Source organism: Cupriavidus necator A5-1 (assembly GCF_000744095.1).
GTDB classification, from domain to species: domain Bacteria; phylum Pseudomonadota; class Gammaproteobacteria; order Burkholderiales; family Burkholderiaceae; genus Cupriavidus; species Cupriavidus necator_A.
Genome location: NZ_JQLI01000008.1, coordinates 4,209,156 through 4,300,546, shown reverse-complemented (window position 1 = coordinate 4,300,546; position 91,391 = coordinate 4,209,156). Strand labels below are relative to the sequence as shown.

Sequence of the window (91,391 nt, the reverse complement as noted above, 5' to 3'; positions counted from 1 at the left end):
GCATGCCTTACACATGCAAGTCGAACGGCAGCACGGGCTTCGGCCTGGTGGCGAGTGGCGAACGGGTGAGTAATACATCGGAACGTGCCCTGTAGTGGGGGATAACTAGTCGAAAGATTAGCTAATACCGCATACGACCTGAGGGTGAAAGCGGGGGACCGCAAGGCCTCGCGCTACAGGAGCGGCCGATGTCTGATTAGCTAGTTGGTGGGGTAAGAGCCTACCAAGGCGACGATCAGTAGCTGGTCTGAGAGGACGATCAGCCACACTGGGACTGAGACACGGCCCAGACTCCTACGGGAGGCAGCAGTGGGGAATTTTGGACAATGGGGGCAACCCTGATCCAGCAATGCCGCGTGTGTGAAGAAGGCCTTCGGGTTGTAAAGCACTTTTGTCCGGAAAGAAATGGCCTGGGTGAATACCCCGGGTCGATGACGGTACCGGAAGAATAAGCACCGGCTAACTACGTGCCAGCAGCCGCGGTAATACGTAGGGTGCGAGCGTTAATCGGAATTACTGGGCGTAAAGCGTGCGCAGGCGGTTTTGTAAGACAGGCGTGAAATCCCCGAGCTTAACTTGGGAATGGCGCTTGTGACTGCAAGGCTAGAGTATGTCAGAGGGGGTAGAATTCCACGTGTAGCAGTGAAATGCGTAGAGATGTGGAGGAATACCGATGGCGAAGGCAGCCCCCTGGGACGTCACTGACGCTCATGCACGAAAGCGTGGGGAGCAAACAGGATTAGATACCCTGGTAGTCCACGCCCTAAACGATGTCAACTAGTTGTTGGGGATTCATTTCTTCAGTAACGTAGCTAACGCGTGAAGTTGACCGCCTGGGGAGTACGGTCGCAAGATTAAAACTCAAAGGAATTGACGGGGACCCGCACAAGCGGTGGATGATGTGGATTAATTCGATGCAACGCGAAAAACCTTACCTACCCTTGACATGCCACTAACGAAGCAGAGATGCATTAGGTGCCCGAAAGGGAAAGTGGACACAGGTGCTGCATGGCTGTCGTCAGCTCGTGTCGTGAGATGTTGGGTTAAGTCCCGCAACGAGCGCAACCCTTGTCTCTAGTTGCTACGCAAGAGCACTCTAGAGAGACTGCCGGTGACAAACCGGAGGAAGGTGGGGATGACGTCAAGTCCTCATGGCCCTTATGGGTAGGGCTTCACACGTCATACAATGGTGCGTACAGAGGGTTGCCAACCCGCGAGGGGGAGCTAATCCCAGAAAACGCATCGTAGTCCGGATCGTAGTCTGCAACTCGACTACGTGAAGCTGGAATCGCTAGTAATCGCGGATCAGCATGCCGCGGTGAATACGTTCCCGGGTCTTGTACACACCGCCCGTCACACCATGGGAGTGGGTTTTGCCAGAAGTAGTTAGCCTAACCGCAAGGAGGGCGATTACCACGGCAGGGTTCATGACTGGGGTGAAGTCGTAACAAGGTAGCCGTATCGGAAGGTGCGGCTGGATCACCTCCTTTCTAGAGGCTTGTGTCTCAAGCCTAGCGTTCACACTTATCGGTTTGTTTGCTGTTACAGCCAAGGGTCTGTAGCTCAGGTGGTTAGAGCACCGTCTTGATAAGGCGGGGGTCGTAGGTTCAAGTCCTACCAGACCCACCAAGTTATCCGTGCGGGGGATTAGCTCAGCTGGGAGAGCACCTGCTTTGCAAGCAGGGGGTCGTCGGTTCGATCCCGTCATCCTCCACCATCACCTGGTACCTTGGATTGGTTGTCAAATGAAAGCGCATCGCGACGATGAGGTTGCGAGTGTTTTCATTTGGCATTGCCAAGCGATCGCAAGATCGGCTGTTCTTTAAAAATATGGGATGTAGTAAAGGTGTCGTGAGCCTTGATGAGAGGCTGCAGTACAAAACACGATACCGGGTTGATTGTATCAACCAAAATGTATTTAAGTGATCGAAAGATGACTTGGAATACGGCACAAATGCGAGAACTCATCCTGTAGCGACTTGTTTCGAGCGATCGAGACACCACTCGTTATAGGGTCAAGCGAACAAGTGCATGTGGTGGATGCCTTGGCGATCACAGCGATGAAGGACGCGGTAGCCTGCGAAAAGCTTCGGGGAGCTGGCAAACAAGCTTTGATCCGGAGATGTCCGAATGGGGAAACCCGGCCGTATGGGTCATCCCACACTGAATTCATAGGTGTGGAAGCGAACGCGGCGAACTGAAAACATCTAAGTAGCTGCAGGAACAGAAATCAACCGAGATTCCCAAAGTAGTGGCGAACGAAATGGGAAAGCCTTGTACTCTTTAGCAGTGGTGTTAGCAGAACGGGATGGAAAGCCCGCCATAGCAGGTGATAGCCCTGTATGCGAAAACACGATTGTGGAACTAGGTGTACGACAAGTAGGCGGGACACGTGAAATCCTGTCTGAAGATGGGGGACCATCCTCCAAGGCTAAATACTCGTGATCGACCGATAGTGAACCAGTACCGTGAGGAAAGGCGAAAAGAACCCGGGAGGGAGTGAAATAGATCCTGAAACCGCATGCATACAAACAGTCGGAGCCTGGCAACGGGTGACGGCGTACCTTTGTATAATGGTCAGCGACTTACATTCAGTGGCAAGCTTAACCGATTAGGGCAGGCGTAGCGAAAGCGAGTCCGAACAGGGCGTTGAGTCGCTGGGTGTAGACCCGAAACCAGATGATCTATCCATGGCCAGGTTGAAGTGCGGTAACACGTACTGGAGGACCGAACCCACTAACGTTGAAAAGTTAGGGGATGAGCTGTGGATAGGGGTGAAAGGCTAAACAAATCTGGAAATAGCTGGTTCTCTCCGAAAACTATTTAGGTAGTGCCTCGTGTCTCACCTTCGGGGTAGAGCACTGTCATGGTTGGGGGTCTATTGCTGATTACCCCGCCATAGCAAACTCCGAATACCGAAGAGTGCAATCACGGGAGACAGACATCGGGTGCTAACGTCCGGTGTCAAGAGGGAAACAACCCAGACCGCCAGCTAAGGTCCCCAAATATGGCTAAGTGGGAAACGAAGTGGGAAGGCTAAAACAGTCAGGAGGTTGGCTTAGAAGCAGCCACCCTTTAAAGAAAGCGTAATAGCTCACTGATCGAGTCGTCCTGCGCGGAAGATGTAACGGGGCTAAGCCATATACCGAAGCTGCGGACGCGCGCAAGCGCGTGGTAGGAGAGCGTTCTGTAAGCCTGTGAAGGTGTCTTGTAAAGGATGCTGGAGGTATCAGAAGTGCGAATGCTGACATGAGTAGCGATAAAGGGGGTGAAAGGCCCCCTCGCCGTAAGCCCAAGGTTTCCTACGCAACGTTCATCGGCGTAGGGTGAGTCGGCCCCTAAGGCGAGGCAGAGATGCGTAGCTGATGGGAAGCAGGTTAATATTCCTGCACCGTCGTATGATGCGATGGGGGACGGATCGCGGAAGGTTGTCCGGGTGTTGGAAGTCCCGGTCCCTGCATTGGAGAAGGCGCTTAGGCAAATCCGGGCGCGGAATTCAAGGATGTGGGGCGAGCGGCCTAGTGCTGCGAAGCAATTGGAAGTGGTTCCAAGAAAAGCCTCTAAGCTTCAGTCATACGAGACCGTACCGCAAACCGACACAGGTGGCGAGATGAGTATTCTAAGGCGCTTGAGAGAACTCGGGAGAAGGAACTCGGCAAATTGGTACCGTAACTTCGGGATAAGGTACGCCCTGGTAGCTTGACTGGCCTGCGCCAGAAGGGTGACGGGGTTGCAATAAAATGGTGGCTGCGACTGTTTAATAAAAACACAGCACTCTGCAAACACGAAAGTGGACGTATAGGGTGTGACGCCTGCCCGGTGCCGGAAGATTAAATGATGGGGTGCAAGCTCTTGATTGAAGTCCCGGTAAACGGCGGCCGTAACTATAACGGTCCTAAGGTAGCGAAATTCCTTGTCGGGTAAGTTCCGACCTGCACGAATGGCGTAACGATGGCCACACTGTCTCCTCCCGAGACTCAGCGAAGTTGAAGTGTTTGTGATGATGCAATCTCCCGCGGCTAGACGGAAAGACCCCATGAACCTTTACTGTAGCTTTGCATTGGACTTTGAACCGATCTGTGTAGGATAGGTGGGAGGCTTTGAAGCGTGGACGCTAGTTCACGTGGAGCCGTCCTTGAAATACCACCCTGGTTTGTTTGAGGTTCTAACCTTGACCCGTGAATCCGGGTCGGGGACAGTGCATGGTAGGCAGTTTGACTGGGGCGGTCTCCTCCCAAAGTGTAACGGAGGAGTTCGAAGGTACGCTTGGTACGGTCGGACATCGTACCTAAAGTGCAATGGCAAAAGCGTGCTTAACTGCGAGACCGACAAGTCGAGCAGGTGCGAAAGCAGGACATAGTGATCCGGTGGTTCTGAATGGAAGGGCCATCGCTCAACGGATAAAAGGTACTCTGGGGATAACAGGCTGATACCGCCCAAGAGTTCATATCGACGGCGGTGTTTGGCACCTCGATGTCGGCTCATCTCATCCTGGGGCTGTAGCCGGTCCCAAGGGTATGGCTGTTCGCCATTTAAAGAGGTACGTGAGCTGGGTTTAAAACGTCGTGAGACAGTTTGGTCCCTATCTGCCGTGGGCGTTGGAATCTTGACGGGGGCTGCTCCTAGTACGAGAGGACCGGAGTGGACGTACCGCTGGTGTACCTGTTGTCTCGCCAGAGGCATCGCAGGGTAGCTATGTACGGAAGAGATAACCGCTGAAAGCATCTAAGCGGGAAACTCGCCTGAAGATGAGGATTCCCTGGAGGCTTGACCTCCTTGAAGGGTCGTTCGAGACCAGGACGTTGATAGGCTGGGTGTGGAAGCGCAGTAATGCGTTAAGCTAACCAGTACTAATTGCCCGTAAGGCTTGATCCTATAACCAGTGTGTTTTACCTGGTGTGTGTGATCGTGTCTGTGCCAGATACGCACAACCCCCAACTACATCCCTATTCGTGACGCTGGCTTCAACCCCAGCGCCACAACCCCTTATGCCTGGTGACCATAGCGAGTTGGAACCACCCCTTCCCATCCCGAACAGGTCCGTGAAACGACTCCGCGCCGATGATAGTGCGGATTACCCGTGTGAAAGTAGGTCATCGCCAGGCTCTTATCCCGCAGAACCCCAGCCCTAACAGGCTGGGGTTTTTGCTTTCTAAGGCGTGCGAATCGCATGCTCCCTCGATGTGACCTCCTGGCCGTTGCCGGTCGTTGTTTTCGTGCTGCATCGCGGGTCGTCCAGCATTCCGGCGGCGCCGACCTTCTGCTATGTTCGACACTCAAGTGCCCACGCGGGGCACGAAGTCGTTTGCAACAGCGTTTTGCAGCAAGCAGTGAGCAATAGCCAGGCCTTCGCCCAGGAAGCAAGGCCGGTTTCGGGATTCGAGGGGTTACATGACGGCCAAGGTGTTTCGGCTGGTTTTCACCGGCGCCGCCGGCGCACTGCTGCTGGCGGGATGCGCTTCCACTCCCCCAACTTCCGCGGTTCCCTTAGGCGATAACGCTCCCACGGCCGCCAACTCCGCGATCGATTGCCAGGCTTTCGCCAGGCGTATGTCCGCTCACGCCGCGGCGCAGGCAGCCGCCGAAGCGCGCGCGGTGTCGTCGCACGACCCGCTGAGCGCCGCCAACACCCGCGCGGTCGAGGCGGAATCCGGTGAAGACGGCGAGCCCGACGACGCCGCACCGCCTCCGACCCTCGCCACGCTGCCACTGTTCTCCGTCGCGCAGCGCCGCGATCAGCTACCGGTCGGCTGGCAGCCCTGGACCATCAACCGCAACAAGATCCCCACCCGCTATTCGATGGCGGAGGTCGACCAGCGCGTAGTCGTTCATGCGCAGGCCGAAAGCTCGGCCTCCGGCCTCTACGTGCCGCTGCGCGACCGCGATGCCGGCATGCTGCGCTGGACCTGGAAAACCAGCGGCATCATCCGCAACGCCGACAACAGCCACGGCCCGCGCGAGGATTCGCCGCTGCGCCTGTTCGTCGCCTTCGATGGCGACAAGGGCGGCCTGCCGCTGAAAGACCAGTTGATGTACGAGATGGCCCGGCTCACCACCGGCCGCGAAATGCCTTACGCCACGCTGATGTATATCTGGGGCGGCAGGCGCGCGGAAGGTACCGTGCTGTCCAATCCCCATACCGACCGTGTGCGCATGATTGTGGTAGATAGCGGCATGAAGCACACCAATGAATGGCGATGCCATGAGCGCGACCTGCGCGCCGACTATCGCGAGGCGTTCGGGACGGATCCGGGCCGCGTCATTGCGGTCGGCATCATGACCGATACCGACAACACCAAGAGCAAGGTGGAATCCTGGTACGGAGACATCGCGCTGGACTGATGCCGGCGCGCTGAGGCAACAGGCTCAACCGCCGACTGGCTCGGCCAGCGCGAGCACTGCGAACGACGCCAGCCAGTGCGTGGACACATACTGGCCCTCGACGGCCTGCGGCAGCGAAGCGTCGACATGGTCCGACCACGCCCGGACAGCGAGGGGCCGCAGGGGCTCCGGCAGCGCCGGTTCCAGCAGGCGCCAGCACCACGCGCGCGACAGGTTGAGCCCGTCCAGGTGCGACGTCTTGGGATCGTTGCGGTTGCCGACCTCGACCGGCGTCAGCCAGTTGGCCAGCTCCACCTGCGCCGGCACGAACAACTCCCACCATTCCGCAAACGCGCTGCCGTCCATCACGGCGCGCATCAGCACGGCCTCGGTCATGCCGCCTGACAGGAATTCGTCGCCGCCGGGTTCATAGCGCGCCGGATATTTCCGATCATGCGCGAACCAGCGGTGCGCGCGCCGCACGATGGCGCGGCGCAGGGCGGGATCCTGCTGGGTCCGTGCATAGGCCAGCGCCATCACCAGTGCAAAGGCGCTGTTGAAGTGAGTGCCGGTGCGCACCGGGAAATCCGCCGCATCCAGGAACTCAGCCAGTTGCCGCGCCAGATGGGAGGACAGCGGCGCGCACGCCGCAGCCCAGCCGGCCGCCTGCGCGTCGTGCTGCGACAAGGCGAGCAGCTCCGCCTGCAGCTTCAGCATCCAGCCCCAACCGTAAGGACGTTCGAAGGTCCGCGAACCCGGCCGATGGAAATAATCGAGCTCGACCGCGATGCCCTGCGGCCGCAACTGCGTGTCCAGCGTTTCGCGGATGCGCGGCGCTTCCTCGAGGTCGGGGAACAGCCCCAGCAGCCGCACCAGGAGCCAGTGCATGTGCACGCTGGAGTGCCAGTCATAGCTGCCGCAGAACACAGGGTGCCAGGTCGCCGGCTCGGCCACGTCGCCGGCGCCTGCCATCATGTGATCCACCTTGTACGGATAGCGGCGCAGGACATTGTCCATGGCCACGCGCGCAAAGCTGCGCGCCGTCTCGCGATCCAGCGCCGAGCGGCCCATCGCTGAAGCTCCCCTGTTATTGTCGATGTGCCCCGTCACGCAGGTGCCAGCCATTTCTCCGCCAGCCGCACGAAGAAGGTCGAGCCGACCGGCAGCAACTCGTCGTTGAAGTCGTAGCTCGGGTTGTGCAGCATGCAGGGCCCCAAGCCGTGCCCGGACTCGCGGTGCGCGCCGTCGCCGTTGCCCAGGAACAGGTAGCAGCCGGGCTTGTGCTGCAGCATGAAGGAAAAGTCCTCGGCGCCCATGGTGGGCTCGACGTCGCTGTCGACGTTGGCCGGGCCGACCAGTTCGGTGGCCACCGTCGCGGCAAAGCCGGTTTCGGCTTCGCTGTTGATCGTCGGCGGGTAGTTGCGGCGGAATTCGTATTCGATGGTGCAATCGAACGCCGTCGCCACCGCGCGCGCCACCTCTTCCATGCGCCGCTCGATCAGGTCGAGCACCGGCACCGTGAACGTGCGCACCGTGCCGCCGATCCAGGCCTGGTCCGGCACGATATTGGTCGCGTCGCCGGCATGGAACTGCGTGACCGAGATCACCGCGGTGTCGATCGGACGCTTGTTGCGGGTGATGATGCCCTGCAGTGCCGACACGATCTGCGCCGCGGTGAAGACTGGATCGTTGCCGTTGTGGGGCATCGCGGCGTGCGCCCCCTTGCCGCGCACGACGATGCGGAACTCGTTGCTCGACGCCATTAGCGGGCCCGCGCGGGTGCCAAAGGCGCCTACCGGCATGCCCGGCCAGTTGTGCACCCCGAACACTGCGTCGCACGGGAAGCGTTCGAACAGCCCGTCGTTGATCATCTCGCGCGCACCGCCGCCGCCTTCCTCGGCCGGCTGGAAGATCAGGTGGACGGTGCCGTCGAAGGGCTTGTGCTGCGCCAGGTAGCGCGCCGCGCCGAGCAGCATCGCTGTGTGGCCGTCGTGGCCGCAGGCGTGCATCTTGCCCGCGTGTTGCGAGCGGTGGCCGAAGGTATTGGCCTCCTGCAGCGGCAGCGCGTCCATGTCGGCGCGCAGGCCGATGCTGCGCCCGCTGCTGCCGTTGCGGATCACGCCGACCAGGCCGGTGGTGCCCAGCCCGCGATGGACTTCAATGCCCCACGATTCCAGGTTGCGCGCGACCACGTCGGCGGTGCGCTGTTCCTCGAAGCAGAGTTCCGGGTGGGCGTGGATGTCGCGTCGGATTGCCTGGATTTCGGCTTGCGCCTGCAGGATTTCGGGTATGAGCTTCATGATGCCGGAGTCTGGGGCGGAAGGGGCCTGTGCCATGCAGCGCAAGGCGTTGGATTACCCCGATCATACGATGCCTGCCCGCAAAGCGCCAAAATGCGGCGAAACATGCGCCGGCGCCGTTTTGGCGCGGTGCAATATGCCACGCGGGTGGGTTTCCCCGCATTGCCGCGGCATGTGCACTGCTGGAACAGTTCATGCTTGAAGTGCCCGGCCGGCAAATCCGTTGCTTTGCGTTGCGCTAGCGCACCAAAACGCAGCGCCACCGCGTGACCCGTGGTGTGCGCGCATTGCCGATCCTTACGTCTGCTTCACTTCCTACAGGGAGAATTGCGCGATGTCCCTTCGCACTTTCAAGAAGGCAATTGGTGTGGTCGCGGTGACCGGGGCCCTTGGCCTGGCATTCGCCGGCAACGCCCAGGCCGCGGACCTCAAACTGGCCATGAGTTCGCCGCCGACCTCGATGGATCCGCACTTCTACAACCTGTTCTCCAATATCAACGTGTCGGAGCACGTGTTCGACTCGCTGGTCAAGATGGACCCGGACAGCCGCATCATCCCGGGCCTGGCCGAGTCCTGGAAGCTGGTCAACAACCTCACCTGGGAATTCAAGATCCGCAAGGGCGTGAAGTTCCACGACGGCTCCGAGCTGACCACCGAGGACGTGGTCTGGTCGCTGGACCGCCCGGCCACCATCCAGAACAGCCCGGGCAAGTTCGACGTCTACACCAAGGCGATCGTCAACAAGAAGGTGATCGACAAGTACACCATCCAGCTGACCACCAACCAGCCTTACCCGCTGATGCTGAACGACCTGACGTCGATCTTCATCGTGCAGAAGAAGGCCACGCAAGGGCTCAGTTCCGACGACTTCGCCCAGGGCAAGGGCATGATCGGCACCGGCCCGTTCAAGTTCGTCAGCTATGCCCGCGACGACCGGGTCGAGCTGGTACGCAACAACGATTACTGGGGCGCCAAGCCCGCCTGGGACAAGGCGACGCTGCGCTTTATCCCCAACCCGGCCACGCGCCTGGCGGCGCTGCTGTCGGGCGACGTGCAGGCGATCGAGAACGTGCCCACGCCTGACCTGCCCAAGGTGCGGCAGGATCCCAAGCTGTCGTTCTTCTCCAAGATCTCGCACCGCGTGATCTACCTGTTCTTCGATGCCAAGCGCGACAAGTCGCCTTACGTTACCACCAAGGAAGGCGCGCCGATGGACAAGAACCCGCTGAAGGACGCGCGCGTGCGCAATGCCATCAGCATGGCCATCAACCGCCAGGGCATCAAGGACCGGCTGATGGAAGGCCTGTCCGAGCCGACCAACAACCTGGTGCCGCCCACGCTGTTCGGCTACAACCCCAACCTGAAGACGGTCAAGTACGACCCCGAGGCCGCCAAGAAGCTGCTGGCCGAGGCGGGCTACCCGAACGGCTTCGGCGTGACGCTGCACACGCCCAACAATCGCTACGTCAACGACGAGAAAATCGCGCAGACCATCGCCCAGAACCTGACCCGCATCGGCATCGCCACCAAGGTGGAAGGCATGCCGATGGCGACGTACTCGTCCAAGGGCATCAAGCATGAGTGGTCGTTCGGCCTGCTCGGCTGGGGTGCGCAGACCGGCGAGGTCAGCTCGCCGCTACGCGCACTGCTGGCGTGCGAGGACAGCAAGAAGGGCTTCGGCACCACCAACTGGGGCGAGTACTGCAACCCCAAGATGGACGCGGTGCTGGAGAAGGCGCTGTCGACCGTGGACGACGGCGAGCGCTCCAAGCTGCTGCAGGAAGCCACCGCGATCGCGATCAACGATGGCGGTATCATCCCAATTCACCAGCAGGTGACTACCTGGGCCACGCAGAAGGGCATCGTCTACGTGCCGCGTACCGACGAGCGCACCTACGCGCATAACTTCAAGCCCCAGTAAGCGGCTGCCTGCCTGCTGCTGTGTTAGCGGTGCCGCGTACGGCTGCCGCGCCGCCTGGAAGCGCTTCGGCGCTGCCCGGGCGGCGCGCGCATTCGCGCGCGAAAGGATAGTGGTCTGAATATGCTGGTTTTCATCATCCGGCGCCTGATGCAGAGCGTGGTCGTGCTCTTCGTCATGTCGCTGCTGGTTTTCCTCGGCGTCTTTGCCATCGGCAATCCCGTCGACATCCTGATCAACCCGCAGGCCGACCAGGAGGACATCAAGCGCACCATCGCGGCGCTGGGCCTGGACAAGCCGCTGTGGGAGCAGTACTGGGTGTTCCTGCAGAACGCGCTGCAAGGCAACCTGGGTACCTCCTTCGCGCACGGCACGCCGGCGCTCAAGCTGATCTTCGAGCGCATGCCCGCCACCATGGAGCTGGCCGTGTGCGCAATCCTGCTGGCGATCGTGCTGGGGATCCCGCTGGGCCTGTGGGCCGGCCTGCGGCCCAACGGGGTGGCTGGCAAGTCGATCATGACGGTGTCGATCCTGGGCTTTTCGCTGCCCACCTTCTGGGTCGGCCTGATGCTGATCATGGTGTTCGCGGTGCAGCTCGGCTGGCTGCCGTCCAACGGGCGCGGCGAAACGGTGCGCGTGCTCGGGATCCCGCTCAGCTTCCTGACCGTCGACGGCATCCGCCACCTGATCCTGCCGGCAGTGACGCTGTCGCTGCTGAATATCGCCATGGTGATCCGGCTCACGCGCGCCGGCACGCAGGAAGCGATGCTGCAGGACTACGTCAAGTTCGCGCGCGCCAAGGGCCTGTCGAACAGCCGCATCGTCGGCGTGCATGTCCTGAAGAACATCCTGATCCCGATCGTCACCGTGATCGCGCTGCAGTTCGGCTCGATCATCGCCTTTGCAATCGTAACCGAATCGATCTTTGCCTGGCCCGGCATGGGCAAGCTGATCATCGACTCGATCCAGTTGCTGGACCGGCCGGTGATCGTCGCCTACCTGATGGTGATCGTGACGCTGTTTATCCTGATCAACCTTACGGTGGACATCGTCTACAGCATGCTCGATCCGCGCGTGCGCATTGCCGACAACAAGGGCTGAGCCATGACTGCCGTATCTGTCGAACAAGAGAGCAAGACGCCGAAGGACGCGCCGGGCCTGCCCGGTGCACCCGCCGCGGCGCGCGAACAATCGCCATGGCGGCGCTTTGCCGCGGAGTTCTTCTCCAGCAAGATCGCCGTGGCCGGGCTGGTGACGCTGATCACCATCATCCTGATCGCGATCCTGGCCCCGTGGCTGGCGCCGCAAAACCCGTATGACCTGGCCACGCTGGACGTGCTCGACGCGCGCCTGGCGCCGGGCGAGAAAGCCGGCGATGGCATGACCTTCCTGCTGGGCTCGGACGAGCAGGGGCGCGACATCCTGTCAGCGGTGATGTACGGGCTGCGCATCAGCATTGGCGTGGGCGTGGTCAGCACCGTGATCGCGCTGCTGCTGGGCGCCACGCTCGGGCTGCTCGCCGGCTTCCTGGGCGGCCGCACGGAGGCCTTCATCATGCGCGTGGCCGACCTGCAGCTGTCGTTCCCGCCGATCCTGCTGGCGCTGATCCTGCTGGCGTTCCTGCGCCCGGGGCTGGGCAATATCGTGATCGCGCTGGTGGCGGTGCAGTGGGCCTACTACGCGCGCACCACGCGCAGCGCGGCGCTGGTGGAGCGGCGCAAGGAATATATCGAGGCGGCCACCTGCCTGGGCCTGCCGCCGATGCGCATCATGTTCCGCCACCTGCTGCCCAACTGCCTGCCGCCGCTGATCGTGATCGCGGCGCTGCAGGTGGCGTCGGCCATCACGCTGGAGGCGACGCTGTCCTTCCTCGGGTTGGGCGTGCCGGTCACCGAGCCGTCGCTGGGCTCGCTGATCTCCAACGGCCAGCAATACATGCTGTCGGGCAAGTACTGGATCAGCTTCTTCCCGGGCATCGCGCTGGTGGTCACCATCGTGGCGATGAACCTGGTGGCCGACCAGTTGCGCGACGTGCTGAACCCGCGCCTGCAGACGCAATAACCAGGAGCGGACCATGGCACAACCGACACTGGTGGTCGAACACCTGAAAACGCATTTCTACACGCGCGGCGGCATCGCCAAGGCTGTCGACGACGTGTCCTTCTCGGTGGGGCGCGGCGAGATCATGGGGCTGGTGGGCGAGTCCGGCTCGGGCAAGTCCATGACCGGCTACTCGATCATGGGACTGATCGACCCGCCCGGCAAGATCGTCGACGGCCGCATCGCGCTGACCAGCCGCGACGGCGTCACGCGCGACCTGCGCGCGCTGACGCCCGCGCAGCAGCGCGACGTGCGCGGCAACCGCATCGCGATGATCTTCCAGGACCCGATGATGACGCTGAACCCGGTCCTGCGCATCGACACGCAGATGATCGAGGCGGTGCTGGCGCATGAGAACGTGGGCAAGGCGGTGGCGCGCGAGCGCGCGCGCAACGCGCTGGCGCGGGTCGGCATCCCGTCGCCGGACGAGCGCCTGCAGGCCTACCCGCACCAGTTCTCGGGCGGCATGCGCCAGCGCGTGGCGATCGCCATCGCGCTGTTGAACAAGCCCGACCTGATCATTGCCGACGAGCCCACCACGGCACTGGACGTCACCATCCAGGGCCAGATCCTGTACGAGATGCAGACACTGTGCCGAGAGTCGGGCACCGCGCTGATCTGGATCACCCACGACTTGTCGGTGGTGGCGGGGCTGGCCGATACGGTATGCGTGATGTACGCCGGCAAGATCGTCGAGGCGGGTGACGTGCGCCAGGTGCTGGAGCATCCCGAGCATCCGTACACGCACGGCCTGATCGGCTCGGCGCCCTCGCGCAATCCGCGCGGTACCCCGCTGCGGCAGATTCCGGGCATGACGCCGTCGTTGCTTAACCTGCCCGGTGGCTGTTCCTTCCGCGAGCGCTGCCCGTACGCGACTGCCGCCTGCAAGATCGAGCCGCCGCTGGAAACCGCTGCCGACGGCCGCCGCCTGCGCTGCTTCCATCCGGTGCTGGCCAACCAGGAGGCGGCATGAGCGCAACTGAACTGCAATCCCGACCGATGACGAACACTGCCGCTGACGAGGGGGGCACGCCCGCTGCGCCGATTCTGGAGCTGCGCGGCGTGTCCAAGCGCTTCGTCAAGTCGCTTGATATCGCGGCGCGCATCGCCAACCTGTTCGGCGCCCATGCGCACGAAGAGGTGGTGCATGCGGTCGACCGCGTCGACCTGAGCATCCGCGCGGGCGAGGTGGTCGGCCTGGTCGGCGAGTCCGGCTGCGGCAAGTCCACGCTGGGCCGCATGGCCGTGGGCCTGCACACGCTGACCGAAGGCGAGCGCTTTTGGCGCGGCACCAACCTTGACCACCTGCCGCCGGACAAGCGCCGCGAGAAGCAGCTCGCGATCCAGATGATCTTCCAGGACCCGTACGCCTCGCTCAATCCGCGGCTGCGCGTGCTCGATATCGTCGGCGAGGCGCCGGTGGTGCATGGGATGGTCGAGCGCAGCGGGCAGAAGGCCTATGTGGAAGACATGCTGGTTCGCGTGGGCATGGACCCGACCGTGCTGCGGCGCTTCCCGCACCAGTTCTCCGGCGGTCAGCGCGCGCGCATCGGCATTGCGCGGGCGCTGGCGGTAAAGCCGGAATTCCTGGTATGCGATGAGTCGGTAGCGGCGCTGGATGTGTCGATCCAGGCCCAGGTGCTGAACCTGTTCATGCGGCTGCGTGAAGAGCTGAACCTGACCTACCTGTTCATCAGCCATGACCTGGGCGTGGTCAAGCACATCAGCGACCGCGTGGTGATCATGTACCTGGGGCGGGTGGTGGAGTCGGCGCCGACCGAGGATGTCTTTGCCGCGCCTAACCATCCGTACACGCAGGCACTGCTGGCCGAGGCGCCCAAGCTGGAGGTCGCCAAGAAGAACTACGTGGCGATCCGCGGCGAGATCCCGTCGCCGCTGAATCCGCCGCCGGGGTGCCACTTCCACCCGCGTTGCCCGTATGCGATGCCGCGTTGCCGGGAGGAGCAGCCGATGTTGAAGGAGATTGCGCCGTTGCGGTTTTCGGCGTGTCACCTGAATGACATGAAGTAGGGCGTCTAAACTCGCGCTGGTTTTCTCCCCTCTCCCATTTATGGGAGAGGGGCGGGGGAGAGGGCAGGAGTCTCAACGGAGTGAGGCGCCTCGATGCTTGCCATGCGCCTGCCCACTCCCCCGGCCCCTCTCCCGCGAGCGGGGAGAAAATGCGGTCTCGCTGAGCGCGTCAGCGAATCACCTGCCCCTTCGAATTAATAATCGTCATCTCCACGAACTTCGACCCCACGTGGTTCTCCGGCGTGAAGTTGACGATAAACCCGCCCAGGTCATAGCTGCGCATCGATTCCAGCGCCGTCACCAGCTTTTCGCGCGTCAGGTCCTTCCCCGCGCGGCGCAGGCCTTCGGTAAAGGCCTTGGCGGCGACAAAGCCTTCGATACTGGCGTAGTCGAACTCACTGGGCCGTCCGGCGGCTTGCAGCAGCCGCAGGTATTCGCGCACCACCGGCAGCGTGGCGTTGCCAGGATGCGGCATCACCTGCGAGATGATCACGCCGCTGCCCTTGGCGCCGACCTCGTTGGCCAGCGCCTGCGTGCCGACGAACGACACGTTGTAGAACTGGCCGTTGTAGCCGCGGCGCAGCGCTTCCTTGACGAAGGCGCCCGCCGTGCGATACGCGCTGATCATCACGATGGCGTCCGGCTGCCCCTTGATCACGCCTTGCATGGCGTCGCCGATCTCCATCGTATTGCGCACCACGGCCTCGCGCGCAACCAGCTGCACGCCGCTGTCGGCCGCGGTCTTCAGCGCGCGTTCCAGTTCCTCGAGCTCGGCCTTGCCGTAGGCATCGTCGTTGTAGACCACGGCCACGCGTTTCAGGCCGGTGGTCTGGATCTGGCGCAGGATCGCCGTGGCCTCGTCGTTGTAGCCGGCGCGGACGTGGAAGACGTAGCGATTGCGCGGCTCGCGCACCGAGCGCGCGCCGGTGTACGGGCCAAAGAACGGCACCTTCGCCTGGATCGCCAGCGGCAATGCAGCCTGGCTGGTGGGCGTGCCGACGTAGCCGAACAGGGCGAAGACACGGTCTTCCTCGATCAGCTTCTTCGTGTTTTTGGCGGCCGGCTCGGGCTCGTAGTAGTCGTCGAGCGCCTCGATGCGGATCTTGCGGCCGTAGATGCCACCCTGCTGGTTGATGTGATCGAAATACAGCCGCGCGCCCGCGTTCATCTGCTTGCCGAGCGAGGCAGCCGGCCCGGTCAGCGCGGCGGATTGTCCCAGCAGGATGGTGTCGGCGGTGACGCCGTTTTCAGAAGTGGCGGCAGCGCCTGCCGCATTGGATGCGATGGCAGCGCCGCTAGCGCCCACCATGCCGCCTGCGCCGATGGCGCACGCCACCAGCAGGCCGGCAAGCCGGCCGTTGACCCTGGATCGGAAAGACATAAACCCCCGCGAAATTGTGGTTCGGTTACCCGTGTTGCCCGTTCGCCGCTGTTGGCCGGTCTGCGCCGGCGTGGTGCGGCAGGACGCGCCGTCGGTACTGTGCCGTCGGCGCGCCGGCACATCATAATCGAATACAATCGGACCAAGATACTCCCCGCCATCGCCCCGCACGGACGGGGACGCGCCGCCCCGCCGGCGCGGCGCAAGCTCTCTGCCAGGCCGGCCTGCGCCAGTCCCTCCGGTTCCGTACAATCGAACAAAAATCACCGACCGCCCGGAGACCCCATGGCTTCCCGCATCGTCCGCGCCGCCTGCCCGCATGACTGCCCCGACACTTGTGCCTTGCTCGTCACCGTAGAAGACGGCCGCGCCACCAAGGTGGCGGGCGATCCCGACCATCCCGGCACGCAGGGCGTGCTGTGCACCAAGGTGTCGCGCTATACCGAGCGCACCTACCACCCGGACCGCCTGCTGACGCCGATGAAGCGCGTCGGCAAGAAGGGTGAGGGGAAGTTCGCCCCGATCTCCTGGGACGAGGCGCTCGACACCATCGCCACCCGCCTGCAGGCCATCGCCGCGCGTGATCCGCAGGCCATCGTGCCGTACAGCTACGCCGGCACCATGGGACTGGTGCAGGGCGAAAGCATGGCCGCGCGCTTCTTCCACAAGCTGGGCGCGTCGCGGCTGGATCGCACCATCTGCGCCAATGCCGGCGCCACCGCGTTGCGCTATACCTACGGCGCCAGCGTCGGCATGGACATGGAGCATGTGGTCGATGCGAAGCTGGTGATCATCTGGGGCGGCAACCCGGTCGCCTCCAACCTGCACTTCTGGACACGCGCGCAAGAGGCCAAGCGGCGCGGCGCCACGCTGGTGGCGATCGACCCGTACCGCTCGCTGACCGCCGAGAAGTGCCACCGCCATATCGCGCCGATGCCGGGCACCGACGGCGCGCTGGCGCTGGCGATGATCCACGTGCTGATCCGCGACGACCTGCTCGACCACGACTACATTGAGCGCCACACCGTGGGCTTCGACGCGCTGCGCGAGCGCGCGCAGGCCTACAGCCCGGCGCGCGCGGCCGAGATCTGCGGCATTCCCGTGGAGGATATCGAGTGGCTCGCAGGCCTCTATGGCCAGCTAGCCGTGCGCGAGCGCCAGCCGGTGGCGATCCGCCTGAACTACGGCATGCAACGCGTGCACGGCGGCGGCCAGGCGGTGCGCGCGGTGGCTTGTCTGCCGTCGCTGGTGGGTGCGTGGCGCCAGGCCGCGGGCGGCCTGCAGCTGTCGACCTCGGGTTTCTTCCCGGTCAACGAAGCGGCACTGCAACGCCCGGACCTGTTGCCAGGGTGGCCCAAGACGTTGCCGCGCATCGTCAACATGAGCACCATCGGCGATGCGCTGCTCGACCCGGGCGCCGACGGCGCGCCGCGCATCGAGGCGGTGGTGGTCTACAACAGCAACCCGGTCGCGGTCGCGCCCGAATCCGGCAAGGTGGCCGAAGGCTTCGCCCGCGAAGACCTGTTCACGGTGGTGCTGGAGCACTTCCGCACCGACACCGCAGACTACGCCGACATCCTGCTGCCGGCCACCACGCAGCTCGAGCATACCGACGTGCACAAAGCCTACGGCCACACCTATTTCCTGGCCAACAATGCCGCGATCTCGCCGATGGGCGAGGCGCTGCCCAATACCGAGATGTTCCGCCGCCTGGCACAGCGCATGGGCTTCGATGATCCGTGCTTCGCCGACAGCGACGAGGACATTGCCGCGCAGGCCATCATCCCGGGCGATGCGCGCGCTGCCGGCATAACGTGGGAATCGCTGAAGGAGCAGGGCTGGCAGAAGCTGGCGCTGGCAGCAGCGCCGTTCGCCAACGGCGGCTTCCCGACTGCCTCGGGCAAGTGCCAGTTCTATTCCGAGCCGATGGCGCGCGACAGGCTCGACCCGCTGCCCGACTACGTGCCGCAGTACGAAGCGCCGTCGACCGCGCCCGACCTGGCCGCGCGCTACCCGTTGGCGATGATCTCGCCGCCGGCGCGCAACTTCCTCAACAGTTCCTTCGTCAACGTCGACAGCCTGCGCGCCACCGAAGGCGAGCCGCACCTGGACATCCACCCGGCCGACGCCGCCGAGCGCGGCATCGTGCACGGCGCGATGGTGCGCGCCTTCAACGACCGCGGCAGCCTGCTGGCGCGCGCCCGCGTCACCGACCGCGCCCGGCGCGGGCTGGTGGTAGGGCTGTCGATCTGGTGGAAGAAGCTCGCCCCGGATGGCAAGAACGCCAACGAGCTGACCAGCCAGCGCCTGACCGATCTTGGCCGCGCGCCGGTGTTCTATGACTGCCTGGTGCAGGTGGAGGCCTGCCCGGAAGCGACCCCCATCCAGGCATGAAGCAGTGGCCCGGCCGCCGGCGCGGAGCGGCACTCCTGGCAGCGACGGGCCTGGTGTCACTGACCCTGCTGACGGCCGGGTGCGAGACCGTGGGCTACTACGCACAGTCGATCGGCGGCCATCTCGGCGTGATGGCGCAGGCGCAGCCGCTGACCGACGCCATCGCCGGCGCGCGCGACGCCAACGACGCGCGCCTGGCGCAACGGCTGGCCCTGGCGGGCCGCATCCGCGACTATGCCTCGCGCGAACTGAAGCTGCCCGACAACGGCAGCTACCGCCGCTACGCGAACCTGCATCGGCCGTATGTGGTGTGGAGCGTATTCGCCACGCCGGAGCTGTCGATGGACCTGCGCAAGTGGTGTTTCCCCATCGTCGGCTGCATCAGCTACCGCGGCTACTATGCGCAGTCCGATGCCGAACAGTACGCACAAAGCCTGCGCCGCGACGGGTATGAGGCCTATGTGGCCGGCATCCCCGCGTATTCGACGCTCGGCTATTTCGACGATCCGCTGCTCAATACCTTCGTCTACCTGCCCGAAGGCGAGCTGGCGCGGCTGATCTTCCATGAGCTGGCGCACCAGGTGGTCTACGTGCGCAACGACACTGCCTTCAACGAGTCCTTCGCCACCGCGGTGGAAGCCGCCGGCGTGGAACGCTGGCTGGCCGAGGATGCCTCCGAGGACGCACGCGCCAGCTATCGCCAGTACGACGCCCGGCGCCAGCAGTTCCGCGCGCTGCTGCTCGCCACCCGCGACCGGTTGGCTGCCCTTTACCTGACACCGCTGGGCGATAACGCCAAGCGCGAGGGCAAGGCGGCGATCTTTGCCGACCTGCGCGCGCAGTACGCGCGTCTGAAGACGGAGTGGGGCGGCTATACTGGCTATGACCGCTGGTTCGACCAGCCGCTGACGAACGCGCACCTGGCGGCGGTGGCGACCTACCAGCAGTGGGTGCCGGCCTTTACCGCGCTGCTGGCGCAGTGCGACGGCGACTGGCGCCGCTTCTATACGGAGGCCGCTCGCATCGGCGCGCTGCCCGCCGCCGAGCGCGAGGCCGCGCTGCAGCGGCTGGCGCCGCCGGCCACGCGCGTCGGCACGCTGACCGCGAGCGGCAAGGCGGCAGAGACCAACTGAGCCGCCTGGCTCAGGCGCCGACCGGACGCTTCATCCGGCATGCCGACGGCAGGTCCAGCGCCCTGGCCGGCGTGGTGCTGTTAAGGCGGAAGCCGTACTGCGTGCCTTCCGCACCCACCTTCACCGTCTTGCCATCGACCGGCGCCACCGTCGACACCACCTGCGGCAGCAGCAACTGGTGGTCGTTTTTGCGAATCACCACCTCGCCCAGCGCGGTGCGGGTCTGCAGGCCTTCCAGCGCCAGCGCGACCTTGGTGGGATCGTCGGTGCCGGCACGGCGCATTGCCTCGCTGACCAACTGCACCGAGACCAGCACGCGTGGGGCAAAGTATTCGCCTGCCGCGGTCTGCTTTACGCGTGCGGCCAGGGGCGCCAGCACCGCGTCATCGCCATTGGGCAGCCATTCCGAGACCCAGGTGAGCCGCCCGGTCTTCGCCTGCGACACCGCCAGGACCGTGCCCGGCGCGCCGCCGCCGCTGTGGTTCAGGTAGCGCACGTCGTAGCCGATATCGCCGGCAGCCTTGATCAGCAGGCTCAGGTCCTGGCCCCAGTTGCCGGTGACCACGGTATCGGCGCCGCTCGCCTTGACCTTGCCGATATAGGGCGCGAAGTCCTTCACCTTGCCCAGCGGATGCAGCGTCTCGCCGACGATCTTGGTGTCGGGGCGCGCGTTGGTGATCATCTGCTGGCCGAGCGCCGCCCACACGCGGCCGTGCGCATAGTCCTGGTTCAGCAGGTAAAGGTTGTGGATGTCCTTCTGCTCGCGCGTGAAGTCGGCCAGCGCGCGCATTTTCATCGCGGTATTGGCCTCGGTGGCGAAGTGCCAGAAGCTGCAGCGCGCGCCGGTCAGGTCCGGGTCGATCGAAGCGTAGTTGACGATCAGGATGCGCTTGTCGGGGTTGCGCTCGTTGTGACGGGTAGCGGCCTCGACCAGCGCCGTCACCACCGATGAGCCCGAGCCGCCGGTGAACACGACTTTCGCGCCGGCATCGATCGCGCTTTGCAGCGCCGACAGGCTATCCTGCGCCGACAGCTTGTTGTCGTAGCTGATCAGCTCGTACTTGCGCCCCAGCACACCGCCCTGCGCGTTGGCGTCGTCGAGTGCGAACTTCAGGTTGGCCTGGAAGATCTCGCCGACATTGGCCAGCGGCCCCGAGAGCTGGTCGATAAAGGCGACCTTGATCGGGGCGCTGGTGGCCTGCGCCGATGCCGCGGCAGGTGCGAGGGCAATCAGGGCGGCGGCCGCGAGCGTGGCCAGCGGACGAACCTTGCGGGCCTTGCCGGGTTTGGCGCGTGCGGGCAGGGCAGTGGCGGTGCTGTGCATCAGGTGTCTCCTCCTGTGTCGGATGCTGCGTCGAATGGTCAAGCCCGGGCGGCGTCGTGCGCGCCGCTTACCAGGTGTCGATGAAGCGTCGCTGCGATGCCTGCCGGCGGCCGAGGCTGCCGGGCGGTACCGAGGCCAGCCCGCGCAGCAGCCAGCGGCGCGTGTCGGCCGGGTCGATCACGGCGTCGATCTCCAGGTGGCTCGCCATGTTGAGCGCGCGGCCGCGCTGGTAGGCGGCATCGACCATGCGCGCGAACAGCGCCTCGCGTTCGTCGGGATCGGCCACCGCTTCGAGCTCCTTGCGAAAGCCGAGCCGGATCGAGCCTTCGATGCCCATCGCGCCGAACTCGCCGCTGGGCCACGCCGCGGTGAAGAAGGGCGCCGCGAAGCTGCCGCCGGCCATCGCCTGCGCGCCCAGCCCGTAACCCTTGCGCAGCACCACCGTGAAGAACGGCACGCGCAGCGCGCCGGCGGTGACGAACAGGCGCGACACATGCCGCACCGTCGCGGTCTTCTCCGCCTGCGGCCCGACCATAAAGCCAGGGGTGTCGCACAGCGACACGATCGGCAGCCCGTGCGCATCGCACAACTGCATGAAGCGCGCGGCCTTGTCGGCGGCGGCGCTGTCGATGGCGCCGCCGAGGTGGCGCGGGTTGTTGGCGATGCAGCCGAAGGCGCGGCCTTCGATGCGGATCAGCGCGGTGATGATGCCGGTGCCGAACGCCGCGCGCAGCTCCAGCACCGATCCGGTATCGGCCAGCGCCGCGATCACCGCGCGCATGTCGTAGCTGCGCAGGCGGTTCTCGGGGATGGCGTGGCGCAGGTGGCGCGGGTCTTCGGCCTGCCAGTCCTTCACCTCGCCCTGGAAGAAGGAGAGGTAGCGCTGCGCGGCGTCGACCGCCGCCTGTTCGTCGTCGACCAGCACGTCGATCACGCCGTTGGGCCCCTGCACGCTGATCGGTCCCACTTCCTCCGGCGCGTAGACGCCCAGCCCGCCGCCTTCGATCATCGCCGGGCCGCCCATGCCGATGGTGGCGCTGCGCGTGGCGATGATGACATCGGCACAGCCCAGCAGCGCGGCGTTGCCGGCGAAGCAGCGGCCCGACACGATGCCCACCAGCGGCACCTGCCCCGACAGCCGCGCGAACTGGATAAACGAGGTGCAGTCCAGTCCCGCCACCACCGGCATGTCGGTATCGCCCGGCCGGCCGCCGCCGCCTTCGGCGAACAGCACCACCGGCACCTGCCACTGGCGCGCCAGCGCCAGCATGCGGTCCAGCTTCTTGTGGCCGTAGAAGCCCTGTGTGCCGGCCAGCACGGTGTAGTCGTAGGCAAGCACCATGCAGCGGGTGTCCTCGCCCGGGAAGCGCGCCGCGTTGACGGTGCCGATGCCGGTGACGATGCCGTCGGCGGGCGTCGCGCGGACCAGGTTGTCGACGCTGCGGCGCTGCCGTTGCGCGGCGATGGCGAGCGCGCCGTATTCGATAAAGGAGCCATCGTCGCACAGCTGCGCGATATTCTCGCGCGCGGTGCGGCCGCCCTGGGCGCGCCGCTTGGCTACGGCCTGCGCTCGCGCGGCGTCGTGGCCGAGCGCATGGCGTTCCAGCGTCTCGCGCAGGTCAGCTCGGATATGGTCGAGGTCGGCCGCGGCGGTGGTTTCCGCGGCATGGCCGGCGTCGCCGCCGGGGGCCAGCACCACCACTGGCGCGCCGGCGCGCAATGTCGTCCCAGCCGCGACCAGCACGCGCAGCACCGTGCCGGCGGCGGGCGCTTCCAGCGGGTGCTCCATCTTCATCGCCTCGATGATGGCCAGCGGCTGGCCGCGCCGCACCGTGTCGCCTTCGCGCACGTGGAGGGCGGCGAGTGCGCCGTCCATCGGCGCGGCCACGGCGACGGCGTCGTCGGGGATGTCGGCCAGCGCGTTGTCGTCATCGATTTGCGTATCGGCGGCGAGCGTCGGGGGCGCGTGCAGCGCCGGATGGTCGCCGTCGGCCCCGGCCAGTGCGGCCAGCGTTGCGTCGAGGTACTGCGTATGCACCGCGTTGCGGCGCACATCGTCCAGCTGCAGCAGGTCCTGCAGCAGGCGGCGGTTGGTGTCGATGCCTTCGATGCGGAACTCGCACAGTGCGCGGTAGGCGATCGCCAGCGCGCGCGCATAGTCGCCGCCGGGCTCGTGCACGATCAGCTTGGCCAGCAGCGAGTCGAAGCGCGGGTTGGCGATCATGCCGGCAAAGCCGGCGCTGTCCACGCGCACGCCGGGACCGTTGGGCGGCTCGAACGCCGTCAGCGTGCCGCTGGCGGGGCGCAGCTGGCCGTGCGCATCGAGGTGCTCGGCATTGATGCGCAGTTGCACGGCGACGCCGCGCGGGGCGGGCGCCTGCTCCAGCCCCAGGTCGGCCAGGCTGGCGCCGGCGGCGATCGCCAGCTGGGTCTGGACCAGGTCGACGCCGGTCACCATCTCGGTCACCGTGTGCTCGACCTGCAAGCGTGGATTGGCTTCCATGAACCAGCACGACGGTTGGGCGTTGCCGCCGTCCTCCACCAGGAACTCGAACGTGCCCAGTCCGCGATAGGCCGCGGCACGCGCCAGCGTGGCGGCGGCGTCGGCCAGGCGCGCACGCAGCGCATGGTCGAGCGCCGGGCTCGGCGCGACCTCAACCAGCTTCTGGTGGCGCCGCTGCAGGCTGCATTCGCGCTCGCCCAGCGTCAGCACGCGGCCGTTGGCGTCGGCGACCACCTGGATCTCGATATGGCGGGGCGCTTCGACGATACGCTCCACATAGACGGCGCCGTTTCCGAACGCGGCCGTCGCCTCGGAAACGCAGCGCGCATAGGCTTCGTCGATCTCATTCGCGTGGCGCACCGCGCGCATGCCCCGCCCGCCGCCGCCGGCGAGCGCCTTGATCATTATGCCGGCGCGCCCCTGCAGGCTGCTGAAAAAGGCGTGCGCCTGCGCCAGCGTGGTCGGGCCGGTGCTGCCGGGCACGACCGGCACGCCATGCTCGCGCGCCAGCGCACGGGCGCGCGCCTTGTCGCCGAACAGGCGCAGCACGTCGGGCGCCGGGCCGGCGAAGACCAGCCCGGCATCGAGGCAGGCCTGCGCGAAATCGGCGTTCTCGGACAAGAAGCCGTAGCCCGGATGCACCATGCCGCAACCGGAGCGGCGCGCGGCGTCGACCATGGCATCGATGTCGAGGTAGGCGCGCGGGCCGGTGCCGGGCAGCGCGATGGCTGCGTCGGCCTTGCGCACATGCAGCGCGTCGCGGTCGTCTTCGCTGTAGACCGCAACAGTGGGCATGCCCATCGCGGCCGCGGCACGCGCGATGCGGATGGCGATTTCGCCGCGATTGGCGATCAGGAGTTTGTCCAGCGTCATGATGCAGAGGTGTTGGCCGAAGGCTTGGTTTGCTCCCCTCTCCCGCTTGCGGGAGAGGGGCCGGGGGAGAGGGCAGGTGCGTCGCAGGCCGACGCCGTCAGCCAGCCTGCTCCGCCAACACCACCAGATCCTGCTTGCGCACCTTCCCCGTAGCCGTCAGCGGCAACGCCTCGACGATGCGCACCTCCGGCACCTTGTAGACCGCCATGCTGGCGCGGCACCACGCCGCCAGGCCGGCTTCGTCGACCGTGCCCGCGGCCTCGGGTTTGAGCATGATGAAAGCCACTGGCACCTGCCCGCGGTCTTCGTCGCTGCGCCCGACCACGGCCGAGCCCAGGATCGCCGGATGCTGGCCGAACATGGCCTCGATCTCGGCCGGGAACACGCTCATGCCATTGACCTTGAGCATCTCCTTGCGGCGCCCGAGGTAGTGGATGTAGCCGTGCTCGTCGATCAGCCCGATATCGCCGGTATGGAACCAGCCGTCGCGCATCGATTCGCGCGTGGCGTCGGGTTTGTTCCAGTAGCCCTTGAGCAGGGTCGGCGTGCGCACGCACAGCTCGCCCTCGCTGCCCGGCGGCAGCAGCGCGCCGGTGCCGAAGTCGCATACCTTGAACTCGGTGCCCGGCACCGGCAGGCCGACGAAGACCGGCTGCGCGCGCAGGTCCATGTCGTCGTCCTGCATGCCGTAGGTGAAAGTGTTGCAGGTCTGGGTCTCGGTCATGCCCCAGGCGCTTTCGGCGATGGTCGAGCCGGTCAGCGCCTGCCAGCGGCGACGGTAGTCCAGGTTCAGCTTCTTGACGAAGGACGACACGCCGACATGGCGCAGCGAGCGCAGGTCGTATTCGCCCACACGCGGATGGTCCATCACCTCGACCGCGCTGTCGACCAGCATCGATGCATTGGTTACGCGGTAGCGCTGCACCGCGGCCATGAAGGTCTGCGCGTCCCAGCGCGCCAGCAGCACCAGCGGGATGCCGAAGAACGCCGGGAAGATCAGGCACAGGTTCTCGCCGGCAATCCAGAACTCGGGGAAGAAGCCCAGCATCACGGTGTCGTCCTGCACCGGCAGCGCCACGGCGCCGAACGCGGCGGCCATGTCGACCATGTCGCCCTGGGTGTGGATGCAGCCCTTCGGCAGGCCGGTGGTGCCGCCGGTGTAGTTGAGCGCGGCGGGGGCGTCGATGGCGGGAACGGTGATGGGCGCGGGCGCGGTGCAGGCGGCCATGGCCGGCAGCAGGTCGATGGCGCGGTCTTCGGGCTCGGGCGGGTGGCGCGGTGTCTGCACCATCGGCGGCAGCGGCAGCGTGGGTTCGTCAGGGACGACGTCGGCAAAGCTGGTGACGAACAGCAGTTCGAGCGGGTCGGCGTCACCGAGCGCTTTGCGGGTATCGGCTACCAGCGGCAGCAACTGGTCCAGCGCCACCAGCGCGCGCGGCGTGGCGTCGCGCAGCGCATGCAGCAGTTCGGCGCGCTGCGACAGCGGGCTCACCGGCACGTACACCGCGCCCAGCTTGAGGATGCCGAAGAACACCACGTGGAACTGCGGGCAGTTGGGCAGCAGCACCGCGACGCGGTCGCCGGGACCGATGCCGCTGGCGGCCAGCAGCGCCGCGCAGCGGTCGCTCTGCGCATCGAGTTCGGCGTAGGAGATCTGGTGGCCGTAGAAAATCACCGCCGGCTGGCCTGGGCGCGCGCGGCCCCAGTGACGCAGCATCTCCGACAACGGGATGCGTCCCAGCGGGTATTGCGGCGCGCGCGGCGCGCCGGGCGGCCACGCCGCCTGCCAGCGCCGGTCCAGGTCGGCAAGATAGTTCGCCTCGTTGATCGGCGCGCCCGCGGGCGCGGCATGCGATGCGGTCTGGTCCATCCGTGCGGTCTCCTCGCGGTGTTCAGCGCAACGGCGACACGGACGCGGCGGCTCGCGTCAGGCAGCGTTGCGGCTGGCTGTACTCGTAAGGCGCTACTCGTTGGTATATTTATGTACCGGGCGGTATGATCGTAGGCGGATCGGCCGTTCGCGTCAATCGGCCCGATCCCCTGCGGCGCACGCGTGGTGCCTGCAAGGGGCCGCCGGGATGGAGCAACCATGCCGTCATGCGAGAATTGCATCATGTCGATCGCTCCAAGACCCGCAATCCCATCCGCCCCGCAGACCCCGTCGCTGACGACCCCGTCCGACCCGTCGCAGAACGCCGCCCCGCAAGGCCAGGCCGCGCGCCCGCATATCGCCGAGCGCCAGGAAGCGCGGCGCCGCCAGATCCTGGACACCGCCGCGCAGCTCTTCTACACCAAGGGCTACCCCGGCATGACCATGAACGACCTGTGCCGCGCACTGGGCGTGACCAAGCCGGCGGTCTACTACTACTTCACCGACAAGTACGAGATCTTCGACATCCTGTGTCGCGAGTCGGCGCAGACCTGCCTGCCGGTCATCCGCGAGACCGCCGACCCGGCGCTGCCGGTACGCGAGCGCCTGCACGCCTGCCTGCTCGAAATGGCGCGCCGCTGCGTGGCCTGCCATGTGCCGGCGACGCTGAGCTTCCGCGACAACCAGTACCTGCGTCCGGACACCGTGGCCTGGCTCGACAGCATGGCGCGCGATTTCTACCGCGACCTGTACGCGCTGCTGGAGGAGGGCAAGCACGAGGGCGTGTTCGCCTTCGGCGATGCGCGCGTGACCGCGCATGCGATCGGAAGCGTGGTCGGCTTCATGTACACCTGGCACGAGCCAGGCCGCATGGATGCGGAGGCGCTGGCGCAGGAGCTTGCGACCAACATGATGAAGCTGGTGCTGCCCAGCGGTGGATAAGCGCACGTCCGGCTAAGGGTTATCCCGCTACTTCCGTAGAATCGGTGGCGCATAATGCCCGTCAGGGGCGCTGCGCTGTGATCGATCGCCCTGAGGACTTCGTCTAAGTTGTTGTTTAAACCGGGGCGCACGTTTAGCATCTCGAAAAATCGAACGACCATTCAGAAATTCAGGAGACGGTGCTATGGAAAGAATTTGGCTGAAACACTACCCGGCCGGCGTCCCCGCCGAGATCGATGCCAGCCAGTTCCGCTCGCTCGCCGCGTTGCTCGAGGCGTCTTTCCGCACCTATGCCGACCGCAAGGCCTTCGTCTGCATGGACAAGGCGATCACCTACGGCGAGCTGGACCAGCTCTCGGCCCACTTCGCCGCGTGGCTGCAGTCGCGCGGGCTGCGCCCGGGCGCGCGCGTGGCGATCATGATGCCGAACGTGCTGCAGTACCCGGTGGTGCTGGCCGCGGTGTTGCGCGCCGGTTTCGTGGTGGTCAACGTCAACCCGCTCTACACCCCGCGCGAGCTCGAGCACCAGCTCAAGGACAGCGGCGCCGAGGCGATCGTGATTCTCGAGAACTTTGCCGCCACGCTGCAGCAGGTGCTGGCCAAGACCCCGGTCAAGCACGTGGTGGTGGCCAGCATGGGCGACATGCTCGGCGGCCTGAAGGGCGCGATCGTCAATTTCGTCGTGCGCAATGTCAAGAAGATGGTGCCGGCGTGGGAGCTGCCCAACTGCGTGCGCTTCAACAACGTGCTGGCCGAGGGCCGCAAGCTGACGCTGCAGCCGGCCACCTCGGGTCCGGACGATATCGCGTTCCTGCAGTACACCGGCGGCACCACTGGCGTGTCCAAGGGCGCTGTGCTGCTGCACCGTAATGTCGTCGCCAACGTGCTGCAGTCCGAGGCGTGGATGCAGCCGGCGCTGGCCAAGGGCGGCCATATCGACCAGCCGATCACCATCACCGCGCTGCCGCTGTACCACATCTTCGCGCTGACGGTCTGCTGCCTGCTGGGCATGCGCAGCGGCGGCATGAGCGTGCTGATTCCCAATCCGCGCGATATCCCGGGCTTTATCAAGGAACTGCAGAAGTACAAGTTCAACATGTTCCCGGCCGTCAACACGCTGTACAACGCGCTGCTCAACAACCCGGAAATCGGCAAGGTGGATTTCTCCGGCCTGCGCGTGGCCAACGGCGGCGGCATGGCGGTGCAGGAGGCGGTGGCCAAGAAATGGCTGGCCAAGACCGGATGCCCGATCATCGAAGGCTACGGCCTGTCCGAGACCTCGCCGTCGGCCACCTGCAACCCGACCGACACCGACGCGTTCTCCGGCACCATCGGCATGCCGCTGCCGTCGACCGAAGTGGTGATCCGCGACGACGACGGCAAGGACGTGCCGCTCGGCCAGCCGGGCGAGATCTGCATCCGCGGCCCCCAGGTGATGGCCGGCTACTGGAACCGCCCGGACGAGACCGCCAAGGTCATGACCGCGGACGGCTTCTTCAAGACCGGCGATATCGGCGTGATGGACGAGCGCGGCTACACCAAGATCGTCGACCGCAAGAAGGACATGATCCTGGTGTCGGGCTTCAACGTGTACCCGAACGAGGTCGAGGGCGTGGTCGCCGAGTGCCCGGGCGTGCTGGAAGTGGCCGCGGTGGGCGTGCCCGACACGCACTCGGGCGAGGTGGTCAAGCTGTTCGTGGTCAAGAAGGACCCGGCGCTGACCGAGGCCGACGTGATCGAGTTCTGCAAGGAACGCCTTACCGGCTACAAGCGGCCCAAGTACGTGGAGTTCCGCACCGAGCTGCCCAAGACCAACGTGGGCAAGATCCTGCGCCGCGAATTGCGCGACAGCCGCAAGGCGGCGTGAGCGCGAGGAGCGCGCCAACGAGAACGGACTCCCGAGCGGAGGCCGTTTTTCTTTCAGGCAGCGTCCAGGCGCCTCAGCACTCGTTCGACGGCGCCAGCCTGGCGTCGCTGCTGCCGTCCAGATAAATCACCCGCACGCACGCCCCCGGCTCCACGCCCGGTATCGCCGGCGCATTGGCCGACACGATCGCGCCGTCCATGGTCCGCACCTTGTACTGGAACAGGTCGATCTGCTGCACCGGCGCAGGACGGCTGAACAGCCGGGTCAGGTCAAACGCGAAGCCCACGCCGACCGCGCCACCGCCGCCGCCCCCGCTCGCGGCGCCCACGCCGACGCTGGTGCCGCCGCCATAGTAGGAGGGCACCTGCGCCACGTCCATTCGCGTCAGGAAGGTCTTCTCGGTCACGCGGCCGAGCTTGACGACGGCATTCACCGGCGTGACCTGCGGCGGCGGCGGCGTGCTGCTGCAGGCAGCCAGCACCGGCACCAGGCCGCACAGGGTGAGGAAGGTCAGGGTCTTCATGGCGAGATCAGGCCGGTCTTGAGCCGGCCAAGCAGTCGGAACAGGGCACGCCGGTCGGTTTCGGCCAGGCCGGAGAACAGTTGCTCGATCCAGTCCTCGTGCGCGCGCGCCATGCGCGAGAACGCGGCGCGTCCGGCCGGCGTCAGGCGGATCAGGTAGGCGCGGCGGTCCGTGGGCAGGGCCTCGCGCGAGACCAGCCCTTCCTGCTGCAACTGGTCGGTGATGCCGGTGACGTTGCCGCCGGTCACCATCATGCGGCGCGACAGCTCGCCCATCTTCAGGCCTTCGGGATGGCGGTCGAGCTGGGCCAGCAGGTCGAAACGGGGCAGGGTGCAGGCAAACTCCTGGCGCAGCCGCGAACGGATATCACCCTCGATCAGGTTGGTGCAGGTCAGCAGCCGCAGCCACAGCCGCAGGGCTTCGTGCTCGGTCTGGTCGGCACGCGTTTCAAGGTCGACCGGCGCGTTCTCGGCGCCGGCGGCAGGGGAAAGGTTTGGCATCTTCAGGGCGACAGTGCGCGGGTGTGCGGCCGGGGCCGCCAGGCTGCGGGGCCAGCGGCGACATTTGATGCCTCAAGTATATGCGCGATGCGCGCCGCCGCCCCTGCTGGCGATCAAGTCGCGCTTAATCGACCTTGGCGCCCGAATCTTTGACCACCTTGGCCCACTTGGCGGTCTCGGACCGGATCAGCGCGGCGAACTGCTCCGGCGTGTTGCCGACCGGCTCGGCGCCCTGCGCCTGCAGGCGCTCGCGCACCGCGGGCGCGCTGAGCGCTTTTGCCACTTCCTGCTGGATGCGGTGGATGACGTCCGGCGGCGTGCCGGCCGGCGACAGCATGCCGAACCACGAGCTGGCCTCGTATTGCGGCAGGTTGGCGGCCTGCGCCACGGTCGGCACGCCCGGCAGCGCCGGCGACGGCTTGGCGCTGGTCACGGCCAGCGCTTTGAGCTTGCCGCCCTTGATCAGGGCCATCGACGAAGGCAGGTTGTCGAACATCACCTGCACGGTGCCGCCGGTCAGGTCCGTCAGCGCCGGCCCACTGCCCTTGTACGGGAAGTGGACCATAAAGGTTTTGGTCTGGGTCTTGAACAGTTCGCCCGCCAGGTGGATCGAGGTGCCGTTGCCGCTGGAAGCCATGTTGAGCTTGCCGGGATTGGCGCGCGCGTAGCTGATCAGGTCCTTGACGCTGTCGATCTTGTTCTGCTGCGCGAATGCCGGGTTGACCACCAGCACGTTGGGCACGGCCGCCACTTCGGTGATCGGTGCGAAGTCCTTGATCGGGTCGAACGGCAGCTTGCCGTACAGCGACTGGTTGATGCCATGCGTGCCGACGGTACCCATCAGCAGTGTGTAGCCGTCGGGCGCGGCCTTGGCGACGATGTCGGCGCCGATATTGCCGCCGGCGCCGGGTTTGTTGTCGACCACCACGTTCCAGCCCGGCAGCTTGGCCAGCTCCGCGGCCACGGCCCGCGCCAGGATATCGGTGGTGCCGCCGGCGGCGAACGGGACCACCAGCCGGATCGGCTTGGCCGGATAGGGATCGGCCGCCAGCGCCGACGGGCTGGCGAGCGCGGCAAGGCTGGCGGACAGCAGCAGCGCGACGGCGCGCCGGCGATTGGGTTGCATGCGTGAGTCTCCTGGTGTTGTCCGCTCGTGAGGTCGGTGGGGCGGCTACAGTGAGTGCATTCTAGTCCGCTGCCGGGGTGGCGCCGATGAGGTGATGCCCTATGGGAAATGGGGGGCGTGCCAATGAAAAAAGGCACCCGGAGGTGCCTTTGCAGATCGGCCTTGCGACCCGGATCGACTGGCGATCAGAACTTGTGACGGATACCCAGTGCGGCGCCGATCATCGTGGTCTTGCCGGTGCCCAGGAAGTAGCCGTTGGCGAAGCTGATTGCCGAGGTGTCGAAGTTCAGGCCGGCGTACTTCGAGAAGGCGGTGGTCAGGTACACGTCGGTGCGCTTGGACAGGTTGTAGTCGGCGACGAACGAAATCTGCCAGGGGTTCTTGATGTTGTTGGTGGCGCCGGTGGCGGCCAGGTTCAGGTTCTTGACGTCGTCGTAGTAGTAAGCCAGCGTCAGGCCCAGTGCCGGCGTGACCTGGTAGTTGGCACCGACCCAGTAGTAGTTGTCCTTCAGGATCGTATTGTCGTTCGGTGCCTTGTTCATGCCCCACCGATAGCCGGCCATCACCTTGGCCGGGCCGAAGGCATAGCTGGCGGCCACCGCGGCCTTCTTGAAGTCGCCGGTGCCACCGGCGGCGTTCAGGGTCGGGTTGTACTGGTCATAGGCGGCGGTAATGCCGAACGGGCCGGTGGCCCACGCCAGGCCGGCACCGTAGCCGGTGTCGCGGCGGAACTGGCCCGGGACTTCGCCACCGCCGGCGACGCCGTTACCGAACGACCAGTGCGCGACCGCGGTCACCGGGCCGAACTTGCCGGTGTACTTGGCGGTGTTGTCCGAACGGAAGTTCAGGCCCAGTTGGGCGACCACCGGTTCGTACTGGGTGGCATAGCCGGTCGGAGAAAAGTTGGCCATCATGTCGAACAGCGACGTGTACTGGCGACCGAAGGTGAAGCGGCCGACCTGGTCGCTTTCCAGGCCGACGTAGGCTTGACGACCGAACAGGCGGCCACCTTGCTGCGATTTCCCGTCATCCAGTCCGAAACCGCTTTCCAGCACGAACAGCGCCTTCAGGCCGCTGCCCAGGTCTTCCACGCCACGCAGGCCCCAACGCGAACCGGACAGGCCGCCGGACGACATGCGGAAGAGGTTCTCAGCCGGGCCGGTCGCGAATCCGTTGGCCGCCGACGGCGTGACACTCGACACATGGCTCACGTACTCGATGTTGGCATCCGCCACACCATAGAGCGTCACGCTCGATTGGGCCTGCGCCGCCCCAGCAAATGTGCCAAGCGCTGCCAGCGCCAGAAGCGATTTCTTCATGCTCGATGATCTCCACTGTAAGAATTATTGGTGACGCTGCAGGGGAACCTCCTTTTGGTCTCCATCCCCCGTACGTCAAACTTCCTGCGAAGTTGCGAAGTACTGTAACAAACAACGTTTCGTTCACCAGTCGGTCGCAACCCCCTTGTCTGCTTTTAACAACTCAGGGTTTTTGAGTAGCCAGGCTCATCAATGCAAGGCGTGGTGCGGGATGGCGCGGATTAGAGGCAAGCTACAATACGGGTAATCCCGATGGATGCCTCGCGTGCCGCGCGGCGGCAGTGCACCCCACCATGGACGGGCCCCGGGGAACGAAGACCAACCGCTTCCGCGACATGGACACTCTGATCAAAGAATTCGACGTGGCATTGCGCGCCATCGCCGGCGCAACCCGATCCGCGCGCGACAACCCGGCCGACCGGCTGGCACCGGACACCGAGCAGATGAGCGCCGACGAACGCCGCCACGTGGCCGGCCTGATGCGCATCAACCATGTCGGCGAGGTGTGTGCCCAGGCCCTGTACCAGGCGCAGAAACTGACCGCGCGCAACGCGACGGTGCGCGCGCAGATGGATGCGGCCGCGCGCGAAGAGGAAGACCACCTCGCCTGGTGCGCCGAGCGCCTGCGCGAACTGGGTTCGCGCCCGAGCCTGCTCAACCCGCTGTGGTACGCGGGCGCCTTCGCCATCGGCTGGGTGGCCGGCCGCGCCGGCGACCGCCTCAGCCTGGGCTTCGTCGCCGAGACCGAGCGGCAGGTTGAACATCATCTGGGCGGACACCTGGACCGCTTGCCCGAGGCCGACGGCCGCTCGCGCGCCATCCTCGAACAGATGCGCGACGACGAGATCCGGCACGGCGATGCCGCGCGCGATGCCGGTGGCATCCCGCTGCCCGCGCCGGTGCGTGCGCTGATGCGCGGCGCCTCGCGCGTGATGACCACCACTGCCTACCGGATCTGAACGTCTGCGCGCGTCTCCAACACGCGCTTTGTGGTCTGGCCCGCTGGCCCTTGATTCACCGGGGCTGGCAGGCATTTGTTGTATCCTTTCCTCGCGCGGCGGGACAGGTCTTTCCCGTGCCGAAACGGCAGTTCTCCCCCGTCGGTTCTCAGGTGGTTTCTCTGCATTCCTCCCTAAGATCTTCATTTCATTAAGGATTCACTTTTTCGGTGCGTGAAGTGTGCGCGCTAAGTCATTGTTCTTATTCACAAATTCCCTGTTTGTTGCTCTGCAACCAGCCTTGACCGCCCATATGGCTTCCTCTAAAGTGGGAAATAGTGTGAGGAAGTGTATTTTTGTGTGAAATAGGGCACCGACCGTGGGATCATCTCGCCACAGTCGGAACGGAACGATTCACGCACATGTCGGCCCGAAACAGGCCGGCATGGACCGGGAGCGAGCTTGTTTCAGGGAGCATCGGCGCTTTCGCTGGATGCCAAGGGGCGGATGTCCATTCCGTCCCGGCATCGCGAGGCGCTGCAACAGCAGGCCGAGGGCCGGGTGACGCTTACCAAGCACCCGGATGGCTGCCTGTTGCTGTTTCCCCGGCCCGAGTGGGAAAACTTCCGCACGCGCATTGCAGCGCTGCCGATGGATGCGCACTGGTGGAAGCGCATCTTCCTGGGCAACGCCGCCGACGTGGAAATGGACGGCGCAGGCCGGGTGCTGATCGCCCCGGAGCTGCGCAGTGCCGCCATGCTCGACAAGGAAGTCATGCTGCTTGGCATGGGCAGCCATTTCGAAGTGTGGGATGCCGCGACCTACGCCGCCAAGGAACAGCAGGCGATGGCGCAGGGCATGCCTGAAGCATTGAAGAATTTCTCTTTCTGACGAGGTCATGAGTCCTACCGGAACGCCGGCAACCCCCGCCCTGCGCCATCGCACCGTGCTGCTGGACGAAGCCGTCGATGCGCTGGTCTGGCGCCCGGACGGCATTTACGTGGACGGCACCTTCGGCAGGGGAGGGCACAGCCGGGCGGTGCTGGCCCGGCTGGGGCCAGACGGGGCCCTCGTCGCGTTCGACAAGGACCCAGCAGCAATCGCAGAAGCGGGCACCATCGGGGATGCCCGCTTCTCCATTGAGCACGCGAGCTTTGCGGACATGGCCGAGCGCCTAGCCGGGCGCGGCCACGTGGCTGGCGTGCTGCTCGACCTGGGGATCAGCTCGCCCCAGATCGACGAGGCGGCGAGGGGGTTTTCCTTTCGTTTCGAGGGCCCGCTGGACATGCGCATGGACACCACGCGCGGCCTCACCGCCGCCCAGTGGCTGGCGCAGGCGGATGAGCAGGACATTGTCAGGGTGATACGAGACTATGGGGAAGAACGGTTTGCTGTACAGATTGCAAAGGCGATTGTTGCTCGCCGGAGCGAACCCGGCGATGGCGGACCCATCGCCACTACTGCCGACCTTGCCGCGCTCGTGGCGAAAGCCGTCAAAACACGCGAGAAGGGTCAGGACCCTGCGACCCGCACCTTTCAGGCTCTACGGATTCACGTCAATCAAGAGCTTGAGGACCTCGAAAGAGGGCTGAAGGCGGCGTATGAACTGCTGCAGGTCGGAGGGCGCCTGGTGGTGATCAGCTTCCACTCGCTGGAGGACCGCATCGTCAAGCGGTTCATGGCGGCGCACGCCCGTCCCCAGCAGGATGCCGACCCGGCGCTGCGCCGCGCGCCGCTGCGCGCGGCCGACCTGCCGCAGCCGACGCTGCGCCTGCTTGGCCGCTACAAGCCCGGCGCCGAAGAGGTGGCCGCCAACCCGCGCGCGCGCTCGGCCGTGATGCGCGTGGCCGAGAAGCTGGCACCTGTTGCGGCACCAGCGGGCGGAGGCGCGCGCGCATGAACCGCCTGACCTTCTTCCTGCTGGCTGCGCTGATCCTGTGCGCGCTGTCGCTGGTGAGCGCGCAGCACCAGGCGCGCACGCTGTTCGTCGCGTTGGAGCGCGCCCAGGCGGAAGAAAAGCAGCTCGATATTGACTGGTCGCGCCTGCAGTACCAGCAGAGCGCGCTCGGCAAGAGCGCGCGCATCGCCGATGCGGCGCGCGCCCAACTGAAGATGTCGCCGGTCAACCCCGGCCGGACCCAGTACCTGTCCGGCATCGTGCTGCCTCCCGCGCAGCCGGCGCCGGCCAGCGACGCGGAGGCGCGGCGATGAGCATGGCCCGTCCCAATCCGCCCCGCCGCGACCGCACCGGCCCCGCCTCGCGCCCGCGCAGCGGCCAGTTCTCGGCCAGCCCGGTGCTGGGCCTGCGCCTGCCGATGTGGCGCTCCAAGCTGGTCGTGTTCCTGATGTTCGCGGCCTTCGTCGCGCTGGCGGTGCGCGCGGCCTGGATCCAGGGGCCGGGCAACCAGTTCTACGAGGCCGAGGGCAAGAAGCGCTTCCAGCGCACGCTGGAGCTGCCGGCCACGCGCGGCAAGATCCTGGACCGCAATGGTCTGGTGCTGGCCACCAGCCTGCCGGTCAAGGCGATCTGGGCGGTGCCCGAGGACGTGCCCAACCAGGTCGAGGCCGCCAAGATCCGCCAGCTGGCCAAGCTGCTCGGCATGTCCGAGAAGGACCTGGGCAAGAAGCTGTCCGAGGACAAGGGCTTCGTCTACCTGAAGCGCCAGGTGCTGGCCGACGTCGCCGACAAGATCGCCGCCCTGAAGATCGAAGGCATCCACCAGACCCGCGAATACAAGCGCTTCTACCCGGAAGGGGAGGCGATGGCCCATATTGTCGGCTTCACCAACGTGGAAGACCGCGGCCAGGAAGGCGTGGAACTGGCGCGCGAGCCCGGACTGGCCGGCCGCCCCGGCGCGCGCCAGGTGATCAAGGACCGCCTGGGCCGCGTGGTCGAGGACGTGGGCGTGCTGAAGACCCCGCGCGACGGCGAGGACATCCAGCTGTCGATCGACGCCAAGATCCAGTACCTGGCCTACAACGAACTCAAGGCCGTGGTCGAGCGCCACAAGGCCAAGGCCGCCAGTGCGGTGGTGCTCGACGCCCAGACCGGCGAGGTGCTGGCGCTGGCCAACTGGCCCACCTACAACCCGAACGACCGCACCCGGCTGTCGGGCGAGCAGCTGCGCAACCGCGTGCTGACCGACACCTTCGAACCCGGCTCGATGATGAAGCCGATCACGGTGGGCCTGGCGCTGCAGCTCAAGCGCGTGACGCCGTCCACGGTGATCACCACCACCGGCAAGTACCAGTTCGAAGGCGCCACCATCAGCGATACCCACAACTACGGCGCGCTCACCGTCAGCGGCGTGATCCAGAAGTCGTCCAACATCGGCACGACCAAGATCGCGATGCTGATGAAGCCGCAGGAGATGTGGGACATGTTCACCAGCATCGGCCTCGGCCAGGCGCCCAAGATCGGCTTCCCCGGTGCCGTGGCCGGGCGCGTGCGCCCGTACAAGAGCTGGCGCCCGATCGAGCAGGCCACCATGTCTTACGGCTACGGCCTGTCGGTGTCGCTGTTCCAGATGGCGCACGCCTACACCATCTTCGCGCATGACGGCGAGCTGATCCCGGTGTCGATGTTCCGCACCAACGGCCCGGCCACCGGCGAGCGCATCCTGTCGCCGCAGGTGGCGCGCGACGTGCGCGCCATGATGGAGACCGTGACCGCGCCCGGCGGCACCGCGCCCGAGGCGCAGGTGATGGGTTACCGCGTCGGCGGCAAGACCGGCACCGCGTACAAGCATGAAGGCCGCGGCTATAACCGCAGCAAGTACCGCGCCTCGTTCATCGGCCTGGCGCCGATGTCCAACCCGCGCATCATCGTCGCCGTCAGCGTGGACGAGCCTACCGCCGGCAGCCACTACGGCGGCCTGGTGGCCGGCCCGGCGTTCGCGGCCATCACCGGCGGCACGCTGCGCGCGCTGAACGTCCAGCCCGATTCGCCGATCCGCCAGCTGGTGGTCAGCGACAAGGTGCCGGAAAGCGAACCGTGGAGCGCGACACAATGACCGCCAAGCCCCTGCTCCCGCTCGAGATCACCGCCCAGGCCAGCAACGCGCTGGCCTGGCTGCGTACCAACGTGGCCGCCTCCGCGCAGCTGACCGGCGATACCCGGCAGCTCGCGCGTGGCGATGTGTTCTTTGCCTACGTGCTCGGCAACGATCGCCTGGCCACCGACGGGCGGCCTTATATTCAGCAGGCGATCGCCGCCGGCGCCGGCGCCATCGTCTATGAGGCCGAGGGCTTCGACTGGCCGTTCGGCGATACCGTGCCACACCTGGCCGTCAGCAACCTGCATCAGCTTGCCGGCCCGATCGCGGCCGGCTGGCACGGCAACCCGGTGCGCGGCCTGGCCGTGACCGGCATCACCGGCACCAACGGCAAGACCTCATGCAGCCAGTGGCTGGCGCGGGTGCTTCAGGCCACGGGCACGCCGTGCGCGGCGATCGGCACGCTCGGCACCGGCTTTCCCGGCGCGCTGCAGGCGACCGGCTTCACCACGCCCGACGCGGTGCAGCTGCAGGCCAGCCTGGCCACGCTGCACGACGCCGGCGCGCGCGCGGTGGCGATGGAAGTTTCCTCGCACGGCCTGGAGCAGGAGCGCGTGGCGGGCACGCATTTCTCGGTGGCGGTGCTGACCAACCTGACCCAGGACCACCTCGACTACCACGGCTCCATGGCCGAGTACGAGGCCGCCAAGGAGCGGCTGTTCTGCTGGGACGGCCTGCGCACCGCGGTGGTCAACCGCGACGACGCCATGGGCCAGCGCCTGCTGGCGGCGGACGCCGCCGCCATCGGCGCGCCGCACGTGATCGAATACGGCATCGACGGCCCCGGCGCGGCCACGGTGCGCCGCCCGCGCGGCGAGTGGCTGCGCGCCACCAACGTGCGCGCCACAGCCACCGGCACCGCCTTCCATATCGACGGCAGCTTCGGCAGCGCCGAGATGGCCACGCCGATGATCGGTGCCTTCAATGTCAGCAACCTGCTCGCGGTGCTGGGCGCGGCGCTGGCCAACGGCGTGGCGTGGAACGCGGCCATTGCCGCGCTGCGCGCGCTGACGCCGGTCGAAGGGCGCATGGAACTGTTCGGCGCCAGCGGTGGCGCAGACGCCCCGCTGGCCGTGGTCGACTACGCCCATACGCCTGACGCGCTGGAACAGACCCTGGCCGCGCTGCGCCCGGTGGCGCAGGCGCGCAACGGCCGCCTGTGGTGCGTGTTCGGCTGCGGTGGCGACCGCGACCCGATCAAGCGCCCGCTGATGGGCGCGGTGGCCGAGCGCCTTGCCGACGAAGTCATCCTGACCAGCGACAATCCGCGCAGCGAAGATCCGCAGGAGATCCTTGACGCCATCGCCGACGGCATGGCCGACCGCGCGCGCGGGCGCCAGATCGAAGACCGCGCCGCCGCCATCCTCTACGCCATCAAGCACGCGGCCGCGGCCGACGTGGTGCTGGTCGCCGGCAAGGGTCATGAGGCCACGCAGGAGATCCAGGGCCGCAAGCGGCCGTTCTCCGACCGCGAACACGTACGCCTGACCCTCGGCACGCGGGGGGTATCGGCATGAGCCAGTCCAACATGACCACCTTGCAGCAAGCCGCCGGCTGGATCGCCGGCGCGCGCATTTCCGGCGACGGCGCCGTGGCATTCTCGCGCGTGCATACCGACAGCCGTACCGTCGAGCCCGGCGACCTGTTCGTCGCGCTCAAGGGCGAGCGCTTCGACGCGCACGACTTTATCGCCGACGTGGTCGCGCGCGGCGCGGCCGCGGTGCTGGTCAGCCGCGAGGCAGATGCCGGCACCTACGCCGGCGTGCCGGCCATCGTCGCACCCGACACCCGCATCGCGCTGGGCGAGCTGGGCGCGGGCTGGCGCCGCCAGTTCACGCTGCCGGCGGTGGCGGTGACCGGCAGCAACGGCAAGACCACGGTCAAGGAAATGATCGCGGCCGTCTTCGCCGCGGCGGTGGGGGAGGCGCAGCGCCTGGCTACCGGCGGCAACCTGAATAACGATATCGGCCTGCCGCTGACGGTGCTGCGCCTGCGCGCCACCCACAAGCTGGCGGTGCTGGAACTCGGCATGAACCATCCGGGCGAGACGGTCTACCTGGCCGGCATCGCCCAGCCCACCGTGGCGGTGATCACCAACGCGCAGCGCGAGCACCAGGAATTCATGGTCAACGTGGAAGCCGTGGCGCACGAGCATGCGGCCGCGATCGCGGCGCTGCCCGCCGACGGCGTGGCGGTGTACCCGCTCGACGCGGAAAGCGGCGGCGTCTACGCGCCGGTGTGGCGCGAAGCCGCCGGGGCGCGCCGCGCGCTGTCGTTCGGCACTTCGCAGCGGGCCGATGTGCATGCCACCGTGGCGCTGATCGATGGCGTGCAGGTGATGCAGGTGCGCGCACCAGGCCATGGCTTTGAAGTCAGGCTCGCGCTGCTGGGCGAGCACAACGTGCGCAACGCGCTGGCCGCGATCGCTTGCGCGCTGGCCGCGGGCGTGCGCGTGCCGGTGATCCAGGCGGGCCTGGCCGGCTTCAAGGCGGTCAAGGGCCGGCTGCAGGTCAAGTACACGCCGGGCGGCACGGTGCTGATCGACGATACGTATAACGCCAACCCCGACTCCATGCGCGCCGCCATCGACGTACTGGCCGGCTTCGCCGCGCCGCGCGTGCTGGTGCTTGGCGACATGGGCGAAGTGGGCGACAAGGGCCCGGCCTTCCACGAAGAGATCGGTGCCTACGCGCGGGCGCGCGGCATCGACACGCTGTGGGCGACCGGTGAGTTGGCCGTGCACGCCGTGCAGGCGTTCGGCGCGGGCGCCCGCCATTTTGGCACTGCCGAGGCACTGGCCAAGGCGCTGGAGGAAGACAGCGGGGGCATGGTGGCGCAAGCGGGCGCCGTGCTGGTGAAGGGATCGCGCTTCATGCGCATGGAACGGATGGTCGCTGCGCTGGTCGCAGACACTTCCGCATATTAAATAAGACAACACGATGTTATTGGCTCTGGCCCAGTGGCTGCAAAACGACTACAGCTTCCTCCGGGTCGTCAACTACCTGACTTTCCGCGCGGTGATGGCCAACCTCACCGCGCTCCTGATCGGGCTGGCGTTCGGTCCGTGGGTGATCCGCAAGCTGACCGAGCTGAAGGTCGGCCAGGCGGTGCGCACCATCGGCCCGCAGACGCATCTGGTCAAGGCCGGCACGCCGACCATGGGCGGCGTGCTGGTGCTGGTGTCGATCGCGGTGTCGACGCTGCTGTGGTGCGACTGGGGCAACCGCTTTATCTGGGTGGTGATGCTGGTTACCTTCGGCTATGGCGCGATCGGCTGGGTCGACGACTACCGCAAGGTGGTCTATCGCGACCCGCGCGGCATGTCGAGCCGCGAGAAGTTTTTCTGGCAGACGCTGATCGGCCTGGTGGCCGCGGTCTACCTGGCGTTCTCGGTGTCGGAAAGCAGCAACGTGAGGGTGTGGGACCTGTTCCTGAGCTGGGTCGAGGGTGGGCTGTCGCTGGACATGCCGTACAAGTCCAACCTGATCGTGCCCTTCTTCAAGGAAGTCAGCTACCCGCTGGGCGTGGCCGGTTTTATCGTGCTGACCTACCTGGTGATTGTCGGCTCGAGCAATGCGGTCAACCTGACCGACGGGCTGGACGGGCTGGTGATCATGCCGGTGGTGCTGGTCGGCAGCGGCCTGGGCGTGTTTGCCTATGTGATGGGCAGCTCGGTCTACAGCAAGTACCTGCTGTTCCCGCATATCCCGGGCGCGGGCGAGCTGCTGATCTTCTGCTCGGCGCTGGGCGGAGCGGGGCTGGCCTTCCTCTGGTTCAACGCGCACCCGGCGCAGGTGTTCATGGGCGACGTGGGCGCGCTGGCGCTGGGCGGCGCGCTCGGCACGGTGGCGGTGATCGTGCGCCAGGAGATCGTGCTGTTCGTGATGGGCGGCATCTTCGTGGTGGAAACGCTGTCGGTGATGGCGCAGGTAACGTGGTTCAAGATCACCAAGCGGCGTTATGGCGAGGGCCGGCGGCTGTTTCGGATGGCGCCGCTGCACCACCATTTCGAGCTGGGCGGCTGGAAGGAAACGCAGGTCACGGTGCGCTTCTGGATCATCACCATGCTGCTGGTGCTGATCGGGTTGTCGACGCTGAAGTTGCGTTAATGGTTGCGCTGATCAGGGACTGACGGCGCTCTCTATATAGATACAGGAAACCAAAGGCAGGAAATCGAAGTGTTTGGCGAGCTGCAAAAACCTCATGTGCTGGTACTGGGCCTCGGCGAATCGGGCCTGGCCATGGCGCGCTGGTGTGGCCTGAACGGCTGCGCGGTGCGCGTGGCCGACACGCGCGAGGCCCCCGCCAACCTTGTCTTCCTGCAGGCCGAGCTGACTTCGGCCGAATTCGTCGGCGGCCAGTTCTCGGAAAGCCTGCTGGACGGCATTGGCCTGATCGCGATCAGCCCGGGCCTGTCGCCGCTGGAGGCCGGCACCGGCGCGCTGCTGGCTGCTGCCAACGAACGCGGCATTCCGGTCTGGGGTGAAATCGAACTGTTTGCCCGCGCGCTGGCGCACCTGGAAGCCGAGTCGGGCTACGCCCCGAAGGTCCTCGCGATCACCGGCACCAACGGCAAGACCACCACCACCGCGCTGACCGGCCGGCTGGTCGAGCGCACCGGCAAGAGCGTGGCGGTGGCGGGCAATATCAGCCCGTCGGCGCTGGACAAGCTGTCGGCCTGCATCGCCTCGGCGACGCTGCCGGACGTCTGGGTGCTGGAGCTGTCGAGCTTCCAGCTTGAAACCACGCACACGCTGGCGCCGCATGCGGCCACCGTGCTCAACGTGACGCAGGACCACCTGGACTGGCACGGTTCGATGGAGGCCTATGCCGCCTCCAAGGCCCGTATCTTCGGGCCGGCGGACAGCGCCTGCGTGCAGGTGCTGAACCGCAATGACCGCCTGACGCTGGACATGGCGCGCCCGGGCCGCACACCGGTGAGCTTCGGCACCGACCTGCCCGAAGTGCCAGGCAGCTTCGGCATCCTGCGCGAGGGTGGCATGCCCTGGCTGGTGCTGGCCGAACCCGACCCGGACGCGGAAGGGGAGGGCAAGCCGCGCCGCCGCAAGGCCGCGGAGGTGGTCCAGGAAGCCGTGCCGGTGCGCCACAAGCGCCTGATGCCGGCCGATGCGCTGCATATCCGGGGCATGCACAACGCCACCAACGCAATGGCCGCGCTGGCGCTGTGCCGCGCCATCGACCTGCCGATGAACGCGCTGCTGCACGGCCTGCGCGAGTACCGCGGCGAGCCGCACCGCGTGGAGTGGGTCGCCACCATCGATGACGTCGAGTATTTCGACGACAGCAAGGGCACCAATGTCGGCGCGACCGTGGCCGCGCTGTCGGGGCTGGACAAGCGCGTGGTGCTGATCGCCGGTGGCGAAGGCAAGGGCCAGGACTTCTCGCCGCTGGCCGCGCCGGTGGCGCAGTACGCGCGCGCGGTGGTGCTGATCGGACGCGCCGCGGCTGAGCTGCGCGATGCGCTGCAGGGCAGCGGCGCCAGCCTGGTCGACGCGGCCACGCTGGAAGAGGCGGTGGCCAGGGCAACCGAGCTGGCCGAGGCCGGCGACGTGGTGCTGCTGTCGCCTGCGTGCGCCAGCCTCGACATGTTCCGCAACTACGTGCACCGTGCCGAGGTGTTCCGCGCCGCGGTGGAAGAACTGGCGCTGTCCCGGGGGATCCTGCCATGAGCGAAGCACAGGTCAAGCGCAGCGGTTTCATTGGCGCCACCATCGGCAATGCCTGGGGTGGCCTGCGTGACGCGGTGTCGGGCGTCAAGCCGACCCGCTCGCGCATGATGGAGTACGACCAGCCCATGCTGTGGGTGTCGATCGTACTGCTCGCGCTCGGCCTGGTGATGGTCTATTCGGCCTCGATCGCGCTGCCGGATTCACCGCGCTACGCCAACTACCGCGAGAGCCACTTCCTGCTGCGCCACGCGTTCGCGCTGCTGATCGGGCTGTCGGTGGGGCTGGCGGCGTTCCAGGTTCCCGTCAAGGTGTGGGACCGCTATGCGCCCAAGCTCTTTATCTTCGCGCTGATCCTGCTGGTGATCGTGCTGGTCCCGTTCGTCGGCAAAGGCGTGAACGGCGCGCGTCGCTGGATCCCGCTGGGCGTGATGAACTTCCAGCCGTCCGAGCTGATGAAGCTCGCGGTGGTGCTGTACGCCGCCAACTACACGGTGCGCAAGCAGGAGTGGATGCAGACCGTGTCCAAGGGCTTTTTGCCGATGGGCGTGGCGGTGGTGGTGGTGGGCATGCTGCTGCTGCTAGAGCCTGACATGGGCGCGTTCCTGGTGATCGCCGCGGTGGCCATGGGCATCCTGTTCCTGGGCGGCATCAACGGCAAGCTGTTCGCCGGGCTGGTTGGCGTGGCGGTGGGCGCATTCGCGCTGCTGATCACGGCCTCGCCCTGGCGGCGCGAGCGGATCTTCGCCTACCTGAACCCGTGGGAAGAGAGCAATGCGCTGGGCAAGGCCTACCAGCTCACGCACTCGCTGATCGCCTTTGGCCGTGGCGAGTGGACCGGGGTGGGGCTGGGCGGCAGCATCGAGAAGCTGCACTACCTGCCCGAGGCGCATACCGACTTCATCCTCGCGGTGATCGGCGAGGAATTCGGCTTTATCGGCGTGCTGGTGGTGATTGTGCTGTTCTACTGGCTGGTGCGACGCGCCTTCAATATCGGTCGCACCGCACTGCAGCTGGATCGCACCTTTGCCGGCCTGGTGGCCAAGGGCATCGGCGTGTGGATCGGCTGGCAGACCTTTATCAATATGGGCGTGAACCTGGGCCTGCTGCCGACCAAGGGGCTGACGCTGCCGCTGGTCAGCTACGGCGGCTCGGGGATTTTGATGAACTGCGTGGCGTTGGCGATTCTCTTGCGCATTGATTACGAAAATCGCGTGCTGATGCGTGGGGGCAAGGTATGACCCAGACGCGCACCCTGCTCGTGATGGCCGGCGGCACCGGGGGACACGTGTTCCCGGGGCTGGCGGTCGCGCACGCGCTGCGCGAGCAAGGCTGGAAGGTGGTCTGGCTGGGCAACCGCACCGGCATGGAAGCCACGCTGGTGCCCAAGCACGACATCCCGATGGAGTTCATCCAGTTCGGCGGGCTGCGCGGCAAGGGCCTGGTGACCAAGTTCCTGCTGCCGCTGAACCTGCTGCGCGCGTTCTGGCAAAGCATCGGCGCGCTGCGCCGGGTGCGCCCGAGCGTGGTGCTGGGCATGGGCGGCTATATCACCTTCCCGGCGGGCATGATGGCCTCGCTGCTGGGTCGGCCGCTGGTGCTGCACGAGCAGAACTCGATCGCCGGTCTGGCCAACAAGGTGCTGGCCAAGGTGGCCGACCGCGTGCTGTGCGCGTTCCCGGACACGCTGCCCGGCGGCGAGTGGACCGGCAACCCGGTGCGCGAGGAACTGGCGCACCTGGGCGCGCCCGAGGCGCGCTACGACCAGCGCACCGGCCCGCTGCGCATCCTGGTGGTGGGCGGCAGCCTGGGCGCGGCGGCGCTGAACGAGGTGGTACCAAAGGCCATCGCGTTGCTGCCGGACGCCGAGCGCCCGGTGGTCACGCACCAGGCAGGCGCGAAGCAGATCGACACGCTGCGCGGGAACTACGCGGCCGCGCAGGTGCCGGCGCAGACCCTGCCGTTTATCGACGACATGGCGCGCGCCTATGGCGAGGCTGACCTGGTGATCTGCCGCGCCGGCGCGATGACGGTGTCGGAAGTGGCCGCCGCGGGCGTGGCGGCGCTGTTCGTGCCGTTCCCGCACGCGGTGGACGACCACCAGACCACCAACGCGGAATTCTTGTCGAAGCAGGGCGCGGCCCTGCTGGTGCAGCAGAAAGACCTGACGGCCGAGGGGCTGGCGCAAACCATCGCCAGCCTGACCCGGCCGCAGCTGAAAGACATGGCGCGCCTGGCGCGCGGACTGGCCAAACCTGAAGCAACCCGGCGTGTCGCCGAGATTTGCAGCGAGCTGGCCAGGGACTGAAGCCTATTTAAGCAGCAATCGAATGAAGCATATTGTCAAGAACATCCACTTCGTGGGCATCGGCGGGGCCGGCATGAGCGGCATCGCCGAGGTCCTGCTGAACCTGGGATACAAGGTCTCGGGTTCGGACGTGGGCAGCAATGCCGCCACGCGGCGCCTGGCCTCGCTGGGCGCCACGGTCATGCACGGGCATGACGCGGCCAACGTGACCGGCGCCAACGCCGTGGTGGTATCGACCGCGGTCAGCGGCGACAACCCTGAAGTGCTGGCCGCCCGCAGCAAGCGCATCCCGGTGGTGCCGCGCGCGGTGATGCTGGCCGAACTGATGCGCCTGAAGCAGGGCGTGGCCATCGCCGGCACGCACGGCAAGACCACCACCACCAGCCTGGTGGCATCGGTGCTCGCCGAAGGCGGGCTCGATCCGACCTTCGTGATCGGCGGCCGGCTGAACTCGGCCGGCGCCAACGCGCGCCTGGGCACCGGCGACTTCATCGTGGCCGAGGCGGATGAGTCCGACGCGTCGTTCCTGAACCTGTTCCCGGTCATCGAGGTCATCACCAATATCGATGCCGACCATATGGACACCTATGGGCACGACTTTGCCCGGCTCAAGCAGGCGTTCATCGAATTCACCCAACGGCTGCCGTTCTACGGCATCGCCGTGCTGTGCGTGGACGACCCCAATGTGCGCGAGATCCTGCCGCTCGTGTCCAAACCGGTGGTGCGCTACGGCTTTGCCGAAGACGCGCAGATCCGCGCGGTGGAGGCGCGCGCGGTCGACGGCCAGATGCACTTCACCGTGCTGCGCCACCTCAACGGCCATGCCGAGCCGCCGCTGGAGATCGTGCTGAACCTGCCCGGTCTGCACAACGTGCAGAACGCGCTGGCGGCGATCGCCATTGCCACCGAGCTGGAAGTGCCCGACGCCGCCATCGTCAAGGCGCTGCGCGAGTTCCACGGCGTGGGCAGGCGCTTCCAGCGCTACGGCGAGGTCGCCACGCCCGACGGCGCCGGCACCTTCACGCTGGTGGACGACTATGGCCACCACCCGGTGGAGATGGCCGCAACGCTGGCCGCCGCGCGCGGCGCGTTCCCGGATCGCCGCCTGGTGCTGGCGTTCCAACCGCACCGCTTCACCCGTACGCGGGATTGTTTCGAGGACTTCGTCAAGGTCCTGGGCACTGTCGATGCGCTGCTGCTGTCCGAGGTCTACGCCGCCGGCGAGACGCCGATCGTGGCCGCCGACGGCCGTGCGCTGACCCGCGCGCTGCGCGTGGCCGGCAAGGTCGAACCTGTTTTTGTGGAGCAGATGGAAGAAATGCCGCAGGCCATTTTGAATGCCGTCCGGCCCGGCGATGTGGTCGTGACGATGGGTGCAGGCTCGATCGGGACCGTGCCGGGACAACTGGTATCGCACCAGCAATCGGTACAAGCGGGAGGCCAGCGATGAGCTTCGTCGCCCATCCCAATATCGATCCCAAGTCGCTGGGCAAGGTCGGCGTGCTGCTGGGCGGCCGCTCGGCCGAGCGCGAGATTTCGCTGATGTCGGGCAACGGCGTGTTGGCCGCGCTGCGCTCGCGCGGCGTCGATGCGCATCCGTTCGACCCGGGCCTGCAGGGCGTGGCCGAGCTGGCCGCGGCCAGGTTTGATCGCGTGTTTATCGCGCTGCACGGCCGCTACGGCGAGGACGGCACCATGCAGGGCCTGCTCGAGCAGCTCGGCGTGCCGTACACCGGCAGCGGCGTGCTGGCCTCGGCCATGGCGATGGACAAGCAGGCCACCAAGCGCCTGTGGATGACCCACGACCTGGCCACGCCGCGCTTTGCCATGCTGCACGCGGACACCGACTTCGACGCCGTGGCCGCCGACCTGGGCCTGCCGCTGATCGTCAAGCCGGCGCGCGAGGGCTCGTCGATCGGCCTGACCAAGGTGACCGCCGCCGACCAGATGCGTGCCGCGTACGAGAAGGCCGCGGCGCTGGACAACGACGTCATCGCCGAGACCTTTATCGACGGCGCCGAGCTGACCTGCCCGCTGGTGGGCGAGGGCGAAACCGCCGAAGCGCTGCCGGTGATCCGCATCGTGGCGCCCGAAGCCAACTACGACTATCAAAATAAGTACTTTACTGACGATACCCAATACTTGTGTCCGTCAGGTCTGGATCCCGAGGTCGAACGGGAAGTCCAGGCGCTGACGGTGCAGGCCTACCGCGTACTGGGCTGCCGCGGCTGGGCGCGCGCTGACGTGATGCTGCGCGCCGACGGCAAGCCTTTCCTGCTCGAGATGAATACCTCGCCCGGCATGACCGGCCATTCGCTGGTGCCGATGGCGGCGCGCGCGGCCGGCATCAGCTACGAGGACTTCGTGCTGCAGGTGGTGGCCGCCGCAACGCTGGACCTGCACCCGAACGAGCACTGGAAACCCGAATAACACCGCAACCGGATAGGACCCGCCCGAACCATGTGGCATAACGCACGCCTGCTCAACCTGATCGCTTCCACGCTGTACGCGGTGGTGGCGCTGATGGCGCTCGCGGCGGGCCTGCTGTGGCTGGCGCAGCGGCCGGTGTTTGCCATCACCCATGTGGAGATCGCGCCGATGGACGGTGGTGCGCTGCGCCACGTGAACGCCCCCAGCGTGCGTGGCAGCGCGCTGGGCAAGCTCTCGGGCAACTTCTTCACGCTGGACCTGAACGCGGCGCGACAGGCGTTCGAGTCGGTGCCATGGGTACGGCGCGCCAGCGTGCGGCGCGAGTGGCCCAACGGCCTGGCGGTCGAGGTCGAGGAACACGAGGCGCTCGGCACCTGGGGCTCGCCGGAAAGCGGGCGCCTGCTCAATACCTATGGCGAGGTGTTCGTCGCCAACACCGCCGAGGCGGAAGAGGATGCACAGCTGCTGGCGCTGGACGGGCCGCCGGACAGCGAAGGCGACGTGATCGAGAAGCTCGAGGTCATGCGCCAGTGGTTCAGGCCGCTCAAGGCCGAGCCGCTGGCGGTGGCGCTGTCGGGCCGCTACGCCTGGCGGGCAAAGCTGTCCAACGGCATGGTCGTCGAGCTTGGCCGCGAGCAGAACGATGAAGAGCGCGCGGCCATGGAGCAGCGGGTCAGGCGTTTCGTGGCGGCATGGCCGCAGGTCACCGAGCAGTGGGGCAAGCAGATCGACTACGCCGACCTGCGCTATCCCAACGGCTTTGCCATCCGCGCCGCCAATGCCCGCTTCCTGACCGACGCGCAGGTGGCGGCAGCAGCCAGGGCGGAAAAAGCGGAGAAGGCGAAGGCGGCGGCAGCAGCTTCTGGTACTTCCAACAACAATCCGACGCGACTGAAGAGTAAGAACGCGGAGAAAACCCGATGAGCAAGGAATACAAGGACCTGTTGGTTGGTCTGGACATCGGCACCTCGAAGGTGGCGGCGGTGGTCGCAGAACTGCGCCCCGACGGCAGCTACGAGGTGATCGGGATGGGCCAGTCAGAGTCCAAGGGTCTGAAGAAAGGGGTCGTGGTCAATATCGAGGCCACTGTGCAGTCGATCCAGAAGGCGCTGGAGGAGGCCGAGCTGATGGCCGACTGCAAGATCTCGGAGGTCTTTACCGGCATTGCCGGCAGCCACATCCGCAGCTTCAATTCCAGCGGCATGGTGGCGATCAAGGACAAGGAGGTCACGCAGACCGACGTGGCGCGCGTGATCGAGACCGCCAAGGCGGTCAATATCCCGACCGACCAGCAGATCCTGCACATCCTGACGCAGGAATTCATCATCGACGGCCAGGAGGACGTGCGCGAGCCCATCGGCATGAGCGGCATCCGCCTGGAAGTGAAGGTGCATATCGTCACCGGCGCGGTGAGTGCCGCGCAGAACATCGTCAAGTGCGTGCGCCGCTGCGGCCTGGAAGTGCACGACCTGATCCTGCAGCCGCTGGCCTCGAGCCTGGCGGTGCTGACCGAGGACGAGAAGGAGCTGGGCGTGGTGCTGGTCGACATCGGCGGCGGCACCACCGACATCGCCATCTTCAGCGAAGGCGCGATCCGACATACGGCCGTGATCCCCATCGCCGGCGACCAGATCACCAACGACATTGCGATGGCGCTGCGCACGCCGACGCCCGACGCCGAGGACATCAAGATCCAGTACGGCATCGCCAAGCAGGCGATCGCCGACCCGGAAGACATGATCGAAGTCCCCGGCGTGGGCGACCGCGGCACGCGCACGCTCAGCCGCCAGGCCCTGGCCGCGGTGATCGAGCCGCGCATCGAAGAGCTGTACTCGCTGGTGCACCAGGTGGTGCGCGAGTCCGGCTATGAAGAACTGTTGTCGTCCGGCGTGGTCATCACCGGTGGGACCGCGATGATGCCGGGCATGGTCGAGCTGGGCGAGGACATTTTCCTCAAGCCCGTGCGCGTGGGCGTGCCGGAGTACCGCGGCAACCTGCACGAGGTGGTGAAGAGCCCGCGCTATGCGACGGTGATGGGCCTGCTGCTGGAAGGCCGCGTGCAACGCATGCGCGGGCGCAAGGTTGCGGTGCAGAGCGGGTCGGTCAAGCAGGTGTGGGCCCGAATGAAGGAATGGTTCGTCGGCAATTTCTAAGCATCAGGGAAATTGACGGCCAGTAGATGCAACGGCGCGCCAGTGGTCTTGTCTACCGGACAGGCCGTGGCGCGTTGAGCGGATGTTTTCTGGTTCTTTTCTATTTAATGGTTTCTTGTTCAGGAACCAGGGGTTGCGGCGGGGAGGCTGCATCGTCTGGGGACTGATTCTTCTCGGAGGCAGTGATGGACTTTGACATGATCGAAACGGAAGTGCAGGACGGCACCATCATCAAGGTGGTTGGCGTGGGCGGTGCGGGCGGTAACGCCGTGCAGCACATGATCAGCCGCGGCGTGCAAGGCGTCGAATTTATCTGCATGAACACCGACGCGCAGGCCCTGAAGCGCTCGAGCGCTTCGCGCGTGCTGCAGCTTGGCAACACGGGTCTGGGCGCCGGCGCCAAGCCGGAAGTCGGCCGCAACTGCGCGGACCAGGCGCGGGAGCAGATCGCCGACGCCCTGCGCGGTGCGCACATGGTCTTCATCACTGCCGGCATGGGCGGCGGCACCGGTACCGGTGCCGCACCGATCGTGGCGCAGGTTGCCAAGGAAATGGGCATCCTGACCGTGGGCGTGGTCAGCAAGCCGTTCGAGTTCGAAGGCGCACGCCGCGCCAAGGTGGCCGAACATGGTTCGAGCGAGCTGGAATCATCGGTCGATTCGCTGATCGTTGTGCTCAACGAGAAGCTGTTCGAAGTGATGGGCGACGACGCCGAGATGGACGCGTGCTTCCAGTGCGCCGACGACGTGCTGCACAACGCGGTGGCCGGCATTGCCGAGATCATCAACGTTGACGGCCTGGTGAACGTCGACTTCGAAGACGTGAAGACGGTGATGGGCGAGCAGGGCAAGGCGATGATGGGGACGGCCACCGTGTCGGGGGTGGACCGCGCCCGCCTGGCGGCCGAACAGGCCGTGGCCAGCCCGCTGCTGGAAGGCGTGGACCTGTCCGGCGCGCGCGGCGTGCTGGTCAACATCACCGCCAGCCGTTCGCTGAAGCTGTCGGAAACCAAGGAAGTCATGAACACCATCCGCAGCTATGCGGCGGAAGATGCGACCGTGATCTTCGGTACGGTGTACGACGATTCGATGAGCGATGCGCTGCGCGTGACCGTGGTCGCCACGGGCCTGGGCCGCTCGGCCAAGAAGCAACAGCCGATGACGCTGCTCAAGACCGGTACCGACAACATGCCGGTACAGATGATGAGCGGCATGACCGCGGCCGCGGCCACGCACCACTCGCCGGACTACAGCGGACTGGACACGCCGGCGGTGTGGCGCAGCTCGCGCGAGTCGGCGTCGGCTCACGTGGCGGCGCTGCAGGAAAAGGGTGTGGATACGTACGACATCCCGGCCTTCCTGCGCAAGCAGGCAGACTGAGCCCGGACCGGCGCGGCATCGGTGCTTCCACTGGCCGCCTGACGGATCGCGTCGCCTTGTCGCGAAGCACGTGCGCTCCCCATCCGCGCGTGCCTAGCATGGACTGACGTGACCCGGCAGGCAGCCGGCGGCGCCGCGCCGCCTGCTGGTCGCGAGCTTCACCCGCATCCCGTCGCCGGGCAAGGCGTGCCGCTGGCCGCCTCCCCGGACTGGTTTCCCGCCTTCCCGGTCGGGATGTATCGACGTCCGCGCGGCGCACCCACAAGGTGCGTCGCGCGGACGTCTTTGTAGCAAGGTGTATCGGAAGGTGTATCGAATCCATGGCGAATGTCACCGGATGTGACCCGGCTTTGGCATCGCCGCCGGGGCGCCTATGATCTTGAGGTTCCCCGCCGCAAGGGTGTGCCCATGCATCCGGCCCATCCGTCCTATTCTTCAGAAAACCCAGGAAGACCACGAGCCATGATCACTGTCGGATCCCGCGTCCCGGACGCCACGCTGCAGGAATTCATTGAAACGGAAAGCGAGGGTTGCGTACTGGGACCCAATGCTTTCAAGGTGGCCGACCTCGTGCGCGGCCGCAAGATCGTGGTGTTCGGCCTGCCCGGCGCCTTCACCCCGACCTGCTCGGCCAAGCATGTACCCGGCTATGTGCAGCATGCCGCGGCGCTGAGCGACGCCGGCATCGACGAGGTCTGGTGCGTGTCGGTCAACGACGCTTTTGTCATGGGTGCCTGGGGCCGCGAACAACAGGTCGCCGGCACGGTGCGCATGATGGCCGACGGCAGTGCGGAATGGACGCGCGCGCTCGGCCTGGAGCAGGACTTGAGCGCGCGCGGCCTCGGCGTACGCTCGAAACGCTACGCGATGGTGATCGACGATGGCGTGGTGACCCGGCTCGACGTGGAGGCGCCCGGCGAATTCCGCGTCAGCAGCGCCGAGGCTGTGCTGGCAGCGTTGCGCGGCTGACACAGTCATCTGGATAAACGTGGACAATACGTAACTTGTTAAGGCGGTGTTAACAGCCGGAAACAAAACCCGGCTGCAGCGCCCCTGAGGTGGTGGTAAAATCCCTTAATCATAAAAGCCGCCCGATAGATTTTTATAATAGTTGAGGCTGTCATGCTCAAACAGCGCACGATCAAATCCCTGGTAAAGACGGTTGGCATCGGCCTGCACTCAGGTCGCAAGGTAACGCTCACCCTGCGCCCCGCGCCGGCCGATACCGGCATCGTCTTTACCCGCGTCGACCTGCCCGAGGCCGTCGAGATTCCCGTGGCCGCATCGGCCATCGGCGACACGCGCCTGGCGTCGGTGCTGCAGAAGGATGGCGCGCGCGTTTCGACCGTCGAGCACCTGATGTCGGCGTGCGCGGGCCTGGGCATCGACAACCTCTATGTCGACGTCGACGCCGAGGAAATCCCGATCATGGACGGCAGCGCCGCGTCCTTCGTGTTCCTGCTGCAGTCGGCCGGCATCGAAGAGCAGAACGCGCTAAAGACCTTTATCCGCGTGAAGAAGGCGGTGGAAGTGCGCGAGGGCGACAAGCTCGCGCGCCTGGAGCCGTATTTCGGCTTCAAGCTGTCGTTCACCATCGACTTCCGCCACCCGGCGGTCGACAAGACCGGCCAGACCTTCGAGATCGACTTCGGCGACACCAGCTACGTGCGCGAGATCGCCCGTGCCCGCACCTTCGGCTTTGCCCATGAGGTGGAGGCGCTGCGCGAGATGGGCCTGGCCCGTGGCGGCAGCCTGGACAACGCCATCGTGCTGGACGAGCACCGCATGCTCAACAATGAGGAACTGCGCTACGGCGACGAGTTCGTGCGCCACAAGATCCTGGACGCGATTGGCGACCTGTACGTGGTGGGCCATCCGCTGATCGGCGCCTATGTGGCGAACAAGTCGGGCCACGGCCTGAACAACCAGCTGCTGCGCGCGCTGCTGGCCGACCAGGAAGCCTATGAGCTGGTCACCTTCGACCGCGTCGAGGAAGCCCCGGCCGCATTCCTGCCGCAGGCGCAGCCGGCGTTTGCCTGATCCCGGCGAACTGGCGAAAAAAAGCCGACCTCCGAGGTCGGCTTTTTCGTGTTCGGCACCGGGCTAGCGGTGATGGGAGAGCAGCGTATTGAGCGCGTCGCGCAGCGGCGAATCCGGCAGGCTGCGCGCCAGCTGGTCGAGGTTGGCGAGCCCCGTGGGCGTCATGCGGCCGCCGGTGCGCTGGCGCTGCACGGGCTCCACCTCCCAGTCCGCGTGGCGCGACACCTCCGGCTGCACCCGCACCCGGATCGCGGTGATGTGCGAGCCGCGCTGCTGCAGCCGTGCCAGCAGCGTGGGCACCACCTGGCGCACGCGGGCTGCGGCGGCGCCGTGGGCGGCCAGCAACAGCAGCACCTGGGCGTTCGGATCGCTGGCGTCACGCTTGACGCCGGCCACGGCCAGGCCGTCGCGCATGCCGGCGGGCAGCAGCGCCAGCACCTCGGCCTCCAGCACGGACAGCTGGCGCGCGGTCTGCATCAGCGTCGAAACCGGGCCGGCCTTGGCCAGCCAGTCGTTGAGCGGCTTGGCGGCGGGGGTCTGCAGGGCGTGGTGGGTGAAGCGGCGCATGCATGCATTCTAGCAAGGGGCGCGGGGGCCGCCTTGCCCAACTGTGGATTGAAGCTGCGGGCGGCCGCCCCAAACTGCAGTTGGTGGGGCGCGCGGGCAATCGCGTGGGCGATAAGCGTGGTCGACATCCGGCAGGCTTGCCCGCCCTTGCCGGACGGGGCCCGGCGCGTTCCGGCCGTGACCCCGGCACATGATAAACTCGGCGTTTTGCGCCAATCTATCCATTCCTCGCCCGGCCGCCGGAGCAGCCCGCATCCCTGGGGTGCCACCCGGTTCCGCGCAGGTGAAAGCAATCGATGATCACCGGCCTTCTCAAGAAAGTCTTCGGCAGCCGCAACGAGCGGCTGATCAAACAATATAGCCGCACGGTGGCGCAGATCAATGCGCTGGAGCCGAAGTACGAGCAGCTCTCGGACGACGAGCTGCGCGGCATGACCGAGACCTTCCGGCAGCGCCACGCCGCTGGCGAGTCGCTCGAAGCGCTGCTGCCAGAGGCTTTCGCCGTGTGCCGCGAGGCCAGCAAGCGCGTCATGAAGATGCGCCACTTCGACGTGCAGCTGATCGGCGGCATGGTGCTGAACGACAACAAGATCGCCGAAATGCGCACCGGCGAAGGCAAGACGCTGACCGCGACGCTGGCCGTGTACCTCAATGCCATCACCGGCAAGGGCGTGCACGTGGTGACCGTCAACGACTACCTGGCGCAGCGCGATGCCGAGTGGATGGGCCGCCTGTACAACTTCCTGGGCCTGTCGGTGGGCGTGAACCTGTCGCAGATGCCGCATGACGAGAAGCAGGCCGCGTATAACGCCGACATCACCTACGGCACCAACAACGAGTTCGGCTTCGACTACCTGCGCGACAACATGGTCTACGACCCGTCGCAGCGGGTCCAGCGGCCGCTGAACTACGCCATCGTCGATGAAGTGGACTCGATCCTGATCGACGAGGCCCGTACGCCGCTGATCATCTCCGGCCAGGCCGAGAACCAGACCGACCTCTACCAGCGCATGAACGGCATCCCGAAGCTGCTCGAGCGCCAGATCGGCGAGGAAAAGGCCGACGGCACCGGCGTCGAGAAGCCGGGCGACTACTACGTCGACGAGAAGGGCCACCAGGTCTACCTCACCGAAGCCGGCCACGAGAAGGCCGAAGAGATCCTGGCGCAGCAGGCCCTGATCGGTGAAGGCGAGTCGCTCTACGCGCCGCAGAACATCACGCTGATGCACCACCTGTACGCCGCCCTGCGCGCGCACAGCCTGTTCCATCGCGACCAGCACTACGTGGTGCAGAACGACGAAGTCGTGATCGTCGACGAATTCACCGGCCGCCTGATGACCGGCCGGCGCTGGTCCGACGGCCTGCACCAGGCCGTCGAAGCCAAGGAAGGCGTCACCGTCCAGCAGGAAAACCAGACCCTGGCGACGATCACCTTCCAGAATTACTTCCGGATGTACCACAAGCTGGCCGGCATGACCGGCACGGCCGATACCGAAGCGTATGAATTCCAGGAGATCTACGGCCTGGAAGTGGTGGTGATCCCGACCAACCGCCCGGCCCAGCGCAAGGACCAGCAGGACCAGATCTACAAGACCGGCAAGGAGCGCTACGACGCCGTGGTGCGCGATATCCGCGACTGCCACGAGCGTGGCCAGCCGGTGCTGGTCGGCACCACCTCGATCGAGACTTCGGAATACCTGTCGGGCCTGCTCGAGCGGGAAAAACTGCCGCACCAGGTGCTCAACGCCAAGCAGCACGCGCGCGAAGCCGAGATCGTGGCCCAGGCCGGCCGCCCCAAGATGATCACCATCGCCACCAACATGGCCGGTCGCGGTACCGATATCGTGCTGGGCGGCAATGTGGAGAAGCAGTCGGGCTTTATCGAGGCGGATCCGAACCTGCCTGACGCCGAGAAGGCCGCGCGCATCAAGCAGCTCGAGGACGAGTGGCATTCGCTGCACGAGCAGGTCAAGGCCGCCGGTGGCCTGCATATCGTCGGCACCGAGCGCCATGAGTCGCGCCGGATCGACAACCAGCTGCGCGGCCGTGCCGGCCGTCAGGGTGACCCGGGTTCGTCGCGCTTCTACCTGTCGCTGGACGACCAGCTGCTGCGCATCTTCGCCGGTGACCGCGTGCGCGCCATCATGGAACGCCTGAAGATGCCCGAGGGCGAGCCGATCGAAGCCGGCATCGTCACGCGCTCGATCGAATCGGCGCAGCGCAAGGTCGAAGGCCGCAACTTCGATATCCGCAAGCAGCTGCTGCAGTACGACGACGTCGCCAACGACCAGCGCAAGGAAATCTACAAGCTGCGCAACGACGTGCTCGAAGCCCAGGACGTCGGCGACATGGTGGCCAACCTGCGCCAGAGCGTGCTGGTGGAGCTGTTCCGCGACCACGTGCCGGCCGACACCATGGAAGAGCAGTGGGACATCGCCAGCCTGGAAACGCGCCTGCGCGAAGACTGGGGCCTGGAAGTGCCGCTGGCGCAGACCATCGAAGGCGCGCAGAGCATCGAGGATGAAGAGCTGCTCAACCTGATCATGCAGGCGGCCAGGGAGCGCTACGACAGCAAGGTCGCGATGGTCGGCCGCGAGTCGTTCGCCGGTTTCGAGCGCTCGGTCATGCTGCAGAGCATCGACACGCACTGGCGCGAGCACCTGGCGGCGCTGGACCACCTGCGCCAGGGCATCCACCTGCGCGGCTATGCGCAGAAGGACCCCAAGCAGGAGTACAAGCGCGAGTCGTTCGAGCTGTTCGCGCGCCTGCTGGACGTGATCAAGAGCGAAGTCACGCGCGTGACTTTCAATGTGCAGATCCAGTCGCCGGAAGAACTGGAACAAGCTTCGGAGCAGATCGAGGAAGGCCTGTCGCACCTGGAGAACGTGCAGTACAAGCACGACGAGTTCGCCGAAGGGCGCGAGCCGGTCGAGGAAGTGCCGTCGCCACGCACCGGTGCGGCCATGGCCGCTGCCGAGCTGGCGCTGGCGGGCATGCCCAAGGTCGGCCGCAACGACCCGTGCCCGTGCGGCTCGGGCAAGAAGTTCAAGCAGTGCCACGGCAAGCTGAGCTGAGCCGCGCACCGGTATGACGTCGTTTCCGCCGCACGGGAAATGACGCGATAGGAAACGACATGCCCGCGCTCCGCGGGCATGTTCGTCTGAGACAAGCAATTCGCTAGCAGAAAGCGCAAGCAGGAATAGAGGAGTCCACATGCCCGTCAATCTTCCGCTGCCCCAGGCAGAGAACCTGAAATCCGTCGCCGGCGTGGAGCTTGGCTGGGCCGAGGCGGGCATCCGCAAGGCCAACCGCAAGGACGTGCTGGTGGTGCGCGTGGCCGAGGGCAGCACCGTGGCCGGCGTCTTCACCAACAATCGCTTCTGCGCCGCGCCGGTGCAGGTGTGCCGTGAGCACCTGGCCGCCGTGAATGCCGGTGGCAAGGGCATCCGCGCGCTGGTGGTCAACACCGGCAACGCCAACGCCGGCACCGGCGAGCCGGGCCTGGCCAATGCGCGCGCCACCTGCGATGCGCTGGCCGCGCAACTTGGCATCGCCGCCGAGCAGGTGCTGCCGTTCTCGACCGGCGTGATCCTGGAGCCGCTGCCGGTGGACCGCCTGGTGGCCGGCCTGCCCGCCGCCATCGCCAACGCTAAGGCCGACAACTGGCTGGCCGCCGCCGAGTCGATCATGACCACCGACACGCAGCCCAAGGCCGCGTCGCGCACGGTGCAGATCGACGGCAAGACCGTGACGCTGTCGGGCATCAGCAAGGGCGCCGGCATGATCCGCCCCAACATGGCGACCATGCTCGGCTTTATCGCCATGGACGCCGCGGTGGCCCAGCCGGTGCTGCAGGGGCTGGTGTCGCACGCCGCCGACCATTCGTTCAACAGCATCACCATCGACGGCGATACCTCGACCAACGACTCGTTTGTGCTGATCGCGACCGGCAAGTCCGGTGCTGCGGTTGACCGCGCCGAAGGCCCGGCCTTCGAGGCGCTGCGCGACGCGGTGACCGCGCTGGCGCAGGAGCTGGCGCAGATGATCGTGCGCGACGGCGAAGGCGCGACCAAGCTGATGACCATCCGCGTCGAAGACGGCAAGGACGTCGCCGAGTGCCGCCAGATCGCCTACGCGGTCGCGCACTCGCCGCTGGTCAAGACCGCGTTCTATGCGTCGGACCCCAACCTGGGCCGCATCCTGGCCGCGGTGGGCTATGCCGGCGTCGATGACCTCGATGTCGACCGCGTCAACCTGTGGCTGGACGATGTCTGGGTCGCGCGCGACGGCGGCCGCAACCCCGACTACCGTGAAGAAGACGGCCAGCGCGTGATGAAGCAGGCCGAGATCACCGTGCGCATCGCGCTCGGCCGCGGCAATGCCGAAGCGACCGTATGGACCTGCGACCTGTCGCACGACTACGTGTCGATCAACGCCGACTACCGCTCTTAAGCACCCCGGGTTTGCTCCCCTCTCCCGCATGCGGGAGAGGGGCCGGGGGAGAGGGCAGGCGTTTCCGGATGCGCGATGCCCCGCTAAACCACCCCTCTCCCCACAACTGACACCGTCACGCTGCCATGTCTGACCTCACCTCCCGCCTCGACAACTTCCTCGCCCGACTCGAACAATGGCTGCCGCCGCAACTGAGCGATGCGGACTGGCAGGAGGCGGTAGCGTTCCGCTGGCGCAAGCGCCAGAGCCTGTTCGGTAATATTGGCTACCTGCAGCCGGTGCGCCAGCTGCCGCCGATCCACCTGGACGACCTGAAGAATATCGAGCGCCAGAAGGACGCCATCGTCGCCAACACGCGCCAGTTCGTGAACCAGCTGCCGGCCAACAACGTGCTGCTGACCGGCGCGCGCGGCACTGGCAAGTCGTCGCTGATCAAGGCCTGCCTCAATGCCTTCGTCAGGGACGGGCTGCGGCTGGTGGAGGTCGACAAGGACGACCTGGGCGACCTCGGCGATATCGTCGAACTGGTCTCGCAGCGACCGGAGCGCTTCGTGATCTTCTGCGACGACTTGTCGTTCGAAGAGGGCGAGTCGGGCTACAAGTCGCTTAAGTCGGCGCTGGACGGCTCGGTCGCGGCGCAGTCGGACAATGTGCTGATCTACGCCACCTCCAACCGCCGGCACCTGCTGCCGGAGTACATGAAGGACAACGAGACCTACCGCCACACCGACGACGGCGAGATCCACCCCGGCGAAGTGGTGGAAGAGAAGATCTCGCTGTCCGAGCGCTTCGGGCTGTGGCTGTCGTTCTACCCGCCCAAGCAGGACGAGTACCTGACCATCGTCGGCCACTGGCTCAAGCACTTCGGTTGCACGGAAGAGGACATCGCCGCGGCGCGCGGCGATGCGCTGGTGTGGGCGCTGGAGCGCGGCTCGCGCTCGGGCCGGGTGGCCTGGCAGTTCGCGCGCGACTGGGGCGGCAAGCATGGCAAGCCCTTTATCGCCGACGTGGACGGCGACGCCAAGGCATGAGCGAGTCCATGCAGAACCCCGCGGACGCGGCTGGCAATCCTCCGCGCAAGGTTACCGAGGTCGCCGTGGGCGTGATGGTGCAGCCCGACGGCCGCTTCCTGCTGGCGCAACGCCCTGCGGGCAAGCCCTACGAGGGTTACTGGGAATTCCCCGGCGGCAAGCTGGAGCCCGGTGAGTCGGTGGAGGCAGCATTGGCCAGAGAACTCCATGAAGAACTGGGCCTTGACGTAACGCAATGCGAGCGCTGGCACATCCTCGAACATGACTACCCGCACGCCTATGTGCGGCTGTACTTCTGCAAGGTCACGGCCTGGCGGGGCGATCCCGTCGGCCGCGAAGGCCAGGCCTTCTCCTGGCAGCAAACGCCCGTGACAGTCGGGCCGCTGCTGCCCGCCACTATCCCCGTGGTGGAATGGCTGGCCGAGGAAGCGCGCGACAGCTGACCTTGCCATTGCCCGCGGCGCCCGCTCCTGCGCCGCAGTCCAAGGAAAGGAACCAGCATGCTCCGCGCCGACCGTATCGCCGACGACATCTCCCTGCCTGAACTGACCCTGCGCGGCATCATCCTCGGTGCGCTCATCACGGTCGTGTTCACCGCCTCGAACATCTACCTGGGGCTGAAGGTCGGCCTGACCTTCTCGTCGGCGATCCCGGCGGCGGTGATCTCGATGGCCGTGCTGCGGCTCTTCCCCGGCGCCAACATCCTCGAAAACGACATGGTGCAGACGCAGGCCTCGGCCGCGGGCACCCTGTCGTCGATCATCTTTATCCTGCCCGGCCTGGTGATGCTGGGCCACTGGCAGGGCTTCCCGTTCTGGCAGACGCTGGCGATCTGCGCGGCCGGCGGCATGCTGGGCGTGCTGTTCAGCCTCCGGCTGCGCCATGCGATGGTGGTGCAGAGCGAGCTGCCGTATCCCGAAGGCGTGGCCGCGGCGGAGATCCTGCGCGTGGGCAGTGCCGCGCAGGGCGAGGCCGTGCCGGGCCAGAAGCGCCAGGCGACCGGCCTGGCCGACCTGATGGCCGGCGGCCTGGTGGCGGGGCTGTTCAGCTTTGCCGCCGGCGGGCTGCGGGTGCTGGCCGAGGGCGCAAACTTCTGGCTGTCGGCGCGCGCCTCGGTGGTGCGACTGTCGATGGGCTTTTCGCTAGCGCTGGTGGGCGCGGGCTACCTGGTCGGCATCGTCGGCGGGCTGGCGATGCTGCCCGGGCTGCGGCACCTGCCACCTGCGCGACGAGAATGCCTGTCAAAACGGTCTGCGGCGGCTGCTGACGCAAGTCGGCGACGCTGTGGACTGCTCCCATCTGCCCTGCTCGGGCCCCGTTCAGATTATCGGGCGGTGTGATTGGCGATTCCATCCGCAAGGATGGACGGGAGTCCCGAGAGGGGGCGCCAATGTGAATTCAATGCGCCTGCCGGAGTACCGGCAGCGAATGCGCGCGTTACCGCGCGCTCGGGTTGGTGACCGCGCGTCCAAATCTGCAAAGACGTCGCCATCAGCGATGCGTAGGCTTGCTTAGATTTGGAAGAGCGGAAAGCCTGGTCGGCGTGATGCTGGCCGCGGTGATCGGTCTGTCGGGCAAGGACGCGCCGCTGGCGATGGTCGGGGGTGGGTTTGAAGCGACCGCGCAGTGGCTGGGCCTGGCGGTGTTCGTGCTGGTGTGCGTGGGGTTCTACCGCCGCGTGCTGGCGGCGGCGCGCTGAGTGTCCCGTGGGGGACGCTCAGTCGTCCTCGTTTTCAGGCAGGTCGGCGGAGGGCGTTTCGCCGGGCTTGCCGCCGATCACATACTTCTCGGACGCCCATGCGCCGAGATCGATTTGCTTGCAGCGTTCGGAACAGAACGGGCGGAACTTGTTGTCCGGCACCCAAGGCACATCGGTGCCGCAGGTGGGACATTTGACGACGGCAGGCATGGCTTTAAAAGCAGGCTTCAGGAATCGGCTTCAGAAATTGCAGAGTTTCAGCAGGAACGGGATATCCGCATCGACCGAGCGTGGCCGCAGGTCGCCGTCCTGCTGCGTGAAGCGCACCCACAGCATGTACTTGTTGGCGCTCATCTCCGGGATAAACGCCAGCAGCGAGTCATCCAGGTAGACCTGCATCAGCTGGTAGCTGCGCCCGGACAGCATCTGCTGGTAGCTGCCGCCGGTGGCGATCACCTTGCCGCTCTGGCCGGCTTCGCGCAGCAGGCGCAGCACGATGGTGGTGCCCATGCGCAGCGACACCAGCGGGCGCGCCCACTTGAGGATATCGGCGCGGCGGTCTTCGGCGGGGCGGTGCTGCCAGGCATAGTAGGCCGGCAGGTCGAACTCGCAGGTGCCGCCGGGGATGATCGCGCGGCTGCGGATGCTGGTCAGCCACTCGTTGTCGGCCAGCAGCTGGCCGGCCTTGCCCACGGTCTGGTTGAGCATGGCGATGCCTTGCTCGATCTCGCCGATCACGGCGTCCAGCGTTTCCTGATGGATCTGCGGATTGGCGCGCAGCGGCGCCAGCGCCTGGCGCTGGCGTTCCAGTTCCTTGATCAGGTCGGTCTTCAGATCGGCACGGCCCGCTACGTCAATGATCTCGAACAGCGTGGTCAGCGCGACATGGTGCTGCTGGGCATGATCCTGGGCGAGGAAGTAATCCAGCCGATCGAACAGGTCCTCCAGGCGCAGGAGCGTCCTGATGCGTTCGTTGAAAGGATATTCGTACAGAATCAAGTGCTATGTCCGTGCGGCGCGTCGGGCGGGCTCCATGGCAGGAGCGGGTCCGATGCAGAATGTGGCCCGGCAGAATGTGGCCCGGGAAAGCGGCGAGATGCCAAACATGGGGCGCCTCGAGTCGCATCGAGTGGCGCATCATGTGTCGATCCGTGCAGTATGCGGCCATTTCCCGGCATGTTCCAGCGCATTCTATGCGAGACAAGGGCCGAGGACAATGTCATGTGCATGATGCGGTGCGCTGGCACGCCGACTTTGCTGTTATACGTCGGACTCGGGATGGACCTCGCCGGCCGCGGACAGTTCACGGTAGTAGCGGTCGAGCCGGTCGACCTGGTCCACCAGCGACTCCACCGGGCCGTCGTTGTCGATGACGTCGTCAGCACATGCCAGGCGCGCGCCGCGCGTGGCCTGCTTTGCCATGATGGCCTGGACCTGCTCGCGGCTGAAGCCGTTGCGTGACATCACGCGCGCCACCTGCGTGGCCTCGCTGCAGTCGACCACCAGCACGCGGCCCACCCGCTCGCGCCACGATCCCGATTCCACCAGCAGCGGCACCACGTAGATCACGTAGGGATGTTCGCCGGCGTCGCGCACGGCCTGCGCGCGTTCGTTGGTCAGCGCGCGGATAAGCGGATGGGTGATGCCTTCAAGCCGCGCCTTGGCGGCCGGGTCGGCGAATACCAGCGCGCGCATCGCGTCGCGGTCCATGGCGCCGTCCGGGCGCAGGCAGCCGGGGCCGAAGGCCTCGACCAGCGCCGGGATGGCGCGCCCGCCCGGGGCGGTGATCTCGTGCGCGAGCAGGTCAGTGTCGATGATCGCGGCGCCGCGCGCGGCGAACATGTCGGCCACGCGGGACTTGCCGCTGCCGATGCCGCCGGTCAGTCCGATTTCCAGCATGTGGGGTTCTGTGTAGGGTTCGATGGCAATGTTGCCGTCACGATACCAGCTTCACGCGTCCGCGTCGGACGTCACCGCGCCGGCATCATGGCAGCGCCAGCGGCAGCACGCCCGGACCGAACACCAGCACCACCACGCCCGCCAGCGCGATGAAGGGGCCAAAGGGGAAGGGCGTATCACGCTCCTGCCGGCGCAGCGCGATGCTGGCCAGCCCGAATACCACGCCCGCCACCGACGACAACAGCACCAGCGCCGGCAGCGCCTGCCAGCCGAACCACGCGCCCAGCGCGGCCATCAGCTTGAAGTCGCCGAAGCCCATGCCTTCCTTGCCGCGCACCAGCCGGAACAGCCAGTACGCCACCCAGAGCACCAGGTAGCCGGCGGCGGCGCCGATCACCGCATCGGCCAGCGGCACGAACAGGCCGCCCAGGTTCAGCAGCAGCCCCAGCCACAGCAGCGGCAGCGTGATCTGGTCGGGCAGCAGTTGCGTATCCGCATCGATCATGGTCAGCGCCAGCAGCGACCACACCAGCACCAGCGCGGTCAACGCCTGCCAGCCCGGCCCGAAGCGCCACGCCACCAGCGCGCTCAGCAGGCCGCAGGCCAGCTCCACCAGCGGATAGCGCATGCTGATCGGCGTCTTGCAGGCCGAGCAGCGCCCCCGCAGCAGCAACCAGCTCAGCACCGGCACGTTCTCCCACGGCGCGATCGCGTGGCCGCAATGCGGGCAGGCCGAGCGCGGTACCATCAGGTTGTAGCGGGCGGGATAGGGTAGCGGGTCGCCGCGCAGCTCGGCGATATAGTTGGCCTCGTCGCGCTCCATCATGCGCGGCAGCCGGTGGATGACCACGTTGAGGAAGCTGCCGACCACCAGCCCCAGCAGGGCCGCCGCCGCGACCATGAACGCCGGCGGCAGCGCCGCCAGCGCGTGCAGCAGCTGCCCGCTGCCGGTCGGGAAAGGCGAGGTGGAGAATGCCAAAGCCATCCCTTACACCACCTGTCCCAGCTTGAAGATCGGCAGGTACATCGCCACCACCATGCCGCCGATCAGCACGCCCAGCACGACGATGATCAGCGGCTCGATCAGGCTGGAGATCGCGGCCACGGCATCGTCGACCTCGCGCTCGTAGAACTCGGCGACCTTCAGCAGCATATTGTCGAGCGCACCGGACTCCTCGCCGATCTGCGTCATCTGCAGCACCATGTTGTCGAACACATGGGTCGCCTGCATCGCATTGGTCAGGCTGGTGCCGATGCGCACCGATTGCTCGATCTCGCGCGTTGCGTCGTAATACAGCCAGTTGCCGGCGGCGCCGGCGACGGATTCCATCGATTCCACCAGCGGCGTGCCGGCGGCGAACATGGTCGCCAGCGTGCGCGTCCAGCGCGCGATCACGGCCTTGCGGAACAGACTGCCGAAGATCGGCAGCTTCAGCAGCATGCGGTCGGTGGCGCGCTGCACTTTCTCGGATTTCTTCAGGGCACGCAGGTAGAAGATGATGCCACCCACGGGTACGCCAATCACCAGGTACCAGTACTGGACGAAGAAATCCGAGATCGCGATCACCACCAGCGTCGGCGCCGGCAGGTTGGCGCCGAAGCTCGAGAACACGCCCTTGAACGCCGGGATCACGAACAGCATCAGGATCACCGTGACGGCAAAGGCCACGGTCAGCACCGCGATCGGGTAGATCATCGCCGACTTGATCTGGCTCTTCAGCGCGATGGTCTTTTCCATGTAGAGCGACAGGCGCTCCAGCAGGGCATCGAGGATACCGCCCTGTTCGCCGGCATCGATCAGGTTGCAGTACAGCGTGTCGAAGTACTTCGGATGGCGCCGGAACGCCGCCGCCATGCTGCTGCCCGATTCGATGTCGGAGCGGATGTCCGACAGCAGCTGCGTGAAGTTGGGGTTCACGTGCCCGCGCGCGATGATGTCGATCGACTGCAGCAGCGGGATGCCCGCCTTGAGCATGGTCGACAGCTGCCGCGTGAAATAGGCGATGTCCTTCTCGGTAATCTTGCGCCCGCGCGCGGCCTTGCGCTTCTTCAGCTTGACGATGGTCAGGCCCTGCTTGCGCAGCGTGGCGGTGACCTCGGCCTGGTTCTCGGCGCGCAGCTCGCCGGTGAAGGTCTTGCCCTTGCGGTCCTTGCCTTCCCACTCAAAGATGTACTGGGTGGGGGCCTTGCGCCCCTTCCCTGATTTCGCCCGTGACGGCGCTGCCGTCCGGGCGCCCGCCGCTGGTGCGCGCGTCGCCATGATTTTGACCCCCGAAGTAAATGACGTTTGTTCTACGTCTTGTATTTACGTTGTGCCCTACGTGTCCGACTAAATATTCGTGGTCGCCAGCACTTCTTCGAGTGACGTGACGCCCTGCTTGACCTTCAGCAGCCCAGCTTCGCGCAACGATAGCACGCCGTCCTTGCGCGCCTGCTCCGCGATCTGCAAGGCCGTGCCGTGCGACAGGATGATCTGCTGCATGGCCTCCGTGATCGGCATGACCTGGTAGATGCCGCAGCGGCCCTTGTAGCCGCTGCCGTTGCAGCGCTCGCAGCCGACCGGATGGTAGGGCTGCCAGCTGCCGTCAATATCCTGCTCGCGGAACCCGGCGTCGAGCAGCGCCTGGTGTGGCAAATCGCCCTGGCGCTTGCAGGTGCACAGCCGGCGTGCCAGCCGCTGCGCCGTGATCAGCAGCACGCTGGAGGCGATGTTGAAGGGCGCGACGCCCATGTTCATCAGCCGCGTCAGCGTGGTCGGCGCGTCGTTGGTGTGCAGCGTGGACAGCACCAGATGGCCGGTCTGCGCGGCCTTGATCGAGATATCGGCGGTTTCCAGGTCGCGGATTTCGCCGACCATGATGATGTCCGGATCCTGGCGCAGGAACGAGCGCAGCGCCGCGGCAAAGGTCAGCCCGGCCTTGTCGTTGACGTTGACCTGGTTGATGCCGGGCAGCTGGATTTCGGCCGGGTCCTCCGCGGTGGAGATATTGATATCGCCCTGGTTCAGCAGGTTCAGGAAGGTGTACAGCGACACCGTCTTGCCGCTGCCGGTCGGGCCGGTCACCAGCACCATCCCGTACGGGCGCTTGATCACGTCCAGCAGCAGCGCCTTCTGCTCCGGCTCGTAGCCGAGCTGGTCGATGTCGAGCTTGTCGGATGACGATTCGAGGATCCGCATCACGATCTTCTCGCCAAACAGCGTCGGCAGCGTCGACACGCGGAAGTCCACTGCCTTCTCCACCGTCTCCTTGGCGTCCTTGTCTTTGGGCAGGGAGATCAGCAGCTTCATGCGGCCGTCCTGCGGCACGCGCTTTTCAGAAATATCCAGCCGCGACAGCACCTTGATGCGGGTGGCGATCTTGTCGCGGATATCCAGCGGCGGGCGCGCGACTTCCTGCAGCACCCCGTCCACGCGGAAGCGGATGCGGTAGAAGGTCTCGAACGGCTCGAAGTGCAGGTCGGACGCGCCGCGATGGAAGGCCTCGGTCAGCAGCTTCTGCAGGAAGCGCACCACCGGGGCGTCATCGATGGCCTCGGCGGCGGTGCGGTTGCGCTGCGCGCTGGCGGCGGCTACCGGGTCGTACTCGATCAACTTGCGCTCGACCTGTACCGGGGAGATGTTCTTCAGCGTGCCCAGCGCCTCGCCGGCGGAGCGCACGTGCTTCATCAGCTTGTCGTGCTCGACCACCACCGCTTCGACCGGCAGTTTGTACTTTTCCTTGATCGCATCGAGCCCGGCCTGGTTGGACGGGTCGGACGTCGCCAGCACCAGCCGGTTCTCGCGCCGGCCCAGGGGCAGCAGGCGGTGCGCGTGGAATTCACGGTTGCCGGCCAGCGCCGGCGGCACCTTGTTCAGGTTGTACTGCGCCAGGTCCAGCAGCGGCAACTGGTACTTGTCCGCCGCGAACAGGGCCAGGTCGTGCGCGCTCATGGTGCCGCTGCCGACGATCTCGTCGATCAGCTGCGACTGCTTTTCGCGCGCGGCCTGCTCCAGCTGAGCAAGCAGGGCGGGCGCGATACGCCGGCTCTGGGCCAGGGCAAGACCGAGTGTCATGGCAGGTGCGGTGTGCGGTTGGACGGTGGCCGCTGGCCACGGAGGGGGCGGGACGGACCCACGCCCCCGGATCGGGGCAGTTTGCCGCCGGGGTCACTTTTTGTAAAGGCGACGGCGGGACGGTGTTGGCGTTTGCGCGACACGGGCGCAACCCTACTTGCGCGGGGAGAAGGAGGCGTTTTCGGCGGTTTCCTGTGCCGGCTGGCTCCCTTTTGAGAAGAATCCCTACGTCCTGTCATGGTCCCATTAGCCTCTGCCAAGATACGTCGCCACAGCATCTTTGATCTGATATGGAATCAAACGTGAGTGCATAACACCGCATGAGGCCGATCTACAAAAAGCCCTTCGCGTAGTTCGTCAAGAAGGCACACAAGCCGTTGCAACTGGCGATCGAAGATGAGGTGTAGGTGGTGTGCGCAGAGCCTGGCGTTGGGGAAGCCAAGGCTGGCGACCTGGCCGGAATCTGGGTCTACAAATTCAAGTTCAACCGGCAGCAATATCTGATCGCCTACCGGCCGCCGCCGCCCGGGCAGCGGGCCCAACAGGCTTGCATCTCGAGGTGCTGTGGATCGACTTTTACAAGGTGGGCTCACATGAGAACTTCTACGATGAGCTCAAAAAGTACCTGAAGGCAGAGAGGAAAGGATGAACATCATGACCGCAGAAGACCTGATGAAGGCACGTCAGCAAGATGCCGGTGCAGGAGCGCGTCAAGTTCTTCACGCTGGTCGGGGAGCAGGCTTTCCGGGACGAGAACTTCTCGCACGAGGAAGTCTTTGGTCACCTGGCCGAGGATGATTTCACCGCCGCCGAGGCCGCCGAATACCTGGAAGTCTCGATCGCCACCTTCCGCCGCCTGGTGCGGGATGGCAAGCTGACTGCTCGTGCCGAAGTGGGACGTAGCCAGCTTTTCACCGTAGCCGACCTGAGGGCGTTCAAGCGTCAGCGTACGGCGATCAAGGGTTGATCGGACAGTAGCGGCGCAGCCGATCTGGCGTGGGGTGGGGACGTGCCGTGGCCCGAATGGCCGGCACAAAGACAAAGAGCCGAATCAACTCACGTCGATTCGGCTCTTTAAATCTGGTCGGGGTGAGAGGATTCGAACCTCCGGCCTCTACGTCCCGAACGTAGCGCTCTACCAGGCTAAGCTACACCCCGATTTGGTCTTCCTGGCTAACTCTTAACAGGTAAGCTTAACCGTTAAGTTTGGTCGTCAGCAGCAAAGAAGGCAAGTTTAGCAGCGTTTTTTTTGAAAGGGAAGAGGGGAAGGCAAAATCGCCTTTCATCCCGCTTCCATTGCCTACGCCGCTTTCGCGTTAAGACAATCGCTGCAGCGAGAACGAGCAGAGCTGGATCAGGGTCTCTTTCAGCTCCGACGCGGGGAATTGCATCGCAGCCTTTTCCGCAGCCTCGGCCTCACGCCGCGCGGCTTCGTAGGTCACCTCCAGTGCGCCGCTGGCGTGGATCGCGGCGAACACGGCGTCGAAGTGCTCGGTGCCGCCCTGGACGATGGCGTCGCGCGCCAGCTGGCGTTGCTCGGCGGTGCCGTGCTCGAGCAGGTGCAGCAGCGGCAGCGTGGGCTTGCCTTCGCGCAGGTCGTCGCCGGCGTTCTTGCCCATCTGCTCCGCGCTGGCGGTGTAGTCGAGCATGTCGTCGATCAACTGGAAGGCGGTGCCGATGCGGCGGCCGTACTCGGCCGCGGCTTCTTCCATCTCCGCGTCGGCGCCGGCCAGCACCGCGCCCAACTGGGCCGCGGCCTCGAACAGCTTGGCGGTCTTGTAGCGGATCACCTGCAGGTAGCGCTCGATGGTGACATCCGGGTCATGCATGTTCAGCAGCTGCAGGACTTCCCCCTCGGCGATCACGTTGGTCGCGTTGGACAGGATTTCCATGATGCGCATGCTGCCCGCATCGACCATCATCTGGAACGCACGCGAATAGAGGAAGTCGCCGACCAGCACGCTGGCCGCGTTGCCGAATACCGCGTTGGCGGTATCGCGGCCGCGCCGCAGCTCGGACTCGTCGACCACGTCGTCGTGCAGCAGTGTGGCCGTATGGATGAATTCGACGACGGCGGCCAGCTCATGGTGGCGGTTGCCGTCGTAGCCCAGCGCGCGCGCCGTCAGCAGCAGGATCACCGGGCGCAGGCGCTTGCCGCCGGCACCGATGATGTATTCGCCGATCTGCTCGATCAGCGGGACTTCAGAAGACAGCCGCTGGCGGATGACAGCATCGACCGCGCGCATGTCTGCAGCGACCGGGGCAAGCAAGGCAGTGGCGGAAGGCTGGGACAAGATGATCACCGTTACGCAAAACCGGACGATTATATGCGAAGCCCACGCCGTTCTACGCGTGCGGCGCATTCTAAAGATGGCCGCTCAGGGTATGCGCGCAGGGCGTTCGCGTGGTGCGCATCTATAATTCGGGCATGAACAAGCCCGTATCTCGCCGCCATTTGCGCCGCACCGCCCTGTGGGTGGCGTTTGCCGCACTGGCGGGATTCCTGCTCGCCGACCTGACCTGAGCCGGGCGCCCTCGCTTTGTGGCGATGCCGCCGCCCACAGGCTATGTGCCTGTTTTCTTTGCGCTTTTCCCGAACCTCGTTTACAATTCCCGGTTTCCTCCGGTTGCTACGCGCGCTTTGCGGGTCCTGACCGGCGGGAGATAACCGGGCCGCAGTGAGCCCGCCCATACGCCGCGCCGTGCAGTTGACCGGCCGCGCAGGGCGCGCCAGTGCCGGCATTCGGCGTTTTATTCACATCCGAGAGGTTCGACAATGTACGCGGTCGTAAAAACCGGCGGCAAGCAATACAAGGTTGCTGCTGGCGAAAAACTGAAAGTAGAACAGATACCGGCAGACATTGGCGCAGAAATCACGCTCGACCAGGTGCTCGCAGTGGGCGCCGGCGACCAAATCAAGTTTGGTACGCCGCTGGTTAGCGGGGCTTCCGTCAAGGCTACCGTTATCTCCCAAGGTCGTCACGACAAGGTGAAGATCTTCAAGATGCGCCGTCGCAAGCACTACCAGAAGCGTCAGGGCCATCGTCAGAATTACACCGAACTGCGCATCGAAGCGATCGTTGCCTGATCGATCGAGCGTAACTAGGTAAAGCGACAGGAGTAAGACATGGCACAGAAAAAAGGCGGCGGTTCCACGCGGAACGGCCGTGATTCCGAATCGAAGCGTCTGGGCGTGAAGGTGTTTGGTGGCCAGGCCATCAATGCCGGCGGCATCATCATCCGCCAACGCGGTACCCGCGTGCATGCCGGCGACAACGTCGGCGTGGGCAAGGACCACACGCTGTTTGCCCTGGTGGACGGCCACGTGCAGTTCGCCGTCAAGGGCCCTGCCAAGAAGCAGCACGTCAGCGTCGTTCCGGCGGCCTGATAACAGCCTTTGCAGGATGAAGGCCCCGCAACGCTTGCGGGGCTTTTTCTTTTCTGGCCACAATTAGGGGCACTATCAAAGCGATCCTGGCGGGGCTTGGGATTCACCTCGCTTCGATAGCGCCTTTTGCGGTGCGCCCGGCAGGGCAGGCGGCATCCGGCCGCCAGCCCGCCGCTCCCATCACGGAAAACCCATCATGAAGTTCATCGACGAAGCCCGAATCGAAGCCATCGCCGGCAACGGCGGCAATGGCAGCGCCTCGTTCCGGCGCGAGAAGTTTGTGCCCTTCGGCGGCCCGGATGGTGGCGATGGCGGCCGGGGCGGCAGCGTGTTCGCCGTGGCGGACCGCAATATCAATACGCTGATCGACTTCCGCTATGCCAGGAAGCACGTGGCGCGCAACGGCGAGAACGGCCGCGGCTCCGACTGCTATGGCGCGGCTGGCGAAGACGTCACGCTGCGCATGCCGGTGGGCACGCTGATTATGGACATGGACACCGGCGAGGTGATCGCCGACCTGACCGAGCATGGCCAGCGCGTGTGCCTGGCCGAAGGAGGCATGGGTGGCTGGGGCAACCTGCATTTCAAGTCCAGTACCAACCGAGCGCCGCGCCAGCAGGTAGACGGCAAGCCGGGCGAGCGCCGCATGCTCAAGCTCGAGCTGAAGGTGCTGGCCGACGTCGGCCTGCTGGGCATGCCTAACGCCGGCAAGTCGACCTTTATCTCGCATATTTCCAATGCGCGCCCGAAGGTCGCGGACTACCCGTTCACCACGCTGCATCCCAACCTGGGCGTGGTGCGCGTGGACCACGAGCAATCGTTCGTGGTTGCGGACATCCCCGGCCTGATCGAAGGCGCGGCAGAAGGCGCGGGCCTGGGCCACCAGTTCCTGCGCCACCTGCAGCGTACCGGCCTGCTGCTGCATATCGTCGACCTGGCGCCATTCGACGAGGCGGTCGACCCGGTCGCCGAAGCCAAGGCCATCGTCAACGAACTGAAGAAGTACGACGAAACGCTGCACGACAAGCCCCGCTGGCTGGTGCTGAACAAGCTCGACATGGTCCCCGAGGAAGAACGCGCCGCGAAGGTGAAGGACTTCCTCAAGCGCTACAAGTGGAAGGGCCCGGTGTTCCAGATCTCGGCGCTGACCGGCGAAAACTGTCGCGACCTGATCTACGCAATCAAGGACCACCTGCTGGCGATCAAGGCCGCGGAGGCCGCGGCGCTGGCCGAGCCGGATATCCGCCTGGACGAGCGCCTGCACAACGTCGACCAGGGCGAGCGCGAGGCATAAGCAAGAGGCCGCCGACGGCTGGCCTCACCGCAGCACACTACATTCGGACAATTCGGGCGCGGCGCCCGCCGCCGGCTGCCCGGGAGACAGGATTCCCGCCATGCAATCGGTCATCGCGCAGGCAAAGCGCATCGTCGTCAAAGTCGGCTCCAGCCTGGTTACCAACGACGGCAAGGGGCTGGACCACGACGCCATCGCCCGCTGGGCGGCCCAGATCGCCAAGCTGCGCGTGGCGGGCAAGGAGGTCGTGCTGGTCAGCTCCGGCGCCATCGCCGAAGGCATGCAGCGCCTGGGCTGGGTGCGCCGCCCCAAGGAAATCCACGAGCTGCAGGCCGCCGCCGCCGTCGGCCAGATGGGCCTGGCGCAGGTCTATGAAAGCCAGTTCGGCCGCTACGGCATCCGCACCGCGCAGGTGCTGCTGACCCACGCCGACCTGGCCGACCGCGAGCGCTACCTGAACGCGCGCTCCACGCTGCTGACGCTGCTGTCGCTGGGCGTGGTGCCAATCATCAACGAGAACGACACCGTGGTCACCGACGAAATCAAGTTCGGCGACAATGACACGCTGGGCGCGCTGGTGACCAACCTGATCGAAGGCGACGCGCTGGTGATCCTGACCGACCAGCGCGGCCTGTACACCGCCGACCCGCGCAAGGACCCGGCCGCCGAGTTCGTGGACGAGGCGCTGGCCGGTACGCCCGAGCTGGAAGCGATGGCCGGCGGCGCAGGCACGTCGATCGGCCGCGGCGGCATGCTGACCAAGATCCTGGCGGCCAAGCGCGCGGCCAAGTCGGGTGCCCACACCACCATCGCCTCCGGGCGCGAAGCCAATGTGCTGGAGCGCCTGGCCGCCGGCGAGGCCATCGGCACCCAGTTGCTGGCGCCAACCGGCCGGCTGACCGCGCGCAAGCAATGGATGGCCGACCACCTGCAGCTGCGCGGGCGCGTGGTGATCGACAATGGCGCGGTCGAGAAGCTCACCGGCGGTGGCAAGTCATTGCTGCCGATCGGGGTGGTAGAAGTCCAGGGCGAGTTCGCCCGCGGCGAGGTGATCGCCTGCGTCGACACACAAGGGCGCGAGGTCGCGCGCGGCATCACCAACTATTCCAGCGCCGAGGCGCGGCTGATCGCGCGCAAGCCCTCGTCCGAGATCGAATCCGTGCTCGGTCACCTGAACGAGCCCGAGCTGATCCATCGCGATAACCTGGTGCTGGTCTGAGGCACAGGCAACAAGCGCATAAGAAAAAACGGCGGGACTGGATGACAGTCCCGCCGTTTTCGTATCGACGCTTCCGGTGTCAGCGATTGCTTGGCGCCCGTGACTTCAGCTCGCGCACCATGTCATCCGGCTTGCCGGCCACCGTGCGGCCTTCACAGAAGAAATCGGTCGCCAGCGTCGCGGCATAGGCGTTGCTCACCCGGGTTTCCATGCGGTGCCAGTTCTCGCCGTATTCGCTCAGGTTCGGAATCCATTCCTTGGCGCCGGCCGGCAGCGTGGCGTAGAGCTTGCGCTCGAACGCGTCGCAACGCATGCCTTCGAAGGTCACGTTGCGCGCACCGCTCCGACTGCTGGTGACAACGGTATAGCGCACCACGTTGTCCTTGCCAACCGAGACCGACTTGCTGTCCACCGCGAACGAGAGGTTGCCGGTGCCCGATACCGAGAACGGGATCAGGTCGGCGTCCTGCGGCAGCGGCGGCAGCATCGCCTTTGCCTCCTCGAAGGTCTTGGGCGCGAACGGGTTGAGCCACGTGCTCTCTTCCTCTGCCATCTGCTTGCCGGTGGTCTTGCAGCCGGCCAGCGCAAGGCTGGCCGCGGCAAGCAGCAGTCCGGCAGCGCGCAGGCCGCCAAGGCGGCCCGGGCCGGTGAAACTAGTCATCAGTGCTCCGTGAGGTGGATACCGGCGCTGCGGCCGGCGAAACAGATACAGGCTGGGCTTCAGGCGCGGGCGCAGGGGCGGGCTCGGGTTCCGCCGCGCCATCGCAGTCGGCCCCGGCCACCGCCGGCTGCCCCGGCTGGCCACCTCGGCCTTGCATCTGGCCGCGCGGCCCGCCGTGGCGCCCATGCATGCCATGCGCACCATGGGCGCCGTGTGTGCCATAGGGGCTCAGCGGCACGCGCGGGTGCCGGTTCAGGAAGCGTGACAATTCCGTCAGCGCCATCTGATAGACATCGCGCTTGAACTCGATCACCGCCTCCAGCGGCACCCAGTAATGGCTCCAGCGCCAGGCGTCGAACTCCGGATGGTCGGTGGCGCGAAGGTGGATATCGCAGTCCCTGCCGGCCATGCGCAGCAGGAACCAGATTTGTTTCTGGCCCTTGTAGTGGCCGCGGATCTCGCGGCGGATGAACTTGTCCGGCACCTCGTAACGCAGCCAGTCGCGCGTGCGACCGACGATCCTGACGTGCTCCGGAAGCAGGCCGATTTCCTCATGCAGTTCGCGGTACATGGCCTGTTCCGGCGTTTCGCCGTACTTGATGCCGCCTTGCGGGAACTGCCAGGAGTGTTCGCCGATTCGCTTGCCCCAGAAAACCTCGTTTCGTGCGTTGAGGAGGATGATGCCGACGTTCGGGCGAAAGCCTTCACGATCGAGCATGACTGCACCTCGAATCCTTTAGAATTACGCTGATTATAAAGGAAGCGCGCAGCCGGGCTCAGAAGGGGGGATGGTGGTTTTCCCCGAGCAGAAGGGCAGTTTCAGGCGCGTGCGCGACAAATCAGTGCCGCAGCTCCCCCGGATTTTGCCGGGATTCGACGACGGCCTCGAGAGAAACAACGGATGAAAGCCTCGCAATTCTTCATTTCCACCCTCAAGGAAGCGCCCGCCGACGCGGAAATCGTGTCGCACAAACTGATGATGCGCGCCGGCATGATCAAGAAGCTGGGCGCCGGCATCTACAGCTACATGCCGATCGGGCTGCGCGTGATCCGCAAGGTCGAGAACATCGTGCGCGAGGAGATGAATCGCGCCGGCGCGGTGGAATTGTCCATGCCAGTGATCCAGCCGGCCGAGCTGTGGCAGGAAACCGGCCGCTGGGACAAGATGGGCCCCGAACTGCTGCGCCTGAAGGACCGCCATGAGCGCGACTTCGCGGTGCAACCGACCTCGGAAGAGGTGGTGACCGATATCGCCCGCAGCGAGATCCGCAGCTACAAGCAGCTGCCGCTCAATTTCTACCAGATCCAGACCAAGTTCCGCGATGAGCGCCGGCCGCGCTTCGGCATCATGCGCGGGCGCGAGTTCACCATGAAGGACGCCTATTCCTTCGACCGTGACACCGACGGCCTGCGCAAGTCGTACGAGAACATGTACGACGCCTACGTGCGCATCTTCCGCCGCTTCGGGCTGGAATTCCGTGCGGTGGCGGCCGACAACGGCGCCATCGGCGGCTCGGGCTCGCATGAGTTCCATGTGATCGCCGAGACCGGTGAAGACGCCATCGTCTACTGCCCGACCTCGGACTACGCCGCCAACATGGAGGCCGCCGAGGCGCTGCCGCTGCTGGCCGAGCGCGCCGCGCCCAAGGAAGACCTGGTCAAGACCTTCACCCCGGAAAAGGTCAAGTGCGAGCACGTGGCAGAGTTCCTGGGCATCCCGCTGGAACGCAACGTCAAGTCCATCGTACTGGCCAAGGACACCGAGGCCGGCGCCGAGATCTGGCTGCTGCTGATCCGCGCCGATCATGAGCTGAACGAGGTCAAGGCGTCCAAGGTACCGGGCCTGGCCGACTTTCGCTTCGCCACCGAGAACGAAATCGTCGACGCCTTCGGCTCGCCGCCGGGCTACCTCGGTCCGATCGGCGCCAAGAAACCGGTCAAGGTGGTGGCCGACCGCACCGTCGCCAACATGAGCGACTTCGTCTGCGGCGCCAACTACCGCGACTACCACTACACCGGCGTCAACTGGGGCCGCGACCTGCCCGAGCCGATCGTGGCCGACCTGCGCAACGTGGTCGCCGGCGACACCTCGCCGGAGGGCCAGGGCACGCTGGAAATCTGCCGCGGTATCGAGGTGGGCCACGTGTTCATGCTGGGTACGCGTTACTCGGAATCGATGAACGCCACCTTCCTGGACGAGAACGGCAAGACCCAGCCGATGCAGATGGGCTGCTACGGCATCGGCATCACCCGCATCCTGGGCGCCGCGATCGAGCAGAACTTCGATGAGCGCGGCATCATCTGGCCGGCTGCGATCGCCCCGTTCGCGGTGGTGATCTGCCCAGTGGGCTACGACCGCTCCGAAGCCGTCAAGGCCGAGGCCGACCGCATCCATGCCGAGCTGCTGGCGGCCGGCGTGGACGTCATCATCGACGACCGCGGCGAGCGCCCCGGCGTGATGTTCGCCGACTGGGAGCTGATCGGCGTGCCGAACCGCGTGGTGGTGGGCGACCGCGGTCTGAAGGAGGGCAAGGTCGAGTACCAGGGCCGGCGTGACGCGCAGGCCACCGCGGTCAGCGTGGCCGATGTGGTCGGCCACGTGCGCAACCAGCTGGCGAACTGAGCGCCATGCGCGCCGCACCGGGGATGACCGACGCCGGCCGACGCCCCGCGCGGCGCCAGGCCGTGGCCGTTGCCCGCCGCTTTGCCGGCGGGCTGCTGCTGGCGCTGGCCGCCACGGCCGCCCAGGCCGGCGCGCAGAAGGAAGAAGACCTGGCCGATTCCGTGCGCGGCGCACTGGCGGCCGCGATTGCCGACGACCGGCCCACACGGCCGGTCTTTGCTTCGGGCGGCGAGCGCCTGGCCTACCTGAAATGGCTGGGCGAAATGTCCTCGCGCCTGTCTTCGCGCATCCCCGAGCCGCAGGTCCGCGTCGAGCTGATCGAGACCGCCTACTACGAGGCCAAGCGCGCCGGGCTGGAGCCCGCGCTGGTGCTGGGCCTGGTCCAGGTCGAGAGCAATTTCCGCAAGTACGCGATCAGCTCCGCCGGTGCGCGCGGGCTGATGCAGGTGATGCCGTTCTGGGTGCGCGCCATCGGCGACAACGACGCGCGCAAGCTGTTCCACCTGCAGAGCAACCTGCGCTACGGCTGCACCATCCTGCGCTACTACCTGGACCGCGAGCAGGGCGACCTGTACCTGGCTCTGGGCCGCTACAACGGCAGCCGCGGCCGGCCGGAGTACCCCAACGCGGTGCTCGCGGCGTGGAAGCGCTGGCAATATTCCGAAGCATCGGTCACCGTCGCCGGCGATCCCGAGATCGCCCCGTCGCGCCCGCGCGCGCCAGTGTCCGAGCCACCCCAAAGCAATCCCTTCTCGCCCCGGCGCGTCGCCAATCCCTCATGATCCGCGAAGCATCCGCTGCCGGCGGCAAGGCCGGCTATACCGAATCCTCGCCCGAACTCGAGCAATGGCTGGCCCGGCATATCGCCCAGGGCTTCGGCGCCGAGGCGCTGGTGCTGTCGATGCTGCGCTCGGGCTATGACGATGCCTTTGCGCGCCAGGCCGTGGCGGCGGCGTTCGCCCAGGGCGCGGGAGCCGACGCCCCTGCGCTGCCGGCGGCGCGCGGCAAGGCTCCCGTCGCTGCGGCCAAGGCCGAGCCGCAGGTCTACGTCGCGCACGGCGGCGACCGCGATATCCCGATCCTGTTCCGGCTGGCATCGCCGCGCATCCGGTTGTTCCAGCAACTGCTGACCGACGAGGAGTGCGATGCGCTGGTGGCGCTATCGCGTGGCCGGCTGGCGCGCTCGCCGGTGGTCAACCCGGATACCGGCGACGAAAACCTGATCGACGCGCGCACCAGCATGGGCGCGATGTTCCAGGTGGGCGAGCACGCGCTGATCGAGCGCATCGAGGCGCGCATCGCCGCGGTCACCGGCGTGCCGGCGGAGCATGGCGAAGGGCTGCAGATCCTCAACTACAAGCCGGGCGGCGAGTACCAGCCGCACTTCGATTACTTCAACCCGCAGCGCCCCGGCGAGGCGCGTCAGCTGTCCGTGGGCGGCCAGCGCATCGCCACGCTCGTGATCTACCTGAACACGCCCGAAGCGGGCGGCGCCACCGCGTTCCCGCGCGTCGGCCTGGAGGTGGCGCCGGTCCAGGGCAATGCGGTGTACTTCAGCTACCTGCTGCCCGACGGCAAGCTCGACGACCGCACGCTGCACGCCGGCCTGCCGGTGGCATCGGGCGAGAAATGGATCGCCACCAAATGGCTGCGCGAACGACCATACCGCAGCGAGGCGTGAGCCTGCCTGCGAGCGTCAGCTGAGTTATCTGCCGGCACCGGTCCACTCAAGGCGGATCCTGCACCGTGCCATGACGTAGCAACCGGCGCAGCGCCTCATCGTCCAGCCGCTGCGAGCCGTCGAGCCAGGTGCCCAGCAGCGCCAGCAACGCATCGATGCGCGCCAGCAGATGGGCGTCGTCTTCGGTCTCCCCGGCTTCCTGCCTGAGGGCGCGCAAGGCCGCTACCGCGGTGTTCCTGCTCTACATGCCGATCTTCGAGCTGGCCGGAGCGATCCAGGAGTAGAGCAATGCAGGCCCTTGAAGACACCTGGCGCGATGCGGCGCGCCTGCGCCAGCAGCCCCTGTCGGCCTACCTCGACGAACTGCTGGCCGAGTCGCCGCAGCACCTGCCGCGCGTGGCTGCGCTGCTGGGGCTGACGCCGCTGGCGCCGCATCAGCTGGAAGGCAACTGGCATTTCGACGCGCTGCCGCTGCCCGATGCCCTACCAGGAGTGGATCTTTGTCCATAAGTCGGAAGCAAACTGACCGGCGGCCGGCGGCGTCCCTGTATCGGCGTATTTCCGTCAAAGTGTACCGGTACTGTACCGTTCGCTGACCGTAGACTGATTCCCTGAATGCCCTGGAGTCAGTCATGGAAGTGTCCCAACTCGCCGCCGGCACCGGTGTCTTTGCCGCGTTTGCCGGCTTTGCGCTGGTGTCGTCGATCACCCCCGGTCCCAACAACACCATGGTCCTCGCCTCGGGCGTGAACTTCGGTTTCGCGCGCACCGTGCCGCATGTGCTTGGCATCAGCATCGGCTTTGCGCTGATGGTGTCGCTGGTCGGGCTGGGGCTGGGATCGCTGTTCCACGCCTTTCCGTGGACCTGGCAGGTGCTGCGCGTGGTGGCGACGGTCTACCTGGTGTGGCTGGCGTGGAAGCTCGCCACCTCCGGCGGCGTGCAGGACCAGAAAGTCGGTCAGCCGATGGGCTTCCTGGCCGCCGCGGCGTTCCAGTGGGTCAATCCCAAGGCGTGGGTGATGGCGGTGGGCGCGTGCAGCACCTACGTGCTGCACGGCAACCTGTGGCTCAACGTCTTGATGCTGGCGGGAATCTTCGGCGTGGTCAACCTGCCGAGCGTGGCGATGTGGGCGCTGTGCGGCTCGGCGCTGCGGCGCTGGCTGGCGCGCCCGCGGGTGCTGCGCGCCTTCAATATCGGCATGGCCGTGCTGTTGCTGGCCTCGTTGTGGCCGATCCTGGACGCCTGAAGCGGGCGCCGGGGCAGGCACCCGGGCGGGTGCCTGTATTCACCTGATCAGACCAGCGCGCGGATCGCCCCCAGATTGCGCCAGTACCCCTTGGCATCCATGCCGCACCCAAACACATAGCGGTCTGGCACCGTAAAGCCGCAGAAGTCCGGGTGCATGGGCTTGATCTTGGTCAGCGTCTTCTCGCACAGCACCGCAGCGTGGAATTCCTTGGCACCCATGTCCAGGATGCGCTCGCGGATCGCGGCCATGGTCTCGCCTTCATCCAGGATGTCGTCCAGCACCAGCACCACGCGGTCCTTGACCGATTCGCGCGGGGCCACGCGCCACTGCATCTCGCCGCCCACGGTCTTGTTGTTGTAGCGCGAGAGATGGATGTAGTCGAACTCCAGCGGGAAGGCCAGCTTGGGCAGCAGCATGCCGGTGAAGACCACCGCGCCGCCCATCACTGACAGCACCAGCGGGAAGGCATCGCCCATCTTGACGGTGATCTCGGCCGCCATGCGGTCCAGCGCAGCCTGGACTTCCTCGGCGGAGACGATTTCTTCGGAGTTGGCCCACAGCTCGCGGGCCTGTACGGCGCTCATCATGATGTCTTTCCTGGTCTTTTGCGGGGGAGGCGGATCGCGTGCCGATCTTACCGGTACCTAGCGGTTGAAGAGGCCCTTCATGCCGCCCTTCATCGCGCCCATCTGGCGCATCATCTTCATCATGCCGCCGCCCTTGAGCTTCTTCATCATGGATTGCATCTGGTCGAACTGGTTGAGCAGGCGGTTCACTTCCTGCACCGGCACGCCGGCGCCCGCGGCGATGCGGCGCTTGCGGCTGGCCTTGATCAGCTCGGGCTTGGCGCGCTCGGTCGGCGTCATGCTGTTGATGATGCCTTCCATGCGGGCCACCTGCTTTTCCGCCTGATCCATATTGGCGCCCTGCGCCTGCTGGGCGAACTGCGCCGGCAGCTTGTCGACCAGGCTGGCCATGCCGCCCATCTTCTTCATCTGGCCGATCTGCGCCTTGAAGTCTTCCAGGTCGAAGTCGCCGGTCTTCTTGATCTTCTTGGCCAGCTTCTCGGCCGCTTCCATGTCCACGCCGCGCTGGGCTTCCTCGACCAGCGCGAGGATGTCGCCCATGCCCAGGATGCGCTGGGCCATGCGATCGGGGTAGAAGGGCTCGAGGCCGTCGAGCTTTTCGCCGACGCCGACGAACTTGATCGGGCGGCCGGTAATGTGGCGCACCGACAGCGCCGCGCCACCGCGGGCATCGCCGTCCAGCTTGGTCAGCACCACGCCGGTCAGCGGCAGGGTGTCGTTGAAGGCCTTGGCGGTATTGACCGCGTCCTGGCCGAGCATGGCGTCGACCACGAACAGCGTTTCGGCGGGCTTCAGCTCGGCGTGCAGGGCGGCGATTTCCTGCATCATCAACTCGTCGATACCCAGCCGGCCGGCCGTGTCGACGATCAGCACGTCGTGGTAGTGCTTGCGTGCCCAGTCCACCGCCGCGCGGGCGATGTCGACCGGCTTCTGGTCGGGCTGCGACGGGAAGAAGTCAGCGCCGACTTGCTCGGAAACGGTCTTGAGCTGGGCGATAGCGGCGGGGCGGTAGACGTCGCACGAGACCGTCAGCACCTTCTTCTTCTTGTTTTCCTTGAGCCACTTGGCCAGCTTGCCCACGGTTGTGGTTTTACCGGCACCCTGCAGGCCGGCCATCAGGATGATGGCGGGCGGCTGCACGGCAAGGTTCAGCTCGGCTTCCTTGTTGTTGCCGCCGGCGGCTTCCGCGCCGCCGATCACGGCAGTCAGCTCGCGCTGCACCACGCCGACCAGGGCCTGGCCCGGGGTGAGGCTGGTGACGACCTCCTCGCCCAATGCCTTTTCCTTGACGCGGGCGACGAATTCGCGCACGACCGGCAGCGCCACGTCGGCTTCGAGCATGGCAAGGCGCACTTCGCGCAGCATCTCGGCGGTGTTGGCCTCGGTCAGGCGCGCCTCGCCGCGCATGGTCTTGACCACACGCGCCAGGCGTTGAGTGAGATTGTCCAGCATGGCAGGAATTGGGGGAGAGGTCGGAGCAGGGCTCGGAGAAAAATCGGGGCAGGACCGGCTCACGCGGGGGCCTGGAGCACCGGATCAACCGGCCGCCACCGTCCGTGGGCACTAAGGTAAACTGCGTAAATGGTCATTGTACTGTATGCCCTCACGGCACTTCTCTATTGCGGCCTGGCCTGGCACGGCTGGGCCACGCGCCATCCGGTCGCGACCGCGGCCGGCCAGGCAGGCGGCGGCGGCTCGGCTGTGCTCGTTGCTTCCGGCCCCGGCGGCCCGGGCGGCGGAATCCCCCCGGCGGGCGGCGCGCACGGCGAAGCGCGCCCGGCCTGGTGGCACGTGCTGATGCTGGCGGCGCTGGCCAGCCACGGCATGCTGCTGCATGAAACCATCTTCCCGGCTGAGCGCATGGTGTTTGGCTTTGCCTTCGCGCTGTCGGCCATGCTGTGGCTGGGCGTGGGCATCTACTGGATCGAGAGCTTCTTCTTCTCACTGGCGGGTCTGGGGCTGATCGTGATTCCGGTGGCGCTGGTCGCCAGCCTGTTGCCGCTGGCCTTTCCCGGCTCGCAGATCCTGGGCTACGCGGCGCAGCCGCTGTTCAAGCTGCACTTCATCATCGCCAACGTGGCCTACGGGCTGTTCACGCTGGCGGCCTTCCACGCCTTCCTGATGCTGCTGGCCGAACGGCGCCTGCACGGCTTCCGCCACGTGCCGGCGCGGCCGAGCGAGCCGCAGCCCAGCCAGTGGCTGGGGCGCTGGCTGGACCTGCTGCCGCCGCTGCTGACGCTGGAGAAGCTGCTGTTCCGGCTGATCGGCGCCGGCTTCGTGCTGCTGACGCTGACCATTGCCTCGGGGCTGCTGTTCTCCGAGGAACTGTTTGGCCGCGCCTTCCGGCTCGACCACAAGACCGTGTTTGCGCTGATCTCGTGGGCCATGTTCGGCGGCATCCTGGCCGGACGCATCTTCCGCGGCTGGCGCGGCAAGGTGGCGCTGCGCTGGGTCATCGCCTCGTTCGGCATCCTGCTGCTGGCCTATGTCGGCAGCCGCTTCGTGATCGAAGTCGTGCTGCACCGCATCTGAACTGCCATGGCACGTATCCTGATCCTGCTGGCCGTGGTGCTGGGTGTGTTCTGGTGGCTGCGCGTCCGCGCCGAGGCCCGGCTGGCCCAACAGCGCGCGCAGCAGCGCGCGCGCGAAGCCAGTCAACGCGCCGCCGCCGAGGCCGCCGCCCCTGCCGCGGCCGAGCCGATGGTCCAGTGCGCGCACTGCGGTGTACACCTGCCGCAAGGCGAGGCCATTGCCTGGCGCGGCCTGCACTACTGCCGCCGCAGCCATCTCCCTGACGAAGCCAGCACCGGCACCACCGGCGGTCCCGGCGCATGACCGAACCGGCGCTGTCAGGCTGGCAGCGGCTGAACGCCTGGCGCGGCCTGGCGCAGCTGTGGCGCCAGGACGAACCGCCCGATTTCCACTGGCGCCTGCTGCGCTATTTCTGCTGGACCCGTGTGGCCGTGGGCCTGCTGCTGGTCGGCTACGCGCTGATGCAGCGCGGCGAGCCCCCGGCCGTCGCCGCAGCCTTGCCGTTTGCGCTGGGCGCGGTCGAGCATGCGGCGGCCATGACGGTCGCGTTGCCCTACCTGGTGATCGCGCTGGCGATGCTGGCCGGCACGCTGTGGCGCCGGCACTTCCATCTGCGCGTGCGCGTGCAGGTGCTGGCCGACCTGGCGCTGCTGGCTCTGGTCTACCACGTGCTGGCGCGGCACGGCACCCACGCGCAGGCCGACGGCCTGGCCATGATCTTCCTGCTGCCGGCGCTGGAAGCCGGGGCCCTGACCAGCCTGCTGTTCGCGCTGTTCGCCGCGGCGATCTCCGCGCTGGTGGTGATGAGCGGGCCGTTCACCCACACCATCCTGCTGCGCCAGGCCGATGCCGGGCTGCTGGGCTCGGGTCTGTTCGGCCTGGTGTTCATGATCGCCGCGCTGCTGATGTATATGCTGGCCAACCGCCAGATCGCGCAGGAACGGCTGGCGCTGGCGCGCGAGCAGGAGCTGCGGTTGCAGCAGCTGGTCAACCGGCTGATGGTCAACGACATGCAGGACGGCGTGATGCTGGTGCGCGCCAACGGGGCGGTGGTGGCGGCCAACCCGGCGGCGGTGGTGCTGCTGGGCGTGCAGCCGCATGAACGGATCTATTCGCGCCGGCTCGGTGGCGCTGCAGGGCAGGGCGCCAGCGGTGGCGACGCCGTCTTGTTCGACCTGCGCCGCATCCCGCGCCTGCAGCCGCTGATGGAGATGCTGCGCGACTGGCTGCGCAGCAAGGACGATGTGCCGCGCATCCTGCAGCTACTGCCGATGGCGTCCGGCACCGCGCTGGCCGACGGCACCATGCAGCACACGCGGCTGCGGCTGCGCTTCGTGCTGCCGGGGCTGGCCGGGCTGCGCTCGACGCTCGCGCACGGCCGCACCGTCCCGACCGCCCTCGATACCGCCGCCTGGAACGAACTCTCGCCCGAAGCCGCCGCACGCCTGCGCCTGGCCATCGCCCAGAACGAGGCCATGGCCTGGTCGCAGGAAGACGAGGCGCTGCTGCGCAGCGAGATGCGCGACACCGTGCTGGTCCATATCGAAAGCTGGGAACGCATCGCCGAACAGGTGCAGCAGGAAAAGCTGGCCGCGATGGGCCGGCTGGTGGCCAGCATCGCGCACCAGATCCGCAACCCGCTGGCGGCGATCAGCCAGGCCAGTGAGCTGTTGGCCGATTCGGGCAGGCGCGAGCCCGGCGTGCCAGACAGCGGCGGCGCCGACGTCGACATCGACGCCCGCCTGCTGCGCATCATCAACGACAACGTGCGCCGGCTCGACCAGGTGGTGTCCGACGTGCTGCAGATGTCGCGCCGCCCGCGCACCGGCCGCAGCACCGTGCACCTGGCGCAGGCGCTGCCGGAGATCGTCGAGCGCTGGCGGCTGGAAATGCGCTCGCGCCGCCCGCACGCCGGCGAGACCCGCCAGGCGGGCCGCGCCGACATCAACGCCAACGCCATCCGGCTGACGGTGGACGTGGCGCAGCCGGTGGTGTTCGACGCCTCGCAACTGCAGCAGGTCCTTGGCAACCTGCTCGACAACGCCTGGCGCTACTGCAGCCGCCTGCCGGGCTCGATCCGGCTGCTGGCGCACGCGCTGGACCAGCACCATGCCGAGCTGATCGTCTGGAACGACGGCGCCGAGGTCTCGCGCGACCACCAGCGCAGCCTGTTCGAGCCGTTCTTCACCAGCAACGCGCAGGGCACCGGGCTGGGCCTGTTCATGGCGCGCGAGCTGTGCGGCGCCAACGACGCGCAGGTGCGCTACGGCGCCGTGTCGCTGCCGGCGCTGATCGAGCGTACCGGCGTGCTGGCCCCGGCCGCGCGCGATACACTGCCGGCCAAGGCCTTCGTGCTGACGCTGCGCATCGAGACCGCGGACGCGGCCGCGGCCTGAGCCGGCTCAACCTGACCCACCTCCGATCCACCCCGATTCCTTTCCCATGCCACCCCGAATGTCCAGCGCGCCCGATCCTATCCTCGTCATCGACGACGAGGCCGACCTGCGCGAGCTGCTGGATATCTCGATCCGCCGCATGGGGCATGACGTGGTGCTGGCCGGCTCGCTGGCCGAGGCGCGCGAGAAGCTGGCGCAGCGCCGCTACAGCCTGGTGCTGACCGACATGCGGCTGGGCGACGGACTCGGCATCGAGATCGTGCGGCAGCTTTCCGCCGCGCCCGAGCGCGTGCCGGTCGCGGTCATCACCGCCTACGGCAGCGCCGACAACGCGGTGGAGGCGCTCAAGGCCGGCGCCTTCGACTACATCGCCAAGCCGGTATCGCTGGAACAGCTGCGCAGCCTGGTGCTCAACGCGCTCGGCCGCCAGCAGCGTGACAGCGATGCCGCCGCGGCCGACCCCGCCGCCGATCGCGCCGCCGCCTTGCTGCCCGGCCACTCCGCCGCCATGCAGGAGGTGCGCCGCTCGCTGTCGCGGCTGGCGCGCAGCATGGCGCCGGTGGTGATCAGCGGCGAATCCGGCAGTGGCAAGGAGCGCGCCGCGCGCGCCATCCATGCGACCAGCGCCCGCGCCGCGCACCCCTTTGTCGCGGTCAACTGCGGCGCCATCCCCGAGAACCTGATGGAGTCCGAGTTCTTCGGCTACGTCAAAGGAGCGTTCACCGGCGCCGACGGCGAGCGCGGCGGTTTCTTCCAGGCTGCCAACGGCGGCACGCTGATGCTCGACGAAGTGGCCGACCTGCCGCTGCCGATGCAGGTCAAGCTGCTGCGCGCGCTGCAGGAGCGGCGCGTGCGCAAGATCGGCGCCAGCCGCGAAGACGCCGTCGACGTGCGCGTGATGTGCGCCAGCCACAAGGACCTGGCGGCGATGGTCGCGGCCGGCCAGTTCCGGCAGGACTTGTATTACCGCCTCAACGTGCTGGAACTGCGCATGCCCACGCTGCGCGAGCGCAGCGAGGACATCCCGGTGCTGGCGCGCGCCATCCTGGACCACCTGGCGGTGCGCTACGGGGACCCGCGCCCCAAGCGGCTGTCGCCGGCGGCGCTGGACCGGCTGGCCGCCTACCGCTTCCCCGGCAACGTGCGCGAGCTGGAGAACCTGCTCGAGCGCGCCTATGCCTTTGCCGAGAGCGAGCAGATCGAGGTCGCCGACCTGGGCCCGCTGGAAGCCGGCGCCGAGCGCGCCGGGCTGATGCACGCGCCGGCGCCCGCCATGGCGCCGGCGGCCCACTACGCTCCTTGGGCCGCGGGGGGCATGTGGCCGCCCGTGCCGCCTACGGCGGTCCCGTCGCCGGCCCCCGCCCCGGCACCGGAGCCCGCACCGCCTGCCTCGGCCGCCGCCGCTCCGGAACCCGAAACCGACGGCGATCCGGTGGATCGCGCCTGTCGCGGCATCGTCTTCCCGATCGACCTGCCGGCGCGGCTCGAAGCCGTGGAGCGCGAGCTGATCCTGCAGGCGCTGGCACAAACCAACTTCAACCGCACCGCGGCGGCGCCGCTGCTGGGCCTGAACCTGCGCCAGCTGCGCTACCGCATCCAGCAGCTGGGCATCCGCGAGGCCATGGACGCCGCTGACCGCGGCGCCGCCGAGGGTGCGGGCGAGAACGCGGCCGAGGGCACGTCATGACCACGCCCCCCACGCCCGCGCTGCCCGCATTGCCAGAACGCAGCCGCCACTACCTGCCCGACGCCGACGGCTGGGTCCCCGCCGCGCGCCGCGTGCCGTCTCCCAATTTTGACGAGCGCCCGGCCGGCATCCCGGTCGACCTGGTGGTGCTGCACAACATCAGCCTGCCGCCGGGCCAGTTCGGCAGCGGCGACATCGAAGCCTTCTTCCAGAACCGGCTCGACCCGGACAAGCACCCGTTCTTCGCCACCATCCATCAGGTGCAGGTGTCCGCTCACTTCCTGATCACCCGCCAGGGCGAGCTGGTGCAGTTCGTGCCGTGTACGCTGCGGGCCTGGCATGCGGGGCAATCGGACTTTTTTGGCCGGGCGCGCTGCAATGACTTTTCCATCGGCATCGAGATCGAAGGTTGCGACGACCTGCCGTTCACGCCGGCCCAGTACGACACCGTGACCGCGCTGGTGCCGGCGCTGCTCGCCACCTACCCGGTGCGGGCGATTGCCGGCCACAGCGACATCGCCCCGGGGCGTAAGACCGATCCCGGCCCGCATTTCGACTGGGCGCGCTTTGCCACAGAAGCGTCATTGCCGTCGGGTATGCTGCCGTATCGTTGCGGCCCGGCGACCGATCCGGGTGACTGATTCGTAACGTCTACTACCACGCCAGCGCGCCCCGTCCTGGCGCACATGCCCCATGCCGGCGAGGGGCTATCGCACCGTCGCAACAATCAAAAAAATTTTTCAAAAATGTGCGGTTGCGAACGGTTTGGCCGAAACCCTTGCGAGTATTAGCCTCGCGGGCATGTGGCGCCGCCGCATCCGTCGCATCGATCCCGAAAAAGCGCTTGTCAAGACTGGTCATTCGGATTCGTTTCACTATACTTAGCCCAGTTTTCAGTAGTACCCACTATATCTAGTAGTCAAACCGGGGAGCCGGCCCAGGTGTGAGGTGGCCGTCGCGCAGTCTGCGACACCGTCTTGCCGCCACCGCGGGGCCAGCGCATCACAAGAGTCCCTGGCGAAATGTTCACGCAGAGGCAGTTTGTCCATGCCCGGTCCAGGCCGGGCGGATGTTCTTTCCGCCGCATTTCGCCAGGGACTCTTTTGTCTCTTATTTCCAGGGTAAAAACAGGAGTTCTCATGCAAACGGCCCAGAACGAAATCACCACGGGCGCGAGTGGCGCTGCAGGTATCGCACCGACCGCGCAGCAGACCCCCGCCAACGCCGCCAATACGAACTACCCGGATCACAAGATCATTCGTCGCAACGGCGCCGTAGTGGCTTTCGAGCCGTCCAAGATCAACGTGGCCATGACCAAGGCCTTCCTCGCCGTGAACGGCGGGCAGGGTGCCGCTTCCGCGCGCGTGCGCGAAGTGGTCGAGCAACTGACCCAGAACGTGGTCCGCGCACTGCTGCGCAGCCGCCCCAACGGCGGCACCTTCCATATTGAAGACGTGCAAGACCACGTGGAACTGGCGCTGATGCGCTCGGGCGAGCATGAAGTGGCCCGCGCCTACGTGCTCTACCGCGAAAAGCGCAAGGACGAGCGCGCCCAGGCCAGCGCCCAGGCCGTGGCCCGCGTGCAGGAAGGCGGCTTCTCGGTCAATGTGACCGACGGTGGCATGACGCACGTGCTGGACATCGCTGCGCTGCATGCCCTGATCGACAACGCCTGCTCCGGCCTTGGCGATGCCGTCAGCGCCGAGCCGATCCTGAAGGAAACCCTGAAGAACCTGTACGACGGCGTGCCGATGACGCAGGTGTATGATTCCGCCATCCTGGCCGCGCGTACCCTGATCGAAAAGGACCCGGCCTACAGCCAGGTCACCGCCCGTATCCTGCTGCATACCATCCGCAAGGAAATCCTGGGCGCCGAAGTGACCCAGTCGGAGATGTCGGCCCGTTACGCCGAGTACTTCCCCAAGTTCATCGCCCGCGGCATCGAAGCCGAGCTGCTGGACGAAAAGCTGGCCACCTACGACCTGGCCCGCATGGGCGCCGCGCTGGACGCCCAGCGCGACTTCCAGTTCAACTACCTGGGCCTGCAGACCCTGTACGACCGCTACTTCCTGCATATCGATGAAACCCGCATCGAAATGCCACAGGCCTTCTTCATGCGCGTGGCCATGGGCCTGGCGCTGAACGAGAAGGACCGCGAAGGCCGCGCCATCGAGTTCTACGAGCTGCTGTCGTCGTTCGACTTCATGTCGTCCACGCCGACCTTGTTCAACTCGGGCACCCGCCGCTCGCAGCTGTCGTCGTGCTACCTGACCACCGTCTCGGACGACCTGGAAGGCATCTACGAAGCGCTGAAGGAAAACGCGCTGCTGTCCAAGTTCGCCGGCGGCCTGGGCAATGACTGGACCAATGTTCGCGCACTGGGCTCGCACATCAAGGGCACCAACGGCAAGTCGCAGGGCGTGGTGCCGTTCCTGAAGGTGGTGAACGACACCGCCGTGGCCGTGAACCAGGGCGGCAAGCGCAAGGGCGCCGTCTGCGCCTACCTGGAAACGTGGCACCTGGACATCGAAGAATTCCTGGAGCTGCGCAAGAACACCGGCGACGACCGCCGCCGCACCCACGACATGAACACGGCCAACTGGATCCCGGACCTGTTCATGAAGCGCGTGATGGAAGGCGGCGAATGGACGCTGTTCTCGCCCGCCACCTGCCCGGACCTGCACGACAAGGTCGGCAAGGAATTCGAGAAGGCCTACCTGGGCTATGAAGCCAAGGCCGCCAGCGGCGAACTGAAGCTGTTCAAGAAGCTGCCGGCGCTGCAACTGTGGCGCAAGATGCTGGGCATGCTGTTCGAGACCGGCCACCCGTGGATCACCTTCAAGGATCCCTGCAACATCCGCAGCCCGCAGCAGCACGTCGGCGTCGTCCACAGCTCCAACCTGTGCACGGAAATCACGCTCAACACCAACGAGAGTGAGATCGCCGTCTGCAACCTGGGCTCGGTCAACCTGGTCGCCCACCTGGCCAAGCAGGCCGACGGCACCTACGCGCTGGACCACGCCAAGCTGCAGAAGACCGTCCGCACCGCGATGCGCATGCTCGACAACGTGATCGACATCAACTACTACGCGGTGGACAAGGCGCGCAATTCCAACCTGCGCCACCGTCCGGTCGGCATGGGCATCATGGGCTTCCAGGACTGCCTGCACGTGCTGCGCACGCCGTATGCCAGCAAGGCCGCGGTGCAGTTCGCCGACACCTCGATGGAAGCGGTGTGCTACTACGCCTACCAGGCTTCGACCGAGCTGGCTGAAGAGCGCGGCCGCTACAGTACCTACGAAGGCTCGCTGTGGGACCGTGGCATCCTGCCGCAAGACTCGCTCAAGCTGCTGGCCGAAGAGCGCGGCGGCTACCTGGAAGTGGACCTGTCGAGCACCATGGACTGGGACGCGCTGCGCGCCCGCATCAAGCAGTACGGCATGCGCAACTCGAACTGCATCGCGATCGCCCCGACCGCGACCATTTCGAACATCATTGGCGTGTCCGCTTGCATCGAGCCGACCTTCCAGAACCTGTATGTCAAGTCCAACCTGTCGGGCGAGTTCACCGTGGTCAACGACTACCTGGTGCGCGACCTGAAGGAACGCGGCCTGTGGGACGAGGTGATGGTTGCCGACCTGAAGTACTTCGACGGCTCGCTGTCGCGCATCGACCGTATTCCGCAAGACTTGCGCGACATCTACGCCACGGCGTTTGAAGTCGAGCCGACGTGGCTGGTGGAGGCTGCTAGCCGTCGTCAGAAGTGGATTGATCAGGCGCAGTCGCTGAACATCTACATGGCTGGTGCGTCGGGTAAGAAGCTGGACGACACCTACAAGCTGGCATGGGTGCGCGGCCTGAAGACCACGTACTACCTGCGCACGATGGCTGCTACGCACGTGGAGAAGTCGACCGTGTCGCGCGGTTCGCTGAATGCGGTGTCGTCGGGCAGCGACAGTGGCTCGGCACTGGACGCAGCTGCCGCAACGGCCCCGGCGATGCCGGAAGCCGAAGGCGCGGTTTGCACGATGCGTCCGGGCGACCCCGGCTTCGAAGAGTGCGAAGCGTGCCAGTAAGTAACAAGTAGCACCCGATTTGCTCCCGGGGGCGAGTGTCAGCGCCACAAAGTAGCAAGTCACCCTCGGTTTGCTCCCCTCTCCCGCTTGCGGGAGAGGGGGGGTGGGCCAGAGCCTCCACGAAGTGCAACGGCCCCATCGCTGGCCACCCGCCAGCCACCACGAAATTCGGAGAATCACATCATGCTGAGCTGGGACGACGACGTTCAAGCCACCCCGCAAGCTGCCCCGCAGCCTGCCCTGCAACCCGCTGCTGCCACCACCACGGCCGACCAGCAAGGCGTCCTGCCGCCCGCCGCCACGCAGCCCGGCATCCTGGGCAACAACCCCAACGCCGCCGCCGCGCAAAGCAACCGCCGCGTCAACGCCGCCGACAAGCGCGTGATCAATGGCTCCACCGACGTCAACCAGCTCGTCCCGTTCAAGTACAAGTGGGCGTGGGAAAAGTACCTGGCCGGCTGCGCCAACCACTGGATGCCGCAGGAAATCAACATGTCCCGCGACATCGCCCTGTGGAAAGACCCCAACGGCCTGACCGAAGACGAGCGCCGCGTTATCAAGCGCAACCTCGGCTTCTTCGTCACCGCCGACTCGCTGGCCGCCAACAACATCGTGCTGGGCACCTACCGCCAGATCACTGCGCCGGAATGCCGCCAGTACCTGCTGCGCCAGGCGTTTGAAGAGGCTATCCATACGCACGCCTATCAGTACATCGTTGAGTCGCTCGGCCTGAACGAAGCCGAGATATTCAACGCGTACCACGAGGTGCAGTCAATCCGCGACAAGGACGAGTTCCTGATTCCGTTCATCGACACGCTGACGGATCCGTCGTTCAAAACCGGTACGCCGGAGAATGACCAGAAGCTGCTGAAGTCGCTGA

74 protein-coding genes, 3 tRNA genes, 3 rRNA genes and 1 pseudogene (1 of these 81 only partly in view) are annotated in these 91,391 nt (G+C 66.3%); 57 read left to right on the top strand and 24 right to left on the bottom strand.

The features are described 5' to 3' along the window. The 6 genes from K307_RS43970 to K307_RS43945 form a co-directional block, all read left to right on the top strand. Positions 1-1,490: ribosomal RNA gene (locus K307_RS43970) — 16S ribosomal RNA — on the top strand; the annotation flags it as partial. Between the two features lie 62 nt (positions 1,491-1,552). Beyond that, a tRNA-Ile gene (locus K307_RS43965) sits at positions 1,553-1,629 on the top strand. Between the two features lie 12 nt (positions 1,630-1,641). Then, positions 1,642-1,717: transfer RNA gene (locus K307_RS43960), tRNA-Ala, on the top strand. Positions 1,718-2,013: 296 nt separating this feature from the next. After that, positions 2,014-4,875: ribosomal RNA gene (locus K307_RS43955) — 23S ribosomal RNA — on the top strand. 116 nt (positions 4,876-4,991) lie between these two features. Continuing rightward, positions 4,992-5,105, top strand: a 5S ribosomal RNA gene (rrf, locus tag K307_RS43950). A gap of 286 nt (positions 5,106-5,391) precedes the next feature. Beyond that, positions 5,392-6,342, top strand: a complete 951-nt coding sequence (locus K307_RS43945; RefSeq protein ID WP_042887360.1) for a DUF3047 domain-containing protein — start codon at positions 5,392-5,394, stop codon at positions 6,340-6,342. 24 nt (positions 6,343-6,366) lie between these two features. Here K307_RS43945 and K307_RS43940 read toward each other — a convergent pair whose 3' ends face one another. After that, positions 6,367-7,392, bottom strand: a complete 1,026-nt coding sequence (locus K307_RS43940) for a DUF2891 domain-containing protein (protein WP_042887358.1) — start codon at positions 7,390-7,392, stop codon at positions 6,367-6,369. A 35-nt stretch (positions 7,393-7,427) separates the two neighbouring features. Further along, positions 7,428-8,621 (bottom strand): M20 aminoacylase family protein, encoded by a 1,194-nt coding sequence (locus K307_RS43935; RefSeq protein WP_042887355.1) that lies wholly within the window; start codon positions 8,619-8,621, stop codon positions 7,428-7,430. 334 nt (positions 8,622-8,955) lie between these two features. Here K307_RS43935 and K307_RS43930 point away from each other — a divergent pair, with 334 nt between their 5' ends. From K307_RS43930 to K307_RS43910, 5 genes are all read left to right on the top strand, one after another. Beyond that, positions 8,956-10,542 carry an ABC transporter substrate-binding protein gene (locus tag K307_RS43930; RefSeq protein ID WP_042887352.1) on the top strand — a complete coding sequence of 529 codons (1,587 nt, stop codon included), beginning with the start codon at positions 8,956-8,958 and terminating at the stop codon, positions 10,540-10,542. A gap of 120 nt (positions 10,543-10,662) precedes the next feature. Next, positions 10,663-11,640 (top strand): ABC transporter permease, encoded by a 978-nt coding sequence (locus K307_RS43925; RefSeq protein ID WP_042887349.1) that lies wholly within the window; start codon positions 10,663-10,665, stop codon positions 11,638-11,640. A gap of 3 nt (positions 11,641-11,643) precedes the next feature. After that, entirely contained in the window at positions 11,644-12,600 is a 957-nt protein-coding gene (locus tag K307_RS43920; RefSeq protein WP_051975440.1) for an ABC transporter permease, read from the top strand. Between the two features lie 13 nt (positions 12,601-12,613). Next, positions 12,614-13,612 carry an ABC transporter ATP-binding protein gene (locus tag K307_RS43915; RefSeq protein ID WP_042887347.1) on the top strand — a complete coding sequence of 333 codons (999 nt, stop codon included), beginning with the start codon at positions 12,614-12,616 and terminating at the stop codon, positions 13,610-13,612. Further along, the gene (locus K307_RS43910) at positions 13,609-14,670 is read left to right on the top strand and encodes an ABC transporter ATP-binding protein (protein ID WP_051975439.1); all 1,062 of its coding nucleotides are present in this window, start codon (positions 13,609-13,611) and stop codon (positions 14,668-14,670) included. The genes K307_RS43915 and K307_RS43910 overlap by 4 nt, the downstream gene beginning before the upstream one ends. 169 nt (positions 14,671-14,839) lie before the next feature. On the opposite strand, the gene K307_RS43905 is transcribed toward K307_RS43910, so the two are convergent. Next, the gene (locus tag K307_RS43905; RefSeq protein ID WP_042887343.1) at positions 14,840-16,051 is read right to left on the bottom strand and encodes an ABC transporter substrate-binding protein; all 1,212 of its coding nucleotides are present in this window, start codon (positions 16,049-16,051) and stop codon (positions 14,840-14,842) included. 285 nt (positions 16,052-16,336) lie between these two features. Between K307_RS43905 and K307_RS43900 the strand changes: the two genes are divergently transcribed. Both K307_RS43900 and K307_RS43895 read left to right on the top strand, forming a co-directional pair. After that, positions 16,337-18,445: a molybdopterin-containing oxidoreductase family protein gene (locus K307_RS43900; RefSeq protein WP_042887340.1), complete on the top strand. Its 2,109-nt coding sequence runs from the start codon at positions 16,337-16,339 to the stop codon at positions 18,443-18,445. After that, on the top strand, positions 18,442-19,578 hold the full coding sequence (locus K307_RS43895; protein ID WP_042887338.1) for an aminopeptidase: 1,137 nt from the start codon (positions 18,442-18,444) through the stop codon (positions 19,576-19,578). The genes K307_RS43900 and K307_RS43895 overlap by 4 nt, the downstream gene beginning before the upstream one ends. Before the next feature lie 10 nt (positions 19,579-19,588). Here the strand turns inward: K307_RS43895 and K307_RS43890 are convergent, their stop codons facing one another. The 3 genes from K307_RS43890 to K307_RS43880 form a co-directional block, all read right to left on the bottom strand. Beyond that, positions 19,589-20,902 (bottom strand): branched-chain amino acid ABC transporter substrate-binding protein, encoded by a 1,314-nt coding sequence (locus K307_RS43890; RefSeq protein ID WP_080745418.1) that lies wholly within the window; start codon positions 20,900-20,902, stop codon positions 19,589-19,591. Positions 20,903-20,969: 67 nt separating this feature from the next. Then, positions 20,970-24,278 carry an acetyl-CoA carboxylase family protein gene (locus K307_RS43885; RefSeq protein ID WP_042887336.1) on the bottom strand — a complete coding sequence of 1,103 codons (3,309 nt, stop codon included), beginning with the start codon at positions 24,276-24,278 and terminating at the stop codon, positions 20,970-20,972. A 97-nt stretch (positions 24,279-24,375) separates the two neighbouring features. Next, complete coding sequence (locus tag K307_RS43880; protein WP_155301386.1) at positions 24,376-26,148, bottom strand: AMP-binding protein; 1,773 nt, start codon at positions 26,146-26,148, stop codon at positions 24,376-24,378. 243 nt (positions 26,149-26,391) lie between these two features. Here K307_RS43880 and K307_RS43875 point away from each other — a divergent pair, with 243 nt between their 5' ends. Next, the gene (locus K307_RS43875; protein ID WP_042888138.1) at positions 26,392-27,090 is read left to right on the top strand and encodes a TetR/AcrR family transcriptional regulator; all 699 of its coding nucleotides are present in this window, start codon (positions 26,392-26,394) and stop codon (positions 27,088-27,090) included. A gap of 184 nt (positions 27,091-27,274) precedes the next feature. Continuing rightward, entirely contained in the window at positions 27,275-28,957 is a 1,683-nt protein-coding gene (locus K307_RS43870; protein WP_042887333.1) for a long-chain fatty acid--CoA ligase, read from the top strand. Between the two features lie 73 nt (positions 28,958-29,030). Here the strand turns inward: K307_RS43870 and K307_RS43865 are convergent, their stop codons facing one another. The 4 genes from K307_RS43865 to K307_RS43850 form a co-directional block, all read right to left on the bottom strand. Then, on the bottom strand, positions 29,031-29,480 hold the full coding sequence (locus K307_RS43865) for a hypothetical protein (protein ID WP_051975438.1): 450 nt from the start codon (positions 29,478-29,480) through the stop codon (positions 29,031-29,033). Beyond that, positions 29,477-29,980, bottom strand: a complete 504-nt coding sequence (locus tag K307_RS43860; RefSeq protein WP_042887331.1) for a MarR family winged helix-turn-helix transcriptional regulator — start codon at positions 29,978-29,980, stop codon at positions 29,477-29,479. Before K307_RS43860 ends, K307_RS43865 begins: the two co-directional genes overlap by 4 nt. Before the next feature lie 124 nt (positions 29,981-30,104). Continuing rightward, a complete protein-coding gene (locus K307_RS43855) occupies positions 30,105-31,106 on the bottom strand; it encodes a tripartite tricarboxylate transporter substrate binding protein (protein WP_042887328.1) in 1,002 nt (333 codons plus the stop codon). A 185-nt stretch (positions 31,107-31,291) separates the two neighbouring features. After that, the gene (locus K307_RS43850) at positions 31,292-32,425 is read right to left on the bottom strand and encodes a porin (protein ID WP_042887326.1); all 1,134 of its coding nucleotides are present in this window, start codon (positions 32,423-32,425) and stop codon (positions 31,292-31,294) included. A 335-nt stretch (positions 32,426-32,760) separates the two neighbouring features. On the opposite strand from K307_RS43850, the gene coq7 reads away from it, so the two are divergent. The 18 genes from coq7 to lpxC all read left to right on the top strand — a co-directional run bounded on the left by coq7 (position 32,761) and on the right by lpxC (position 53,415). After that, complete coding sequence (gene coq7, locus K307_RS43845; RefSeq protein ID WP_042888136.1) at positions 32,761-33,384, top strand: 2-polyprenyl-3-methyl-6-methoxy-1,4-benzoquinone monooxygenase; 624 nt, start codon at positions 32,761-32,763, stop codon at positions 33,382-33,384. 441 nt (positions 33,385-33,825) lie between these two features. Continuing rightward, positions 33,826-34,254 (top strand): division/cell wall cluster transcriptional repressor MraZ, encoded by a 429-nt coding sequence (gene mraZ, locus K307_RS43840; protein WP_018006227.1) that lies wholly within the window; start codon positions 33,826-33,828, stop codon positions 34,252-34,254. 7 nt (positions 34,255-34,261) lie between these two features. Next, a complete protein-coding gene (gene rsmH, locus K307_RS43835; protein WP_042887323.1) occupies positions 34,262-35,263 on the top strand; it encodes a 16S rRNA (cytosine(1402)-N(4))-methyltransferase RsmH in 1,002 nt (333 codons plus the stop codon). After that, entirely contained in the window at positions 35,260-35,574 is a 315-nt protein-coding gene (gene ftsL / locus K307_RS43830; protein ID WP_042887321.1) for a cell division protein FtsL, read from the top strand. The genes rsmH and ftsL overlap by 4 nt, the downstream gene beginning before the upstream one ends. Then, entirely contained in the window at positions 35,571-37,376 is a 1,806-nt protein-coding gene (locus K307_RS43825; protein ID WP_042887318.1) for a peptidoglycan D,D-transpeptidase FtsI family protein, read from the top strand. The genes ftsL and K307_RS43825 overlap by 4 nt, the downstream gene beginning before the upstream one ends. Next, positions 37,373-38,935 (top strand): UDP-N-acetylmuramoyl-L-alanyl-D-glutamate--2,6-diaminopimelate ligase, encoded by a 1,563-nt coding sequence (locus tag K307_RS43820; protein ID WP_042887316.1) that lies wholly within the window; start codon positions 37,373-37,375, stop codon positions 38,933-38,935. Before K307_RS43825 ends, K307_RS43820 begins: the two co-directional genes overlap by 4 nt. Next, positions 38,932-40,344: a UDP-N-acetylmuramoyl-tripeptide--D-alanyl-D-alanine ligase gene (locus K307_RS43815; RefSeq protein ID WP_042887314.1), complete on the top strand. Its 1,413-nt coding sequence runs from the start codon at positions 38,932-38,934 to the stop codon at positions 40,342-40,344. Before K307_RS43820 ends, K307_RS43815 begins: the two co-directional genes overlap by 4 nt. Before the next feature lie 13 nt (positions 40,345-40,357). Continuing rightward, positions 40,358-41,527 (top strand): phospho-N-acetylmuramoyl-pentapeptide-transferase, encoded by a 1,170-nt coding sequence (mraY, locus tag K307_RS43810; RefSeq protein ID WP_042887312.1) that lies wholly within the window; start codon positions 40,358-40,360, stop codon positions 41,525-41,527. 69 nt (positions 41,528-41,596) lie between these two features. Continuing rightward, positions 41,597-43,108, top strand: coding sequence for a UDP-N-acetylmuramoyl-L-alanine--D-glutamate ligase (gene murD / locus K307_RS43805; protein ID WP_042887310.1), 1,512 nt, complete (start codon positions 41,597-41,599; stop codon positions 43,106-43,108). Further along, the gene (gene ftsW, locus K307_RS43800) at positions 43,105-44,346 is read left to right on the top strand and encodes a putative lipid II flippase FtsW (RefSeq protein ID WP_042887308.1); all 1,242 of its coding nucleotides are present in this window, start codon (positions 43,105-43,107) and stop codon (positions 44,344-44,346) included. Before murD ends, ftsW begins: the two co-directional genes overlap by 4 nt. Beyond that, complete coding sequence (murG, locus tag K307_RS43795) at positions 44,343-45,413, top strand: undecaprenyldiphospho-muramoylpentapeptide beta-N-acetylglucosaminyltransferase (RefSeq protein WP_042887307.1); 1,071 nt, start codon at positions 44,343-44,345, stop codon at positions 45,411-45,413. Before ftsW ends, murG begins: the two co-directional genes overlap by 4 nt. A 22-nt stretch (positions 45,414-45,435) precedes the next feature. Then, positions 45,436-46,863, top strand: coding sequence for a UDP-N-acetylmuramate--L-alanine ligase (gene murC, locus K307_RS43790; RefSeq protein WP_042887305.1), 1,428 nt, complete (start codon positions 45,436-45,438; stop codon positions 46,861-46,863). Further along, a complete protein-coding gene (locus K307_RS43785; RefSeq protein ID WP_042887302.1) occupies positions 46,860-47,843 on the top strand; it encodes a D-alanine--D-alanine ligase in 984 nt (327 codons plus the stop codon). Before murC ends, K307_RS43785 begins: the two co-directional genes overlap by 4 nt. 30 nt (positions 47,844-47,873) lie before the next feature. Then, positions 47,874-48,767, top strand: a complete 894-nt coding sequence (locus K307_RS43780; protein WP_042887300.1) for a cell division protein FtsQ/DivIB — start codon at positions 47,874-47,876, stop codon at positions 48,765-48,767. Continuing rightward, positions 48,764-49,996, top strand: a complete 1,233-nt coding sequence (gene ftsA, locus K307_RS43775) for a cell division protein FtsA (protein ID WP_022536678.1) — start codon at positions 48,764-48,766, stop codon at positions 49,994-49,996. The genes K307_RS43780 and ftsA overlap by 4 nt, the downstream gene beginning before the upstream one ends. 185 nt (positions 49,997-50,181) lie before the next feature. Next, positions 50,182-51,375 carry a cell division protein FtsZ gene (gene ftsZ, locus K307_RS43770; RefSeq protein WP_022536677.1) on the top strand — a complete coding sequence of 398 codons (1,194 nt, stop codon included), beginning with the start codon at positions 50,182-50,184 and terminating at the stop codon, positions 51,373-51,375. Positions 51,376-51,837: 462 nt separating this feature from the next. Beyond that, entirely contained in the window at positions 51,838-52,344 is a 507-nt protein-coding gene (locus tag K307_RS43765) for a peroxiredoxin (RefSeq protein ID WP_042887298.1), read from the top strand. A gap of 153 nt (positions 52,345-52,497) precedes the next feature. Beyond that, complete coding sequence (gene lpxC, locus K307_RS43760) at positions 52,498-53,415, top strand: UDP-3-O-acyl-N-acetylglucosamine deacetylase (protein WP_022536675.1); 918 nt, start codon at positions 52,498-52,500, stop codon at positions 53,413-53,415. Between the two features lie 63 nt (positions 53,416-53,478). Here the strand turns inward: lpxC and K307_RS43755 are convergent, their stop codons facing one another. Continuing rightward, entirely contained in the window at positions 53,479-53,982 is a 504-nt protein-coding gene (locus K307_RS43755; protein ID WP_042887296.1) for a hypothetical protein, read from the bottom strand. Positions 53,983-54,278: 296 nt separating this feature from the next. Here K307_RS43755 and secA point away from each other — a divergent pair, with 296 nt between their 5' ends. From secA to K307_RS48380, 6 genes and pseudogenes are all read left to right on the top strand, one after another. Beyond that, the gene (gene secA, locus K307_RS43750; protein WP_042887294.1) at positions 54,279-57,056 is read left to right on the top strand and encodes a preprotein translocase subunit SecA; all 2,778 of its coding nucleotides are present in this window, start codon (positions 54,279-54,281) and stop codon (positions 57,054-57,056) included. A 139-nt stretch (positions 57,057-57,195) separates the two neighbouring features. After that, positions 57,196-58,434, top strand: coding sequence for a bifunctional glutamate N-acetyltransferase/amino-acid acetyltransferase ArgJ (gene argJ / locus K307_RS43745; protein WP_042887292.1), 1,239 nt, complete (start codon positions 57,196-57,198; stop codon positions 58,432-58,434). Between the two features lie 125 nt (positions 58,435-58,559). Then, positions 58,560-59,465: an ATP-binding protein gene (locus K307_RS43740; RefSeq protein WP_042887290.1), complete on the top strand. Its 906-nt coding sequence runs from the start codon at positions 58,560-58,562 to the stop codon at positions 59,463-59,465. After that, complete coding sequence (locus tag K307_RS43735) at positions 59,462-59,908, top strand: NUDIX domain-containing protein (protein WP_042887289.1); 447 nt, start codon at positions 59,462-59,464, stop codon at positions 59,906-59,908. Before K307_RS43740 ends, K307_RS43735 begins: the two co-directional genes overlap by 4 nt. 57 nt (positions 59,909-59,965) lie before the next feature. Further along, positions 59,966-60,673: pseudogene (locus K307_RS43730) on the top strand (OPT family oligopeptide transporter); the annotation flags it as partial. 299 nt (positions 60,674-60,972) lie between these two features. Next, the gene (locus tag K307_RS48380; RefSeq protein ID WP_155301385.1) at positions 60,973-61,164 is read left to right on the top strand and encodes a hypothetical protein; all 192 of its coding nucleotides are present in this window, start codon (positions 60,973-60,975) and stop codon (positions 61,162-61,164) included. Between the two features lie 18 nt (positions 61,165-61,182). Here K307_RS48380 and K307_RS43725 read toward each other — a convergent pair whose 3' ends face one another. The 6 genes from K307_RS43725 to pilB form a co-directional block, all read right to left on the bottom strand. Further along, positions 61,183-61,374: a DNA gyrase inhibitor YacG gene (locus tag K307_RS43725; protein WP_042887286.1), complete on the bottom strand. Its 192-nt coding sequence runs from the start codon at positions 61,372-61,374 to the stop codon at positions 61,183-61,185. A 30-nt stretch (positions 61,375-61,404) separates the two neighbouring features. Continuing rightward, a complete protein-coding gene (gene zapD, locus K307_RS43720; RefSeq protein ID WP_042887285.1) occupies positions 61,405-62,163 on the bottom strand; it encodes a cell division protein ZapD in 759 nt (252 codons plus the stop codon). A gap of 261 nt (positions 62,164-62,424) precedes the next feature. Next, positions 62,425-63,063 carry a dephospho-CoA kinase gene (gene coaE, locus K307_RS43715; RefSeq protein WP_042887284.1) on the bottom strand — a complete coding sequence of 213 codons (639 nt, stop codon included), beginning with the start codon at positions 63,061-63,063 and terminating at the stop codon, positions 62,425-62,427. Between the two features lie 85 nt (positions 63,064-63,148). Continuing rightward, positions 63,149-64,048, bottom strand: coding sequence for a prepilin peptidase (locus K307_RS43710; protein ID WP_042887283.1), 900 nt, complete (start codon positions 64,046-64,048; stop codon positions 63,149-63,151). 3 nt (positions 64,049-64,051) lie between these two features. Next, a complete protein-coding gene (locus K307_RS43705; protein ID WP_042887281.1) occupies positions 64,052-65,323 on the bottom strand; it encodes a type II secretion system F family protein in 1,272 nt (423 codons plus the stop codon). A 69-nt stretch (positions 65,324-65,392) separates the two neighbouring features. After that, on the bottom strand, positions 65,393-67,117 hold the full coding sequence (pilB, locus tag K307_RS43700; RefSeq protein WP_042887280.1) for a type IV-A pilus assembly ATPase PilB: 1,725 nt from the start codon (positions 67,115-67,117) through the stop codon (positions 65,393-65,395). Positions 67,118-67,524: 407 nt separating this feature from the next. On the opposite strand from pilB, the gene K307_RS51285 reads away from it, so the two are divergent. Both K307_RS51285 and K307_RS43695 read left to right on the top strand, forming a co-directional pair. Next, positions 67,525-67,746 (top strand): type II toxin-antitoxin system RelE/ParE family toxin, encoded by a 222-nt coding sequence (locus tag K307_RS51285; protein ID WP_419187200.1) that lies wholly within the window; start codon positions 67,525-67,527, stop codon positions 67,744-67,746. A gap of 62 nt (positions 67,747-67,808) precedes the next feature. Further along, positions 67,809-68,084, top strand: a complete 276-nt coding sequence (locus tag K307_RS43695) for a helix-turn-helix domain-containing protein (RefSeq protein ID WP_051975437.1) — start codon at positions 67,809-67,811, stop codon at positions 68,082-68,084. Between the two features lie 114 nt (positions 68,085-68,198). On the opposite strand, the gene K307_RS43690 is transcribed toward K307_RS43695, so the two are convergent. Together K307_RS43690 and ispB are read right to left on the bottom strand one after the other, a co-directional pair. Next, a tRNA-Pro gene (locus tag K307_RS43690) sits at positions 68,199-68,275 on the bottom strand. 158 nt (positions 68,276-68,433) lie between these two features. Next, the gene (gene ispB / locus K307_RS43685) at positions 68,434-69,363 is read right to left on the bottom strand and encodes an octaprenyl diphosphate synthase (protein ID WP_051975436.1); all 930 of its coding nucleotides are present in this window, start codon (positions 69,361-69,363) and stop codon (positions 68,434-68,436) included. A 530-nt stretch (positions 69,364-69,893) separates the two neighbouring features. Between ispB and rplU the strand changes: the two genes are divergently transcribed. The 4 genes from rplU (at position 69,894) to proB (ending at position 73,018) form a co-directional block, all read left to right on the top strand. Next, on the top strand, positions 69,894-70,205 hold the full coding sequence (gene rplU / locus K307_RS43680) for a 50S ribosomal protein L21 (RefSeq protein ID WP_006576525.1): 312 nt from the start codon (positions 69,894-69,896) through the stop codon (positions 70,203-70,205). 39 nt (positions 70,206-70,244) lie between these two features. Further along, complete coding sequence (gene rpmA / locus K307_RS43675) at positions 70,245-70,505, top strand: 50S ribosomal protein L27 (RefSeq protein ID WP_011299102.1); 261 nt, start codon at positions 70,245-70,247, stop codon at positions 70,503-70,505. Between the two features lie 196 nt (positions 70,506-70,701). Then, positions 70,702-71,799, top strand: a complete 1,098-nt coding sequence (gene obgE, locus K307_RS43670) for a GTPase ObgE (protein WP_042887278.1) — start codon at positions 70,702-70,704, stop codon at positions 71,797-71,799. 100 nt (positions 71,800-71,899) lie between these two features. Continuing rightward, entirely contained in the window at positions 71,900-73,018 is a 1,119-nt protein-coding gene (gene proB / locus K307_RS43665; protein WP_042887277.1) for a glutamate 5-kinase, read from the top strand. 79 nt (positions 73,019-73,097) lie between these two features. Here the strand turns inward: proB and K307_RS43660 are convergent, their stop codons facing one another. Continuing rightward, complete coding sequence (locus K307_RS43660; protein ID WP_042887276.1) at positions 73,098-73,679, bottom strand: CNP1-like family protein; 582 nt, start codon at positions 73,677-73,679, stop codon at positions 73,098-73,100. Beyond that, positions 73,672-74,397 carry an RNA pyrophosphohydrolase gene (locus K307_RS43655; protein ID WP_042887275.1) on the bottom strand — a complete coding sequence of 242 codons (726 nt, stop codon included), beginning with the start codon at positions 74,395-74,397 and terminating at the stop codon, positions 73,672-73,674. Before K307_RS43655 ends, K307_RS43660 begins: the two co-directional genes overlap by 8 nt. A gap of 183 nt (positions 74,398-74,580) precedes the next feature. Here K307_RS43655 and K307_RS43650 point away from each other — a divergent pair, with 183 nt between their 5' ends. The 3 genes from K307_RS43650 to K307_RS43640 are packed head-to-tail and all read left to right on the top strand — an operon-like array spanning position 74,581 to position 77,983. Further along, the gene (locus K307_RS43650) at positions 74,581-76,302 is read left to right on the top strand and encodes a proline--tRNA ligase (RefSeq protein ID WP_042887274.1); all 1,722 of its coding nucleotides are present in this window, start codon (positions 74,581-74,583) and stop codon (positions 76,300-76,302) included. 5 nt (positions 76,303-76,307) lie between these two features. Further along, positions 76,308-77,084 (top strand): lytic transglycosylase domain-containing protein, encoded by a 777-nt coding sequence (locus tag K307_RS43645; RefSeq protein WP_080745417.1) that lies wholly within the window; start codon positions 76,308-76,310, stop codon positions 77,082-77,084. After that, entirely contained in the window at positions 77,081-77,983 is a 903-nt protein-coding gene (locus K307_RS43640) for a 2OG-Fe(II) oxygenase (RefSeq protein WP_042887272.1), read from the top strand. The genes K307_RS43645 and K307_RS43640 overlap by 4 nt, the downstream gene beginning before the upstream one ends. A gap of 46 nt (positions 77,984-78,029) precedes the next feature. On the opposite strand, the gene K307_RS48375 is transcribed toward K307_RS43640, so the two are convergent. After that, positions 78,030-78,200: a hypothetical protein gene (locus K307_RS48375; RefSeq protein ID WP_155301384.1), complete on the bottom strand. Its 171-nt coding sequence runs from the start codon at positions 78,198-78,200 to the stop codon at positions 78,030-78,032. A 71-nt stretch (positions 78,201-78,271) separates the two neighbouring features. Here K307_RS48375 and K307_RS43635 point away from each other — a divergent pair, with 71 nt between their 5' ends. Together K307_RS43635 and K307_RS43630 are read left to right on the top strand one after the other, a co-directional pair. Then, on the top strand, positions 78,272-78,493 hold the full coding sequence (locus K307_RS43635) for a hypothetical protein (RefSeq protein WP_042887271.1): 222 nt from the start codon (positions 78,272-78,274) through the stop codon (positions 78,491-78,493). Positions 78,494-78,615: 122 nt separating this feature from the next. Further along, positions 78,616-79,230 (top strand): LysE family translocator, encoded by a 615-nt coding sequence (locus K307_RS43630; RefSeq protein WP_042887270.1) that lies wholly within the window; start codon positions 78,616-78,618, stop codon positions 79,228-79,230. A gap of 47 nt (positions 79,231-79,277) precedes the next feature. Here K307_RS43630 and K307_RS43625 read toward each other — a convergent pair whose 3' ends face one another. Both K307_RS43625 and ffh read right to left on the bottom strand, forming a co-directional pair. After that, a complete protein-coding gene (locus tag K307_RS43625) occupies positions 79,278-79,820 on the bottom strand; it encodes a hypoxanthine-guanine phosphoribosyltransferase (protein WP_042887269.1) in 543 nt (180 codons plus the stop codon). A gap of 57 nt (positions 79,821-79,877) precedes the next feature. Continuing rightward, complete coding sequence (gene ffh / locus K307_RS43620; protein WP_042887267.1) at positions 79,878-81,272, bottom strand: signal recognition particle protein; 1,395 nt, start codon at positions 81,270-81,272, stop codon at positions 79,878-79,880. 129 nt (positions 81,273-81,401) lie between these two features. On the opposite strand from ffh, the gene K307_RS43615 reads away from it, so the two are divergent. The 7 genes from K307_RS43615 to K307_RS43585 all read left to right on the top strand — a co-directional run. Beyond that, positions 81,402-82,352: a cytochrome C assembly family protein gene (locus K307_RS43615; protein WP_042887266.1), complete on the top strand. Its 951-nt coding sequence runs from the start codon at positions 81,402-81,404 to the stop codon at positions 82,350-82,352. Between the two features lie 6 nt (positions 82,353-82,358). Further along, complete coding sequence (locus K307_RS43610) at positions 82,359-82,655, top strand: PP0621 family protein (protein ID WP_042887265.1); 297 nt, start codon at positions 82,359-82,361, stop codon at positions 82,653-82,655. Next, positions 82,652-84,748: a sensor histidine kinase gene (locus tag K307_RS43605; RefSeq protein ID WP_042887264.1), complete on the top strand. Its 2,097-nt coding sequence runs from the start codon at positions 82,652-82,654 to the stop codon at positions 84,746-84,748. The genes K307_RS43610 and K307_RS43605 overlap by 4 nt, the downstream gene beginning before the upstream one ends. A gap of 46 nt (positions 84,749-84,794) precedes the next feature. Continuing rightward, positions 84,795-86,435 (top strand): sigma-54-dependent transcriptional regulator, encoded by a 1,641-nt coding sequence (locus K307_RS43600; RefSeq protein WP_155301383.1) that lies wholly within the window; start codon positions 84,795-84,797, stop codon positions 86,433-86,435. Next, complete coding sequence (ampD, locus tag K307_RS43595) at positions 86,432-87,076, top strand: 1,6-anhydro-N-acetylmuramyl-L-alanine amidase AmpD (RefSeq protein ID WP_051975434.1); 645 nt, start codon at positions 86,432-86,434, stop codon at positions 87,074-87,076. The genes K307_RS43600 and ampD overlap by 4 nt, the downstream gene beginning before the upstream one ends. Before the next feature lie 498 nt (positions 87,077-87,574). Then, complete coding sequence (locus tag K307_RS43590; protein WP_042887260.1) at positions 87,575-90,511, top strand: ribonucleoside-diphosphate reductase subunit alpha; 2,937 nt, start codon at positions 87,575-87,577, stop codon at positions 90,509-90,511. 183 nt (positions 90,512-90,694) lie between these two features. Beyond that, on the top strand, positions 90,695-91,391 hold the 5' portion of the coding sequence (locus K307_RS43585) for a ribonucleotide-diphosphate reductase subunit beta (RefSeq protein WP_042887259.1). Its footprint extends 491 nt past the window's final position; 697 of the gene's 1,188 nt are visible here — the first part of the coding sequence; it begins with the start codon at positions 90,695-90,697; its stop codon lies beyond the right edge, outside the window.

Bases quoted from the DNA above. Each gene is read 5' to 3' on its own strand.
- rplU (WP_006576525.1), top strand. From the start codon at position 69,894: ATGTACGCGGTCGTAAAAACCGGCGGCAAGCAATACAAGGTTGCTGCT.
- K307_RS43850 (WP_042887326.1), bottom strand. From the start codon at position 32,425: ATGAAGAAATCGCTTCTGGCGCTGGCAGCGCTTGGCACATTTGCTGGG.
- K307_RS43895 (WP_042887338.1), top strand. From the start codon at position 18,442: ATGAAGCAGTGGCCCGGCCGCCGGCGCGGAGCGGCACTCCTGGCAGCG.
- K307_RS43610 (WP_042887265.1), top strand. From the start codon at position 82,359: ATGGCACGTATCCTGATCCTGCTGGCCGTGGTGCTGGGTGTGTTCTGG.
- K307_RS43615 (WP_042887266.1), top strand. From the start codon at position 81,402: ATGGTCATTGTACTGTATGCCCTCACGGCACTTCTCTATTGCGGCCTG.
- K307_RS43710 (WP_042887283.1), bottom strand. From the start codon at position 64,048: ATGGCTTTGGCATTCTCCACCTCGCCTTTCCCGACCGGCAGCGGGCAG.
- ftsA (WP_022536678.1), top strand. From the start codon at position 48,764: ATGAGCAAGGAATACAAGGACCTGTTGGTTGGTCTGGACATCGGCACC.
- argJ (WP_042887292.1), top strand. From the start codon at position 57,196: ATGCCCGTCAATCTTCCGCTGCCCCAGGCAGAGAACCTGAAATCCGTC.
- K307_RS43645 (WP_080745417.1), top strand. From the start codon at position 76,308: ATGCGCGCCGCACCGGGGATGACCGACGCCGGCCGACGCCCCGCGCGG.
- K307_RS43780 (WP_042887300.1), top strand. From the start codon at position 47,874: ATGTGGCATAACGCACGCCTGCTCAACCTGATCGCTTCCACGCTGTAC.
- ampD (WP_051975434.1), top strand. From the start codon at position 86,432: ATGACCACGCCCCCCACGCCCGCGCTGCCCGCATTGCCAGAACGCAGC.
- K307_RS43885 (WP_042887336.1), bottom strand. From the start codon at position 24,278: ATGACGCTGGACAAACTCCTGATCGCCAATCGCGGCGAAATCGCCATC.
- K307_RS43870 (WP_042887333.1), top strand. From the start codon at position 27,275: ATGGAAAGAATTTGGCTGAAACACTACCCGGCCGGCGTCCCCGCCGAG.
- rsmH (WP_042887323.1), top strand. From the start codon at position 34,262: ATGAGTCCTACCGGAACGCCGGCAACCCCCGCCCTGCGCCATCGCACC.
- ispB (WP_051975436.1), bottom strand. From the start codon at position 69,363: ATGCGCGCGGTCGATGCTGTCATCCGCCAGCGGCTGTCTTCTGAAGTC.
- K307_RS43590 (WP_042887260.1), top strand. From the start codon at position 87,575: ATGCAAACGGCCCAGAACGAAATCACCACGGGCGCGAGTGGCGCTGCA.
- K307_RS43920 (WP_051975440.1), top strand. From the start codon at position 11,644: ATGACTGCCGTATCTGTCGAACAAGAGAGCAAGACGCCGAAGGACGCG.
- K307_RS43855 (WP_042887328.1), bottom strand. From the start codon at position 31,106: ATGCAACCCAATCGCCGGCGCGCCGTCGCGCTGCTGCTGTCCGCCAGC.
- rpmA (WP_011299102.1), top strand. From the start codon at position 70,245: ATGGCACAGAAAAAAGGCGGCGGTTCCACGCGGAACGGCCGTGATTCC.
- K307_RS43605 (WP_042887264.1), top strand. From the start codon at position 82,652: ATGACCGAACCGGCGCTGTCAGGCTGGCAGCGGCTGAACGCCTGGCGC.
- K307_RS43865 (WP_051975438.1), bottom strand. From the start codon at position 29,480: ATGAAGACCCTGACCTTCCTCACCCTGTGCGGCCTGGTGCCGGTGCTG.
- ftsW (WP_042887308.1), top strand. From the start codon at position 43,105: ATGAGCGAAGCACAGGTCAAGCGCAGCGGTTTCATTGGCGCCACCATC.
- K307_RS43735 (WP_042887289.1), top strand. From the start codon at position 59,462: ATGAGCGAGTCCATGCAGAACCCCGCGGACGCGGCTGGCAATCCTCCG.
- K307_RS43655 (WP_042887275.1), bottom strand. From the start codon at position 74,397: ATGCTCGATCGTGAAGGCTTTCGCCCGAACGTCGGCATCATCCTCCTC.
- K307_RS43600 (WP_155301383.1), top strand. From the start codon at position 84,795: ATGCCACCCCGAATGTCCAGCGCGCCCGATCCTATCCTCGTCATCGAC.
- coq7 (WP_042888136.1), top strand. From the start codon at position 32,761: ATGGACACTCTGATCAAAGAATTCGACGTGGCATTGCGCGCCATCGCC.
- K307_RS43905 (WP_042887343.1), bottom strand. From the start codon at position 16,051: ATGTCTTTCCGATCCAGGGTCAACGGCCGGCTTGCCGGCCTGCTGGTG.
- proB (WP_042887277.1), top strand. From the start codon at position 71,900: ATGCAATCGGTCATCGCGCAGGCAAAGCGCATCGTCGTCAAAGTCGGC.
- K307_RS43945 (WP_042887360.1), top strand. From the start codon at position 5,392: ATGACGGCCAAGGTGTTTCGGCTGGTTTTCACCGGCGCCGCCGGCGCA.
- ftsZ (WP_022536677.1), top strand. From the start codon at position 50,182: ATGGACTTTGACATGATCGAAACGGAAGTGCAGGACGGCACCATCATC.
- K307_RS43820 (WP_042887316.1), top strand. From the start codon at position 37,373: ATGACCGCCAAGCCCCTGCTCCCGCTCGAGATCACCGCCCAGGCCAGC.
- murG (WP_042887307.1), top strand. From the start codon at position 44,343: ATGACCCAGACGCGCACCCTGCTCGTGATGGCCGGCGGCACCGGGGGA.
- coaE (WP_042887284.1), bottom strand. From the start codon at position 63,063: ATGCTGGAAATCGGACTGACCGGCGGCATCGGCAGCGGCAAGTCCCGC.
- K307_RS43925 (WP_042887349.1), top strand. From the start codon at position 10,663: ATGCTGGTTTTCATCATCCGGCGCCTGATGCAGAGCGTGGTCGTGCTC.
- K307_RS43815 (WP_042887314.1), top strand. From the start codon at position 38,932: ATGAGCCAGTCCAACATGACCACCTTGCAGCAAGCCGCCGGCTGGATC.
- K307_RS43900 (WP_042887340.1), top strand. From the start codon at position 16,337: ATGGCTTCCCGCATCGTCCGCGCCGCCTGCCCGCATGACTGCCCCGAC.
- murC (WP_042887305.1), top strand. From the start codon at position 45,436: ATGAAGCATATTGTCAAGAACATCCACTTCGTGGGCATCGGCGGGGCC.
- K307_RS43875 (WP_042888138.1), top strand. From the start codon at position 26,392: ATGTCGATCGCTCCAAGACCCGCAATCCCATCCGCCCCGCAGACCCCG.
- K307_RS43785 (WP_042887302.1), top strand. From the start codon at position 46,860: ATGAGCTTCGTCGCCCATCCCAATATCGATCCCAAGTCGCTGGGCAAG.
- K307_RS43635 (WP_042887271.1), top strand. From the start codon at position 78,272: ATGCAGGCCCTTGAAGACACCTGGCGCGATGCGGCGCGCCTGCGCCAG.
- K307_RS43930 (WP_042887352.1), top strand. From the start codon at position 8,956: ATGTCCCTTCGCACTTTCAAGAAGGCAATTGGTGTGGTCGCGGTGACC.
- K307_RS43825 (WP_042887318.1), top strand. From the start codon at position 35,571: ATGAGCATGGCCCGTCCCAATCCGCCCCGCCGCGACCGCACCGGCCCC.
- ftsL (WP_042887321.1), top strand. From the start codon at position 35,260: ATGAACCGCCTGACCTTCTTCCTGCTGGCTGCGCTGATCCTGTGCGCG.
- K307_RS43650 (WP_042887274.1), top strand. From the start codon at position 74,581: ATGAAAGCCTCGCAATTCTTCATTTCCACCCTCAAGGAAGCGCCCGCC.
- K307_RS43695 (WP_051975437.1), top strand. From the start codon at position 67,809: ATGCCGGTGCAGGAGCGCGTCAAGTTCTTCACGCTGGTCGGGGAGCAG.
- K307_RS43725 (WP_042887286.1), bottom strand. From the start codon at position 61,374: ATGCCTGCCGTCGTCAAATGTCCCACCTGCGGCACCGATGTGCCTTGG.
- K307_RS43910 (WP_051975439.1), top strand. From the start codon at position 13,609: ATGAGCGCAACTGAACTGCAATCCCGACCGATGACGAACACTGCCGCT.
- pilB (WP_042887280.1), bottom strand. From the start codon at position 67,117: ATGACACTCGGTCTTGCCCTGGCCCAGAGCCGGCGTATCGCGCCCGCC.
- ffh (WP_042887267.1), bottom strand. From the start codon at position 81,272: ATGCTGGACAATCTCACTCAACGCCTGGCGCGTGTGGTCAAGACCATG.
- secA (WP_042887294.1), top strand. From the start codon at position 54,279: ATGATCACCGGCCTTCTCAAGAAAGTCTTCGGCAGCCGCAACGAGCGG.
- mraY (WP_042887312.1), top strand. From the start codon at position 40,358: ATGTTATTGGCTCTGGCCCAGTGGCTGCAAAACGACTACAGCTTCCTC.
- K307_RS43860 (WP_042887331.1), bottom strand. From the start codon at position 29,980: ATGCCAAACCTTTCCCCTGCCGCCGGCGCCGAGAACGCGCCGGTCGAC.
- K307_RS43880 (WP_155301386.1), bottom strand. From the start codon at position 26,148: ATGGACCAGACCGCATCGCATGCCGCGCCCGCGGGCGCGCCGATCAAC.
- K307_RS43940 (WP_042887358.1), bottom strand. From the start codon at position 7,392: ATGGGCCGCTCGGCGCTGGATCGCGAGACGGCGCGCAGCTTTGCGCGC.
- K307_RS43630 (WP_042887270.1), top strand. From the start codon at position 78,616: ATGGAAGTGTCCCAACTCGCCGCCGGCACCGGTGTCTTTGCCGCGTTT.
- K307_RS43660 (WP_042887276.1), bottom strand. From the start codon at position 73,679: ATGACTAGTTTCACCGGCCCGGGCCGCCTTGGCGGCCTGCGCGCTGCC.
- lpxC (WP_022536675.1), top strand. From the start codon at position 52,498: ATGCTCAAACAGCGCACGATCAAATCCCTGGTAAAGACGGTTGGCATC.
- K307_RS43705 (WP_042887281.1), bottom strand. From the start codon at position 65,323: ATGGCGACGCGCGCACCAGCGGCGGGCGCCCGGACGGCAGCGCCGTCA.
- obgE (WP_042887278.1), top strand. From the start codon at position 70,702: ATGAAGTTCATCGACGAAGCCCGAATCGAAGCCATCGCCGGCAACGGC.
- K307_RS43740 (WP_042887290.1), top strand. From the start codon at position 58,560: ATGTCTGACCTCACCTCCCGCCTCGACAACTTCCTCGCCCGACTCGAA.
- K307_RS43915 (WP_042887347.1), top strand. From the start codon at position 12,614: ATGGCACAACCGACACTGGTGGTCGAACACCTGAAAACGCATTTCTAC.
- K307_RS43755 (WP_042887296.1), bottom strand. From the start codon at position 53,982: ATGCGCCGCTTCACCCACCACGCCCTGCAGACCCCCGCCGCCAAGCCG.
- K307_RS43625 (WP_042887269.1), bottom strand. From the start codon at position 79,820: ATGATGAGCGCCGTACAGGCCCGCGAGCTGTGGGCCAACTCCGAAGAA.
- K307_RS43935 (WP_042887355.1), bottom strand. From the start codon at position 8,621: ATGAAGCTCATACCCGAAATCCTGCAGGCGCAAGCCGAAATCCAGGCA.
- K307_RS43765 (WP_042887298.1), top strand. From the start codon at position 51,838: ATGATCACTGTCGGATCCCGCGTCCCGGACGCCACGCTGCAGGAATTC.
- K307_RS43890 (WP_080745418.1), bottom strand. From the start codon at position 20,902: ATGCACAGCACCGCCACTGCCCTGCCCGCACGCGCCAAACCCGGCAAG.
- K307_RS43640 (WP_042887272.1), top strand. From the start codon at position 77,081: ATGATCCGCGAAGCATCCGCTGCCGGCGGCAAGGCCGGCTATACCGAA.